Origin of the sequence: Brachybacterium phenoliresistens, from assembly GCF_000576425.1 — a bacterium.
GTDB lineage: Bacteria > Actinomycetota > Actinomycetes > Actinomycetales > Dermabacteraceae > Brachybacterium > Brachybacterium phenoliresistens.
The window spans coordinates 1-115,343 of the sequence record NZ_KK069996.1 but is presented as its reverse complement, the minus strand read 5'-3'; the positions used below and the strand labels follow the sequence as shown (position 1 = coordinate 115,343).

Here is a 115,343-nt window from a genome sequence, read left to right as displayed (position 1 = left end):
ACGGCACCAGCACGTCGCGGCCGGCGCTGACCCGCACCGCCTCCCCGGTGGGAGAGGTACGCAGGTCCAGGGCATCGGCCCCCACCGCCCGCAGCCGTCCGTGGCAGGTCCCGGCGTCGGTGCGCAGGCGCACCAGCGAGCGGTCCCGGGCGATGCCCCGCAGCTCGTGCCCGATGCCGTAGGGGCGCCGGCCCACGGTGTCCGAGACCGGCCTCGCCCGCTGCGGGAGCCCTTCGACCAGGGAGATCCTGGACATCGGCACCAGGGCGATGCCGCCCTCCCCGGAGGGGCGCAGACGCACCCACTCCTCCCCCGAATCCTCGATCGCCCCCTCGACCACGAGGTCCGCAGCGAGGTGGATCCGCACCACCCTCCCGGCCGCCCCACGGAAGCGATCGGCCAGGCTCACCTGCGCGCGCTCGGCCCGGGCGAGCTCGTCGGACATGGCGCGCATGTCGAGCGACTCGAGGTGCTCGAACCGACCCTCGAGATCGTCGAACATCCTCTCCATGCTCATGGGGGCCACTGTAGCGACCTCGCTCCGGCCGCCGTCCGCGACGCAGATCCCCCTCCCCGGAATCCGGGGGCTTGCCGGACTCCGCACATCGCCGTACTGTGCATCACATGACATCAAACTGCATCAAACGACAGCCTCCGCGTCCGACCGATGCCGAACGGCACGTTCCTGTTCCAGGACGGCTCGCATGACCTCGGCAGCACCGCCCCGCCGCGCGGCACGCCCCTCCTCGCCGGGGATCGGTCCGACAGGAGGGGCGTACGCCCTGCTCAGCGTGCTCGCCGCCGCGGCCGGCGCCGCTGCGCTGCTCTGCGCGCGTTCCTTCGGCCCTGCGGCGCTCGCGGGCGCCGGCACCCAGGCGATGACCGCCTCCCTGCTGGCCCTGGTGGGGCTGGCCGCCACCGCCTTCTGCGGGTACCTGACGCTGATCTGGGCTCTGGCGGCCCTCGCCCGCGGTCGCCACGGACGGCTGAGCGGCCGCGCCAGCCTGCAGGTCCTGCGCCTGCTGGCCCCGGCCCTGGCCCGCCGCGTCGCCCTGGGCGCCGCCACCGCGACCGCCGTCGGCTCCCTCGCCCTGGGCCCCGCGCTCGCCATGGATCCCTCGTCCTGGGAGGATCCGCCCAGCACCCCGAGCGCCCCGAGCGCGACGGCGCAGACCGTGGGCACCGCGGCCTCGGCGCCGGCGATGTCGGAGCCGCTCCTCGAGGCCGCGCATCCCTCGCACATGGTGCGGGCGGGTGCCGCCGCGGAGCTCGCTCCTGTTCCGGCCGACGGGGAGGCCGTCCCAGCCGACGGCGAGGCCGTGCCGGCCGATGGGGAATCCGTGCCGCGCGACCGCCGGGACGACGCCGCGTCCTCATCGTCAGAGGTCGCCGCCGACCCCGACGAGACGCCGCCCGGCCTCGGCTGGGTCGCACCGGCTCCCGAGCCCGCGTCCCCCGCCCCTCAGCAGCGCACCGTCACGGTGCACCCCGGGGACAGCCTGTGGTCCCTCACCGACGATCTGCTCGGCCCCGAGGACGAGCCCGCCGCGGAGATCGCCGCCGCCTGGCCCGAGCTCTACCGCGCCAACTCCGCGACCATCGGCTCGGATCCCGACCTCATCCACCCCGGGCAGGTGCTCGTCATCCCCGCCGGGATCGGCGAGGGTCCCGGCACCCCGGATCAGCCCGCCCCCTCCACGCAGGACACCCGAGATCAGGAGGTCTCATGACCGCCACCGACCAGCGCCTCCAGACGGCACCCGGACGCCCCGGGATCGCCCCCGAGGACCCGCGCAGCGTCGCGCCGATGGTCGAGGCCGTCGCGCGCAGCGCCGTCGAGATCGTCCGCGACGCCCGCCCGGTCACCGCTCTGTCCCGCGTCGTCACGCCGGAGATCTCGGCCATGCTGGCCCGGCGCGCCTCGCTGACCCGGCGTCTGAGAGGGACGTCGACGCCGCGCGACCCCTCGGCCCTGCGCATCGCCGTCACCGGGGTGCGGGTGTGCGTGGTCGACGAGCGCACCGTCGAGGCCAGCGCCGTGCTGCGCGAGGTGGGGCGCGCCCGCTTCCTCGCCATGCGCTGGGAGCTGCGGCACACCGGCTGGCGCGTCACGGTGCTGGAGATCGGATGACCCGGCGATCGGCGCGCGAAGGCCCGGCACCCCCAGGTGCCGGGCCTTCCCTCTGCCCGGGTCGCGCCCGCCGGGTCAGGTCCCCGCAGGTCTGCGTCCCGCCGCGGCGGCTCGCACCGCGTCAGCGTCCGCGCCGGGCGCTCCCCGATCCCTTCGTGCCGCGCTGCTCGGCGCTGCGGCTGCGACGCTCGGCCTTGGCCCGGCGGCGGCGCTCGGCACGCGAGAGGGAGCTCTCGTCCTGCGCGTCGGTGGCCTCGGCGGAGGAGTAGCGCAGCTGGCCTGCGCTCGGGCCGTCGTCCAGGCCCTTGGCCTCCAGCACGACCTCGGGCGCCCGGCGGTCCTCATCGGTCGCCGAGGGCTCCTCGCCGTCGGCCGCCGGCGTCTCGGCCTCCTCGGCCGCGGAGTCCGAGGCGGCGCCGTCCTCCTGCGCCGCCCGCGGGGCGGCCGCCGCATCGGCGGCGGCCTTCGCGGTCGCGCCGACGGAGGTGACGAGCTTGGAGACCGCATCGGGGACGACGGAGGTCTGCTGCTGCACCGTGACCTCGAGGTTGAAGAGGTAGCCGACGGCATCCTCCTTGATCCCCGCGATCATGTCGTTGAACATGAGGTGGCCCTCGCGCTCGTACTCGATGAGCGGATCCCGCTGGGCCATGGCGCGCAGGCCGATGCCCTCCTTGAGGTAGTCCATCTCGTAGAGGTGCTCCCGCCAGCGCCGGTCGATGACCGACAGCAGGACGCGGCGCTCGAGCTGACGCAGGGCGTCCTCGCCGAGCTCCTCCTCGCGCCGGTCATAGGCCAGTCGCGCGTCGGCGAGGATCTCCGAGCGCAGATGCGCGGCCGAGAGGTTCTCCTTGCCGTCGACGTCCTCGATGAGCTCATCGGCCGTGATGGAGACCGGGTAGATCGAGCGCAGCGCGCCCCACAGCTCCTCGAGGTCGAAGTCCTCGGGGTTGCGGCCCTTGGTCGCCGCGTCGACGGCGCCGCCGATCACCTCGTCGATGTAGCGGTCCACGTGCTCGGTGAGGTCCTCGCCGTCGAGGATGCGGCTGCGCTCCTCGTAGACCTTCTTGCGCTGCTTGGTCAGGACGTCGTCGTACTTGAGGACGTTCTTGCGGATCTCCGCGTTGCGCGACTCGATCGAGGTCTGCGCCCGCTGGATCGCCCCGGAGACGACGCGTCCGGTCAGCGGGATCGACTCGTCGACGCCGCCGCGGGAGAGCAGCGACTCGGCCATGCCCGCGTTGAACAGGCGCATGAGGTCGTCCTGGAGCGAGAGGTAGAACCGGGACTCGCCGGGGTCCCCCTGGCGCCCGGAGCGGCCGCGCAGCTGGTTGTCGATGCGTCGCGACTCGTGGCGCTCGGTGCCCAGCACGTACAGCCCGCCGAGCTCGACGACCTCGTCGTGCTGCTCCTTGACCTGCTCCTTGGCGTTCTCGATGGCCTCGTCCCAGGCCGCCTCGTAGGCCTCCGGATCGGCCTGGGCGTCCAGGCCGCGCTCCTCGAGGGCGGCGTGCGCCATGAACTCGACGTTCCCGCCGAGCATGATGTCGGTGCCGCGGCCGGCCATGTTGGTGGCCACGGTCACGGCGCCCTTCGCACCGGCCATGGCGACGATGGAGGCCTCGCGCGCATGGTTCTTGGCGTTGAGGACCTCGTGGGGGACGCCCTGGGCGGTGAGCAGCTTGGAGAGGTACTCCGACTTCTCCACGCTGGTCGTGCCCACCAGCACCGGCTGGCCGCGATCGTGCCGCGCGACGATGTCCTCGACGACCGCGTCGAACTTGGCCTTCTCCGTGCGGTAGACCTTGTCGGCCTGGTCGATGCGCTGCATCTCCTTGTGCGTCGGGATCGGCACGACGCCGAGCTCGTAGGTGTTCATGAACTCGGCGGCCTCCGTCTCGGCCGTGCCGGTCATGCCGGAGAGCTTCTCGTAGAGCTTGAAGTAGTTCTGGAGGGTGATCGTGGCCAGCGTCTGGTTCTCCGCCTTGATCGCCACACCCTCCTTGGCCTCGATGGCCTGGTGCATGCCCTCGTTGTAGCGGCGGCCGGCGAGGATGCGGCCGGTGTGCTCGTCGACGATGAGCACCTCGCCGTTGAGCAGCACGTAGTCCTTGTCGCGCTTGAAGAGCTCCTTCGCCTTGATGGCGTTGTTCAGGAAGCCGATCAGCGGCGTGTTCAGGGACTCGTAGAGGTTGTCGATGCCCAGGTGGTCCTCGACCGTGTCGATGCCGGACTCGAGGATGCCGACGGTGCGCTTCTTCTCGTCGACCTCGTAGTCCCGGTCGCGGCGCAGCAGCTTCACGACCTTCGCGAACTCGGCGTACCACTTGTTGGCGTCGGCGCCCGAGGGCCCGGAGATGATCAGCGGCGTGCGGGCCTCGTCGATGAGGATCGAGTCGACCTCGTCGACGATGGCGAAGAAGTGCCCGCGCTGGACGCGGTCCTTCGGCGACAGCGCCATGTTGTCGCGCAGGTAGTCGAAGCCGAACTCGTTGTTGGTGCCGTAGGTGATGTCGGCCGCGTACTGCCGGCGGCGCTGCTCGGGGGTCTGGCCGGAGGTGATCACCCCGGTGGTGAGGCCCAGGGCGCGGAAGACGCGCCCCATGATGTCGCTCTGGTAGGTGGCGAGGTAGTCGTTGACCGTGACGATGTGCACGCCCTTGCCGGCGAGCGCGTTGAGGTACGCGGGCAGGGTCGCCACCAGCGTCTTGCCCTCACCGGTCTTCATCTCCGCGATGCGCCCGCGGTGCAGGGCGGCGCCGCCCATCACCTGCACGTCGTAGGGACGCTGGCCGAGCGTGCGGCGGGCGGCCTCGCGCACGGCCGCGAACGCCTCGACCTGGATGTCGTCGAGGGTCTCGCCGTCCTCCAGGCGGGCCCTGAAGCGCGTGGTCTCCTCGCGCAGCTCCTCGTCGCTCAGCTCGGTGAAGACGTCCTCGGCCTCACCCACCCGCTGTGCGATGGACTCGAGCTTCCGTCGCTCTCGGCCCTCGCCCGCGCGCAGGATCTTGTCGAAGAGGTTGACCACAGGTACTCCCATTTCGTCTGGAAACGTCTCGCCGGACGGTTCATGCCTGTCACATCGTAGTCGTCACGAGCCTGGGCGTGAGCCCGGTCCGTCCCCCGTCAGGACGGGATGCCCGCCGCGGACGCCGCACGGACCTCCGCGTGCAGGGCCGCGGAGAGGTCCCCGGTGCCCGGGCCCGTGAGCACCTCGATCTCCTCCAGCCCCTGCCAGGTCGCGGCGCGGGACAGCTCGGCGGCGAGCGCCCCGGCGATGGTCCCCGCCCCCGGGCGTTCGCGGGCCCGGGTGCGCAGGGCGGGCTCGGCGTAGGTCCCGCGCACCTCCAGCACTCCGCGGGACCGGTCCGAGCGCAGGTCCACCCGAGCAGGGATGCGGTCGCCCAGCAGGAGGAGCAGGGAGTAGTAGCCGGTGGTCCGGCGCTGCGCCGGGGTGTAGATCCCGATGGTGTAGTCGACGTCGAACAGCTCCCGCAGGCGGGGCCGATGGAAGGCGATCGGGTCGAAGGGGCTCACCAGGGCGGCGCCGCGCAGGGCGGAGCCCTGGGGCGCGTCGCGGTGCAGCAGAAGGCGGCGGGGTCCCTCCGGCAGGCCGACCTCGACCTCGCGCAGCTCGCCGTCGGCCAGCAGGCGGGTGATCGCCGGGCGCACCTCCCCGACCCGCAGGCGGAAGTAGTCCGCGATCGCGCCGGCATCGGCGATGCCGAGCGCCCGGGCGGCGAGCGAGGTCAGCGAGAGCACCGCGGCGGGGTCCTCAGCCGCATCGGTGCCCGGGTCGACGGGGCCGTCCGGTGCCTCCGGGGCCGGGAGGTACAGCCGCTCGAAGCGCTCGTTGCGCCCGACGCAGTCCAGCGCCCCGGAGCGGAAGAGGTACTCGACCGCCCACTGGCTCTCCGTGCGCCGCCAGCCCCACCCCTCTCCGCGATCGTGGTCGCCGAGGTGGCGGGAGATCGCCGCCGCGCTGAGGGGGCCGTGCTCGGCGATGGTCCGGAGGATCCCCTCGAACAGGTGCGGGGACTGCTCGGCGGCGCGGCGGACCGCGCCCCAGTCGCGGTGCGCGGCCCGGGCGCGGCGGAAGGCCAGCAGGGCGTGGACCGCGGGCGTGGCATAGGCGGCCTCGTGCGCGAGGGCCTCGCGGACGCGCCGTCCGGGGCCGGGACGGGACGCCGTCTCGAGAACCGTGGTGTCCCAGCTGCCGGTGCGCGTGAACACGGGCATGTGGTGGGCCCGGGCGAAGACGTTGACGGAGTCGATCTGCAGCAGGTGGGTGCGTTCGAGGGTGCGGTCCAGGGCGCGCCGGCTGGCGGCGGGGCCGGGCACGACCGTCCGGCGGGCCGGGCCGATGCCCTGGGAGCGCAGCGCGATCCGGCGGGCCTGCGCCCAGGAGAGGGTCTCGGTCATGCGGGCGGGTCCTCCGGGGTCGCGGATGGTGGGCGCAGCGAGGGCGGGAGGCCGCGATGCGCGTGCCTCCCGCCCGGGCTCGTCAGGGGATCAGGCGTCCTCGAGCTGGCCGTCCAGCTCGATCACTCCGTAGCTCCAGCCCTTGCGGCGGTAGACCACCTTGGGGTTGCGGGACTCGGCGTCGATGAACAGGAAGAAGTCGTGCCCGACCAGCTCCATCCGGTACAGCGCGTCGTCGATGCTCATCGGCTCGGCGACGTGCTTCTTCTCGCGGATCACGACGGGGCTGAGGCCGGTGTCCGGGACGTCCTCGGCGGCAGGCTCCGGCTCCGGGGCTGCGGGCGCCGTGCTCGGGGTGCTCTCGGCGCCGGCGTCCTGGGCGAGGTCCGGATGCGTCGGCAGGGTGCGCAGCGAGGCGACGGACGTCTGGTGGGAGCGGTCCTTGCCGCGGTGACGGTCCTTGCGGCGGTCGCGGGCGCGCCGCAGCCGCTCCAGGAGCTTGCCGTAGGCCACGTCCAGCGCGGCATAGAGATCGTCGGCCCGGGCCTCGGACCGGATGATGGACCCGCTGTCGTGCACGGTGAGCTCTACGCGGTCGCTGAGCTCGCTCTGACGCGGGTTGTTCTCGTGCGACATCTCGACATCGACCCGGAGCGCAGCCGGGGCGAGCTGTGTGACCTTGTCGAGCTTCTCCTCCAGGTGGCGGCGGAAACGCTCGGGGACGTCCATATGGCGTCCGACGACATTGATCTCCATGAGGTCCTCCTCGGAATCTTCGGCGCGGCCGCTCTCCGCCCGGCCGCCATGGCGCTGAGTGGGGGACCACCTCCTCTTCTCGAGGGCACTCGTCGTATCGAGTCAGGCCAGCATGCCACGAACGGCTGGGCCTGTGCAGGAGATCACTCCCAGGTTCCGGGATCCGGTCTCTCACAGCCGCACCGGGGCCGGCCAGCGGGCGGAGGCGACGACCACCGCCGCCACCGCCGCGGCCCCGGCCGGCGATCCCTCGTGGAGGGCGCGCAGGGTCGAGCCCGTGGTGACCACGTCGTCCAGCAGGATCACCCGCGGGTGGTCCGGCGCCGGGCCGCGTGCGGGATCGCGCCCCCGATCGCGCGCCGCCGCGGCGCCGGCCGCGCGGAAGGTGCGCCGGCGACGCTGCCGCGCGCCCTTGCCCGCCTGGGACCCGCTCAGCGAGCCCCGCACCGTGAGGACCTCCACCCCGGTGCGCCGGGACAGGGCGCGGGCCAGCAGCGCCATGTGGTCCTCCCCGCGCCGGATCCGGCTCCCCGGGCGCGAGGGGACGGGCACGAGGCGGTACAGGGCGGGGTCCTCGCTCCCGACGATGTCGCGGACGACGGGGGCGAGGGCCTGCGCCAGAGCGCCGGTGTGCAGGAGGGCGCCGCCGTTCTTCCACTGGACCACCAGGCGCTGCAGCGCCCCGGCGTACTCCCCCAGGGCGAGCACCGGGAACGGGGAGCGGTAGTCGACGCCGACCGGCTCGGGCGGGGCTCCGGAGCGCTCCCGCACCCGCGCCGCGGCGACGATCTGCAGGGCGTCGCACACCGACTGCACCTCCTGCGCCCCGGCCTGGAGGAGCGTCCGGCAGGACGGGCACAGCAGCGTCCCCTCCTGGCCGCAGGGGCACTCCAGGGGGATCACCAGGGCGCACAGGTCCCGCAGCATCCTCGTGACGACCTCGCGCGCATCCATGGCTCCAGGGAACCGCGCCGGCGGCCCGCGCGCTCGCGCCTGGGGACGACGGGGCGCTGGGGAGGAGCAGCCCGGGGCGGCGCGGCCCGCCGTCGGCGGGCGGCGCCGCCTCGGCGGGGCGCGCCGCCGGCGCACGGTGCGCCGACGGTCAGCTCCGGGAGCTCGCCGCGATCAGCGGGCGGGAGCTCAGTAGGTCGGGCGGGAGCTCAGTAGGTGAGGACCCGGCGGCCGTCCACGCACCAGCCGCGGTCCCACATCCGGTTCATGAACGCCGTCGAGACCCGGGCGCAGCCGTGCGAGGCCGGGTACGGCGGGATCGAGTACGAGCCGTGGATGGCCCAGCCGCTGTAGAAGTAGATCGGCCGGTACAGGTCTCCCAGGGAGCCGCTCTGCCAGCCGGCGCTGTACCGGCGGAAGACGCGGTAGTCCCCCAGCGGCGTGTAGGCGGTCTTCCACCGGCCTCCGGAGTAGTAGCGCTCCCCGCTGCCGGTCGAGGTGTTCATGATGTACGACAGGCCGCCGTTCCAGGTGAAGATCATCAGGTCCCGGCCGACGTCGATCTCGATCCCGGTCCCCGAGGTGATCCTGCGGCTGGGGCGCACCCCCCGGTCCAGGGCGCTGCGCGTGTTCGGGCCGACGACCCCGTCCTGCGCGAGCCCGGCGGCCTTCTGCAGCGCCCAGACCGCCTGCTGCGTCAGGTGCCCGAAGGAGCCGTCGGCGGCGCCGCACCAGTACTTCAGCTCCCACAGGCGGCGCTGGATCGCCGCGACCTCGGTGCCCCTCCAGCCCCGGGACGGGTAGTGCGAGGCGTGCGCGGCGCCGGTGCCCAGCGCCAGCGACAGCCCGACGGTCCCCGCCCCCACGAGCACGCGCCTCCTGCCGGGCCGGGGCAGCCCCCGGTCCTCCCCACCCCTGTCGATCCGATGTGTCCTGGCGATGGTGCTCATCGCGTACCCCCTGATCCGTCCGGGCTCCTGCTCCCTCCAGGGGTGCGGTCGCCCCCATCGGCGGCCGACAGGGCCCGGACCCTCACCATAGCGCGTCAAGGGCAGGTAAAGGAAGGGTCAACTCGAGGGTGCAGGTCGCAGCAGGTCGGAGCGGTCGCAGGGCGGGATCAGTAGTACGAGGGATCCCGTGCCGGGAGATCGACGCTCGACCATCCGGTGCCGTTCGTGCGCAGCAGGGCGCCGCCCTCGGTGGTCGCCCAGATCACCTCGGACACGGCCGTGCCCGCCACGCGCAGGGTCCCCGGGCGCGGGGCCGGCATCATCTCCGAGCCCTCGAGGAGGTTCAGCACCAGGACCTGCTGCTCGCCGCTCTGCGCGGCGGTGCCCAGCACGAGCACCTCGATCTCGTCGTACCAGCTGACCTGGGTCACATCGCCCAGCTCCGTATGGAGGGTGATCGGGCTGGTCAGCTCGGTCGGCACCCCGGCGGCGTCCCGGATCACGGCGCACAGGTCGATCCGCGAGATGCTCTCGTCCGCCGAGAGCACGATCAGGCGCGTCGCATCCGCGGACAGGTCCAGGGCCCGCAGCTCCCGCCCGGCGAGCCAGGGCGCGTCCACCCGGGCATCGGCGGCGGATCCGGATCCCGACAGCGCCAGCAGCGCTCCGGCGCTGGTGACGGGCGAGGTCCACACGTAGCCGGCGTCGTCCACCCGCGGCGCCACCAGCGCTCCGCCCAGCGCCGCGTCCCGGCGCGGGATGGAGCCGTTGGTCGAGGCGAGCACGAGGGTGCCGCCATCGGCCGCGAGGGCCGCCGCGAGCGGGCCCGACTGCGCGATCGCCGGGGAGGAGACGACGTCGTCGGCGAGGGCGGGCACCAGCTGCGCGGCGCCTGCGCCGGCGGTGATGTCGGCCAGGGAGATAATCCCGGTGGTCCCCGCGCCGATCGGCCGATGCCCCGGCAGCGGCCGGCTGAGGTCCCCGGCGGAGAGGTCGACCACCACGCCGCCGATGCTCACGCGCACGCTGCTGAGCCCGCGCAGGGTGCGCAGCGAGGTCTGGATCTGGGCGAGGGCGCGATCCCGCTGCGACTGGGGCAGGTCGTCGATCGCGCGGGGCAGCTCGACCTGGGTGGTGTTGTCGTCCCCCGGGGCCAGGGTGACCTCGGCGAGCTCGGTCAACTGGGGGACGGCGCTGCGCACCGCCGGGGCGAGCACCTCGGAGGGCCCGGCCCCCAGCTGCACCAGCAGCTTCTGGGCGCTCTGCTGCACGGGGAACCACCGGTGGTCGGGCACCAGGTGCGCCGCCCGGGGGTCCAGGAAGTAGAGCCGCGCGGTGGTGAAGAGGTTCTCGAAGGCGGCCTGGGACAGGAAGATCCCGTCCGGCGGCGAGGAGATGCGCCACTGCCCGTCGACCTTCTCCAGGCGCATGTCGATCTCGCGCGAGGACGGCGCGCCGAGCACCGTGCGGATGCCGCGGGCATCGACCTGGGCGAGGGCCTGCACCGTCAGCCGCGCGGACACGTCCGAGGTGCGCACGACCTCCAGCTCCATCCCGGCGGGATAGATAGTCACGCCCGCGGTGGGGTCCCAGCTGCTGCGGGCGGACGGGGCGAGGTACTGGCGGGCGACCCCGTAGTCGTCCTCGGGCCCCACCCCGGCCTGCACGAACCCGAGCACGATCTCCTCGGGGGCGGCGCCCTGCACCGGAAGGCGCGGCTGCACGTAGGGCGCGTCCTGGACCACCCCGGAGCCGACCTGCTGCTGCTGGACGGGGGAGCTGGTGGGGATGCGCGCGCAGGCCGCGGCGAGCAGGCCGAGCCCGGTCACGGCCCCCGCGCGCAGCACGGAGCGCCGCGGGTGGCCGGGGCGGTCGGGGCGGTCGGGGCGGCGGATCGTCATCGGTCCTCCTCGGGATCGATCACCGGGAGATCGTCGGGCCGCACCGGGACCGGCTCCGACAGCGGGCAGGGCGCCGCGGCGCCCTCCCCGGAGGACGGCTCGACCAGGGTGAAGGGGCGCTCCAGCGGCACCGGGGAGCGCCGCAGCGGCGCCCCGGGGCGGCGCGGCACGGTCAGGCGGAACACGGCGCCCTCCCCCGGGCTGCCCCACGCCTGCAGCCAGCCGCCGTGGAGATGGGCGTCCTCGGCGGAGATCGCCAGGCCCAGCCCGGTGCCGCCCAGGGTGCGGGCGCGCGAGGGATCCGCGCGCCAGAACCGCTCGAACACCCGGCTGGCGTCCTGCGGGGAGATGCCGTGGCCGAAGTCCTGCACGACCACGGCCACCGCGTCGTGGTCCGCCCCGGTCTGCACGTGCACCGGGTGCCCTGCGCCGTGCTCGATCGCATTGGTCAGCAGGTTGCGCAGGATCCGGTCGATGCGGCGGCGGTCGACGACGGCATCGGCGTCGCCGGACTGGTCCAGCCGGATCACCACGCCCTGGCTCCCGGCGAGCGGGCGGATGTCGTCGATCGCGGAGCGGACCAGGGCGTCCATGTCCTCGCGCCGCGCCTCCAGCATGGCGGCGCCGGAGTCGAAGCGCGAGATCTCCAGCAGGTCCGCCAGGAGCGTGTCGAAGCGACGCACCTGGGCCGAGAGCAGCTCGGTGGTCCGGGCGATCTCGGGGGCGAAGTCCTCGCGGCGCGCCTCGAGCACGGAGGTCGCCATCCGGATCGTGGTCAGCGGGGTGCGCAGCTCGTGGGAGACGTCCGAGACGAAGCGCTGCTGGACGTGCGACAGCTCGGTGAGGTCCTGCACCTTCTGCTCGAGGCTCTGCGCCATGTCGTTGAAGGACTCCCCCACCCGTGCCAGCTCGTCCCCGCCCTGCACCTCGACACGGCTGGTCAGGTCGCCTTCGGCGAGACGCTCGGCGGCCGAGGCGGCCCTCTGCAGGGGCACGGTCACGAGCTTGGAGACGACGAAGGCGACCCCGACCATCAGCGCCAGCAGGACCGCGAAGCCGCCGATCATGACCCGCTGGACGAAGGCGAGGGTGCGCTGCTCCTCGCCGAGGGAGTAGACGAGGTAGAAGTCGTAGCTGCCGCTGCCGGGGACGGTGACGCGCGTGCCCACCAGGATCCCCGGCTCCTGCCGGCCGTCCTCGCCGTCGAGGGCGACGCTGCGGTAGGTCAGCGCGTCGGGCTCCTCGGTGATCGCGGCGGCGAAGTCGTCGCCGGCCTGCTCCTGCACCAGCCCCAGTACGTCGCGGTCCGTGGAGATCGGCACGATGCCGCCGGTGGAGTCCACGGGCACCAGCGCCGCCTGCCGGCCCGAGCCGTCGCTGTCCTGCCGCACCGTGGTGATGAACTCCGTCGCGGAGTCGCGCTGCTGCGTCGAGGTGGTGCCCACGGACTGCTGCAGGCGGCCGATGAGCCCGGAGCGCAGGGACGCGGACTCGTCCAGGACGCGCTCCTGGCGCTGCTCGAACAGTCCCTCGGCGATCACGGAGGAGAGATAGGCGCCCACCCCGAGGATGGAGACCATCGCCATCACGATGGTCACCGAGACCACCCGCGCGGCGAGCGACCAGCGCCGCGGGTCCAGCCTGCGATGCTCCGCATCGCCCTCGCCGGACGGGACCACCCTGGCTCAGCCCTCGGTGCCGGCGCGGTAGCCCACCCCGCGCACCGTCACCACGACGCGCGGGTTCTCGGGGTCGCGCTCGATCTTCGAGCGCAGCCGCTGGACGTGCACGTTGACCAGCCGGGTGTCCGCGGCGTGGCGATATCCCCACACGTCGCGCAGGAGCACCTCGCGGGTGAACACCTGCCAGGGCTTGCGGGCGAGCTGGGTGAGCAGGTCGAACTCCAGCGGGGTCAGGGGCACGACCTCCCCCGCCCGGCGCACCACATGGCCGTCGACGTCGATCACCACCTCGCCGATGGTGAGCGTCTCGGTGCTGGGGGTGTCCGAGCGGCGCACGCGCGCCTTGATCCGGGCGACCAGCTCGTCGGGCTCGAAGGGCTTGGTGAGGTAGTCGTCGGCCCCGGCCTCGAGACCCTCGACCACATCGGCGGTGTCCGACCGGGCCGTCAGCATGATCACGGGGACCCCGGAGTCGCGGCGCAGCCGCCGGCACACCTCGATCCCGTCCATGCCCGGGAGCATCAGGTCCAGCAGCACGAGGTCCGGCCTCACCTGCCCGAAGGCCTCGAGCGCGGAGGCCCCGTCGGGAGTGGTCACGACCTCGAAGCCCTTGCCGCGCAGGACGATCCCGACCATCTCGGCGATGGCCTGGTCGTCGTCCACCACGAGGATTCGAGAAGGCGTCGTCATGGCCTCATTGTGCCATCGGGCGAGGCCGAGCGGTCGCAGGCCCCCTCCCGGGCGCGGCAGGCGCCGACCGGCGGCGGGCGCGCTCTCGACCTTCGTCGGATCGAGGCACCGTCGGCGGCCTCGTACGGTGAACGGGTCAGGTTCGCCGACGCGCACCCGCGCATAGGAGGAGGAGCAGCGATGAGCACATCGTGGTCCGCCCCGGGTCAGCCCCCGCCCCCGGAGCCGGAGGCCCCGCCCTCGCCCTGGAGCGCCGGCGCCTCCGAGCAGGCATCGGGGGCCGCCGCATCGCCCCGCCGGTACGGCGGGGCCCCGCCCGGCGGCAGCCCCCTGCAGCGCGAGCTCGTGGCGCGCGTGCCGATGTTCCCGCTGCGGCCGATGGGCCTGGGCGAGGTGCTCGGCGCGGCGGTCCGGATCTACCGCGTGCGCCCCCGGCTGGTGCTGGGGCTGAGCGCCGTGGTCTTCGGGATCGCCTTCGTGCTGACCTCCCTGTTCCAGGGGGCGGGCATGATCCCGACCATGACGCAGCTGCAGGTCCTCTCCGATCCCGTCGCGGATCCGACCGCGTCCGGCGTCGAGTTCTCCCCCTCCGAGATGTACGCGATCATCCTCTCGAGCGTGGCCGCGGCGCTGGTGTCCCTGGTGGCCACGCAGCTCGTGACGCTGGTCCTGGCCCGCATCACGATCGACGAGGCCGTCGGCACCGCGGCGACCCAGGCCGGGATGCGGGCCCTCCTGCGCCGCCGCGGCGTGGCCGCCGTCCTCCTCGGGCTGCTCACCGCGATCGTCTCCGCGATCCCCATGGTCCTGCTGCCGATCCTGGCGGGCCTGCCGCTGCTGATCGTCCAGGAGGCGCACTGGTGGACCATCGCGCCGTTCGTGCTGGGCATCGTCCTGGGGCTGCTGGGCACGGTGTACGTCGCCTTCCGCCTGCTGCTGGCCGTCCCGGCGCTGGCCGTCGAGCCGGTGGGGCCGATCGGGGCGTTGCGCCGCTCCCTCGCCCTCACCCGCGGCCGGCGCTCCCTGCGCGTGCTGGGCATCGGGGCGCTCGTGTACATCCTCTACCTCGCGGCGCAGCAGGCGCTGTCCGGGGTGCTGGGCACCATCGCCGCGATCGTGTACATCGCGATCCTGCTGGCGACGAACTTCTCCGCGATGGTCCCCGCGATGATCCTCATGATGGTGATCTCGATGCTCGGCGCCTACCTCGCCATCATCCTCACCGCCCCGTTCCTCTCCGCGGGCATCACCACGCTGTACGCCGACACCCGGATGCGCCATGAGGCCTGGGACGTCGAGCTGAACGCCGTCGCGGCGGAGGCCTCGTGGGAGGGGTCCGCGGCGTGAGCCCCGTCGACCCGGACGAGGCCCGGCGGCGGATCCTCGAGGAGCTCTCCCGGGACGAGTACCGCACCGGCGACGGGTTCGTCGCCTGGCTGCTGCACCTGTTCGACAGCCTCGTCGCCCGCATCACCGCCGACCTGCCGGAGGCGACCCCCGTGCACTGGGCGCTGCTGGTCCTCGCCGCCGGGGTCCTCGCCCTGCTGGTCGCCCTGGTCGTGCGGCGCACCGGATGGCTGCGCCGGTCCGGGGCGCTGAGCGTCTCCGCCGCGCTGGACGCCGCGGAGACCGCCGATGCCGCCGAGCTGCGCGTGCGCGCCCGCACCGCGCTGGATGCCGGGCGCCATGACGACGCGGTGGTCCTCGCCCTGCGCTCCCTGGTGCGGGACCTCGACGAGCGCACCCTGATCGAGGTCAGCGCCGGCATGACCGCGCGGGAGGTCGCCGCCGGCGCCGCCCGCCCCTTCCCGGACCTGCACCGCCGCCTCGAGCACGCCGCGGCGGCCTTCGACACCGCCGCCTACTCGCGCCGGCCCGTCGGCGCGAAGCCGGCGCAGGACGCCGTCCGCCTGGTCGAGTACGTCGCCCAGACGCGGCCCGATCTCGCCGAGGTCGACGCATGAGCGCCGGCGGCCTCCTCGCCCCGGCCCCGACGAGCGGGCCCGCCGCCGGCGCCGCCGGATCCTCGCAGGGCGGCGCGGAGCAGCCCCCGCCCCGCAACGGACTGCTCGTCGCCGTCCTGGTCCTCGCCCTGCTGGCGACCGTGATGGTCTCCGTGCTGCGGGGCTCGTACCGGGACGGGCCGCTCGAGCCGGACGCCCCCAGCCCGCAGGGATCCCTGGCCGCCGTCCGCGTCCTGGAGGACCTCGGCACCGAGGTCACGCCGCAGCGGCGCACGGCCGATGCCGCCGAGACCCTCCGCGCCGGAGGCACGGTGCTGGTCACCGCCCCGAACCTCCTCGGCGCCGCCCAGGTCGACCTGCTGCGCACCGCCCGCGAGGAGGGCGGGGGCCGCCTGGTGCTGCTCCAGCCCGACTTCGTGACCGCCACGGCCTTCGCCCCCGGGGTGCGTCCCGCCGGGACCACCGACGAGCCGACCCTCCTGCGGGCCGGGGCGGGCTGCGGCCCCGCCGCCTTCGGCGCCCGCAGCCTGCAGCTGCGGCCCGTGGCCGAGGTCTCCGGCCACGACACCTACTACACCGTCCCCGACGGGGCCGCGGGCTGCTTCGACCACGGCGACGGCAGCGCCGTCGTGGTCGCGGACGGCGTCGTCGTGCTGGGCTCGGCGAGCCTGCTCACCAACGACCGGATCGGCACCCTCGACGCCCCCGCCCTGGCGCTGAACTCCCTGGCCGATCCGCAGGGGCTGGGCTGGTACATCCCCTCCGCCGGGGATCCGATGTCCTCGCTGGGCCCCACGCTGCTGGACCGCATCCCCGGCTGGGCCGCGCCGCTGGCCCTGTGGCTGCTGGTCGTGACCGCCCTCGTGCTGCTGGCCGTCTCCCGGCGCCACGGCCCCGTCGTGGTCGAGCCGCTGCCGGTGAGCGTGCGGGCCCACGAGCTGACCATCGGCCGCGGCCGGCTGATGCACCGTGCCCACGCCCGGGACAGCGCCGCCCGGGCACTGCGCTCGGCCGCCTCGACGCGGCTCGCGCACCGTCTGGGGATCCGCCGCGAGACCCGCCGCGACGCCCTGGTCGACGCCCTCGCGCCCCACACCGAGCTCGATGCGGCCCAGCTGCACCGGCTGCTCGGACCCACCCCCGTCGCCGACGACCGCGAGCTCGTCCGCCTGGCCCATGACCTGGACCGCCTCGAGAAGGAGATCTCCTGATGACCGACCAGCCCGCCCCCGGGACCGAGCAGCTCGCCGACCCCCGCCACCGCGAGCGCATGGCGGCGCTCAGCACCGAGATCCACAAGGCCGTCGTGGGCCAGGACGCCGCCGTGACCAGCCTCGTCGTCGCCCTGCTGTGCCGCGGCCACGTGCTGCTCGAAGGGGTTCCCGGCGTCGCCAAGACGCTGCTGGTCCGCTCCCTGGCGGCCTCGCTCGACGTCCAGATGCGCCGCGTCCAGTTCACCCCGGACATGATGCCGGGCGACGTCACCGGCTCCCTCATCTACGACAACGCCACCAGCGACCTCGTCTTCCGCGAGGGCCCCGTGTTCACCAACCTCCTGCTGGCGGACGAGATCAACCGCACCCCGCCGAAGACGCAGTCCGCGCTGCTGGAGGCCATGGAGGAGCGCCAGGTGACCGTCGACGGCGCCAGCCGGCCCCTGCCGGAGCCGTTCCTCGTGGTCGCCACCCAGAACCCGATCGAGTTCGACGGCACCTACGCGCTGCCCGAGGCCCAGCTGGACCGCTTCCTGCTCAAGGCCGTGCTGCCGCTGCCGGGCCGGGAGGACGAGCTGGACGTGCTGCGCCGCCACGCGGCGGGCTTCTCGACCTCGGACCTCGCCGGGGCGGGGCTGCGCGCGGTGGCCGATGCCGCCTCCCTGCACGCGGCCCAGGAGGACGTCGCGCGGGTCCGCGCCGAGGACGCCGTCCTGCAGTACATCGTCGAGGTGTGCCGGGCCACCCGCCGCTCCCCGAGCCTGCAGCTGGGCGTCTCGCCCCGCGGGGCCATCGCCCTGCTGCGCACCGCCCGGGCGTGGGCGTACCTGGGCGGCCGCGACTTCATCACCCCCGACGACGTGAAGACGATGGCCCCGGCCACCCTCTCCCACCGGGTGCGCCTGACCACCGAGGCCGAGCTCGAGGGCACGCAGGTCGCCGCGGTGCTCGCCGCCACCCTGGCCTCCGTGCCGGTCCCCCGCTGAGGCCGTCGTGCGCATCTCCCTGACGGTCCCCGGCGCGCTGACCGCCCTGGCGGCCGCGCCGTTCCTGCTGCTGTGGCCCAGCGCCTGGACGCTGCTGGCGTGCGCCCTGGCCTGGTGCGCGCTGATCGGCACGGACCTGCTGCGCACGGCCGATCCCCGCACCCTGCGGGTGCGGCGGGAGAACCCCGGCCAGGTGCGGCTGGGCAGCAGCGCCGACGGTCGCCTGCTGGTGACCAACCCCGGCACCCGCCGGGCGGTGCTCCACCTGCGCGACGCCTGGAACCCGACCGCGGGCCTGGCCGCGCAGCGCACCCGCCTCACCGTGCCCGGCGGCGAGCGCCGCGCCGTCGCCCAGACCTTCACGCCCACCCGCCGCGGCCCGCACTCCTCGCGCGCGGTCGTGGTGGACTCCCTGTCGCCCTGGGGGCTGGCCCGCCGCTCCGCCCGGCCCGAGGTGCCCGGGACGCTGCTGGCCCTGCACGCCTTCGCCTCGCGCAAGCACCTGCCCTCCCGGGTGCGGCGCCTGCGCGAGCTGGAGGGCCTGGCTGCGGTGCATCAGCGCGGGCAGGGCACCGAGTTCGACTCCCTGCGCGACTTCGTCGACGGCGACGACGTCCGTTCCATCGACTGGCGGGCCACCGCCCGGCGGCGCAGCGTCGTCGTGCGCACCTGGCGTCCCGAGCGGGATCGGCACGTGCTGGTGGTGGTGGACACCTCCCGCACCTCCGCCGCCCGCATCGGCGAGGAGCCGCGGCTGGACGCCGCCCTGGACGCCGCGCTCCTGCTGACGGCGCTCGCGACCGAGGCCGGGGACCGCGTGGACGTGCTGTGCATCGACCGGATCCCCCATGTCTCGGTGGCGGGCTCCAGCCCCCGCACCGTGCTGCACGACGTGGTCGCCGCGACCTCGCCCGTGCAGCCCGCCCTCGTGGAGACCGACTGGGAGCGGGTCGCCGCCGAGGTCGCAGCCCGCACCCGCCGCCATGCCCTGGTGGTGCTGCTGACTCCGGTGGAGCCCTCCCTCGTCGAGCAGGGGCTGCTGCCGGTGGCCTCCCGGCTGGCGGCCTCGCACCCGCTGGTGGTCGCCTCCGTCGCCGACCCCTCTCTGGAGGCGCTCGCCGCCGGTCGCGACGACGCCGAGGCCGTCTACCGGGCGGCGGCCGCCGCCCGCACCGGTCTGGAGCGGGACGGGGCGGCGCAGGCGCTCAGCCGATGCGGAGCCCATGTCGTCGACGCCGGCCCGGAGGCGCTGCCGCAGGCGCTGGCCGACGAGTACCTCCGGCTCAAGGCCGCGGGACGGCTCTGAGGCGACCACGGCTCCTCCCGGATCCACCGCGGGGTCGAGGGGGCCGCGGCGATGTCGCGGCCCGGGCGGCGACGTGCGGATCCCGGGAGTCCGACCGGCCCGCGTCGGTGCCGGGCCTGCTCGCCGCGGAGCCGAGAAAGGACGGGACCGATCAGCCCGTCGCGTTCCTGCACGCCGCGCACGAGCGCGGCGGTGAGGGCGTCGAATCTCTCGGGATGTGCCCTGGGAGGGTCCTCTCGTGCTGCGGCGACCACGCGCCGCGGGGGCGGCGTGGATGCGCGGCAGGTGCCGAGACAGAGCCCGTGAGTTGTACGTGTGAGGATACCGGGCGACGGCGAGCATCGCCCGGTCCGTGCCGAGGCCATCGACCAGCGGCAGCGGCAGGCGCACGGCCTCGGGGCGGGGGAAGGCGGCTCAGGCCGCGACCGCCACCCGGTCGCCGACGATGTCCTCGGACAGGTCCCCGCTCATCCCGTCACGGTGGACCTGCCGTCCCCGCACCAGCGCCACCGCGAGGAACCCGGCCCACAGCACGATGCCGATGCCCAGGCGCACCGGCGCCGGCAGGCTCGAGGGGGTCACGAAGGCCTCCACCAGCCCGGCGACCAGCAGCACCGGCACCAGGCCGATGGCGACCGTGACCAGGGCGCGCGCGGACCGAGCCAGGGCCCAGGAGCGCGGCAGGTCCCCGGGGCGCACCCAGGACCAGAACATCCGCAGCCCCGCTCCGGCGCCCACGCACACGCAGGTCATCTCGAGCAGGCCGTGCGGGAGGATGAACACGAAGAACGTGCCCAGGCTCCCGTGGGCGGCCATCACGCCGGCGGACAGGCCGATGTTCAGTCCGTTCTGCAGGAGCATGAGCACCGGCCAGAAGCCCGTGACGCCGAAGACCACGGCCTGCACGGTGATCCACGCGTTGTTGGTCCACACCTGGGCGGCGAAGCCGCTCGCATCGCCCTGGAAGTAGTAGGCCACGAAGTCGCGCTGGGCCAGCAGCCGCTGCTGGGAGGCCGGGACGACGGCCTCGCGGGCGTCCGCGTCCAGACCGAACCAGAGCCCGGACACCAGCGTCGACAGCAGCAGGAGGCCTGCGCACAGGGCCACGGCCCAGCGCGCGTCGTAGAGCGCGGCGGGCACGTCGTCCCAGAGGGTGCGTCGCAGGTGCGCCCACATCGGCACCCGGGCCCCGGTGATGCGCAGCCGGGCCCGGTTCAGGATCATCGACAGGCGCGCCGTGAGGGTCGGGTCCGGGTTGGTCGAGCGGACGGTCGACAGCTGGGTCGCCACCCGCTGGTACAGGGCGATCAGCTCGTCGATGCCGTCGGCGTCCAGATCCCGCCGGCGCGTCAGCGCATCCAGGCGGTCCCAGTCCTCGCGGTGCACGGCGATGAAGGCGTCGGTATCCACGCGCCCCAGCGTAGGCGGGTGACGCGGCGGGCACCTGCGACGAAAGTCGGCCGCCTCCCGCGCGAGACGAGACGGTCGTCGATGGAGGGCATCGGCGTCGGCTGGGACACTGGAGGGCATGGATGCTGCCCCCTCCCGGCGCCGGGACGCCCTCGTCACCGGCGAGGCCGTGCTGCTGGACCTGCTGCCGGCGTCCTTCGCGACGCGCATCGTCTCCGCCGCGATCGACGGCGCGATCCAGCTGCTCGTGTTCCTGGGGCTGACCGCCGCCACGGCGTTCCTCGGCTCGGCCACGGGGCTGGACGACGGGATCCTCACCGCCCTGGTGGTGCTGGTCGCCGTGAGCACCTGGATCGGGTACCCGGTGCTGTGCGAGCTGCTGCTGGACGGGCGCTCGATCGGCCGCCTCGTGATGGGCACCCGGGTGGTCCGCGAGGACGGCGGCCCGGTGCATGTGCGCCAGAGCCTGCTGCGGGCCGTGATGGCGATGCTCGAGATCTGGTCCACGTCCGGGGCGCTGGCGCTGACCGCTTCGGTGATCGATCGCCGCTCGCGGCGTCTGGGCGACATGATGGCCGGCACCCTGGTGATGCAGGAGCGGCTGCGCGCCCCGATCCCTCGCCGCGCGGAGGTCCCCGCCGAGCTCGCCGACTGGGTCCGGACGGCCGATGTCGGCCGCCTCCCCCTCGCCCTGGCGCAGGAGCTGCGCGGTTACCTGCCCCGGGCGCATCTGCTCGCGACGGAATCGCGCCGGGCCCGCTCCCGGGACCTGCTGCGCCGCGTGCTGCCCTCGGTCTCGCCCCCGCCGCCGCCGGGCACGGACCCGGAGGACTTCCTGCAGGCGGTGGTCGCGGAGCGCTCCCGCCGGGACGAGGCGCTGCTGCGGCGCGCCCGCGAGCGCCGCAGCGAGGACGCCGAGCAGGTGATGACGCTGCCGTTCAGCGCCTGAGCCGCCGGCATCGCCGGCGGACGCGCCGGGTCAATCGCCGGGGATCAGGACGGGGATCCCGCCCTCGACCGTGAACACCCGGCCGCAGGAGGCGCACACCAGCGTGCCGGGGCGATCCTCCAGCGCGCCATGGCAGTGCGGGCAGACGATCCGTGCGCGCACCCAGTCGGGGATGTCGGCGCCGCTGGCACCGGCCGTCGCACCGCTGCGGGCATCGTTCCCGGTCATGGCATCGGCCCCTTCCGGAGCGTCGGGGGTCGGCCGGTCGCCGGGACCCGCCGATGCGGCCGCGGCCTCGGGGGCCGCGCCGGCATCGTCCTGGTGCGCAGTCGCGGACCAGGCGTCGGTCTCGTCCGCCGCGGGGAAGGCGGGGTCGGGGGATCCGGCCGGGCCGGGCTCGCCGCGCACGACGGCCAGCACCTCGTCGCGGATGCGTTCCATGGTCTCGGGGACGGCGGCCTCCACGTTCAGCCGCAGCAGCGGCTCCGTGTTCGAGGAGCGCAGGCTCAGCCACCAGCGCCCGGCGGCCGGGCCCTCGTCGTCCCAGCAGGTGACGGTCATGCCGTCGACGTCGTCGATCTCGAGGTCGGCGCCCTCCGCGGCGGCGCGGGCGAGCAGATGGGCGCGCACGGCCTCGCGGGACGCCGCCGGGTCCGGTGCCCGCGTGTTGATCTCCCCGCTCGCGGCGTAGGGGTCGTGCCGGGCCACGAGGGCCGAGGCCGGCCCGTCGGACTCGCGCAGCGCGGCCAGGACGTGCAGGGCCGCGAGCATCCCGGAGTCGGCGAAGAAGAAGTCGCGGAAGTAGTAGTGCGCCGAGTGCTCTCCGCCGAAGACGGCGTTCTCCTGCGCCATCAGCGCCTTGATCAGAGAGTGGCCGACCTGGGAGCGGATGCGCCGCCCGCCGGCGGCGGCGATCGTCTCCTGCACATGGCGGGAGGAGACGAGGTTCGCGACGACGGCGGGGCTCTCCTCCCCGGCCGCGCGGGCCCGGGCGATCTCCCGCTCCGCGATGAGCGCGGTGATGGTGGAGGCCGGGACGGCGCGCCCCGTCTCGTCGACCACGAAGCACCGGTCGGCGTCGCCGTCGAAGGCGAGGCCCAGGTCCGCGCCCTCGGCGAGCACGGCCGCCTGCAGATCCCGCAGGTTCTCCGGGTCCAGCGGGTTGGCCTCGTGGTTCGGGAAGGTGCCGTCGAGGTCGAAGTACAGGCCGATCACCTCGACGCCCTCGAGGCGCTGCGCGAGCGGGGGCACGGTGAGGCCGGCCATCGCGTTGGCGGCGTCGACGACCACGCGCAGCGGGCGGCCCGGCGGGACCGGGGCCAGGCGCAGCACGGTGTCGATGTAGTCGCCGAGCGTGTCGATGTCCTCGCGGCGCCCCGCGCCCTGCTCGGGGATCTCCCCGCGGTCGAGGTACTCCTCGGCGCGGCGGCGGATGTCGGCGAGGCCGGTGTCGCGGCTGATGGGCCGGGCACCGGCGCGGCACAGCTTGATCCCGTTGTCCGGGGCCGGGTTGTGGGAGGCGGTGAACATCGCGCCGGCGGCCCGATGCAGGCCGCTCGCGCAGTACAGCTGGTCGGTCGAGCTGAGCCCGGTGAACGCGACGGTGGCGCCGCGGCGCACCGCGCCCTCGCTGAAGGCCTCGGCCAGCTCCGGGGAGGAGATGCGCATGTCGTGCCCGATCACCAGGGCGTCCTCGCCGAGGTGGTCGACGAAGGCGGCGCCGAGCGCGCGGGCCACCTCCGCGGTGAGGTCCTCCCCCGCCGTGCCGCGCACGTCGTAGGCCTTGACGATGCCGCTCAGGTCCGCGCGGCGGGCGGCGCCCTCACTCATGGCCGCTGCTCCGCACGACCTGGAGGTGGCGCTCGCCGGGCCGCGGGGCGGCGCCCGCCGGGGCGGGGGCCGGCTCCGGATCGGGCTGCTCGCCGCCGCGGACGGCATCGGCCAGGGCGACCAGGTCGTCGGAGGCGCCGGCGCCGCCGGGGACGTGGATCAGCCGCCAGCCGCGGGGCGCCGTGAGCCGCTGGCCGTGGTCGGCGCAGAGGTCGTAGGCGTGGGGCTCGCTGCTGCGGGACAGCGGTCCCAGCACGGCGGTCGAGTCTTCGTACACGTAGGTCAGCGTGCTCACCGCAGGTCGGGAGCACGCCGTCCGGGAGCATTCACGAGCGGGCACGCCCAGCAGTCTACGCAGGCCCGACCGGCCCTGCGGGACGGCGCGCCCAGGGCCGGGCGGGCGAGGGCGCTAGAGTGCGGCCATGGACTCTCCCGCCGCCTCGAACAACCGGTCGGGCGCCCTCGGTCCGGCCCGCCGGTCGCGCCGTGACCGGCACGGACGGGGGTTCCGGCATGATCTGATCCCCTCGCATCTTCCGGGATACATGTCACGCCGGCAGCAGTTCGACGAGACGGTGCTCGATGCGGTGCGCCCGCACCTGGACCGCTTCGGACGCAGGCTCGAGCACGTCCGCGTCACGGTCGAGGAGGTCCCCGCGAGCGACCCCGCCCCCTGGGAGGGCGAGCAGGTGCCGCTGGGGCGCTTCGTGCCCGCGGACCGCTTCCAGCCGCCGGCCATCGTCCTGTACCGCCGCCCGATCGAGACCCGCGCCTCGACGCCCGCGGAGGTCGAGCTCATGATCCGGCAGGTGCTCGCCGAGCAGATCGGCGCGATGCTCGCCATCGCGCCCGAGGACGTGGACCCCGACGCCTGGAGCGGCTGACCCGGGCTGCGGCGCCGGCGGGGCCGACGCGCGGCTCAGCGGACCTGGACGGCCAGGGCTCCGGTCTCGCGACGGGCGGGGGCGACGGTGCAGGTGGACAGCAGCGGACCCAGGGCCGGGTCGTGCTCGACCTGCACCCAGGCCGCGTGGAGGACCCGCGCCGCCCCGGCGGTGATGGCGAGGCCGGCCGGGGTGCCGGTGGTGCCCGTCAGCTCGGTCGCGGGGACGGTCACGATCCGCCCCGCGGGCACGTCGCGCTCGATGACGTCCCCGGCGCCCCCATCGGCGCCGACGGGGATCACGGTGGCGGAGGTGTCCTCGGTGGCCGCCAGGGCGAGCAGGCCGAAGGGCCCCAGCGCCGGCAGCGCGAGCACGGCGCCGCCGCCCAGGGCGGGGGCGGGGCCGGCGATCGCGAGGTCGGCCTGCACCCCGAGGGTCCCACCGGGGAGGCGGGCCCCCGGCGCGCGGGAGCGGACCACGGCGTCGATCGGCCGGTCGGCCTGCACCCGGACGACGTAGTCGCCCGGGGCGGTGACCGGCAGCGGGACGGCGAGCACCGTCCCGGCGGGCAGCTCGAGGCCGCCGAGCCCTGCCAGGGGCAGCGCACCGGCGGGGCCGAGCACGGTGACATCGGCCGCCGCCCCGGTGCCGCCGGGGTTCTGGAGCACCAGCAGCGGCGGCTCCTCGGCGGAGCTCACGTGCACGCCGGGGATCATCGGGGACGGCGCCGCCGGCGGCAGCGGCGAGAGGATCTGGGCGCCGCGGGGAGTGAGGCCGTCGCGCTCCGCAGTGCTCACGTGCATCAGCAGGGGCGCGCCCACGGTCACCACGCGCAGGCCCACGGCCTGCTGACCGGCGGCGACGGTGTCCAGCAGGAGCTGCTGCTCCGCCCCGGGGGCGACGACGATCTGGCTGCGGCCCTGCATCGCGGCGGGGCCGTCGGGGGTCCACACCTGGACCGCCGCGGTCGCGGGACGGGAGGAGACGTTGCGCAGCACCAGCACCGAGGTGGTCCCCGGCAGCGTCCCCATGCCGAGGAAGGACGCATCGACCACCGGGGACAGCATCCGCGTCAGCGAGAGCGAGCGGAAGTCGCCGGTGTCGGTGTGGGTGCTCTGGACGGCGTCGGCGACGGGGAGGCCGCCGTCGGCCGCGGCGAGCACGGCGACGGGGGCGCCGGCGAGCTCGGGGACCGCGAGGGCCAGGGCGCCCAGGCCCAGGGCGGTCGGCTCGGCGGCGGTCTCGGCGCCGTCCTCGTCGGTCACGGCGATGCTCGGGGCCAGCGGGTTGCCGTCCTGGTCCTGCAGCGTGGTGCTGGTGCTGACGCGGCCGAACAGGAGCGAGGAGTCCTCCTCCAGGGCCACCGCGCCGATGCCGATGTCGGGGCTGGGCGGCACCACGGCGAACTCCTCGTCGCCTCCGCCCGCCTCGAGGATCGCGGCCGGGACGGTGAGGGGCCCCTCGGCGTGGAGGGTGAGGGCGCCGGGGGCGGCCACGGACTGCGGCCGCACGATCTCGCCGAGACCGGGCGTGCCGCGGGAGGACAGGGCGACCGCCCCGGCCCCGACCAGGGGCAGCAGGCTGAGGGCCCCGAGCAGGGGCCGGCGCGCGATGCTCATGAGGGGACCTCCGTGCGGACGCCGCGGCGGCGCCAGGGCACCGCGGTCAGGGCGGTGAGGACGACCGTCGCGCCGAGCAGGATCTGTGCCGGGAGGCGGAAGGGCTGCTCCCGCTCGATGCGGACCTCTCCCCCGGTGCCGGCGGGCAGCACGAAGCCCTGGGCCCAGTCGTCCAGGCGGACGGCCTCCAGCTCGGTGCCGCCGACAGTCGCGGTCCACTCGGCGTCGAAGCGCTCGGACAGCACGAGGACCTGCTCCTCGTCCGCGGCGTCGACGGTGCCCTCGGCCGTGATGACCTGGCTGCCGATCGGGACGGTCTCGGAGGCTCCCGCCTGCTGCCCCGTCCGGCCCGCCCAGGCGCGCGGAGCGCTGTCCACGAGCCGCCAGAGGCCGCCGGTGGTCGTCTGGGTGACCTTCTCCAGCCGCGGCGAGCTGTCCAGCGCGCTCGCGAGGGCCTCCTGCTCCCCGAGGGAGCCGGGGACGACGATGTACTCGATGCCCAGCAGACGCATCGCGTCCACGGACGCGGCATCCGGCGGGGAGGAGCTGAGCAGCTGGGCGGCGGACTCGCGCAGGGCGGTGGTGCCGGGATCGGTGCCGACGGAGCCGTCCTCCGCGACGGCGTCGAGGATCCGCGCCTCGGCGAAGCCGGAGTGCTCGATCGCGGAGTCGCCGCCGCCGACCACGAGCTGGGCCCGGACCTGATCAGGGCCTGCGGCGCGCAGGACGAGCACGCGCTGGCGGTCCCCGGAGCGGCCGCTGTCGGCGGCCGCGGCCGGAACCTCGACGGTGGTGTCGCGATGCAGCCCCAGCACGGCGGGCAGCCCCACGGACCAGCCCACCACGAGCGCCGTGCACACCGCGGCCATCACCCATGCCGCGCCGAGGGACAGCACGCGACGGGGCCGGGAGATCGTGGGGCCGCGGCGGGCGAGGGCGTCGAAGGTGCACCCGGCGCCCAGCAGCACGGCGAGCAGGGCGATGCTCACCAGCCCGTGCTGGGAGGCGGACAGCAGCGCGCCGTCCTCCACGGCGATCGGCGTGCGCGCGGCGAGCACCGCGAGGGCCAGGGCCACCGCGGCCACCAGCAGGGCCAGGCGGCCCGCGCGGGCGGCATCGCCCTCGAGGAAGGGTGCGGCGCAGGCGGCGAGGACCACGGGCGCCAGCAGCAGCACCGGCAGCATGGCCGCGGTGGTGCCGCCGAGGACGGGCGCGAGCAGCTGCCACGCCGGGGTCACCACGGGCCACAGGGAGATCACGGTGATCCCGCTCTGCTGCCCGGCGGGGGTGCCCGGGATCCCGGCCAGGAGCGTCGCCGGGTGGTGGACGTACTGCGCGATGTACGGCAGGTGCAGCGCGATCGAGGGCACCAGGACCCAGATCAGGCGGCTGCGGCGGCCGGGCACGGAGGGCGCGAGCAGCGCCAGGGCCAGCGCCGTCACCAGCACCAGCACCGGCTGGGCGGCGCCGATGACCAGCAGCACGAGCCCGCCGGCGGCGGCCGCGGAGACGCTCGCCTGCGAGACGCGGTGCGGGAGGCCGATCGCCCGGCCGACGGCCAGGGCCAGCAGCGGCAGCAGCATGTGCACGAGCAGCGCCTGCCAGGCCCCGGAGGCGAGGGCGGACAGCACCGTGGGCGCGCTCGCCCACACCACCGCGATCGCCAGGCGGGCCCCGATGGCACGGGTCAGGGCCCCGGCGGCCCACCAGGCGGCGAGCGCGGAGACCGGAACGGCCGTGAAGACGATCGCCTCGACCAGGAGGCCTCCCGGCACCGGGACCGAGCCCAGCAGGCGGATCAGCGGATCCGCCGGCCCTCGCGCGCCGAGATCTCCGGGGATCCAGCTCGACCAGGCGGCCTGGGCGGTCTCGCGCCAGTCCTCGGGCAGCGGGAGGAACGACGGCCCGGCCAGGTCGCCGCGCCCGAACAGCGAGCGCAGGGCGATCAGGGAGATGCAGGTCGCGCCGAGCGCCAGCACCAGGGTCCAGACGCCGTGACGGCCGAAGTCGGCGTCGTCGGCGCCATGGGTCGTCCCGGAGATCCCCCAGGTGGTGCGGCGGATCCGACGGGTGCGGTCGTCATCGGCGAACAGCCGCGTCCACACCGTGTCGATCTGCTGGCGCAGGTCCTCGCCGCGTGGGAGGTACAGCGGCGCCAGGCGCCGGCGCGGCACGGGGGATCGCCGCGAGATCACCGCGGACTGCGCGAGCGCCCGCGGGGTGCCGCGCAGCATGGCGATCCATGCCATCACCTCGGCGCCGGCGAGCCGGGGGCGGTGCACGACGATCGCCCCGAGCATCCGGGCGAGCGTCATCAGCGGGGTGAGCAGCAGGAACAGGACCGCGTACGGCAGGGGGCGGTGCTTCAGCAGCGTCAGCAGCTGGCCGCGGCGGTGCTCGCGCAGTCTGGCGGCCTCGTCGCCCGGGGGCGCCGGGGAGACGGCGCGCGCCGCGGCGACGACCGCGACCCTCTCGCCGCCGCGCCAGACCCGGTGGCAGAGGTCGATCTCCGCCCAGGGGGCGGGCAGCGCCGCGTCGAAGCCGCCGACGTCCACGAGCGTGGACTCGCGCACGAGCATCCCCGGCAGCGCGACGGCGAGGACGTCCTCGCGCCAGTCGAGCTGGCCCTGGTCGATCTCGCCGGGCTCGACGCCCGTATGGATGCGGCCGCCGTGGGTGAGGGTGAGGCCGACGTCGACGAGCCCGTCGGCGTCATCGGCCGAGAGGAGGTGCTGGGACAGCGGCACCGCGTCGCGGTGGCGGACCCGCTTCGGCCCGGCCACGGCGGTCGACGGCGAGCGCCCGACGACCTCGAGCAGCTCCTCGAGGGCCCGGCGCCCGGGGGCGGAGTCCTCGGGGACGAACCAGAGCCAGGAGTCGCCGTCCAGGGCGCGGCGCCGGCCGGCGCCGCGGCGGCCCGGAGCCCCGGTGCGCTCGCGCAGCCGCACGGGCACCTGGGCGATCGTGTCGGCCTCCTTGAGCTCGCGGCGCACGGCCTCGTCCACGTCGATGTCCAGCGCGCGGCGGCCGCTGCCGGAGGTCGGGGCCTCCTGCTCGACGGGACGCCGGACGGGCGGCAGGCGGTCGGGGTCGGCGAGCAGGTCCAGCACGTGCCGCACGGCCCCGACATGGCCGACCGCCGCCGAGGTGCGCAGGAGCTCGTCGATGCCGCCGGCGTCGAACGCCTCGTCCACGACCGTCTCGGTGCCGTCGGGGAGGTCCGAGGGCGCGACGACGACGACCCGGTCCGGAGGTCGGGTCTGCGCCTGGAGCGCCGCGAAGGTCTCCCGATGATGCGTCGGCGTGTCCCGCGGGGAGAGCAGGACGACGGCGGTGACGATGCGGTGGGTCACGGCCAGCGCGGCGGCCGCGTCAGACGGCCCGGCGCTTGAGCTTGCGGCGCTCGCGCTCGGAGAGACCGCCCCAGATGCCGAAGCGCTCGTCGTTCTCCAGCGCGTACTCGAGGCACTCGGCGCGCACCTCGCACGAGACGCAGACCTTCTTGGCCTCTCGGGTCGAGCCGCCCTTCTCGGGGAAGAACGCCTCGGGATCGGTCTGGGCGCACAGGGCCCGCTCCTGCCATGACAGCTCTGCCTCGTCGCCCTCGACGTCGGCGAAGCTCAGGAGGTTCAGTTCGACGGGGGCGGTATCCTCCGGCTGATTGCTGTCCATCGGCACCTGTCCTTCCACCTGAGGTCTCCAGGATCCGGCGGCTGACGGACCTGGATGCGGATGCTGCGGAGCATGCACTCGCGTCGCCCTAAAATACACCGGTGTAGTTCCCGCCCGTCAAGCCCGCCGTCGCCGCGGCCTCGGCCGCCGTGCCCGGCATCACCGCACCTGCCGCCCACCTCCCGCCCTCCCGCCGCCCCCAGGAGCACCATGGAGACGCACCCCCGCACCGCACCGCTCCCGCCCGCCGCGCCCCGGCCGGGCCGGGTCGAGGTGCTCCCGCTGCACGGCGTGCCCGAGGTCGCCCCCGGCGACGACCTGGCCGCCCTGCTGCTGCGCGCCCTCGAGCTCCCGGACGGGCCGGGGCTGGCGGACGGGGACGTGCTGTGCGTGTCGACCAAGGTCGTCTCCAAGGCCCTGGGCCTGGTGATCGACCCCGCCGGCAAGCAGGAGGCCATCGCCGCGCAGACGGTCCGCCTGGTGGCGCGCCGCCGGCACGACCGGACGGTCACCTCGGTGGTCCAGACCCCGCACGGCGCGGTGATGGCCGCGGCGGGGATCGACGGGTCCAACGCCCCCGACGGCCTGCTGCTGCTGCCCGAGGACCCGGACGCCGAGGCCGGACGGCTGCGCGACCGCCTGCTGGAGCTGGCCTCCCGGACCGGGCCCGCCCCGCGGATCGGCGTGATCCTCACCGACACGTCCTCGCGGATCTGGCGCCGGGGCGTGGGCGACATCGCCCTGGGCTGCGCGGGCGTCGCCTCGCTCCAGGACCTGCGTGGGACCGCCGATGCAGGCGGCCGCACCCTCTCGCTGACCGTGCGCGACCTCGCCGACGAGCTCGCCGCCGCGGCGGACCTCGTCAAGGGCAAGGCCTCCGCCGTGCCCGCGGCCCTCGTGCGCGGGGTGCCGGGGGCCCTCTCCCCCGCCGTCCCGGCCGGCGATCTGAACCGCCTGCCCCCGGAGGACTGGTTCGCTCGCCCGTCCCTGGAGTCGGTGTGGCAGGCCCTCGGCCTGCCCCCGGAGTCCGAGCCCGTGGCGCGCATGGACCCCGAGGAGCCGGCGATCCGGATAGCCCGGGCGCTCGAGGTCGCCCTGGTGCCCCGCGGCGGGTCCTCCCCCGCGGCGGCCGGCGGGGGGACCGGGGCCCCGGCGGCCGCCTCCGCCGAGCTCGTCGGCCCGCAGCGGATCCGCATCCGCCCCGCCGGCGCCGCGCCGGCCGCGCTGCTGGCCGCGGGCGCGCTCGCGGAGCGGGTGCGCACCGCCCTCGCGGCCGAGCACGACTGGTCCCCGCTGCCGGCGGTCGCGGTGGAGATCGACCTGCCGGGCGAGGATGATGGGGGCGCGACCGACCGCTCCCCCGCGCACGACCACCAGGAGACGCCATGACCCCCGAGCTGCGAGGCCCCGGCCCCTCCCGGGAGACGGGCCCCGACCGTTCCGTCCCGGAGCGCGGCGCCCGCGTCGACCGTCCGGCCGCGCGGCTGCTGGGCGCTCTCGAGGCGCTCGGGCCGCGGCCCGCGCTCGCCTGGCACGGCGAGCCGGGACGGGTGGAGCTGTCCGGGCACGTGCTGGCCAACTGGATCGTCAAGAGCGTCAACCACCTCGATCAGGAGCTCCTCCTGAGCCCCGGGGACCTGGTGGTCATCGACCTCGCCCCGCACTGGAAGCGCCTGGTCCTGGCCGTGGCCGCCTGGTCCCTGGGCGCCCGGGTCGTGCCGGCCGATGCGCTCGGCCCCGGCGAGGCCGCACGGGTCGCGGTGACCGACCGCCCGGAGGCGGGCCCCGCCGCCGATGCCGAGGAGGTGCTCGCCGTGGACGCCGTCTCCCTCGCCATGCGGTTCTCCGGGACGCTGCCGCCGCTGGCCCACGACTGGGTGCAGGAGGTGCGCGCGCATGCGGACGTCCTGGTGGCGGTCCTGCCGGCGTGGAGCGGCCCGGAGATCCACGAGGATCTCGCCGGCGGCGCGGAGCCTGCCGGACAGCGGGAGCTGCCCCGGCCGCTGCTGCTGGAGCAGGACGGCTTCGACGAGCCGGCGGCGGCGGTGGCGGCGCTGATCTCCGGCCGCGGCGTCGCCGGTCCGGCCCCTGCCCTGGGCGGGCTCCCGGGCGCCGACGGGGTGCTGCCCGCGCGCCCCCATCGGGCCCGTACCTGAACGGCCCTGTCCCGGATCAGGACTCGCGCAGGGTGCGCACCGCCTGGACGGGGTCGCCGTCGAAGACGATGCGGCCGCCGCGCAGCACGACGATGCGGCTGCACAGCGACTCGAGCATGTCCAGCTCGTGCGAGACGACGACCATCGTCCGCCCGGCCTCCTGCAGCTCGCGGATCCGCTCCAGGCACTTGGCCTGGAAGGGCTCGTCGCCCACGGAGAGGATCTCGTCGACCAGGAAGATGTCCGGATCGGTGTGCACCGCCACCGAGAAGGCCAGCCGCAGGAACATGCCCGAGCTGTAGTACTTCACATCGGTGTCGATGAACTGCTCGATCTCGCTGAAGGCGAGGATGTCGTCGAACCGCTCGTCGATCTGCTGGCGGGACATGCCGAGGATCGCGCCGTTGAGGTAGACGTTCTCGCGGCCGGAGAGGTCGGGGTGGAATCCGGCGCCCACCTCGATGAGGCCCGCCACCCTGCCGCGCAGCATGACGCGCCCCTCGTCGGGGAAGAGCACGCCCGAGATGGTCTTCAGCAGGGTGGACTTGCCCGAGCCGTTGAAGCCGATCAGGCCGACCGTCTCCCCCGCCCGCACGGTGAGGTCGACGTCGTCCAGGGCCATGAAGGTGTCGGCCAGCTTCTTGCGCTGCAGCGCCGAGAAGACCAGCTGCTTGAGCGAGTGGTCGTGGCGCAGCGAGAAGCGCTTGGAGACATGCTGGACGCGCACCATCTCGCGGGCGGCGGCGGGCGTCACGGGGCCGGCGCCGCCGCCGGGGCCGGGGGCGTCCGGAGGAGGAAGGGTCATCACAGCTCCTGGGCGAAGCGGCGCTTGGACCGCTCGAAGACGACGGTGCCCACGACGAAGGTCGCCGCGGCGATCAGCAGTCCCGCCCACCACAGGCCGAAGGGCTCCCCGGGCTGGGTGAGGGTCGGGTCCGCCGGGACCTTCGCGACGACGTGGGGGCCGTAGCGCCAGAAGGCGACATGGAACAGCTCGACCACGATGGTCAGCGGGTTCAGCTGGTACAGCCACCACAGGACGGTCCCGCCGATGGCCTCCTGCACCATCGCGATGCGGTAGAGGACCGGGGAGAGCCAGGTGGCGACCATGACGATGAGGTCCACGAAGTTCTCCACGTCGCGGAAGGCGGCGTTCAGCGCCGCGCCCAGCAGCCCCAGGCCCATCGTGAACACCAGCAGGATCACCATGCCCAGGGCGAAGGCGGCCACGGACGTCGGCGAGGGCCGCCAGCCGTACAGCAGCGCGCCGACCACCAGCACCACCAGCTGCGGCAGGAAGTGCACCAGGGCCACGATCATGCTCGACCAGGGGAACAGCTGGCTGGGCAGGTAGATCTTCGAGACCAGGGGCGCGTTGCCGGTGATGGAGCGGGTGGCGTTGCCGAAGACCTCCCCGAACAGGTTCACCACCACGATGCCGCTGAACAGGTACACGGCGTAGGCCGGGGTGTCCTTGGACAGCTGCAGGAAGACGCCGAGGGCGATGTAGAAGACGACGAACTGGACGGCGGGCTTGACGTAGCTCCACACCATGCCCAGCACGCTGCCGCGGTAGCGGACCCGCAGCTCCTTCTTCACCAGCAGGCGCAGCAGGAAGCGCTCGGTCACCGGGTTCAGCCAGCCGGCGTCGGTCCCGGGCGCGCGCCAGCCCTCGGCGCGCTCGGCCCGGGACGGACCGCGCACCGCCGGCCTCGTCATGGCCTCGCTCACGCGGTCCTGCCCCCGGCGGCGCTGTCCTTCTCCCGCTGCGGGGCGGGGTTGGCGGCGAAGGTGCGCTCCCAGGCCGCGAAGGAGGTGATCTCCCCGGCGGCATCGCGGTACTGCTTCTGCAGCTCGTTCCAGCGCCGGTACAGCTCCACGTGGGCGCCGATGGCGGTGGTGAGCATGCTGCGCACCGTCTCCGGGCGGCGCTTGTACCAGGAGACCTGTGTGCCCTCGGCGTTGGAGACCAGGGCGCTGTCGTAGTGGGCCAGGCGCCACCAGCGGGCGTCCTGGTGCGGGATGGCGGCCTGCGGGTTCTCCGCGGCGCGCTCCTGCGTGGGGGCGACCAGCTGCTTGACCAGGGTCTTGGCCGTCCACAGCGGCAGCAGCGCGCGGTGCGGCTCGGTGAAGGGCCGTCCCTTGCGCGGCGGCTTGTCGACGTGGATCTCGGGGTACTGGTCGGCGTCCTTGCGGGCGACGGCGTCGTCGAAGTCCTTCGCCATGCCGCGGATCGCCGGGAGCTTGGTGCCGATCTCCTCGTGCAGGACGTGGGGCCCGCGCAGCACGTCGGACTGGGCCAGCAGGCGCCCCGCCTCCGTGAAGTACTGCATGGAGATCAGGTGCTTGACGTCCATGAACTGCGACTCCTTCACGACCCGGCCGCCGCGGGGGTACGGGGAGTGCAGCAGGGCGGTGATGATGCGGTTGCGCTCGTGGAAGTAGGCCTGCCAGCCGACCAGGTCGTCCTTGTCGATCCAGGACACGTGCCACACGCCCGCGCCCGGCAGGGACACCGTCGGGTACCCGGCCTTCTTGGCGCGCAGGCCGTACTCGGCGTCGTCCCACTTGATGAACACGGGCAGGGCCAGGCCGATGGCGCGGACGGTCTCGGTGGGGATCATGCACATCCACCAGCCGTTGTAGTCCACGTCCGCGCGGCGGTGCAGCCACGGCGTGGAGCGCAGCGGCTCGAGGGCGAAGTCGTGGCCCAGGGTGCCGTCGGCCGAGGGCAGCGCCGGCTGGATCCGCCAGGGGTCCACGATCTCGCCGAAGGTGTGCAGCACGGAGCGGTTGTTCAGGTCGAACATGTGCGCGCCGACGATGGTGGGCGTGCGGGCGAAGTCCGCGAAGGTCTTCAGGCGCAGCAGCGACTCCGGCTCGATGACGATGTCGTCGTCGCAGTTGACGACGTAGGTCGAGGAGTTGGCGGTGGCCGCCTCGTACATCCCGCGGGAGAAGCCGCCGGAGCCGCCGATGTTCCCCTGCTCGATGATCTGCAGCTGCGAGCCCATCGCCTCCTGCAGCGGGGCCAGCTCCGCGTGGTCGCGCAGCCGGTCCGAGCCCTGGTCCACGACGTACATGACGTCCAGCACCGCGCGCAGGTCCTCGTTGCTCGCGAGCGCCCGGATGTTGTCCAGGCAGTAGGACACCTTGTTCATCGTGGTCATGGCCATGGAGAAGGTGCCCTCGGTGCGGGCGAGGGAGGCGTCCGCGCTCCAGGCGGCGCCGGCGACGGTGATGTCCTCAGCCCCGGCGTACACGTCGAACCAATACCAGCCGCCGTCCCCGAAGGCCTCCAGCGGCAGAGTGAACACGCTCTCGCTGACGCCCTCGACGGGGCGGAAGTCCTGCCGCTGGATCGACCCGCGGGCGTTGGAGCGGTACACGACGATCTGACCGCGGCCCACCGTCGAGACGGTCAGGGTCACCTCGCGTACGCGGGACCAGCGCCGCCAGTAGCCGGCGGGGAAGGCGTTGAAGTAGGTGCCGAAGGAGCGCATCGCCCCGGCGGGGACCGGGGCGCTGTGCCGGGCGCTGAGATCGCCGACGTCCACCTGCGAGTGGCTCATCGACGTCCGCTGGCCGCCGGCGCCGTCCCCGCGGGGCGCGGCGGCTTCCGAGCCGAGGCCGAAGGACCCGGCGGAGGTGGAGTGCGCGGTGGTCTGCTCGATGTAGAGCGGGACGACGTCCGGCGTCGGCTCGAGCGGGAGGATCAGCCGCTGCAGCAGGCGGTGGCCGGCGGGCGTCGCGGTGGGGGTGGTGCTCACAGGGGTGCTCCTCAGGATCGCAGCAGGTCGGGCAGCTTGTTGTCGGCCATGGACAGGGCCGCGCCGATCGCCATGTGCATGTCCAGGTACTGGTAGGTGCCCAGGCGTCCGCCGAACAGGGTCCGCGGCTCGGCATCGGCCAGCTCGCGGTAGGCCAGCAGCGTCTCGCGGTCCGAGGCCGCGTTGATCGGGTAGTACGGCTCGTCCCCGGACTCCGCGAAGCGGGAGTACTCGCGCTGGATCACGGTGGCGTCGCGCGGGTAGTCGCGCTCGGGGTGGAAGTGGCGCGGCTCGATGATGCGGGTGTAGGGGACCTCGGCGTCGGCGTAGTTCATGACGGAGGTGCCCTGGAAGTCGCCGACCTCGAGATGCTCGGTCTCCAGGTCGATGGTGCGCCAGCCGAGCGTGCCCGCCGAGTAGTCGAAGTAGCGGTCGATGGGCCCGGTGTACACCACCGGGATCCGCCCGCGCACGGCGTCCTTGTTCCACGGCTGATCGGTGTCGAAGAAGTCCGTGGACAGCTGCACGTCGATGGAGGGGTTGTCGGCCATCCGCTCGAGCCAGGCGGTGTACCCCTGGGCGGGCAGGCCCTCGTAGGCGTCGTTGAAGTAGCGGTTGTCGTAGGTGTAGCGCACCGGCAGGCGCGAGATGATCGAGGCGGGCAGGTCCTTGGGGTCCGTCTGCCACTGCTTGCCGGTGTAGTTCTTGATGAACGCCTCGTACAGCGGGCGGCCGATCAGCGAGATGCCCTTCTCGTCGAGGTTCTCCGGATCGGTGCCGGCCAGCTCCCCGGCCTGCTCGGCGATGAGCTCGCGCGCCTGGTCGGGGGTGAGGGCGGCGCGGAAGAACTGGTTGATGGTGCCGAGGTTGATCGGCATCGGGTACACCACGCCCTGGTGGTTCGTGTACACCTTGTGCTGGTAGTTCGTGAACTCCGTGAACCGGCGCACGTAGTCCCACACCCGGGTGTTCGAGGTGTGGAAGAGGTGGGCGCCGTACTTGTGGATCTCGATGCCGGTGGCCTCGTCGCGCTCCGAGTAGGCGTTGCCGCCGAGGTGGTCGCGCCGGTCGATGATCGTCACCTTGGCGCCGTGCTGCTCCACCGCCCGCTCGGCGATGGTCAGTCCGAACAGTCCGGATCCGACGATGAGGAGGTCAGGAGTCGCCACGGGTGTGCCTTTCGGTTCTCGGGCTGCGAACAGGGCCACAGTAGCCCAGCGGGTCCGCGGCCCCGGGGGACCCGCGCCGGGAGGCCGGGCGGGAGGGAAGGAGGGTCACAGAACGCCCTCCACGACGGTGCGATAGCCCACGCGGCGCAGCCATCCCGGCGCGAAGCGGTAGGCGCCGCGGCGGCCGATGTTCGCCAGCATCTGCCCCGGCGTGGTGACCCGGTCCTGCCAGAGGATCCGCTGCAGGCGCAGGTCGCTGGCGAACATGCGCCAGCCGCCGCGACGGGCGAACAGCCGCGCATCCACGCGATAGTCCACGAGCACCTCGGGGAGGTTCGCGGTGCGGGCCCCGGCCAGGAGCATCCGCTCCCACAACCAGTAGTCCTCGAGGTGGTCCAGCACCCGGTAGCCGCCCGCCGCGAGGGCCACCTCCCGGCGCATCACCACCGTGGGGTGATGGAACGGGCTGTGGAAGGGGAGGTAGTCCCGGATCGCCTCGTGCGTGAGCGGGCGGCGGCGCAGCGGCCCCCGCCCCGGCGGGCGCTCGTCGGAGAACTCCTGCATGGCGCTGCCGAGCAGGTCCAGCTCGTCCATCAGCGGGATCTGGCGGGCGAAGCGCTCGGGCCGGCACAGGTCGTCGGCATCGGCGCGGGCCACCAGCTCGGTCCGGGCCATCGTGAGGCCCTCCTGCAGCACGGGGGCGAGGCCGCGGTGCTCGGGGCATCGCCGCACGCGCGCCGGCCCGTAGCGGCCCGCCTCGACGTCGACCAGGACCCGCTCGAGGTCCTCGGGCACGGGGCCGTCCACGACCACGAGCAGCTCGTCGGGCCGCAGGCTCTGGGAGGTCGTCGCCGAGGCGAGGGCGTCGGCGAAGCGGTCGGGGGCGTCCCCGCGCCACAGGGGCACCAGGACGGTGAACGGCGAGCTCATGTGCGTCCGGCCTCCCGCTCGATCCGGGCGATGCTCGCCGCGACCTCCGGGTCCGATCCCGCGAGCACGCTCGCGGAGGGGCGCGGCCCGCCGCGCAGCGCGTCGCGCAGCCCGCGCAGCGCCACGGGTCCCAGACGACGGGGGCGGGCGCGCAGCAGCCGCAGCCAGCCGCGGGCGGTGCTGCCGCCGTACAGGATGCGCTCGACCGGGGTGAACGATCGGGTGCGGGTCAGGGCCCAGAGGCGGTTGCGCACGTCGTAGTAGAAGCGGTCTCCCGGATCCGTCTGCGCGTCGCCGAAGGCCTTGGTGCGGTGCTCGACGACGGAGGCGGCCACGTGCACGCCGCGCCCCCGCCGCAGCAGGCGCCCGGTGTGCTCGAAGTCGTCGGACCAGATGAAGTAGTCGGCGTACGGCAGGCCCAGGCGACGCACGTCCTCGGCGCGCAGGAACGCCGAGACGTAGCTCGCCGTCCGGATCGGGCGGGCCCCGATGGCCGCGGCGTCGGCCCGCTCCCGGGCCGATGCCCGCCAGCGGGTGCGCGGCGTGTTCATCGGGTGGTCGCGGCCGTCGGTCCACACGGCGCGCGAGCTGAGCAGGCTCAGCCGCACGGGAGACGCGGCGGCGGCGTCCAGCAGGGCGGCCAGGGCCGTGGGCCGGGCGACGGTGTCGTCGTCCATGATCCAGATCCAGTCGGCCCGATGGACCTCGAGCGCCCGGGCGATCCCGGCCGCGAACCCGCCGGCCCCGCCCACGTTGCGGTGCAGATGCAGGACGTCCGCGGCCACCGGATGCTCATCGGCGATGCGGCCCGAGGAGTCCGTGGAGGCGTTGTCGACGACCACCACGGCGTCGGGGCGCCGGGTCTGCTGCGCGAGGGCGTCCAGGCACTGGCCCACCAGCTGCTCGCGGTTGTAGGCCACCACGACGGCCACCACCACCGGCTCGGCGGCCGGGGCCGGTCCGCGCTGCTCGATCACGGGGCCTCCTGGGCTGTCGGACCTGGTCTGTCGATCCCGGACCCCTGCGCGCGGGCGCGACGCAGGTGCCGGGCGCCGCCGGCGAGGAGCGGGCGGCGCCCCTGAAGTCTACGGAGGCTCGGGGGTCATCGGTCCCAGGCGGGGCCGAGCCCGCGCGAGGAAGCCGTGAAGGTTCCGTGGAGCGCATGCGGAGCACGTGCGACGGGCCCCGGGCGTGACCGGGGACGTGCCCCCGGGGCGCCCTCCCGCGGTGTGAAGGTTCCCCGGAGATCGCCGTCCCGTGCAGGACGCGGGAGGGCCCCGGCGCCCCCACGGGCTACCCTGGCCAGCGCGCGGCACGCCCCGGCACGCCGCCGCAGGACGCATCCGGACCCCAGCTGGAGGATCATCGTGGACGAACGCGACCGCCGAGACAGGCAGCGCCCCGGTGCGCCGCGACGCCCCTCCGCCAGCCGCGCCCGGGCCGGGGGCAGCGCACGGCCGGTGCCGTCGTCGGCCTCCGGCGACGCCGCCTCCCAGCAGCGGGCCTGGGCCTCCGCCGGGCGCGCGCCGCTCCCCCCGCGGGCCGCCGGGGCGGCCGGCGTCGAGGAGCCCACCCGCGTCGACCACCGAGCCCTGGACGGCGCCACACGGGACGAGGCCCTCCCCGGGCGACCGGGGCCGCCGCGCGAGCGGCACGGCGGCGGAGGCGGCCGCGCCGGACGGCGGGGCGGCGGACGCTCGGGGATCTCGCGCGTGCCGCGACCGATCCGCCTGGGGGCCACGCTGCTGGTGCTGCTGCTGATCATCACCGGCGGCTGGTTCGCCGGGCTCGCACTCTGGGCGGACTCCCGGATCGAGCACGTGGACGCGCTCAGCGACGCCGACGGGACCCCGGGGACGACCTGGCTCATCGCCGGCTCCGACCGCCGCGACGGGGAGGCCGTCTCCGACGACGGCACCACCGGACAGCGCGCCGACACGATGATGCTGCTGCACAAGGCCCGCAACGGGAACACGTACCTCGTCTCCCTCCCCCGGGACACGCTCGTGGACATCCCCGGCCACGGCGGCTACAAGCTCAACGCGGCCTATGCGATGGGCGGGCCCTCGCTGCTGGTGCAGACCGTCGAGCAGTTCACCGGCATGACCATCGACCATTACGTCGAGGTCGGCTTCGACGGCGTGACCGGCGTGGTCGACGCCGTCGGCACCGTCAACCTGTGCATCGACCAGGACGTGGACGACGAGAAGTCCGGTCTGAAGATGACCGAGGGCTGCCATGACGTCGGCGGGGAGCAGGCGCTGGCCTTCGTGCGCGCCCGCTACTTCGACCCCACCGCGGATCTCGGGCGCCAGCAGCGCCAGCAGCAGTTCGTCTCGGCGCTGATGGACCGGGTGACCAGTCCCTCGGTCGCGCTCAACCCCGTCACCCAGGTCCGCCTGGCCGGGGCCGGCTCCGCCTCGCTGCGCACCAGCGAGGGGACGGGCCTGGTCGACGTGGGCCGGATGGGGCTCTCGATGCGCGGCGCCATGAACGGCGGCACGGCCCTGACCATGCCGATCGAGGACCCCGCCTACCCGACCAAGCACTCCGGGGTGGCCATCCTCACCGACGAGAACGACATCTCCGCGTTCTTCGGCTCCATCCTGGACGGCACCGCCCAGCCCGCCCCGGCGAGCTGAGCGGCCGCTGGCCAGGTCGCGGCGAGCGCGCCGCGCCATCCCCTGATCCGAGCTCCGGCCCTGCGGCCGGCACGAGAGCTCCCCCGTACGAGACGAGGACGTCGATGACCGCCTGGACCCCGCCCCGCAGCGCCCTCCGGCTCGCCGCCGCGATGAGCCTCCTCGCCGTCGCGGCGACGGCCTGCAGCGCCCCGGATCCCGGACCGGCGGCGGAGACCACCCGTCCGGCCTCGCAGACCGACACCGCACCGGCCGACGGCGGCATCGGCGGACCCTCCGACGGGGGCGGCGCGTCGGACGGCGGTGCGTCGGACGGCGGCGGCGTCGCGGAGCCGGAGCTGCACCCGCGGGTGCTGCTGGCGACCGAGCCGGGCGGGCCGCGGCTCGAGGCCGACGCCCTCGCGGCCGTGCTCGAGGACCGCCTGGGCGCGCCGGCCGAGTGCGACGGCCCGCTCGACCTCGACGGCGGCGACCCGCAGACCTGCGGGGCGCCCCTCGGCGGGGAGAGCGAGGAGGACGCGGTCTGGGTCGGGCAGGGGGTGCAGGTTCCCGGTCCGGCCGGGGAGGGGCCGCGCAGGGCCGTGCTGTTCACCGTCGACGTGCGCCTGAGCGATGAGGCCTCGCTCGCGCTCGGCGAGGACCGGGTCCTGTCCGCGCTGCCGATGGGCAGCATGTACGGGGCCGCCCCCGTCCCGGCCGATCAGCTCGGCGAGGACGCCCTGCGCACCCTCACCTCGGGCAGCGCCCTGACCGCCCCCGTCACGACGTACACGGCGGTGCGCTGCACGCAGGCGCTGGACTTCTCGCAGCTGGAGCCCGTGGAATGCCTCGGGGTGCGCGCGGACGGCGCCGAGGAGCCGCTGTGGGTGCTGCCGGGCCCCTTCGCCGGCACCGACCAGGGGCTGATCGTCTCCTCCCCCGCCGCCTGAGCCCCGGGGCTCGCCGGGACCGCGGAGATCAGCGGAAGAGCATGTCGATGACGATGTTCACCGAGTTCAGCACGGACTGCCCCTTGGCGCGCGAGTAGTCGGTGTACAGGATGTGCACCGGGTGCTCGCGCACGGTCAGCTCGTGGCGGCCGATCTCCTCGACGATCTCGGAGGCGTGGGCCATGCGGTTCTGCTCGATGGTGATGCGCTCGCAGGCCGAGCGCCCCAGCACCCGCAGCCCGTTGTGCGCGTCGGTGAGGTGCACCCCGCTGGTGAGGTTCGAGTACCACACGGCGCCGCGCAGGACGATGCGCTTGATCAGCCCCGGCTTGGTGCGCCCGTCCAGGAAGCGCGATCCCAGCACCACGTCCACGCCCTCGCTCTCGCGCAGGGAGATCATGGCGGCGGCGTCGTCGACCTGATGCTGACCGTCCGCGTCGAAGGTGACCACCTGGGTCATCGCCGGGTCGCGCAGGGCGTAGTCGATGCCGGTCTTCAGCGCCGCGCCCTGCCCCATGTTGTACGGGTGGCGGACCACGGCCGCCCCGGCGGCCGCGGCGATCGCCGCGGAGCGGTCGCTGCTGCCGTCGTCCACGCACACCACCAGCGGATACCGCTCGCGCAGCTGGGCGACGACCTCGCCGATCACCGGGCCCTCGTTGAACAGAGGGATCACGAACCAGGTGCGGTCCGCACCGGGGGCGTCGCTCATGTGCGCTCCTCGCCTTGCTGCTGGGGTGGTCCTGCGGGTCCCGCCCATCGCAGGCCGGGTGCCACGCGGTGGGAACAGTCACGGGCCACGCGGCCCCGCCTGGGTGAACGACCCCGGCCAGGAGGATACCCTGTCAGACGCATCGGCCCGTGCAGGGCCCGCCTTCGCCGCGAGAGAGAGAAGCACCATCGTGAAGACTGCCGTCGTCGCCCTCGGGAAGATCGGCCTGCCGCTCGCCGTCCAGTTCGCAGATGCCGGCCACGAGGTGATCGGGGTCGACGTCAGCGAGCGCCAGGTCGAGCTGATCAACCGTGCCGAGGAGCCCTTCCCCGGCGAGGCGCACCTGGCCGAGAAGCTCGCCGAGCTGGTCCCCGCCGGTCGCCTCCGCGCGACCACCGACTACGCCGAGGCCATCCCCGGCGCGGACGCCGTCGTCATCGTCGTCCCGCTGTTCGTGGACGACGCCACCTGGGAGCCGGACTTCGCGTGGATGGACGGCGCCACCCGCTCCCTGGCCGAGCACCTCACCCCGGGCACCCTCGTCTCCTACGAGACGACCCTGCCGGTGGGCACGCTGCGCGGACGCTTCGTGCCGATGATCGAGGAGATCTCCGGGCTGAAGGAGTCCGAGGACTTCTTCGCCGTGTTCTCCCCCGAGCGCGTGCTGACCGGCCGCGTCTTCGAGGACCTGCGCAAGTACCCCAAGCTGATCGGCGCGATCAGCGAGGAGGGCACCCGCCGCGCCCGCGAGTTCTACGAGTCGGCGCTGACCTTCGACGAGCGGCCCGACCTGCCCCGCCCCAACGGCGTGTGGGACCTCGGCTCCCCGGAGGCCTCCGAGCTGGCCAAGCTCGCCGAGACCACCTACCGCGACGTGAACATCGGCCTGGCCAACGAGTTCGCGCTGTACGCGCAGGACAACGGGATCGACGTGTACAAGGTCATCGAGGCCTCGAACTCGCAGCCCTACAGCCACATCCACCAGCCCGGCATCGCCGTGGGCGGGCACTGCATCCCCGTCTACCCGCGCCTGTACCTCTCCACCGACCCGCAGGCCGAGACCGTGCGCACCGCGCGCGTGCTCAACGCCTCCGTCCCGGCGCGCCTGGTCGAGCGGGCCGCGGGCCTGCTGGGCGACCTCACCGGCCTGAAGGCCGTCGTGCTCGGTGCGGCGTACCGCGCCGGGGTGAAGGAGACCGCCTTCTCCGGCGTGTTCCCCACCGTCGAGGAGCTCACGAAGCGCGGCGCCGAGGTCACGGTGCACGACCCCTTCTACTCCGACGAGGAGCTGGCGGGCCTGGGATTCGCCGCCCACCACATCGGCGAGGGCGCGGACCTGGTGATCGTGCAGACGAACCACCCGGAGTACCGCGAGCTGTCCAGCGCGGACGTCCCCGGGGTGCGCCTGCTGATCGACGGCCGCAACATCACCACCGCCGAGAAGTGGGCAGGCACCCCCCGCCTCGTGCTCGGCGACGGCAGCGCCTCGACCCACCTCGCCGACCAGGACGCCTGACCCCGTGACCGGCGCCGACCTGATCCTCGCCCTGGGCCCGATCTCGGGAGGTCCGCGCAGCGCCCTGATCATCCAGGTGCTGCTGATCCTCGGGATCCTGGGCATCACGGCCTGGCTGTTCCGCACCCGCGGGGCGAAGCAGCTGGCCGTGCGCCGCCTGCTGATCATCGCCTTCGCCCTGTTCGCGGTGGTCGCCGTCGCCTTCCCCTCGATCACCACCCGGGTCGCCAACCTGGTGGGCGTGGGCCGCGGCAGCGACCTGCTGCTGTACGCGACGGTCGTCGTGCTGCTGGGCTTCCTCGCCCTGCAGGAGGCCCGCACGAAGAACACGGAGAAGCGCACCACCTACCTCGCGCGCCGGATCGCCCTGGACGAGGCCGAGCCCCCCGTCGACTACCGCGCCCGCTCCCTGGGCGGGACCCCGCGGGCCGAGGGGTCGTGAGCGGGGCGCGGGCATGACGACGCTGCTGCTCCTGCTGGGGTGCGCCGCACTGGTCCTGGTGGCCGTGTACGTCCCCGGGTATGCCGTCGCACGCCTCGCCGGCGCGCACCGGCTGCTCTCCCTCGCGATCGCCCCCGCGATCGCCTCGGCGATCGCGGGGACCACCGCGATCCTCGCCGGCGCCGCCGGGCTGAACTGGTCGCTGCTCCCGTACGCCCTGGGCTCCCTCGGGGCCGCGGGCGCGGCCTGGGGCCTGCGCCGGGCCGGGCTGGAGCTGCACGGCACCGCGCTGCAGGAGCGCGTCCCGCTGCTCTCCGTGATCCCCTTCGGCCGATGGTGGACGCTCGGCGCGGCGGCGATCGCCGTGGTGCCCGTGGCCGTCGCCGCCGGCAGCGCGGACCGCGTCCTGGAGCGCTGGGACGCGCTCTACCACCTCTCGGCCCTGCAGCGGATCCGCGAGACCGGGAACGCCTCCAGCCTGGTGATCGGATCGATCTCGAACTCGGCCGGCGTCCCCCGCACGTACCCCGGCGCGTTCCACGCCCTGGCCTCGCTGGTCCCCTCGGCGCCGGTTCCCGTCGTCCTCAACGGCGCCGTCCTCGCGCTCGCGATCGTCCCGTGGATCCTGGGCACCGCCGTGCTCGCCCGGGCCGTCTTCCCGCGGGTGCGCTGGGCGTCGGCCGCGGCCGCGATCATCGCGGCGCTGGCGCCGGCGAGCCCGATCGACCTGTGGGTGCACCTCTCGCCGACGCCGAACCTCGTCGGCTTCTCGATGATGCCGGGAGTCCTCGCCGCAGCGGTCGTGCTGTGGCGCGACGTGCTGCGCGTGGTGCGCATCCGCCTGCGCCGCCGGGACGCGCACCCGGAGCTGCCGGCTCCCGTGCCCGTGCGCCGACTCGCAGCGTCCCTGCTGATGCTCGCCGCGGGCGGTACGGGCCTGGCCCTCATGCATCCGAACGTCGCGGTGATGGCGCTGATCCTCCTCGCGGTGCTGACAGGGGTGACCGGGATGCCGCTGTGGCGGCGCCTCCCGGTCCTCGCCCTCGCCCCCGCGCTGGCCCTGGTCCCCATCGCCGTGCTCGCGTGGACGCCCCTGGCGTCGATGGTCACCGGGTACGGCGGCGGGCTCGTGGTGCCCTGGTGGTCCGCGTTCGGGGAGATCGCCCTGGGTCTGCTGACGGTGTGGCCCATGACGATCGGCGTGGTCATCGCGATCCTGTGGTGGCCGGGCCTGTTCCGCACGGCGGCATCGGGCCCTCGCTGGCTCGCAGCGGCCTGGCTCATCGTGGCGATCCTGTACTACGACGCGGCCGTCGATTCCTCCTGGAACCTCTCGGCCCTGTTCTATCGGGGGCAGGACCGCATCGCGCTGCCCCTGACCACGCTCACGACCCTCCTCGCCGTGCCGGGCCTCCAGGTGCTCCGGCACGTCGTGGCCCGCCCGGGGACCACGGTCCGCCGGCCGCTCGCAGCGGCCCTCGCAGCCCTTGCGATCGTCCTCGCCGGCACCTCCGTGCCGATCCGCTTCGCCGACGCGGCGAAGAACCTGTCCTGGGAGTACCCGGGCCGCGGCCGCTTCCTGCAGCACGACGAGGTGGAGGCGTTCACCGCGCATGCCGAGGAGATCCGCGGCAACGGGGCGATCCTCGCGAGCCCGTTCTCCGGCGCATCCCACATGTACGCCGTCCTCGGGCTGGACGTGTACTTCCCGGTGGCCGGCGTGTCCCTGACGACCGCCGACCGCACCGTGATGGAGGCGGCGGAGAACGCCGCCACGGATCCGGCGGCCTGCCGTCTCCTGGGCACCAAGGGGATCGGCTACATCTACCAGGACCGTCGGCTCTACGCCTTCTCCGAGGAGTTCTCCGCTCTGGACATGATCGGCCCGGAGATCGGCACGGTGGTCTTCGAGACCGACCACTCGCGGCTGATCGAGATCGACTGCGCCACGCAGTGAGGCAGGTCGGTCCGCGATCTCCCGGGCCTCACCGCGCTCCGGTCCGGTCCGGCTCCGATGCTCGCAGGTCCGGTCGGCCGAAGCGACGATCACCCCACCGGCGCAGGACGCGTTCCAGAGGGCGCTCCACCCCGTAGTGGAGGATGCAGGCGGCGCCGATGCTCGCCAGCAGGAGGATGAGGGCGAGCATCGGGCTGTCGTTGCGGCCTCCGACCTCGCGGAATGCGTAGAGCACCGTCGCGTGGACGAGATAGAAGGCGTACGAGATGTCCCCGCCGATGACCATGGGCCGCCACCGCATCGGGGAGGCGCGTCCCGCCAGGTCGATCGATGCGAACATCGCAATCATCAGCCCGTAGATGATCGGCAGCGCGAAACGGACCATGAACTGCACCGGCTGCGTGGCCGTTCCCGCCAGCGGCCCATGGATCAGGAACCAGAATCCGAGGATCACGACCGCGCCGATGGCGATCGGGACCGCCCACGGGACCGAGATGCGCAGCCCTCGGCGCATGACGAGGGCCACCAGCATCCCGATGAAGAACTGCCACAGGAAGACGAACGCTGCGGGCAGGGTGTTCCCCGGCCACGCGGAGAGCACGCCGAGGACCACCACGATCACCGCGACCACAGCGAGCGCCGGGCCGCGCATCGCCGAGAACGCCCGGTTCACGAAGGGATGCAGGAAGTAGAACAGCGCCTCGCAGGACAGCGTCCAGGCCGCCGGGTTCCCTCCCATGGAGATCGCGGTGTCGCGGAAGAACCCCTGCAGGAGCACCACCGACAGCACGATCGGAAGCCAGGTGAACTCCTTCTGCCAGGAGCCGGCGGACGGCCCCAGCACCGCGTAGAAGACGGGGATCGCCACGAGCAGCGCCACGAGATGGGCGGGCCAGATCCGAGCGACCCTGCGGCTCCAGAACTGCGGGATCGTCACGCCCGGCCGCGCGGACCAGGTGAGCACGAAGCCGGACAGCACGAAGAAGAACATCACGCCGGTGTAGCCGACCCCGGCGAGACCGAGCCCGGGGAAGTCGCCCACGTTCCGGTAGTGGTAGGCGAACACGCCGAACGCCGCCCACCAGCGCAGCCCGGTCAGCGAGTCCAGGCGGCGGGTGCCGGCGCCCGGGATGTCTGCCGCCGTGGTGGATGCACGACGGGCGCGGGACTGGTCGAGCGGGACGGCCGCGGCCGGGCTCGGGGGTTCCGCGGATCTCTGCACGGGGATCCTCCGATGGTCAGGTCTCCTCGAGCGCCCGCGCGCCGGGCGGTCCGGTCACCCGGTCCGGGTGCGGTCTCGAGAACGGGGACGGAGCGGACAGAGGCGATCTTTCCGCGGGCACGGTCGACGACCGCGCCCCGAGACTACGTGCTGAGCGATGCGGCGCGCGGTGACCCGCGCGACCCGGAGCGTGTCGGGTTCGGCACGTCCCGCCCGGCTCGGACGGGGCCGGGCGCCGCGGCGCCCGTGCCCCCGCGACCGATCAGCGGTCGATCGTCGCGAGCACCTCCGAGGCGGCCTTCGCCGCACAGCCGGCCAGCGAGGCGTTCTCCTCGGTCCAGGACCGCAGAGCCTCCGGTCCGGGGACGTCCTGGCCGGCGAGGGCGGCACGCATGGCCCCGGCGACCTGCTCCGCGTCGTAGTCGCAGGCCCAGCCCAGGGAGTTGTCGCGGATGCGGTCGTGCGCGGCGCCCTCCCCCGCATGGATGACCGGGGTGCCGCAGGCGGTGGCCGCATAGATCTTCGTGGGCAGCGCGAACTCGTAGCCCTGGCCGGGGGTGATGGAGGACAGTCCCGCCACGGCGCCGCGCAGGTGCGCCGCGACCATCGACGGCGGGATCTTGTCGCGGAACTCGACGCGGCCGATGCCGCGCTCGCGCACCGTCGCCTCGAGGGCGTCGCGCCCGCTGCCCTCGGAGAAGAACAGCAGCCGCGCCTCCGAGTGCTCGCGATGGACCTGCTCGAACGCGTCGAGGAACACCTCGGCGCCCTGCCATTCGGAGACGGTGCCGGCGTAGACGAAGTACGGGCCCTGCTCGGCGCTCGCCGGCCCGTCGGGCGTGAAGGTCTCCGTGTCGATGCCGTTGCCGATCATGCGGAAGCTGGTGCGGCGCCCGGCGAGCTCCTCGAGCCGGTGCTGCACGCCCGGGGAGATGGTCAGCACACGGGCGGCGCGCTTCCACACCGTCGTCTCCATCCAGCGGACCGCGGCGCGCACGGGTCCGGGGACGCCGTCGACGCTGTCGGTCGCATCGGACCAGACGTCCGCCGCGTAGAAGGTGTAGGGGACCCGGCGGATCGCCGAGGCCACCAGGGTGACCATGCCGGTGGTGGGCGGCGGCTCGGCGACGATCGCGTCCACGCGGCGGCGCAGGAGGAGCCGCAGCGCGAGGGGCACGTCGAAGCTCATGTAGGAGGCGTAGCCGCGCACCTGCCCCTGAGCGTCGCGCTTGACGGGGAAGCGGGAGACATGGCGTGCTCGCGAGACCTCGGGGCCCCGCTGGTGCGGGACAGTCGTGAGCACGGTCACCTCGGCTCCGGCCTTCTCGAGGGCGAGCACCAGCGCCTCCTGGCGGAAGGCCGCGGCCACCGGGTCGGGCGTGAAGACGCGGGTCGCCACGACGATGCGCGGACGTCCGTCCCCGTGCCGCCGAGCGGATCTGCTGCGGCCCCTGGGCATCAGGCGCGCTCCCGCAGGGCGTCCACGCTGCGCTCGGAGGCACGGCCGTCGCCGTAGTAGGGCGGGCGCTCCCCCGCCGGCCGCGGGCGGGAGACGGAGGCGGCGATGGTGGCCGGATCGGCGGCGAGCTCGTTCCAGCCGCCCTCGAGGGTCTCGACCCACTCGGTCTCGGTGCGCACGGTCGTGCAGGGCGCCCCCAGCAGGTAGGCCTCCTTCTGCAGGCCGCCGGAGTCGGTGACCACGGCGCGCGAGCGCTGCACGGCGTTGACCAGATCCGGGTAGGCCAGCGGCTCGCCCAGGTGGACGGCCCCGCCGGCCAGCGCGATGCCGGCGTCCTTCGCCTTGGCGACCAGGCGAGGGTGGGCGAACAGCGCCAGCGGCAGCTCGAGCTCCTGCAGCCCGCGCACGATCGCGGCCAGGCGCTCGGGGTCATCGGTGTTGTCGGCGCGGTGGATGGTCGCCACGGCGAAGTCGGATGCGGGATCGATGCCCTCGGGCAGGCGCAGCGGGGTCCCCTCCACGGAGGCGGCCACCCGCAGGCAGACGTCGGTCATGACGTCGCCGGTGACGAGGGTCCGCTCGGCCAGGCCCTCCGAGGCGAGGTGCCCGCGGGCGACCTCGGTCGGGGCCAGCAGCAGATCGGCGGCGTGGTCGGTCATCACGCGGTTGTGCTCCTCGGGCATGCGCCGGTTGAAGGAGCGCAGTCCGGCCTCGAGGTGGGCGACCTTGAGGTGCATCTTCACCGCGGAGAGCGTGCCGGCGAGCGTCGAGTTGGTGTCCCCGTACACGAGGGTCCAGTCCGGGCGGTGCTCCTCGAGGACCTCGTCCATCGCGGAGAGCATCGCGCCGGTCTGCCGCCCGTGCGTACCGGAGCCGACCGCGAGGTTGACGTCCGGGGCGGGGATCCGCAGGTCGGCGAAGAAGACGTCGCTCATGGCCGCGTCATAGTGCTGCCCGGTGTGGACGATCACGTGCTCGACGTCCTCGCGCCGCGAGGCCGCATCGGCGATGGCGGCGAGCTTGACGAACTGCGGGCGCGCGCCCACCACGGACAGGATCTTCATGGGGTCCACCTCGGGAGACGACGTCTGTGACACGCCTACTGTACGGAACGCGACCCGGGGAGTCCGGCGCCCCGCCGCACCGGCCTCGACCGGGCCTGCTCACACTCCGCCCCTATACTGGCCCGCGTGCCAGATGCCTCGCTCCTCGTCATCAGCCTGTCCCCGATCCACCGGGACTCGCGTGTCCTGAGACAGCTCTCGGTCGTGAAGGAGTTCGGCCGGGTCACCACCGTGGGATACGGCCCCGCGCCCGAAGGCTCCGACGAGCATCTGCAGGTCCCGGACCATCTCACGACGCTTCCGCAGACCGTTCCGGGCGTCGCGAAGCTCGCGCTGCGGCGTCTGCGGAGCGCAGAGCTCGCAGCACCGGCGATCGCCTGGACGCTCGAGGCGCTGCGGGGGCGACGCTTCGACGTCGTCGTCGCCAACGAGGCGCGCATCCTCGCCCTCGCCGAGGTCGTCGCGGACGGCGCACCGATCTGGGCCGACATGCACGAATGGGCTCCCGAGGAGCGCACGCACGTGCTGTCATGGAGGCTCCTGGTCGCGCCGCTGATGGATCACCTGTGCCGCGAGTACCTGCCCCGCATGGCGGCGGTGACGACGGTCGGGGACAAGATCGGCGACCTCTACCGCGAGCGCTACGGGGTCGAGGCCCTCACCATGCGCAACTCATCGCAGTGGCGCGATCTCGCCCCGTCCGAGACTCCGGAGGACCGGGTCCGCCTGGTGCATTCCGGCTCTGCCGTCCTCGGCCGGAACCTCGAGGCGATGATCGAGGTCGTCCACCGCCTCCCGGAGCGGTTCACCATGGATTTCTACCTCGTTCCCGCGAACGACGGAGGGAAGTACATGCGGGTCCTGAAGGAGAAGGCCGCCGGATCGGACCGCGTGCGCTTCCTCCCGCCCGTCGGGCCGATGGATCTTCCCGGCACGCTCAACCAGTACGACATGGGCGTCTACTGGCTCCCGCCGTTCACGACGAACGGTCGCCTCGCCCTGCCGAACAAGTTCTTCGACTTCGTGCAGGCGCGTCTCGCGATCGCCGTCGGCCCCAGCGAGGAGATGGCGCACCTGACCCGCGAGCATCAGCTCGGACCGGTCTCCCGCAGCTTCGAGATCGAGGACTGCGTCGAGTCGATCGCGTCGGTCACCCCGGAGCAGATCCAGGGGTGGAAGGCCCATGCCGACCGCGCGTCGCGGGAGCTCTCCTTCGATCACGATGCCGATGTCGCGCGCGGGATCCTCGGACGGCTGCTCGCCGCATCCTGACCTCGTGATCATGGTCGGCCCGGTGCTCGCCGGTCCCCCGCGCGGGATCAGCCCGCGTCAGGGGCCGTGGGCGCAGCAGGTGCCGGAGCGCGCGTCACCGGGAACTTCCGCCATTCACCGGTCCACCAGTCCTGGTCCGGGTCGTCCTCCGGTCCGCCGCAGGCATCGATGCGCCACAGCCGGGCATCGCCGGCGTCGGCGACGAGCGTGAATCCGGCGGAGGTGTCCACGTCGTAGAACCCGGGCATCACCTGGTCCCGGGAGACCCCCTGGTACTGCACGGGATCGTCCTGGTAGTAGTACTCGATGCCGTAGTGGCGGATGATGCGGCACACGGCCGGGTCCGCGCCGATCTCCCGGAAGTGCTGCGAGAGGTAGTTCCCGTCCGCATCGAGCGTGCGGCGGTTGAACTGGGTGAAGACGGAGTCGACGTCGCTCAGGGCCGGGGCGTACCCGATCCCCGTCAGAGGATCGCCGACGACGATCGCGCCGTCCCCGAGGGTCCCCTCGAGCCCCTCCAGCAGCGCGAGCTCCTCGGGGCTGCCGATGATCGCGCCCTGCGCGAAGCGCGGACTGCCCCGGTCGTAGACCGAGAGGTAGGAGACCGTCGCCCCGACGGCCAGCTGGAAGGCGACGAATCCGATCACCAGGACCACCACCGACCGGTCGACGCGATGGCGCACGGACGTGTCCCTCTCGACCCCGAGCTCGCTCAGCGCTCGCGTCCCGTCGGCCGCGGCGAAGGCGATCGCCGCGCCGACGGACGGCTCGAGCCTGCGGCGCGTCCGGGCCAGGACCCTGCTGGGGCTCCACCCGCTGTGCAGGAGCGCCGCCAGGCCCGTGCCGATCAGCGCCGCCTGGAAGATCACCTGGATCGCGAAGAGGCGATACACATCGGCGTACCACAGGCCCACGACCTGGGAGACGAAAGGGATCGGGATGTACGCGCCGAGCACCAGCAGCTCCTGCATGACCCAGGCGCCGATGAGCCACCGGGTGCGCACCGACCGGGACGCCGCGACGATCCCGAGCGCGAGTCCGAGCACGGAGACCAGCGACAGGCACAGCAGGACGAGAGGATTCTGCCCCACCGGCCAGAGGATCAGGGTGGCCGCGATGTGCGGGAACAGGTCCTCGAAGCTCCCCTGGACCGGCCGGCCGAGCGCCGCGCGGACCTGCGGGTGCGAGAGGACTCCGGCGAGGACCGTCCCCGCGACGATCGCCGTGGCGACGGCGACGGCGAGGAAGCGCCGGCGGGACCAGCGACGGCGCACCCGCGCGAAGAAACGGCCGATCAGCGCGAGCGCGGTCGGCGCTCCGACCCAGAGGATAGTGAACACCAGGGTGGGATGGGAGATGACCATGCCCGCCGTGCCGCCCGCGAGCACGAGCGCCGACACCAGGAAGTGCGCCGCGTGTCGCCGCAGAGCCCCGCGGCTCATGTCATCGATGATCGCGAGCGCGAGGGCCGAGACGCCGGGGAGCAGGGCGATCGCCAGGGCGTTGGGCCAGAACCCCTTGCCCACGAGGAGATACGCCGGGAACGCGACGAACGCCGCGGAGACCGTCACCGTCAGCAGGGCCGAGGACCGGTGGCGGGGCAGCAGCTCGCGCCCCAGGCTCACCATGCCGGTCGTGAACACCAGCGGGATCACGAAGTAGCTCATCACGTGCGCGGCGGGGAGGATCGTGGTCTGCGTGGACACGAGGCTGACGACGGCGTGCCACACGGACGGATAGGTCACCGGCAGCACACGCAGGCCGTAGTTCCAGTCGAGGGCGCCGAACATCGACGCATCCCCGGTGCTGAGCACGGCGTTGACGCCGTTGTAGTGGAACATGGGATCGCTCAGCTGGCTCGGGAACCGAGGGCCGAGCGTGGCCGCGACGGCGACCCACTGCACCAGCACGAGGCCCACGACGACGATCACGGTCGTACGGCCGATGACGCGGCCCAGCAGCGGATGCTCCGGCCCGCCGATCATGGACCCCTCCGGATCCCGTCGCGCGAGGAACCTGCCCAGCACGGATCCGGAGATGCACGAGAACGCGGAGACCGCGAGGAAGGAGGGCCATCCCCAGGGGATGCCGGCGAGAGCGAGGAGGATGGTCGAGACGCCCACCAGTCCGCAGGACCATGCGGGGGCGAATGCGACGGCCAGCGACCGCCGCACCCCGACCAGGAGCAGGGACACCAGACCGGGGAGGTACACGATCGCGATCAGCGCGGCGAGGGTCGGTGCCATCGCGATCCAGTCCGGCAGGTACGCCACGAAGTGCCTCCTCACGCTGGGGCTCGTGTCGCCGCCTAGGATGTGTTGCGTTGCCAGAGTCTAGTGGTCACCGGTCACAGGAGCGCCGGTGCGCCGCGCGGGGTCCGCCCTTCGTGACGGCACCGACATCTGAGCCGTTAGCTGCGTCACCGACGCGGCGCCACGCACGGAGGGGACGCATGACGGAGATCTCGAACTACTCGCGAATGCTCCATCTCGGAGATCCGGCCTCGACGGCGACGCTCCTGTCCCGTGCGGCGCAGCAGCGCGGCGCTCGGTGGGACGTGCTGCCCTTCGCCGCCGCGCCCGGCGGCGGAGCTGTGCCGGCCCTCCTGCGCAAAGCCGCCCGCGGTCTCCTCTGGGAGGGATCGCTGCTGCGACGGCGGGCCGCCGTCCCCCGCGTCCATGTGCACAATGCGCTGGCCCGGCGCCATGCCGGCTGGGCCTTCGGCCGGCGCTTCGCCCTGCACCTGCATGGGACCGATATCCGCACCCGGCAGTACGAGCCGGAGCACGGGGAGCTGATACGCAGAACGGTGCGGGACGCCCAGGTGGTGTTCTACTCCACTCCCGATCTGCGCCGGCATGTGCAGGACCTGCGCGAGGATGCGCGCCTGGTCCCGGTCCCCGTTCCTCTGCCCGGGCCGTCGACGGCCCCGCTCCCCCCGGCGCTGCGGGAGATCGGCGAGGGTCGCCCCTACGTGTTCTTCCCGTCGCGGTGGGAGGCGGCGAAGGGCGGCGAGCTGCAGATCGAGCTCGTCAGGTCCCTCCGCGAGGCGATCGCCCCCTCGGAGGCGGTGCTGGTGGGCCTGGACTGGGGCGGCCGTGCCGGGGACGCTTCCCGCGCCGGGGCCACGCTGATCCCGACCATGCCCCACGCCGCCTTCCGATCGGTCATCTCCGGCGCCTCGGCCTGCGTCGGCCAGCTCACCGGCGTCCTGGGCGCGTCGGAGCTCGACGTGCTCGCGGCCGATGTCCCCCTGATCATGCCGCTGCGCACCGACTGGTACGACGGCTCGCATCCCTCGCTCGACAGCCCGCCGGTGCTGGGCGGAACGGCTCTGGACCTCCCGGACGCCCCGGAGCCGATCGTCCGGTGCGTGCTGGGGGCCCTCTCGGGAGACACACGGAGCCCGACCCGGGACTGGGTCAGGAGCCACCATTCGCCGGACGCCGCGCTGGACGAGGTGCTGCGCGGCTACCGCGAGAGCGGCTGGTGATCGGCGAGCTTCTCGGTCAGCTCGGGCCGCAGCACCGAGATCGCCTCCTGGACCCGTGCCTGCCAGGTGTGGGCTGACCGGACCTCCTCGGCACGCCGTGCGAGGGCGGGCAGCCGCTGCGGATCCTCCTGCAGCTCGGACAGCGCGGCGGCGAACGCCTCCGCGGTGTAGGCGATGGGGATCCCGATGCCGAGCTCGGCGCCCATGTCGCCGGCCAGGGTCCCCTCGCTCAGCAGGATCGGCTTCCCGTACCCGAGGTACTCGAAGAACTTCACCGGGGCGGCGAAGCGCCGGTACGGGGTCGGCTCCACGAACAGCACGCACGCGGACGCCTGCGCGTAGTACGGCGCGAGCTCGCGGGACGTCGCATGGACGACCCGGATCCGGTCGCTGAGGTATCCCTGGTAGGCCGCGGCGTTCGCTGTCCAGTCCCTCTCGGGGACGCAGAGGGTCAGCGAGACGCCGGGCGTGGCGGACACGGCCTCGACGCAGGCATGGAGGCCGTAGTCCGCTCCCAGCCCGCCGACATAGAACAGATGCACTCCCGAGGGTGTCGGGGATTCCCGGACGTCCGTGCCCGGCGGCAGCGCCGAGAACCGATCCCGGGGATAGGGCAGCTCCGGCCCCATCGCCAGGGACGGGAGGAAGACGTGCGTCCCCGTGCGGCGGAGGACCTCGAGATCGAACCGATAGGCGAGCTGCATCAGCAGGCTCCGCGGGGTCCGGACCTCGGTGAGCTTCGTCGAGAAGCGCCAGTAGATGTCGCGGTAGAACTCCCCGGCAGGGATCCGCGACCTGTGCGCCCAGGCCAGGATCCGGGCGTCGAGGAGCGGCGCGACGCCGCGGCGGATGCTCGTGGCGAGGACGTTCGGCTGGGTCGAGTTCTCGGAGTAGAGCAGCTCGAACGTCCGCCCGGCCCGCTGGAGCCTCCGCGCGTCCCGGTATCCCGCGGCGCGGTCGCGCGGATCGCCGGTGACCTCGTGCACCCGCAGTCCCGCGGCCCGGAAGCTCTCGAGCATGCGCTTGGGCCGGAGCCTGCTCGCCGAGGTCGGGTTCGGGTCGATCGGGTACGGAGCGTGGAAGATCATCGCCGGTCGGTCCCCGTGCGCCACGGCGTCCTCATAGATCCGGCCCTGCCGGGCGACGAACGCCTCCTGGCTGTAGCGGGCGAGCGCGGCCCCGCGGATCCGCTCTCGGCTCGCCGGGGACACGGCCCAGCCCTCCTCCGCGGCTCTCGCGAGGGCGGATTCGAGCTGGGCCGGGTCGTCGACGTCCACGAGCGCCCCGGCGCTCTCGTCCACCCCGTGCAGCCCGCCCCAGGTCCTCGTCGCGATGACCGCCATCCCGGAGGCCTTCGCCTCGCTGATGACGGTCCCTCCCGCCTCGACGGCGCTCGCGAGCACCAGGCAGTTCGCCTCGGCCATCACCGCGGGCAGGTCCCGTCGGCTCACCGGCCCTCGCAGCTCCACGCGATCGGCGACGCCGGCCTCGCGCGCCACGGTGCGCAGGGCGGCGACCCGCTCGCCGTTCCCCCCGACGATCACCAGCCGGCCGTGCCGCGCCGCACCGCTGCGGGCGAAGGCGGCGATGGTCTCCGCCGCCCGCTTGTTCGGGTCGAGGTGGGACACGTGCAGGAAGGTGTACCCGTCATCGTCGCCGGCCGCCGGGAGGGTCGAGGTGAGGAAGTCCTGCGGGACGGGCAGGTCGACCACCTCGACGTCCTCGCGGCCGTAGTGCGCACCGATCTCCTGCGCGAACGGCCCGCTGACGGTCGCGACCTTCGCGGCCTGGGACACCGCGCGGGCGATCTCGCGTCGGCGGGCCGCCGTCCGCGGGCTCGTGAGCGAGGAGGGGCGATGCTCGGTGAGCACGAACGGGCGGTCCCATTCCAGGCCGAGCTCCTTCGCGACGACGATGCCCGGATGCACGGAGTGGGCATGGATGACGTCCGGGACCTCCGCTCCGAGCGCGCGGAAGGCGGCCAGCGCGCCGCGACGCAGCAGCTCCCGCTCGGCTCCCTGGAGCGCCTGGGGAAGCGCCGGCACGTCGAAGCGGACCGTCCTCACCGCACCGTCCTGCTCGACGACGGGTCGGGGGCCTCGCCACGCAGCGCCCCGCACCAGCCGCGGGCTGAGAACGCTGACGGTGCACCCCGACGCGGCCATCATCTGGGCCTGCTCGCGGAAGAACGAGCCGTTCATCGGCTGCTCATGGGTCGGGTACCAGGAGGGGACGACCAGGACTCTCATGGGGAGCGCTCCTCTCGGAAGCATCGAGGGATCAACCGGCATCCGGCACGGGGGCATCGGAACCGCCGAGCGTGCGGGATCTGCGATCGTACCGACGCGCCGCGAACAGCGACATGACCAGCATGAGCGCCAGCATCGCCGCCATCACCCCGCCGAGCCAGTAGACGGTGGTGAGCAGAGGCAGCGGGGAGAAGTAGAGCAGGGACAGGGGCACCGCGCAGAACACGATCGAGAAGATGAGCATCCAGTGCTGCGTCTCGGTGACCACGAACACGGTGGACACGGGAGAGGACGCGAGCTGGAACATCAACCAGGGCGTGAGCGCGCGGGCGAAGCCGCCCGCCTGGTCCCATTGCTCGCCGAAGACGAAGGTGAACATCCACGGCGCCAGCAGGTAGATGAGGCCGAACGGGACCACCGACAGCAGCAGGCCCCGGATGATCGTGATCCGCACGAGAGGGTACATCTCGCCGGGCTTCACCCGTGCCAGCTTCTGGAAGAACACCTGGGAGACCGCGCTGTTGATGAGGGACACGGGCACCTGGAGAATGCGCCAGGCCAGATTGAACTGGCCCACCGCGCCGAGTGCGACGCTGCCGATGAGAAGGGTGATGCCGTTGGTGCGCACGGAGTCCACGAGAGCCGTGGGCAGGTTCAGCAGGGGCATCCTGCGATATGTGCTGAGCAGCTCGGCTGCGCTCGGCGTCCCCTCGGGGATCGGCGCGAGGAGCTCCTTCGACTTCCGACGGAGGTTGAAGAAGGCGAAGGCCTGCCCGGCGAGCGTCCCGAAGATCAGGCCCGCGACGCTGCGCAGCCCCAGGGCACCGAGCGTCAGCTGCCCGCCCGCCGACCCGATCTGCTGCTGGAGCCTGTTCAGCGCGATGGTCGGATAGTCCGAGCGACGGTTGAACCAGTACTGGAGGACGGAGACCTGCGCCACGAGGAAGACGGTGACGCCGCCCATGGCCAGCCAGGAGGCGAGCTCCTCGTCCCCGTAGTACGCGGTGATGAACTCGTGCCCCACCACGGCGACCACGGAGAACAGGCCTCCGACCACGATGTTGCTGATCGTCGCGACCTTCGCGATGCGCCGCGCGGAGTCGTCGTCCTCCGGGAGCATGATCGTCATGTCCATGCGCAGCGATGCGACCGTGACGGCGATGGCGGTCAGCGACCCGTAGATCGCGAACTGGCCGAAGACCTCGGGGCTGAAGATGCGAGCGGTGAACACCGAGACCGCCATGACGACGGCCTGTGCGCCTGCCGCCCCGCTGAACAGGACGGTGATGTTGCGCAAGGTCGGGTACTTGGTCGTCAGCTTCTCGATCGCCGCACGCATTCGCGACACCATAGGGGCCTGACCTCTCCGACGACGTGACTAGGATGGGCAGCTGCGCCGTGAGCATCTGACGCGGCGGCGCTTCCACGAGGAGGACCCGTGCTGACCGTCGAGCGTCATCTTAGTCGACTGTGGGATCACCGCTCCGCAGACGTGCAGCTGCGCCGGGCTCGCGGCGCCTCGGCACCTGCCTCCTGCGACGTCGCCGAGCTCCGCGCCGCGGGAGGGCTTTTCGGCCTCGTGCGGCGCGATGGGCCCGTGCTGACGCTGGCCACCGACCACCTCCGGTCATGGCCGCTGTACTACCGCATCGGCCAGGATGCGATCCACGTCGCCGACAACGCCTTCGACATCGCCGATGCCGTCCCGGACACCCCGCTGGACGCCGCGTGCATGCAGGAGTTCCTCCATGCCGGATACGTGATCGGCTCCGACACGCTGTTCGCCGGCGTGCACCAGGTCCCCGCCGGCACGACGGTGACCATCGACCTGCGGGACGGCCGGGTCGCCTCACGCCTGGAACGGCCTCTCCGCCTCCAGCCGGTGCCTCCCCCGCTCGAGAGCCTCGACGTCTTCGCCGAACGTTTCTCCGAGGGCGTCGACGACGCGATGGCCCGCCTCATCGAGGCTGCGGACGGCAGGACGATCGCCCTGCCCCTCTCGGCGGGGCTGGACTCCCGTCTCCTGGCGACCCGCCTGGCGCGCAGCGGCTACCCGCACGTGCTGACCTACACCTACGGGCTGCCGGGGGCGGCGGAGGCCGAGGCGTCCCGTCGCATCGCCGCCGCCCTGGGGCTGCCCTGGCAGAAGGTCGAGCTGCATCCGGCCCGGATGCAGGAGGCGTGGCAGTCGCCGGAGACCGCGGACTTCCTCCGGGAGTCGTCCGGCGGAGCGGCACTCCCCCACATCCAGGACTGGTACGCCGTGCGCATGCTCACGCGGTCGGGCGCGCTCGCGCCCGCCAGCATCGTGATCCCTGGTCACACCGTCGTCAGCGCGGCACGCGACGCCGCGCTCCGGGACGTGCCGAACCCGACCGGGGAGCAGATCCTCGCCGCCGTGACCCCGTGGACGTTCGATCTGCGCTCTCGGCCCGAAGCGGTCAGCGGGAACCCGAAGGTGCGCGCAGCTCTCGCCGAGTTCCTCCGCGAGGCGGCCGTGGACGGCTCCCGCCGGAGCACGATGAGCGCCGTCCGCTGGTTCTTCCATCGGGAGCGCCAGGTGAAGTACATCCTGAACTCGGTCCGGGCCTATGAGCACTTCGGGCTCGACTGGGCCCTGCCGCTCCATGATCTGCAGCTCTGGGATCTCTACGAGCAGGCCCCCGACGCGGCGATCGAGTCACGTGATTGGTATCGGTCCCTCATCGAACGGGATCATGCCGAGCAGCTCGGCCTCCCCGCGCCGGCGACGGTCTCCGGGAGCGGGGCGGTCTCTGCTCCGCGAGCGATGCTCCGTCGCGCCATGCGCGTCACCGGGGCCGCCGCCCTGCATACCCGGCTGCGCCGGATCTCGGGGGTGGTCGACCACCCGCTCGGCTTCGATGCGCTGCTCACCGGCACGTCGCGCACCCGGTTGACAGCGGCGACGCTCCGCGGGCAGACCCCCATCGGCATGTACGCCGAGCAGTTCCTCCGGGACGAATGGTCGCGGGGCGCACGGCTCTTCACGACGCGTCCGATCCACCGCTGAGCGGGCGCGTCGACGACCGGCTGCCGTCGACGCGCCCGCAGCGTTCCGCCTTCGCGGAGGGTCAGCCGAGCTCCACCACGCGCCCCTCGCGCGCGGACTCCAGCACGCCCTCCACGGCGCGGACGGTCTGCAGCCCCTCGCGCATGGTGACGATGTTGGAGGCGTCGCCGAGGACGGCGTTGCGGAACGCCTCGTGCTCGGTGCGCAGCGGCTCCTGCTTGGTCAGCGCGTAGCGGATCACGTCGCCCTCGCTGACCCCGCGGAAGGAGGCCATGGACTCCCAGATGTTCGTGGGGTTCTCGCCGTTGGCGTGGAAGGTGAGGTCCGCGGAGACGGTGTCCGCGATCATCGCGCCGTTCTCGCCGGTGACGACCGTGACGCGCTCCTTGAAGGGGGTCAGCCAGTTCACCAGGTGGTTGGTGATGGTCCCGTCCTGCAGCCGGCCGGTGATGGAGACCATGTCCTCGTCGGTGCGCCCGCTGCGGGCCGTCGAGGTGGCGGCCACCTGGGCGAAGTCGCTCTGGGCGACCCAGGCGGTGAGGTCGAGGTCGTGGGTGGCGAGGTCCTTGACCACGCCGACGTCGGCGATGCGCGCGGGGAAGCCGCCCTGGCGGCGGGTGACGATCTGGTAGATCTCCCCCAGCTGGCCGTCGGCCAGGCGGTGGCGCAGCTCCTGCAGGGCGGGGTTGTAGCGCTCGATGTAGCCGACCGCGCCCACCAGGCCCTTCGCCTCGAAGGCGGCGGTGATCTCCTCCGCCTCGCCGATGTCGAAGGCCAGGGGCTTCTCGACCAGGCAGTGGACGCCCGCCTCGGCGAAGGTGAGGGCGACGTCCTTGTGGAACGCCGTCGGCACGGCGATGACGGCGTAGTCGATCCCCGCCTCGATGAGCGCCTCGGCGCTCGGGAGCACGTCGAGCCCCTGCGCGGCGCCGTGCGGGTCGCCGTAGGCGTCGGCGACGGCGACCAGCTCGACGCCGTCGAGGGCATGGAGGTTGCGGGCGTGATGGCGGCCCATCATGCCCAGGCCGATGAGTCCGGCGCGCAGATCAGCCATGCTCAGGCACCTGCCTTCGCCACGGTGTTCACGGCCTCGACGATGCGGTCGCGGTCCTCGTCGCTCACGCTGGGATGCACCGGGAGGGACAGCACCTCGCGGGCGAGCATCTCAGTGACCGGGAGGTCCAGCTCGAGCCCGTAGGAGGGGAGGCGGTGCACCGGGGTCGGGTAGTAGACCCCGCAGCCCACCTGGTGCTCCTCGCGCAACGCGGTCGCGAAGGCGTCGCGCTCGGCGGCGGAGGCCCCCTCGATCCGGATCGTGTACTGGTGGTAGACGTGCGTGGCCTGCTCGCGCACGACCGGGGTGGTCACGCCCTCCAGGTGGGCGTCGAAGTGGGCGGCGAGCTCCTGGCGGCGCGCCGTCCAGGCCGGGAGCTTCGTCAGCTGCACCCGGCCGATGGCGGCATGGATGTCGGTCATGCGGTTGTTGAAGCCGGCGATCTCGTTCGCGTACTGCTTCTCCATGCCCTGGTTGCGCAGCAGACGCATCTGCCGGGCGATCTCCGGGCCGTCGCAGGAGACCATGCCGCCCTCGCCGCTGGTCATGTTCTTGGTCGGGTAGAGCGAGAACATGCCGAAGGTCCCGAACGTCCCCACCTGCGCACCGTCCCAGGTGGCGCCGTGCGCCTGGGCGGCGTCCTCGGCCACCCACAGGCCGTGGCGCTGGGCGATATCGACGATCGCGTCCATCGGCGCCGGGTGGCCGTACAGGTGGACGGGCTGGATGCCGACGGTCCGCTCGGTGACCGCGGCCTCGATCGCGGCGGGGTCGATGCAGAAGGTGTCGGGGTCGACGTCGACGAAGACGGGCACGGCCCCGCACACCGCGACGGCGTTGGCGGTCGCGGCGAAGGTGAAGGAGGGGACGATGACCTCATCGCCGGGCTTCAGCCCCGCGGCCAGCAGGCCGAGGTGCTGCCCGGAGGTCCCGGAGTTCACGGCGACGCATTCGCGCCCGCCGGCGAGCTGGGCGGAGAACTCCTGCTCGAAGGCGGCGACCTCGGGGCCCTGGGCGACCATGCCGGAGGCGAGCACGCGGTCGACCGCGTCGCGCTCCTCCTGGCCGATGAGGGGGCGGGCTGCGGGGATCATGGCTCGGGTCATCGGGCGGCTTCCTCGGGATCGGGGGAATCGGGGCTGGTGGTGGTGGCGTCCTGGGCGAGGGCGAGCCCTCCGGTGGTCTCGTCCGGCACGTACCACTCGCCGGTGGTCGGGCAGACCCAGGAGTCGGTGCCGTCGGAGGCCGGCTCCAGGGGCTCGCCGGCCCGGCCCACCCAGGCGATGCGCCTGGCGGGGACGCCGGCGACCAGGGCGTGCGGGGGGACGTCCTTGGTGACGGTCGCCCCGGCGGCCACCAGCGACCAGGCGCCGATGCGCAGGGGCGCCACGCACACGGCGCGGGCGCCGATCGAGGCGCCCTGCTCGATGGTCACGCCCACGGGCTCCCAGTCGTGCACGGACTTCGGGCTGAGGTCCGGGTTCACCGCGCGCGGGAAATGGTCGTTGGTCAGCACCACGGCGGGGCCGATGAACACGCCCTCGGCCAGGGAGGCCGGCTCGTAGACCAGCGCATAGTTCTGCACCTTGCAGCCGGCGCCCAGACGCACGCCGGAGCCGATGTACGCCCCGCGGCCGATCACGCAGTCCTCGCCGATCCGGGCATCCTCACGGACCTGCGCCAGGTGCCAGATGCTCGAGCCGGCGCCGATGCTCGCGGATTCCGCGACATCCGCTCCGGCGGCCACGCGGTACGGAGGCTTCTCATTCATGGGGCCGACGATACCGCGCCGAGCGGGCCCATCCTGGCAGCGACGGACGCGCGGCGATGCCGCGCAGATCTCACCGCGGGGCTCGCCGCGTCGCTCACCGCGAGGCGCGCAGCGTCTCGCCCTTGCGCAGGGCGATCTGGCGCAGCTCCTCCTGGAAGGCGACCATCCGCGACCGCAGGGCCGCGGCCTGCTCATCGGCCCCGGCGGCGAGGATGCGGGCGGCGAGCAGGCCGGCGTTCCGGCCGCCGCCGATCGTCACGGTCGCCACTGGAATGCCCGGGGGCATCTGCACGATCGAGAGCAGGGAGTCCATCCCGTCGAGGTTCTTGAACGGTACAGGCACGCCGATCACCGGCAGCGGGGTGAGGGAGGCGAGCATGCCCGGCAGGTGGGCGGCCCCGCCGGCGCCGGCGATCACCGCGCGCAGCCCGCGGTCGGCGGCGCTGCGGCCCCAGGCGACCATGTCCTCGGGCATGCGATGCGCGGAGATCACCTCGACGGAGACGGGCACGTCGAACTCGGCGAGCGCCTCCTCCGCGGCCCGCATGACGGGGTAGTCGGAGTCCGAGCCCATCACGATGCCGACGAGCGGCGTCGCAGCGGCGAGGGCGGCCTCGTCGCGAGGGGTGTCCGGGGTGCTCATGCCTGCTCCTGGGGGGCCGGGCCCTGCGGGCCGCCGATGATGATGCGCTCGGCGCGGTGGGCGCGCTCGAGCAGCTCGGCGGCGTCGTCGCCGAGCAGGGTCACGTGGCCGACCTTCCGGCCCGGGCGCACGCCCTTGCCGTAGAGGTGGACCTTGATCTCGGGATCCTCGCCGAGGGCCTCGCGGGCGCCGGCGGCGAGGTCCTCGCGCGGGCCGCCGAGGAGGTTGACCATCACGGCGACCGGCGCGCGCGGGGCGGTCGCCCCCAGCGGGAGATCCGCGACGGCGCGCAGGTGCTGCTCGAACTGCCCGGTCACCGCGCCGTCCATCGACCAGTGGCCGGTGTTGTGGGGGCGCATGGCGAGCTCGTTGACGAGCACGGCGCCCTCGGCCGTCTCGAACAGCTCGACGGCGAGCATCCCCGTGACGTCGAGGTCCGCGGCGATGTCCAGGGCGAGCTGCTGGATGCGCTCCTGGGCGGCGTCGTCGAGATCGGGCGCCGGGGCCACGACCTCGTAGCAGACCCCGTCCTTCTGCACGGACTGGACGACGGGGTAGGCGACGGCCTCGCCCCCGGGGCGCCGGGCGACCTGGGCGGAGAGCTCGCGGCGGTAGGCGACGAGCTCCTCGACGAGCAGCTCGGGGAAGTCGGCGAACCAGTCCTGGACCTGCTGGGCGGAGCGGACGATCCGCACGCCGTGGCCGTCGTAGCCGCCGCGGGGGGTCTTCACCACGACCTGGCCCCCGGCCTCGTCGATCGCTGCGTCGAGGGCGGCGGCATCGGCCGCGCGCCACCAGCGCGGGCAGGGGTGGCCCCCGGCGGTGAGGCGCTCGCGCATGACCAGCTTGTCCTGGGCGTGGACGAGGGCGCCCGGGCCGGGGCGCACCGCGGCGAGAGCATCGGCCCCGATCCCGTCGAGGATCGCGGTGGGCACGTGCTCGTGGTCGAAGGTCACGACGTCGACCTCCGCGGCGAGGGCGCGCACGGCCTCCTCGTCGTCATGGCTGCCCTGGCGCACCGAGGCGCTGACCTGGGCGGCGCTCTCCTGGGCGGAGGTGGCCAGGACGCGCAGCGGCAGCCCCAGCTCGATCGCCGGGCCGATCATCATGCGGGCGAGCTGCCCGGCGCCGACCACGCCGATGCGCACGGGAGAGGGAGCGTCGCGGGAGGGGGATGCAGAAGTCACGCGCGCCATTCTAGGCGGGCCGGTCCGCGCTCTCCTCGCCGTCCGCGCCGCCGCGGGCGCGGGAGGCGCTGCCGGCCCGATCGGCCGGGCGGCGATCCCCCAGACGGCTGGCCCCGTGGGGACGGCGCCGGCCGCGGCGGGAGACGACCCCGCCCTGCGGCAGGGTGCCGAGGTCGTCGCTGTCGCTCTGGCCGCCGATCTCGGGACCGCTCTCCTCGCCCGGGGCGGAGATGAGGAACACCCCGAAGGTGGCGGGGCGCTCGGAGAGCAGCTCGAGGCGGCCGCCGTCGTCCTCGACGAGTGTGCGGGCCAGGGCGAGGCCGACGCCCGTCCCGCGCGAGCTGCGCCCGGAGACGGAGCGCTCGAACACGCGCTTGCCCAGGGCCGGGTCGATGCCCTCCCCCTCGTCGGAGACCTCGACCACCGTGGAGTGGTCGTTGCGGCGCACCTTGACCAGGGTCCGGCCGCCGCCGTGGGCGAGGGAGTTCTCCACGAGCGTGGCCACCACCTGGGTGAGCGGTCCCGAGGAGCCCCAGACGGCCGCGGAGCGCGGCACCTGGATGCGCAGCTCGCGCCCGGCGGCGCGGAAGGCCGGGGACCACTCCTCGCTCTGCTGGGTGAGCAGCGTCCGCAGCTCGACGACGCCGGGGCTGCGCCGCTGGGAGGAGCGGGGGGCGTTGATGAGGTCGTGGACGACCTCGGTGAGGCGGTCGATCTGCTCGAGGGAGATCCGCGCCTCCTCGCGCACCCACTCCTCCGAGCTGGTCGCGAGGATCTCGTCCAGGCGCATCGACAGCGCGGTCAGCGGCGTGCGCAGCTGGTGGGAGGCGTCCGAGGCGAGGCGGCTCTCGGCCTCGAGCCGTTCGGTGAGCTGGGCGCCGGAGTGGGCGAGCTCCTCCGCCACGGTGTCGATCTCGGCGATGCCGCTGGGCTCCCAGCTGCCGCGGGCGCGGCCGCTGCCGAGCTCCTCGGCGCGGCGGGTGAGCCGCGCCAGCGGGGCGCTGAGGCGCTGGGCCTGCCACAGCGCCACGGAGATGCCGATGGAGACCGTGGACAGGCCGGCGACGATGATCATCACCCAGGCGCCGGCGGTCTCCGCGCGGACATCCGACTTCGGGATCGAGACGGAGATCGACTGGCCCTGGGTGCCGAGCGTGGAGACGGTCAGGCTGTCGTCCCCGGGATCCTGGCCGGCGGTGACCGTGTTGTTGTCCAGGGTGACCACGATGTAGAGCGAGTACCGCGGCTCGGCGTCCACGAACTCCTGCAGGAGCGCCTCATCGATCGGCTCGTCCTTGGCGAGGCTGGTCTCGGTCGCGGTGGCGACCTTGCCCACGATGGACGAGACGTCGCTCGCCACCCGCAGCTCCGTGGAGTTCAGCCAGGAGCCCGCCAGCGGGATGCCGAGCATCGTCACCGCCAGGAGGACAGTGATGATGGTCGCCTGGAGGACGCGCTGGCGCACGCCTCAGCTCCCGGCGCCGGTCTCGAACCGGAACCCGACCCCTCGCACGGTGGTGATCCGCAGCGGGTTGGTGGCGTCGTCGCCCAGCTTGCGGCGCAGCCACGAGATGTGCATGTCCAGCGTCTTGGTCGAGCCCCACCACTCGGCGCCCCAGACCTCGCGCATGAGGTCGTCGCGGGTCACCACGCTGCCGGCCTCCCGCACGAGCACGGTGAGCAGGTCGTACTCCTTGGCGGAGAGGCTGAGCTCCTCGCCGTCGGCGTAGGCCCGGCGCGCGGAGACGTCCAGGGACACCCCGTTGACGTCGAAGCTGTCGCTGGACTCCTCGACGCTCTGGGTGCGCCGCAGCAGCGCGCGGATGCGGGCCTGCAGCTCCCCCAGCCGGAACGGCTTGGTGACGTAGTCGTCCGCCCCGGCGTCCAGACCGACGACGGCGTCGACCTCGTCGGCGCGGGCGGTGAGGATGAGGATCGGCGACTCGAGGCCTCCCTTGCGCAGGCGCCGGGCGACCTCGAGACCGTCGAGGTCCGGCAGCCCGAGGTCCAGGATGACCACGTCGATCCCGTCCCCCGCGGCGGCGATCGCCAGGGCGTCCACCCCGCGCGAGGCACGTGTGACGGTGTATCCCTCACGGTCGAGCGCCCGCGAGAGCGGTTCTGCGATTGCCGAGTCGTCCTCGACCAGTAGAAGTCGTGTCACGCCGTCCATCCTAGTTCCTGCTCTCCGCGCGGGCCCTGGGCCACGTGCCGTGCTCGGTGCCGTTCAGCATCGCATGCCGCGGCTCAGAACCCCATGTTCAGGGGCGGCGAGGAGCCGCGACGCAGCTCCACGGTGCGCACGGGCCCGATCCCGTGCAGGTCGATCTCGTCGCGCTCGGTCGCCTCGAAGCCGCCGGGCAGGGCCTCCGCGACCGCCTGCGCGGTGTCGTGGTCCACCAGCACCCGTCCCGGCGCGGCGACGGACTCCAGCCGGGCGGCGAGGTTCACCGTCGGCCCGAAGACGTCCCCGTAGCGCGAGAACATCGACCCCCAGGCGAAGCCGACGCGGGCCGGGGGCAGCACCTCGTCGTCGCCGATCGCCTCGGCGAGGCTCACCGCGATCTGGGCGCCGTCCTCGGGCGTGTCGGCGATGAACATGATCTCGTCGCCGACGGTCTTGACCACGCGCCCGCCGCCGACGGAGATGATGTCGCGGCAGGTGATCTCGAAGCGGCTGACCACGTCGGCCAGCTCGTCCCCCGCGAGCTTGCGCGAGAGCTTGGTGAACTGCACCAGGTCGGCGAAGCCGACGGCCCGGTGCAGCGGGAACAGCTCGTCGGTGCCGCCCATGCCGGAGGTCTGCAGGATCTCGGAGCCGGCGCGCGCCGCATAGGCGGCCAGCTGGCGCCGGAAGGTGTACATCACCTGCGCCTCGAGGGTCTCCAGCAGCTGCGGGAGCCGGTCCAGCATGGCCTGGCGGGCGTGCGCGTCGTCCAGGCCCTCCTCGATCTTCCCCTCCTCCACCAGGGCCTCGGTGATCCACATGGCCAGGCGACCCATGTGGAATCCCAGCCCCCGCGAGATGTTCGTGAAGGCCCGCTCCGAGATCTCCCCGCCCTCCACCATCGCGGCCAGATCGCCGATGGCCTGGGCGTCCTCCTCGGTGAAGACGGCGGTGTCGTCGTCCACCGAGGAGAAGCCCAGCGAGCGCCAGTACACCGAGGTCAGGCGCGGGTCCACCCCCTGCTCGAGGGCGAGGTCGCGGCGGCTGTGGGTGCGCGATCCCTGCAGCAGGGCGCGCTCGATCGCGCCGACGCTGCGACGCACGGCCGCGTAGCGCCGGTTCAGCGCGATGGCATCGGCCTGGTCGGGGCCGCCCTCGGAGGCCGACGCGGCCTCTGCGGGGTCGGGGCCGAGCCGATGGAGGCCCGGGTCGGGGTCGGTGGTCACGAATGCGCTCCTGCGGTGCTCTCCGGGGTCCGTGGGGGCGGACCCGTCCGTTCTCCGTGCTGCTCTGCTGCTCTGGTCCTGGGGTCCGAGGGGTCACCCGGTCCGGTCGGCGAGGCCTGCGTGCAGGACATCGCCGACGTCGACCGGCGTGCGCACGCCGGTCGGGTCCTGGACGACCAGCCGGCCCGACGGGTCGATCTCGACGGCGCGGCCTGTCAGCTCCTGCGCGTGCGGGGCGCCGGGCCCGCGCGCACCGAGGGGCTGGATCCGCACCTCTCGCCCCAGTGTGACACAGCTCATACCGTAGGAGGCGCGGAGCCCTGCGGCCTCGGCATCCCCGGCGGCCTCCTCCAGCTGGGCGGTGCGCCGCACGAGGGCCTCGGCGAGGGCCTCGGCCAGCGTCCGGGCGAGAGCATCGGCCGAGGTCGGGGCGGGGATGCCGGACCGGGCGAGCAGTCCGTCCGCCCCCAGCAGCCAGGCCGCCTCCAGCGGCTCGCCCTGCGCGTCCCGCACCGGGCCCCGCAGATTCGTGCCGATGCCGATCAGCACCGTATCCCTCTCCCGCGCCTCCACGAGGATGCCGCTCAGCTTCCGGTCGCCCGCGGCGAGCACGTCATTGGGCCACTTGAGGCCGAGGCCCGCCGCCGCCCGCAGGCCGGGGGCCGCCTCCTCGAGCGCGTCGAGCGCCGCCAGCCCGGCGGCCAGCGGGATCCAGCTGCGCGCCGGGGCCGGCAGCGTCGTGCGCAGGGCGAGGGTGAGGGCGAGGCCGCCGCCGGGCGGCGCGATCCAGGCGCGGCCCAGGCGGCCGCGTCCCCCGTGCTGGTCCGTCGTGGCGACGGCGAGCGGCAGATCCGCGCCCGCCGCGGCCCGGCGCGCCGCCTCGTCCTGGGTCGAGGCGACCCGGTCCCTCCACAGCAGCGCGGGGCGTGGTCGCGGATCGGTCATGGGCCAGCTCATCTCCTCGGCAGCGTCTGCCTTCTCACGGCAGGCGCGCCCCGCCGTCGGATCGGCAGGGCGCGCGGACATCGGTAACGTAGTATCCCCTCCGAACTCTCAGCCACCCGGGCAACCGGTCCAAGGAGGCCACGTGACCGACACGCCGACGCCGCTCACCACCGCGCAGCGCCTGCAGGACCTGCGCGATCGCGAGCAGCGAGCCGTGACGACCGCCGGCGAGGTGGCCGTTCGCAAGCAGCACGACCGCGGCAAGAAGACCGCCCGCGAACGCATCGCCGACCTGCTGGACGACGGCTCCTTCGTCGAGACGGATCGGTTCGTCCGCCATCAGTCGCACTCCTTCGGCATCGACGCCAAGCGCCCCGAGGGCGATGGCATCGTCACCGGCTACGGGACCATCGACGGCCGCCAGGTCTGCGTGTACTCGCAGGACTTCACGGTCTTCGGCGGCTCGCTGGGCGAGGCCCACGGCCGCAAGATCCAGAAGATCCAGGATCTCGCCCTGTCCACGGGCGTGCCGATCATCGGCATCCTCGACGGCGGCGGCGCCCGCATCCAGGAGGGCGTGGCCTCCCTGGCCATGTTCGCCGGGATCATGCGCCGCAACACCCGCGCCTCCGGCGTGATCCCGCAGATCTCGCTGGTGATGGGCCCGGCCGCGGGCGGCGCCGTCTACTCCCCCGCCCTGACCGACGTGATCGTCATGGTGGAGAAGACCTCCCACATGTTCATCACGGGGCCCGACGTGATCCGCACCGTGACCGGGGAGGACGTCGGCTTCGAGGAGCTGGGCGGCGCGCACACGCACTCCACCCGCTCCGGCGTGGCGCACTACATGGCCCCGGACGAGTCCGAGGCGATCGAGTACGTCAAGGACCTGCTGTCCTACCTGCCGGCCAACACCCTCTCGAACGCGCCGGCCTACCCCATCGCCTACGACGAGGCCCCGGGCCCCGAGGACCGCGCGCTGGACACGCTGATCCCCGACTCCCCCAACCAGCCCTACGACATGCTCACCGCGATCCGCGCCGTGCTGGACGACGGCGAGTTCCTCGAGGTGCAGCCGCTGTTCGCGCAGAACGTGATCGTCGGCTTCGGCCGGGTCGAGGGGCGCAGCGTCGGCATCATCGCCAACCAGCCCAGCCACTTCGCCGGCACGCTGGACATCGACGCCTCCGAGAAGGCGGCCCGCTTCGTGCGGATGTGCGACTCCTTCAACGTGCCGGTGGTCACCTTCGTGGACACCCCGGGCTTCCTCCCGGGCACCGGGCAGGAGTACGACGGCATCATCCGCCGCGGCGCCAAGCTGCTGTACGCGTACTCCGAGGCCACGGTCCCGCTGGTGACCGTCATCACCCGCAAGGCCTACGGCGGCGCGTACATCGTGATGGGCTCCAAGGACCTCGGGGCCGATGTCAACCTCGCCTGGCCCACCGCGCAGATCGCCGTGATGGGCGCCCAGGGCGCGGTGAACATCCTGCACCGGCAGGACCTGCGCACCGTGCAGGCCGAGGGCGGCGACGTCGAGGCCGAGCGCGCACGTCTGCAGGGCGAGTACGAAGAGCAGTTCGCCACCCCGTACCTCGCCGCGGAGCGCGGCTGGATCGACGACGTCATCGAGCCCTCCCAGACCCGCCTGAAGATCGCCCAGGCGCTGCGGGCCCTGCGCACCAAGCGCGAGACCCTGCCGACCAAGAAGCACGGGAACATCCCGCTGTGAGCGCGGCATCGCAGGACGCCGCCCCCGCCCCGCAGGGCGGGCCCGCCGGGGACGGCGCGACCCCGAGCCCGGCGGACGTCCGCCTGATCAAGGGGCACCTGAGCGACAGCGAGCTCGCCGCGGTGGCCGTGGTCGTCTCGGCCATGAGCGTGACCAGCCGCGTCGAGGCGCACGAGCGCCAGCTCGCCCAGCGCTACGCCGGCACCGGCGACGGCTGGACGGACCCCGTCCACCGCATCGCGGGCGCCCATCGGCTGCGGCGGCTGCCCTCCGAGAGCGCCTGGCAGTTCGCGGACCGCTGACCGCCCCGCCACCTGCACCCGGGCCGCCCCGTCCCACTAGAGTGGCCCCCATGGCCGACACCTCCCCCCGCAGCTCCAGCCCGCTCGACGCCCTCGCCGACGCCTACGTCGAGGAGGTCGCCCGGCGCGATCCCTTCGCCGCCACCACGCTGGGGATCAGCGGGCACGACGCGGAGGTCACCGACTTCTCCCCCGCGGCCTTCGCCGAGCGCACCGACGCGGCCCGGGAGCTGCTGGCCCGCATCGCCGAGGTGCCCGACGCCGACGCCACCGATGCGGTCACCCGCGCGGCCCTGCAGGAGCGCCTGGGCCTGGAGATCGAGCTCGCCGAGCGCCGCCTGGACGCCTCGGCCGTGAACAACCTCGCCTCGACCCTGCAGCTGCGCGACGTCTTCGACCTCATGCCGACCGACACCGCCGAGGACTGGGAGGTCATCTCCGAGCGGCTCGCCGGCGTGCCGCGGTCCTTGGCCGGCTGGGCCGAGTCCCTGCGGGAGGCCGCCGAGCACGGGGCCTGCTCGGCCCGCCGGCAGCTGCGCCTCGGCGCCGAGCAGGCCCGCGGGTACGCCGCCGAGGACGGATTCTTCGCGACCTTCGCCGCCTCCGCCGTCGGCGACGACGCCCAGCGCGCCCGGGCCGCCGAGGCCGCCCGCTCCGCCGCGCAGGGATACCGCGACATCGCCGACGTGCTCGAGTCGCTGGTCGATCGGGCGCCCGAGGCCGACGCCGTGGGCCGGGAGACCTACGCCCTGTGCTCGCGCGTGTTCCTCGGCACCGAGGTCGACCTCGAGGAGACCTATGCCTGGGGCATCGAGGAGCTGGGCCGCATCGTCGCCGAGCAGGAGGAGGTCGCCGCGCGCATCAATGCGCGCGGCGGCAACGACGGCGGCCGCTCCGTGCAGGCCGCCCGCGCCGCCCTGGACGCCGACCCGGCCCGGATCCTGCACGGCACCGAGGCCCTGCGCGCCTGGATGCAGGAGCTGTCCGACACGGCCCTGACCGAGCTCGCCGGCACGCATTTCGACATCCCGGAGCCGCTGCGGCGCCTCGAGTGCCGGATCGCCGCCACGGGATCCGGCGGCATCTACTACACCGGCCCCAGCGAGGACCTCACCCGCGCCGGCCGCATGTGGTGGGACGTGCCCGCCGGCACCACCGAGTTCCGCACCTGGTCCGAGACCACGACCGTCTACCACGAGGGCGTCCCCGGCCACCATCTGCAGGTGGGCACGCAGACGATGCAGGCATCGGCCCTGAACCGCTGGCGGGCCCTGCTGTGCTGGGTCTCCGGGCACGGCGAGGGCTGGGCGCTGTACGCCGAGCGGCTGATGGCGCAGCTGGGCTATCTCGACGACGACGGCGACCGGATGGGCATGCTCGACGCCCAGCGCATGCGCGCCGGCCGCGTCGTGCTGGACATCGGCTTCCACCTGGGGCTGCCGATGCCCACGGGCCTCGAGGCGGCCGACGGGGGCGCCTGGACCTACGAGTCCGCCTGGGACTTCATGAGCGCCCACTGGGGTATCGACGAGGCCCAGCAGCGTTTCGAGCTGCACCGCTACCTGGGCTGGCCGGGGCAGGCGCCCTCGTACAAGATCGGCCAGCGCGAGTGGGAGACGCTGCGCGAGGACATCGTCGGCGACGGCGACCCCCGCGACTTCCACCGCCGCGCCCTCGAGCTGGGCAGCCTGCCGCTGTCGGTGCTGCGCACCGCCCTGACCTGAGCCTCCCCACCCGATCCGAGCCGACCGGCGCCGGCTCCGACCGGTGCCGGTCCGCCCCGCCCTCCCGCACCCCTCACCCGATCCGGATGGAGACCATGGACGACGCCCTGACCCCCGAGACCGATTCCCTCCCCCTGCTGCTGCTCGGCTCGGCCTCCCCCGGCCGCCGCGACACCCTCGAGCGGGCGGGCCTCGAGTTCGACGTGCTGCCCGCGGACCTGGACGAGGAGGCGATCCTCGCGCGCGCCGGCGACCTCGAGCCGGTCGAGCAGGTGCTCCTGCTGGCCCGGGAGAAGGCGAGCGCCGTCACCGCCGCGAGCGAGGGCGGGTACGTGGTCCTGGGCTGCGACTCCATGCTGGAGATCGACGGAGAGGTGGTCGGCAAGCCCCACACCGCCGAGGCCGCCATCGAGCGCTGGCGCTCCCTGCGCGGCCGCACCGGCGTGCTGCACTCCGGCCACTGGATCGTGGACGACCGCGACGCGGAGGACGAGGGCACCGGGGCGACGTTCGGCGCGACCGCGAGCTGCGAGATCACCTTCGCGCAGCTGTCCGACGAGGAGATCGAGGCCTACGTCGCCACCGGCGAGCCGCTCGAGGTGGCCGGCGGCTTCACCATCGACGGGCGCGGCGGGCCGTTCGTCGAGTCCGTCACCGGCGACCCGCACGCCGTGGTCGGCCTGTCCCTCCCCCTGCTGCGCCGTCTGCTCGCGGAGATCGGGATCGGCGTCCACGAGCTGTGGCGGGAGGACTGACCCCCGGCGCCGCGCCCCGGCGCGCGTGATCCTCGCCGCGTGCCGCGACGGGCGCGGGCGCGCCCGGCACGGCACGCTCGGGCCCCGTATTAGACTCGGGGTTCTGTCGACATCCGGAAGGACCGCTTGATGGCCGCTCGTCCCACTCCGCACCGCCCGTTCCGCTCGGTGCTCATCGCCAACCGCGGGGAGATCGCGGTGCGCATCGCTCGAGCATGCAAGGACGCAGGGCTGCGGTCCATCGCGGTCTACGCCGATCCCGATCGCAGCGCCCTGCACACCACCATCGCGGACGAGGCCTGGGCGCTCGGCGGTACCACCGCCGCGAACTCGTACCTCGTCGTCGACAAGCTGCTGGACATCGCCCAGCGCTCCGGCGCCGAGGCGATCCATCCCGGCTACGGGTTCCTCTCCGAGCGCGCCGACTTCGCGCAGGCCGTCATCGACGCCGGCCTGGTGTGGATCGGCCCGCCGCCGGAGGCGATCGAGAAGCTGGGCGACAAGGTCTCCGCCCGCCACATCGCGCAGAAGGCCGGCGCCCCGCTGGTCGCCGGCACCAAGGACCCGGTCGCCGGCAGCGACGAGGTCGTCGAGTTCGCCCGCGAGCACGGCCTGCCCATCGCGATCAAGGCGGCCTTCGGCGGCGGCGGCCGCGGCCTCAAGGTCGCCCGCGCCGAGTCCGAGGTGCGCGAGCTGTTCGACTCCGCGGTGCGCGAGGCGACGGCCGCCTTCGGCCGCGGCGAGTGCTTCGTCGAGCGCTACCTGGACTCCCCGCGGCACGTGGAGACCCAGTGCCTGGCCGACTCCCACGGCAACGTCCAGGTCGTCTCCACCCGCGACTGCTCCCTGCAGCGTCGCCATCAGAAGCTCGTCGAGGAGGCGCCCGCGCCCTTCCTCACCGACCAGCAGAACGCGCAGCTGGTCTCCTCGTCCAAGGCGATCCTCAAGGAGGCCGGGTACATCGGCGCCGGCACCTGCGAGTTCCTCGTCGGCGCCGACGGCACCATCTCCTTCCTCGAGGTGAACACGCGCCTGCAGGTCGAGCACCCCGTGACCGAGGAGGTCGCGGGCGTGGACCTGGTGCGCGAGCAGTTCCGCATCGCCGCCGGCGAGGAGATCTCCCCGGTGGATCCGATCGCCCGCGGGCACTCCTTCGAGTTCCGCATCAACGGCGAGGACGCCGGCCGCGGCTTCCTCCCCTCCCCCGGTCCGGTGCAGCGCTTCGAGGCGCCCTTCGGCCCCGGTGTGCGCGTGGACTCCGGCGTCCGCTCCGGCGACGAGGTCTCCGGCGCGTTCGACTCCATGCTCGCCAAGCTCATCGTCACCGGCGCCACCCGCCAGGAGGCGCTCGAGCGCTCGCGGCGGGCGCTGGCGGAGTTCACCGTCGAGGGCCTGCCCACGGTGCTGCCCTTCCACCGTCTCGTGGTCGAGGACCCGGCCTTCGCGCCGGAGGATCCGGCCGCGCCCTTCGCGGTCCATACCCGCTGGATCGAGACCGAGTTCGACGGCGAGATCCCGACCGGCCCGCTCCCCGCCCCGGGGGAGGACCCGGAGGGCCGCGAGGCCGTGGTGGTCGAGGTCGACGGCCGCCGCGTCGAGGTCAGCCTGCCGGCCTCGCTGCGCGCCCCCGCCGCCCCGGTCGCCCAGCGCCGCAAGCGCGCCCACCGCGAAGCCACGGCCAGCGCGAGCGGCAACTCCGTGAGCGCGCCGATGCAGGGCACGATCGTCAAGGTGATGGTCGAGGACGGCCAGCACGTGGCCGACGGCGACCTGCTGCTCGTGCTCGAGGCGATGAAGATGGAGCAGCCCATCACCGCGCACCGCTCGGGCGTGGTCACGAACCTCGACGCCGAGGTCGGCGCGACCGTCTCGGCCGGCGCCGCGCTCTGCGCGATCGAGGACTGACCTCCGCTCCGCCCACCTGCTCGAGCTCCCCCGGGGGCGCGGGGCCGTCGCGACGGCCCTGCGCCCCCTGCGTCGGTCCCGGTCGCCCTGCGCCGGACAGGGTCATGCGACCTCAGTCGAACAGGGACATGGCGACCTGGCGGGAGGCCTCGGCCAGCGAACCGCTGAGCGAGGGGTACACCGTCGAGGAGCTCGCGAGCTGGTCGGCCGTGAGCCGGTGGGTGACGGCCACGGTGATGGGGTGGATGAGCTCGCTCGCCCGCGGCGCCACGACGACCCCGCCGAGGACCGTGAGCGACCCGGGGCGGACGATCAGCTTCACGAAGCCCTCGCGGATCCCCTGCATCTTCGCGCGCGGGTTCGTGCTCAGCGGGTAGGTGCGCACCTCCCCCGCCACGCGCCCCTCGGCGACGTCCTGCTCGCTCACGCCGATCACCGCGATCTCGGGGCTGGTGAACACGGCCGATGCCACCTGCGCGCTGATCAGCGGGTGCACCGCCTCGCCGAGGGCGTGGTGCATGGCGGTGCGTCCCTGGATCGCGGCGACCGAGGCCAGCGGGTACACGCCCGTGCAGTCCCCGGCCGCGTACACCCCGCGCACCGAGGTGCGCGAGACGCGGTCCGTCTCGATGTGGCCGCCGGGGCGCAGGCGCACCCCGCACTCCTCGAGGCCCAGCCCCGCGGTCGAGGGGATCGCGCCGAGGGCCATCAGCACGTGGCTGCCGCGGATCTCCTCGCCGCCCTCGAGGGTGACGACCACCCCGTCGCCCTCGCACCGGGCCCCGGCGGCCCGCGAGCGGGAGCGCACCGTGACCCCGCGACGGCGGAAGGCGTCCTCGAGGACGCCGGCGGCGTCCCGGTCGGTGCCGGGCAGCACCTGGTCGCGGGAGGAGACGAGGGTGACCTCGCTGCCGAGGGCCCGGTAGGCGCTGGCGAACTCCGCCCCGGTCACGCCCGATCCGACGACGATCAGGTGGGAGGGAAGCTCCTCCAGCTCGTACAGCTGCGTCCAGGTGAGGATCCGCTCGCCGTCCGGCGGGGCGGATTCGAGGATGCGGGGCCGGGCGCCGACGGCGAGCAGCACGGCATCGGCCTCGAGACGCTCCTGCTGCCCCTGCGCATCGGTGACCTCCACCTGTCCCGGGGCGGCGAGGCGGCCGGTCCCGGCGAGGATCCGCACCCCGGCCTCCTCGAGGGCGGCGCGGATGTCCAGGGACTGCGCCCGGGCCAGGCGGCGCACCCGCGCGTTGACCGCGCCCAGGTCGACGGTCAGGGCCCCGGTCGCGGGGCTCCCGGCGGTGTCGGCGTCGCGGATCCCCAGCGCCCCGGAGCCGGCGACGAGGTCCAGCACATCGGCCGTGGCGATGAGGGTCTTGGAGGGCACCACGTCGGTGAGGACGGCCGCGCCGCCCAGGCCCGCATCGGCCACCACGCTCACCTGCGCGCCCAGCCGTGCCGCCGTCAGCGCGGCCTCGTAGCCGCCGGGCCCGCCGCCGATGACGACGACCCGGGGACGCTCCGCGGAGGCCGTGATCCGGTCGGGGGACGGGGGGATGGCGGTGCTGGAGTCGCTCACTCCCCCATTGTGTCGCAGCGTGTCCTGACCTGCGCTAGGTTCGGGGCATGAACTCCCCTGACGTCGATCCCCATCAGCTCTCCCGCGACGCGGCGGCCGCCATCGCCGAGGCCAGCGGAGCCGCCTCCCACGACCTCGCCCTCGTGCTCGGCTCCGGCTGGGGCGGGGCGGCGGACCTCCTCGGCGAGACGGTCTGGACCGCGGACGCCACCTCGATCCCCGGCTTCCATCCCCCGGCGGTGCCCGGGCACGTCGGCACGCTGCGGTCGGTCCGCATCGAGGGCACCGGGGCGCGCGCCCTCGTCCTCGGCGCCCGCACCCACTACTACGAGGGCCGCGGCGTGAGCAGCGTCGTCCACGGCGTGCGCACGGCCGCCGCCGCGGGCTGCCGCACCATCGTCCTGACCAACGGCTGCGGCGGGCTGGATGCGTCCTGGAGCCCCGGCCAGCCCGTGCTGATCGGCGACCAGATCAACTTCACCGGCGACACCCCGCTGGTCGGCGCGAACTTCGTGGATCTCACCGATGTGTACACGCCGCGGCTGCGCGAGATCGCCCGCGAGGTCGACCCCTCCCTCCCCGAGGGCGTGTACATGCAGTTCCGCGGCCCGAGCTACGAGACCCCGGCCGAGGTCCGCATGGCCGGGGCGATGGGGGCGAGCCTGGTGGGCATGTCCACGGCGCTCGAGGCGATCGCCGCCCGCGAGGCGGGCATGGACGTGCTGGGCATCTCCCTGGTGACCAACCTCGCCGCGGGCATCAGCCCCGAGCCGCTCTCCCACGAGGAGGTGCTGGAGGCGGGGCGCGCCGCCGCCCCGCGGATCTCCGCGCTGCTGGCCGAGGTCGTGCGCCGCATCGGGGCCGAGAGCCCCGGCGGCGACGCCGGGGCCGCCGGGGCCGGGGACGCGGGCCGATGAGCCCGGCCCTGGACGCCGCCCTGCGGGACCGGGCCCTGGCCTGGCAGGCCGACGACCCCGATCCCGCCACGCGGGAGGCGCTGGTCGCGCTGCTCGAGCGTGCGGAGCGCGGCGAGGAGTCCGCGGTCGCCGAGCTGGCCGATGCCTTCGCCGGCCCGCTCGCGTTCGGCACCGCCGGGCTGCGCGGCGCCATGGGGCCCGGGGAGAACCGCATGAACCTCGCGGTGGTCTCGCGCGCCGCCCGAGGGCTGGCCGACCACCTGCTGGCCTCCCTGCCGCAGGCGCGCGGCGAGCAGGCCCCGCTGGTGATGATCGGCTACGACGCCCGGTACAACTCGCGGGCCTTCGCCGAGCGCTCCGCCGCGATCCTCGTCGCCGCGGGCTGCCGGGTGCGTCTGCTGGACCGCTTCGGCCCCACCCCGCTGATCGCCTTCGCCGTGCGACGCCACGGCGCCGATGCCGGGATCGTCGTGACGGCCTCCCACAACCCGCCGGCCGACAACGGCTACAAGGTGTACCTCGGCGGCCGCCTCGCGGAGGACTCCGGCCGCGGCGTGCAGATCGTGCCGCCCGCGGACGCGCAGATCGCCGCGCGCATCGCCGCCACCGGCCCCGTCCGGGACATCCCCGTCGCCGACGGCGGCTGGGAGGAGCTCGGCGACGCGCTGCGCGAGGACTACCTCGCCGCGATCACCGCGCTGCCGCGCGAGGACTCCCCGCGCCACGTCCGGATCGTGCACACCGCCCTGCACGGGGTAGGCACCGAGCTCGCCGTCGCGGCGCTGCACCGGGTCGGCTTCACGGACGTGCACCCGGTGGCCAAGCAGGCCGACCCCGATCCGGACTTCCCCACCGTCGCCTTCCCCAACCCCGAGGAGAAGGGCGCGATCGATCTCGCGCTCGAGCAGGCGCGCGTGGTCGAGGCCGATGTCGTCATCGCGAACGACCCGGACGCGGACCGCTGCGCGGTCGCCGTCCCGGATCCGCACCGGGACGCCTGGCGCATGCTCACCGGCGACGAGCTGGGCGTCCTGCTGGGCGACCACCTCGCCCGCCACCACGGGTACCGCGGGGTCTTCGCCAGCTCCGTGGTCTCCAGCCGCTGGCTGGGCGAGGTCGTCACGGCCCTCGGCCAGGAACGGGCGACCACGCTGACGGGCTTCAAGTGGATCTCCCGGGCGCCGGGGATCGTCTTCGGCTACGAGGAGGCCATCGGCTACTGCGTGCTGCCGGACGTGGTGCGGGACAAGGACGGGCTGTCCACCGCGCTCGTCGTCGCGGAGATGGCGGCGATGGCGAAGGCCGCCGACACCTCCCTGGTGGAGCGCCTGGACGACCTCGCCCGTGAGCACGGCCTGTACGCGACCGGGCAGCTGTCGATCCGCGTCGAGGACCTCTCGCGCATCGGCGCCATGATGCAGCAGCTGCGGGACCGCCCGCCGCGCGAGCTCGCGGGCTCCTCCGTCACCGCCATGCAGGACCTCGCCCACGGGTCCGCGGAGACCACGGGGCTCCCGCCCACGGAGGGCGTGCTCCTGGCCACCCGGGACGACGGCCGCGTGATCGTGCGCCCCTCCGGCACCGAGCCGAAGCTCAAGTGCTACCTCGAGGTGATCGAGCGGATCGCGGCCGATGCCAGCTCGGCGGACCTCGGCGCCCATCGCGAGCGCGCGGCCGAGCATCTGGAGCGGCTGCGCGCCGACATGGAGGCCGCCCTCGAGCTTCCCGAGTAGTCCGGGGTCCCTGCGGGGCGGAGGCGGACCGCGCGGCGGGTCTCAGCGGCGCCGGCGCCTCACGGCGAGCGCGGTCATCCCCGCCCCGTACAGGACGAGCACGCCGATGGTCCCGGCCGCGGCCACCAGCACCCAGCCCGCCGGGATCCCGGCGATGCGGACCGTCGTGGTCTCGGTGCGGGTGGGCACGATCCACGGATCGGCCGGATCGGCCGCGAAGGTCATGTCGGTGGTGAAGGAGGCGGGCTCCCCGCGGATGGTGAACTCGGTGACCATCGCGCGGCCCGGCCGGCCCTCGCCGTCCTGGCTGAGCTCGCGCAGCGTGCCGTCGGACCAGGTCCAGCCCACGTGGGTCGGGTCGGCGATCCAGGGCCGCTGGACGCTCTGCTGCGCGGCGGAGGCGTCGGTGCGCCGGACCGGCTCCGGGTCGAGCACGAACAGGTGCACCTCCTGCGTGCTCTGCGCCGCCTGCGACAGCCGCATCGGGTAGACCAGCTCGTCGCTGGCGAAGTCGAAGCGCAGCGGCGAGACGTCCCGGGACATGTCGACGTCCTGCGCGTAGCGCACCGCGGTGAAGGTCCATCCGTCCTCGACGTAGACCGGAAGCAGGTCCAGGACCTCCTGCGGCAGCACGTAGCCGCTGCTGCTCAGCCAGGTGCTCACGCCCTCGGCGGAGCCGTCCAGCACGGCGACCTCGAAGTCCCCGACACGCTCCCGGCTGTGGACGGTCACCGGCGCCTCGGGGGCGCCGCCGGCTCCGGCGCCCGGGGCGCCGTCCCCGCCGCCGCGTCCCTCGCCCCACCAGTCCAGCTCGTGCTCGACCCGCGGGAGGGTCGCGACGGCCACCTCGCGCAGCGTGGAGGCGTCCCCCTCGGTGACGGTCGGGACCGCCGGGGTGGGCATGAGCAGGGTCGCGCCGGGCGCCTCCGCATCGAGCTCGAGGCTGAGGATGATCGTCTCGGTGCCCTCGCGCAGGGAGAGGACCGCGGTCTCCCGGGTGACCGCGGCGTCGCTGCGGGAGTCCTCCGGATCGGCCATGGCGCCGCAGGCGCAGGCGCCCGCCGGGGCGACCGCCCCGGCCAGGACCCCCGCCGCCAGCACGAGGAGCGCGAGCCCCAGGTGACGCACGGCGGCGCCGAGGCCGCCGGCGCCGCCCTGCGGCCCGGCCGCCGCCCCGCCGCCGCCGATCATGGGTCAGTACCCGCTCGCCCCGGGGGCGGCCCCGTCGGCGTCCTTGAGGATCGCCCGGGAGCTGGACAGGCCCAGCCGCGAGGCGCCGGCCGCGACCATCGCCTCGGCCGCCTCCCGGGTGCGGATCCCGCCGGAGGCCTTCACGCCCAGCCGGTCGCCGACCGTGGCGCGCATCAGGGCGACGGCGTGCTCGCTGGCGCCGCCCGCGGGATGGAACCCGGTCGAGGTCTTCACGAAATCGGCGCCGGCGCGCTCGGCGCCCTCGCAGACGGCGACGATCTGCTCGTCGCTCAGCGCCGCCGACTCGATGATGACCTTCAGCACGATCGGGGCGGGCGCCGCCGCGCGCACCGCGCGGATCTCCTCCTCGACGGCGTCGAACTCCCCGGACCGGGCGAGGCCGACGTTGATGACCATGTCGATCTCATCGGCCCCCTGAGAGGCGCTGCGGGCGGCCTCCGCGGCCTTGATCTCCGCGGCGTGCTGGCCGGAGGGGAAGCCGCACACCGTGGCGACCTTGACGGAGGTCTCCACCGGGAGCATCGAGGGGGACACGCACACCGAGTACGTGCCCAGCTCCTCGGCCTCGCGGGCCAGGGCGTCGACGTCGGCGCGGGTCGCCTCGGGCTTGAGCAGGGTGTGGTCGATGAGGGCGGCGAGCTCGCCGCGGGAAGCAGTCGTCATGCCCCGATCCTCGCACGGCCCGCCGCCCCCGGGGAGGCATCCGCGGGCCGTGCGCGAGAGGTGATCGAGCTGTGATCCGCGGCCCGGCCCCCGGGCCGCGGCGAACCACGCTCGGCCCTCGGCGCGGTCCCCTAGACTCGATCTCCGTGACCACCTCCGCCGCCCCCTCCCCCGCCCCGCGCCGCATCGTGCTGATCGCCGGCCCCTCGGGAAGCGGCAAAGGGGTGATGACGCGGCGCAGCGGGCTGCCCCTGGTGCCGCTGGACGAGTTCTACCGCGACGAGGACGATCCGTCCCTGCCCCGTCGGTTCGGGATCGTGGACTGGGACGACGTCTCCTCGTGGAACGTCGGTGCGGCGCTCGAGGCCCTGACGGCCCTCGCCCACGACGGCGCGGCCGACATCCCCGACTACTCCATCTCGGCCTCGCGCCGCGTCGGCACCCGCCGCCTGGAGGTCGGCGCCGAGCCGCTCATCGTCGCCGAGGGGATCTTCGCGGCCGAGCTCATCGCGCCGCTGGCCGCGGCCGGCCTGCTGGTCGATGCGCTCGTGCTGGACCGTCCCGCCCCGCTGGTCTTCGGCACCCGGTTGACCCGTGACCTGCTCGAGGCGCGCAAGGGAGCGCTCACCCTGGTGCGCCGCGGCTGGGCCCTCGCCGGGGAGCAGCCCGCCGACGTCGAGCGGTGGAAGCGCGCCGGCATGCGGCCCGTCGGCCTGCGCGAGGGCGTGCGCACGCTGCACGCGCTGCGCGACCTCGCCCTGGCCGAACGGCACCACCGGGGCACCGCCTCGGCCCCGCAGGTGCTGAGGATCGCCGCGGTCTGCTTCCTGCGCGAAGGGCCGACGGGCATCGAGCTGCTCGCGGTGCGCAAGCGCGGCACGGGCTCCTACATGCAGGTCGGCGGGAAGCTCGAACCCGGAGAGCGGGCCGTCGACGCCGCGGTGCGCGAGGTGATCGAGGAGCTCGACGTCGTCCTCGAGCCCGAGGACCTCGAGCTGCTGGGCCTGTTCGAGGAGGAGGCCGCCAACGAGCCGGGCACCCTGGTCGAGGCGAGCGTGTTCCTCGCCCCGCTGGACTCCCTGCCGCGAGACGTCACCGTCCAGGCCGAGCTCGAGGACGTCCTGTGGTGCCCGCTCGGCCAGGCCCCTCCGGGCCGCCGCCTCGCCCCGCTGATGACCCGGCGCATCGTCCCCCGCCTCCAGGAGCTCCTGGGCTGAGCCCGGAGGCCGTGGGGGGTCGGGAGAGGTCGCGCGGGGTCGCGGGACGCCGCCCGGGCTCGCGCGGGCACGAGCGGGGTCGGGCGGATCAGACGATGCGGTCCAGGACGATGCGCCGCGCGGGCACCGCGGTGCCCGGCGCCGCGAGGTCCCAGGCGCCGTCGATGGCCTCCCGGGCGCGCCCGAACCGCTCGGGGGTGTCGGTGTGCAGGACCGCCAGGAGATCCCCGGCACGCACCTCCTCGCCGATGTGGCGGTGGATCTCGACCCCGGCGCCGGCCTGGACGGCCTCGCCCGGGCGGGAGCGGCCCGCGCCGAGGCGCCAGCCGGCCACGCCCACCTTCATGGCGTCCAGTCCGGCGACCACGCCGTCGGCCTCGGCCCGCAGCTCCTCGGTGTGGGCGGCCACCGGCAGCGCGGCGTCGGGATCCCCGCCCTGGGCGGCGATCATCGCCTTCCAGGTGTCCATGGCGCGGCCGTCGGCGAGGGCCGCCTCGACGTCGACGTCGGTCCGCCCGGCGCTCGCGAGCATCTCCCGGGCCAGGGCGACGGTCAGCTCTACCACGTCGGCGGGACCGCCGCCGGCGAGCACCTCGACGCTCTCGCGGACCTCGAGGGCGTTCCCGACGGTCCGGCCCAGCGGTGCGGACATGTCCGTGAGCAGCGCGACGGTCGCGACGCCCGCATCGGTGCCGAGGTCGACCATGGTGCGGGCCAGCTCGCGGGAATCGGCCTCCTCGGTCATGAAGGCCCCGGCGCCGGTCTTCACGTCCAGCACGAGCGCGGCGGTGCCCTCGGCGATCTTCTTGCTCATGATGGAGCTGGCGATCAGCGGGATCGCCTCGACGGTGCCGGTGACGTCCCGCAGCGCGTAGAGCTTCTTGTCCGCGGGGGCCAGGCCCGAGCCGGCGGCGCAGATGACGGCGCCGACCTCCTCGAGCTGCGCCATCATCTCCTCGTTGCTCAGCGCCGCGCGCCAGCCGGGGATCGCCTCGAGCTTGTCGAGGGTGCCGCCGGTGTGTCCGAGGCCGCGGCCCGACAGCTGCGGGACGGCGACGCCGAAGGTCGCCACCAGCGGGGCCAGCGGCAGGGTGATCTTGTCGCCCACGCCGCCGGTGGAGTGCTTGTCGGCGGTGGGGCGGCTGAGCGCGTCGAAGCTCATCCGCTCGCCCGAGGCGATCATCGCCGCGGTCCAGCGGGAGATCTCCTCGCGCTCCATGCCGTTCAGGAAGATCGCCATGGCCAGGGCGGACATCTGCTCCTCGGCGACCACGCCGCGGGTGTAGGCGTCCACGACCCAGTCGATCTGGGCGGGCTCGAGCACCCCGCCGTCGCGCTTGGCGCGGATCACGTCGATGGCGTCGAAGGGCTCGACGGCGCCGGCGCCCGGGGTGGAGGTGGAGGTGGTGGTGCTCATCGGTCCCGTCCTGCATCGATGTCGGCGGCGGCGAAGGACTGCGGCAGCAGCCCCTCGAGGTCCCGCGTCCCCGCGGGGGTGAGGATGGTGAAGCCGGCGGCGGCATGCTCGGCCAGCAGCTGGCGGCATCGGCCGCAGGGCATGATGACCTCGCCGGGGCCGTTGACGCACACGAAGTGGGTGATCCTCCCGCCGCCGCCGGCGACGAGGTCGCTGATCAGCCCGCATTCGGCGCACAGCGTCACGCCGTAGCCGGCGTTCTCGACGTTGCAGCCGGCCACGGTGCGGCCGTCGTCGGCGAGCGCGGCCGCCCCCACCCGGTATCCGGAGTACGGGGCGTAGGCGCGCTCGGCCACGGCGCGCGCGGCGGCGAGCAGGGAGGGGAAGGGCTCGGGGGCGGCCGGTGCCGGGCCGCCCGCCACCGGGCCGGAGAGGGCGTCGTCGGAGGTCACAGGGTCCTCACTGCTTCACGTAGGGGATGCCGTCGGCGGCCGGGACGCGCACGCGGCCCACGACGCCGGCGACCGCGAACAACGTCACGATATACGGCAGCATCAGCAGGAACTGGCTGGGGATCCCGGCGCCGGCGCCCGCGGGCACGGTGCCCAGGCGCAGCTGGAGCGCATCGGCGAAGGCGAACAGCAGCGCTGCGGCGAGCGCGCCGACGGGGTGGTACCGGCCCAGGATCATGGCGGCCAGGGCGATGTAGCCCTTGCCGGCGCTCATCTCCTCGCCGAAGGCGACACCGGTGCCGATGGTGAGGGTCGCCCCGCCCAGGCCCGCGACGGCCGAGCCCAGCAGGACGTTGGACCAGCGGGTGCGGTTGACGTCGATGCCGACGGTGTCCGCGGCGCGGGGGTGCTCGCCGACGGCGCGCACCCGCAGCCCCCAGCGCGTGCGGAACAGGGCGATGGTCAGCACGATCACGATGATCCACATGAGGTAGACCAGCACGGTCTGCTCGAACAGGACCCGGCCGATGAGGGGGAGGTCCGCCAGGACGGGGATGCGCAGGGTGGGCAGGCGCAGCGGGGCGTTGAAGGTCTGGGGGTTCTGCTCCATGACGGTGCCGAAGAAGAAGCTCGTCAGGCCGATCGCGAAGACGTTCAGCACCACGCCGACGATGATCTGCTGGACCTGGTAGCCGATCGCGAAGGTGGCCAGCAGGGCGCCGATGATCATCGCCATGATCGGCGCGGCGAGCAGGCCGATCCAGGCGCTGCCGGCCACCGAGCCGATGAGCACCGCTCCGAAGGCGCCGAAGATCAGCTGGCCCTCGATGGCGATGTTGATGACGCCCGCACGCTCGGACAGCACCCCGGACAGGGCGCCGAAGGCCAGCGGCACGGCGAGCACCATCATGGTCTGCAGCATGGCGCCGAGCGCGACCGTGGAGCCATGGAAGGCCCACGTGAGGAAGGAGAGCACCCACAGCGCTCCGAAGGCGATCAGCAGCGGGGTGCGCAGCCGGGCCAGGGACGCGCGGGCGGCGGCGCCGAGGTACCAGAACGCGGCCGCCACGGCCAGCGCGAGCGCCGCCAGCGTGATCGCGACCGGGGCGGTGGGCACGGCGATGTCCTCGGGGATCAGCCCGCCGGGGTTGAGGTCGTCGGCATCGGCCAGGTGGTAGGCCGTGCTCGTCCCGCCCGGCGAGCCGAGCCCGAACACGATCAGGGCCAGCAGGCCGAGGGCGGTGAGGGCCGCCGGGAGGTGCCACCAGCCGCGGGGCCGCTCCGTCGCGCGGGATCGGGACTGCTGAGGCGCCGGGGCGGCGTCACGGTTCAGGGCCGCGGTGCTCATGCGGTCCCTCCCTTCGAGGTGTCGTCCGGGCTGTCGGCCGGAGGGGGCCCGCTCGCGGGGTCCTCCTCCGAGGAGGGAGGCGCCGCCGTGCCCTCGGGCGTCGGGGCGGTGCCCCCGTCCGCGGCGTCGGCGCCGGCGCCGGCGGAGGCGGAGGCGGCCGGCGCCGCCGCCCGGCGGCGCGGGCGGGGGTCGCGGGGCCGGTCCACGGATCGCAGGCCGATGAGCGCGCGCACCATCGGCGGAGCCGCGATGAACAGCACCACGAGCGCCTGGATCACCTGCACCAGGTCGATGGGGGTGCCCTGGCTGGTCTCCATGAAGCGGCCGCCGGTGGACAGGGCCGCGAACAGCAGGCCCGCCAGCAGGATCCCGACCGGGCCGGAGCGGCCCAGCAGGGCGACGGTGATCGCGTCGAACCCGATGGACCCGGCGATGCTGCCGGTCAGACGCTGCTCGGTGCCGAGCACGTGGACGCCGCCGGCGAGGCCCACCAGGGCGCCGGCCACGAACATCACGCCGATGGCGCTGCGTCCCACGTCGATGCCGGCGACCTCGGCCGCGCGGGGGTTGGAGCCGACGGCGCGGAAGCGGAAGCCGAGGGTGGAGCGGTTCATCAGCCACCACAGGAACACCACGGCGAGCACAGCGAGCAGCAGCCCGGCGTGCAGGCGGTGGTCCTCCCCCGCCAGCAGCGGCAGGCGGGCGTCCGCGGAGATCGACGGGGAGGTCGGCTGGGCCCGGTTGGCGCCGGTGAACGCGGCCGTGGTCAGCGCGTAGGCCAGGGCGTAGGTCGCGATCCAGTTCAGCATGATGGTGGAGATGACCTCGCTGGCGCCGAAGCGGGCCTTGAGGAAGCCGGCGATCGCGCCGTAGAGGCCGCCGCACACGATCGCCGCGATCACGCAGGCGAGCAGGTGGATCACCGGCGGGAGGTCGACGGCGAAGCCGACGTACCCGGCGGCGGTCGCGCCGGCGATCAGCTGGCCGGTGCCGCCGATGTTGAACAGGCCGGAGCGGAAGGACACGGCCATGCCGACCGAGGCGATGATCAGCGGGGTCGCGACGGTGAGGGTCTCCAGCAGGGGCGTGAGGCCCGCGGCCAGGGCGGGCAGCAGGACGTAGAGGCCGGAGCCGCCGCGCTCGCGCACGTCCTCGGCGGTGCGGGAGAAGCCGTTGGGGTCGAAGATCGACCCGCGGAACATGTCCGTGTAGGCGGCGGAGATCTCCCGCCAGCAGGCCACGAAGGTGTCGGAGGGGCGGGCGAAGAAGTAGCCGAGCGCGGCGCGCACCTCGGTGCTGGCCACGAGGATCAGCAGCGAGCCGATCAGGAAGGCGAACACGAAGGCCATCACCACGACCAGCAGGTTGCTGCGGGCGATGCGCCGGGCGAGATCGGCGGAGGACGCGGAGCCCTCCGGGGCGCCGGGCGTGCCCGGGTCCCCGGGCTGCGCGGCGGTGCCGGGGGCGACGGGCCGCGCCTCCCCTGCGGACGTCTCGCTCATGCGATCTCTCCTTCGTCGACGAGCTGGGTGTCGGTGGTGCGCGCACCGGCGGCGACGGCCTCGCGGGCCGCCTCGACCGTGTATCCGGCCATCATCAGGCCCAGCACGTCGCGGTCCTCGTCGGCCGGGACGATGCCGAGGATCGCGCCGCGGTACATCACCGCGATGCGGTCGGAGAGCTGGATGACCTCGTCGAGCTCGGTCGAGACGATGATGACGGGGGTGCCGCGGTCGCGCTCAGCGATCAGCCGGCGGTGCAGGAACTCGATCGAGCCGACGTCGACCCCTCGGGTGGGCTGGGAGGCGATCAGCAGCGACAGCTCGCGGCCCAGGGCGCGGGCCATCACGACCTTCTGCTGGTTGCCGCCGGACAGGGTGGAGACGTGGTCGTCGATCGAGCCGGTGCGCACGTCGTACTCGGCGACGTCGGCGGTGGCGCGGGCCCGGATCGCCGCGGGGTGCAGGGCGAGCCCGGTGCCGAAGGGGGCGCGGCGGTGCTGGTCCAGGATGAGGTTCTCGGCGACCGTGAAGTCGGGGACCAGCGCGTCATGGGTGCGGTCCTCGGGGACGAAGCCGACGCCCTCGTCGAGGATCTGACGGGTGGTGCGGCCCACCAGCTCGGTCCCGTGCAGGCGCACGGAGCCGTGGGCGTTCTTCTGCAGGCCCAGCAGCGCCTCGGTGAGCTCGGTCTGCCCGTTGCCCTGGACCCCGGCGATGCCGAGGATCTCCCCCTCGCGGACCTCGAGGTCGATGCCGTCCAGCGGGGCGGAGCCGTCCTCGTCGGTGACGCCGAGCCCCCGGACCTCGAGGGCGACGTCCCCGGTCCGGGCGGGCTCCTTGACCAGGCTGAGCTCGACGGCCCGCCCCACCATCAGGGACGCGAGCTCGGTCTGGTCCGCCGTGGGCTCGGCGGTGCCGACGACCTTCCCGCGGCGGATCACGGTGATGCGATCGGCGACGGCCTTGACCTCGCGCAGCTTGTGGGTGATGAAGACGATGGAGGTGCCCTCGTCGCGCAGCTGGCGCATGATGCCCATCAGCTCGTCCGTCTCCTGCGGGGTGAGCACGGCGGTGGGCTCGTCCAGGACGAGCACCTCGGCGCGCCGGGAGAGGGCCTTGATGATCTCGACGCGCTGCTGGGCGCCGACGGGCAGGTCCTCGACGACGGCGTCCGGGTCCAGGTCGAAGCCGAAGCGCTCGGAGATCTCCCGCACCGCCCGGCGGGCGGCGCCCAGGTCCAGCAGCCCGCCCGAGGTCGGCTCGTGGCCCAGCACCACGTTCTCGGCCACGGTGAACGGCGGGACCAGCATGAAGTGCTGGTGGACCATGCCGATCCCGGCACGCATGGCGTCGCCCGGGCCGGAGAAGCGCACGGGGCGGTCGTCCAGCAGGATCTGCCCGCCGTCGGGGCGGTACAGCCCATACAGGACGTTCATCAGCGTGGACTTGCCGGCGCCGTTCTCCCCCAGCAGGCTGTGGATCTCTCCGGGGCTGACCACCAGGTCGATCGAATCGTTGGCCACGAAGGTGCCGAAGACCTTGGTGATCCCTTGGAGCTCGAGCTTCACGCCTGCTCACTTCCTCGCGAGACGAGTCGGGGTGGCGGGGCGATCGTCTCGCCGTCCGTCACCGGGGATGCGGTCCCCCGCACCGGCCGGCGGGCGCCCGGCGGGCGCCCGGCGCGAGGCATCGGGGAGGAGGACCGGGGCGGCCCCCGGACGCGAGCGCGCCGGGGGCCGTCCCTGCGGGGCAGGGCCCGGGATCAGAGGTTCTGCGGGGACGCCGGGGACTCCACGACGATCGTCCCGTCGATGATGTCCTGGCGCAGCTGGTCGACCTCGCCCTGGAGCTCGTCGCTGACCATCGACTCGAGCTCGTGGTACGGCGCGATGTCCACGCCGCCGTTCTCGAGGGTGCCGATGTACGGCTCGTTGTCGAACTCGCCGGAATGGGCGGCGACCGTCACGTCGTGCACCGAGGTGGTGATGCCCTTCTGGACGGAGGTGAGGATCAGCGGCTTGGCCTCGGCGTCGTCCAGGGACTCGTAGCCGTCGGTGTCGACCCAGATCACGTAGCGGCCCTCGCCCTCCTTGGCGGAGGCCAGGGTGCCCGAGCCGACCGGGCCCGCGACCGGCATGACGATGTCCGCGCCCTGGGAGTAGAACGTGTCCGAGAGCGCCTTGCCCTTGGCCTGGTCGGAGAAGTCGCCGGTGAAGGACCCCTTCTGCCCGGCCTTGTCCCAGCCGAGGAGCTCGACGTCCGTGCCGTGGACCTCGTTGTACTTGGCCACGCCGTCGGCGAAGCCGTCCATGAAGATGGTGACCGTGGGGATCTGCACGCCGCCGTAGGTGGCGACCTTGCCGGTCTTGCTCGAGCCCGCGGCGACGTAGCCGGCGAGGTAGGCGGCCTGGGCGGTGTCGAACGACAGCGGCTTGACGTTGTCCAGCTCGATCGGGCTGCCGTCGGCGTCCTGCGCGGTGGAGTCGATGATCGCGAACTCGACGTCCTCGTGCTTCTGCGCCTGCGAGCCGGTGGCCGGGGCCAGCATGAACCCGACGGTGAAGATGAGGTTGCAGTCCTGGGCGACGAGGTTGTCGATGTTGGTCGTGAACTGCGAGGGGTCGGTGGACTGCGCGGTGGCGGTGGTGATGCCGAGCTCGTCCTTCGCCGACTGCAGCCCGGTGTAGCCGGACTCGTTGAACGACTTGTCGTCGAAGCCGCCCTCGTCGGAGACCATGCAGGCCTTGAAGTCGGAGACGGCTGCGCCGCCGCCGTCGCTGCCCTCGCCCGCCGGTTCGGGGGCGGAGCCGCAGGACGAGAGGGCGAGGACGCCGGCCCCGGCGAGGGCGGCGACACGGGCGATGTTCTTCACGGAACCTCCAAGGAGCGGGACGACGGCCGATGCCCACCGGCTCCGGGGAGCTCGGCCTGTCGCAGGGATGCATCCGTGACTGTAGTCCGCCCCCTTAGCACAGGAGGCCGCTTCGCGGCGCGGCGGTCCGAACGTTATGAAATCGACGCTCAGGTGACCTGGCGGTAACGGCCCGGGGCCGCGCCGGATCGGGGCTCAGACCAGGGGCAGGTCGCGCTGGATGCAGGTCGCCGCGAGCACGGAGGCGCCGATCCCGATCGCCCGCTCGTCGATCACGAGGTCGCCCATGTGCAGGTCGTAGGTGCGCCCGCCGGGGGTGCGGGTGCCCAGCCGGGCCAGCGCCCCGGGGACCTTCTCGAGGTACCAGGCGAAGTCCTCGCCGCCCAGGGACTGCGCGGTGGGGTCGACGTTCTCCGGCCCGATCACGCTCCCGGTCGCGGCCTTGAGGACCTGCACGCTGAAGCGGTCGTTCTCCACCGGCGGGACGCCGCGGTCGTGGTCCACGTGCGCCTCGACCTCGTAGGGCCGCACCAGGTCCGACAGGAGCGTCTCGAGCAGCTCCTCCGCCCGGTCCCAGGCCTCGTGGTCCAGGCAGCGCAGCGTGCCCTCGAGGGTGCCCGAGGACGGGATGGCGTTGAAGGCGCTGCCGGCGTGCACCGAGCCCCAGGTGAGGTTGACGCCGCTGCGCGGGTCCATGCGCCGCGTCAGCGCGGCCGGCAGCTGGGTGATCACGGCGCCGAGGGCGTAGACGAGGTCCTGGGTCAGGTGGGGGCGGGAGGTGTGGCCGCCCGCGCCGCGCAGCTGCACCCGCACGGGGTCGGTCGCCGAGGTGATCGGCCCGGCCTTCAGGCCCACGTGCCCCACGTCCACCCCGGGATCGCAGTGCAGGGCGAAGATCGACTCGACGCCTTCGAGCACGCCCTCCCCCAGCAGCTCGAGGGCGCCGCACGGGTGCTTCTCCTCCGAGGGCTGGAAGATCAGGCGCACGGTGCGGCGCAGCAGCCCGGCCTCGGCGACCTGCACCAGCGCCATCGCGGCGCCGAGCACCGAGCTCATGTGCACGTCGTGGCCGCATGCGTGGGAGACGCCCTCCACCTGGGAGCGGAAGGACATGGTGCCGAGCTCGGGGATGCCCAGGGCGTCCATGTCCGCGCGCAGGGCGATCGCGGGCAGGCTCGCGTCGCTGCCGGGGATGTCGCTGATCGCGCCGGTGCGCGGCATGCGCACCGGCCTCAGGCCCAGGGACTGGAGCAGCGAGACGACGTAGTCCGTGGTCTCGAACTCCTCGTGGCTGAGCTCGGGGTGGCGGTGCAGGTGGCGCCGGATCGCCCGCAGCTCGTCGCGCCGCGACCCGATCGTGCGCGCGATGATCCCGTCCGCGCCGAGGGCCGCCCTCGACTCCTGCTCCACCTGGGTCACGTGGTCCCGCCTCCTGCGCCGTCCGTCCGCTCCAGCTCCGGAAGACTAGCCCAGGTCCCCCAGGCCCGCCTCGTCCAGTCCGCGCACGAGGGCGCCGAGGTCCTGGGCGCGCTCGTCGGCGATCACCAGCAGCACGTCCTCGGTCTCGACCACGCTGATCCCCTGCACCCCGACCAGGGCGATCAACCGGTCCGATGCGCCGTGGACGGTGGCATGCGATCCGGCGGCCAGCACCCGGGCACCGCCGAGAGCGACCACGTCGTCCTCCGCCTGCGCGGCGGCCGGCCCGTCGGCCCGGGCGGCGCGCAGCTGCCGGGCCAGCGCCGCGAAGTCGCCCACGTCGTCCCAGGCGAAGTCCGCGGGGACCACGGCGACCCGCCCCTGGGCGGCGAGCGGCTCGGCGAGGGCATGGTCGATGGCGATCGCGGTCAGGGAGGGCCAGATCCGCGCGAGCGCATCGGCCGATGCCCCCTGGGCCGCGATCTCCCGCGCCCCGGCCGCCAGCGCCGGGATCTGCACGGCGAGGGCGTCCAGGAGCACGGCCGCCTTCACCACGAACATCCCGGCGTTCCAGAAGAACCGTCCGGTCGCCAGGAACGCCTCCGCGCGCTCCCGGTCGGGCTTCTCGACGAACTGGGCGACCGGCCGGGCGCCGGTCCCCGCGAGATCCGCCGGAGCGCGCTCGCCCCCGTGCTCGCCGGCCCCGCCGGGGGGACCTCCGGCCGCGGACTGCTCGATGTAGCCGAATCCCGTCGCCGGGGAGGTCGGCGTGATCCCGAGGGTGACCAGGTATCCCTTCTCCGCCGCCGCGCGGGCGCGGTCGACCGCGGCGGCGAAGGCCTCGTCGTCGCCCACCAGATGGTCGGCGGCGAAGGAGCCGATGACGGCGCCCGGGTCCTCGCGCTCGGCGACGGCGGCGGCCAGGGCGATGGCCGGCATGGAGTTGCGGGGGCTGGGCTCGGCCAGGACCCGGGCGCGCCCTGCGGCCTGCTCGGCGACCTCCGCCGCGTGGGCCGTCCCGGTGACGATCAGCGGGGGACGGTCCGCCAGCGGCAGCACGCGGTCCAGGGTCTGCTGCAGGAGGCTGCGGCCGCTCCCGGTGAGGTCCAGCAGGAACTTGGGGCGCGACCGGCGCGACAGCGGCCACAGCCGCGTCCCGGCTCCCCCGGCGGGGATCACGGGGACGAAGGGACTTTTTCTGACACCGGCGGCGTCCGCCGCGGCATCGAATGTCTGCCCGGACACATCCGGGGTGGCGGGGCTCGGCTGGGACCGTGGCATGACCGAAGCCTACTGGGCCCTCGGGGCCGATGACGCGCCTGCTCAGGGCGCCCGAGGATGCTGACACGGTGTTAGGCTGAAGCAGCCCCAGCCGAAGGCGATGACGACGTCGCCGCGACACTGCTCGCATCGATGTCCCCGTCGCGCCCCTTCGGCACCGACTGTCGTAACTGGAGGACTCCGTGGCTTCTGCCCAGTCCGGGACGCTCTATCGCGGACGCGAGGGAATGTGGTCCTGGGTCGCCCACCGCATCTCAGGAATGCTCATCTTCCTGTTCCTCCTCGTGCACGTGCTCGACACCGCCCTCGTGCGCGTGTCCCCGGAGGCGTACAACGAGGTCATCGGCCACTACAAGCTGGTCGTGTTCGGACTCGGGGAGATCGGCCTGGTCGGCGCGATCCTCTTCCACGCCCTGAACGGCCTGCGCATCATCCTGGTGGACTTCTGGTCCCAGGGCACGAAGCGCCAGCGCCTCCTGTTCTGGGTCGTCGTCGCGCTGTGGGTCGTCCTCATGGCCGGCTTCGTCCCCCGCCAGCTGATGCACATGTTCGGAGCGTGAGATGACCACCAGCACCATCCCTGACCCGAGCACCCGCTATCGCCGCACCGGCATGCGCGGCATGAACACCGAGATGCTCTCCTGGCTGTTCATGCGCGCCTCCGGCGTGCTGCTCGTGTTCCTCGTGTTCGGGCACCTCTTCGTGAACCTGTGGCTGGGCGAGGGCGTCCAGCGCATCGACTTCGCCTTCGTCGCCGGCAAGTGGACCTCGCCGTTCTGGCAGACCTGGGACCTGCTCATGCTGTGGCTGGGCCTGATCCACGGCGGCAACGGCGTGCGCACCATCATCAACGACTACGCGCACCGCTCGACGCCGCGCCTCGTGCTCAAGGCGCTGCTGTACGCCGCCGTGCTGATCACGATCGTGCTGGGCACCCTGGTGATCTTCACCTTCGATCCCTGCCCCGTCGGGGCGGACCCGGACCTCCTTCCCTCCATCTGCCAGTCCTGAAGCGGAGCCCTCATCCATGCAGACCCATACCTATGACGTGGTGATCGTCGGTGCCGGCGGCGCGGGGATGCGCGCAGCGCTCGAGTCCTCGAAGCGCGCCCGCACCGCGGTCCTCACCAAGCTCTACCCGACGCGCTCCCACACCGGCGCGGCGCAGGGCGGCATGTGCGCCGCCCTCGCCAACGTCGAGGAGGACAACTGGGAGTGGCACACCTACGACACGGTCAAGGGCGGCGACTATCTCGTCGACCAGGACGCCGCGGAGGTCATGGCCAAGGAGGCCATCGACGCGGTGCTCGACCTGGAGAAGATGGGCCTGCCCTTCAACCGCACCCCCGAGGGCAAGATCGACCAGCGCCGCTTCGGCGGCCACACCCGCGAGCACGGCGAGGCGCCCGTGCGCCGCTCCTGCTACGCGGCCGATCGCACCGGCCACATGATCCTGCAGACGCTCTACCAGAACTGCGTGAAGCAGAACGTGGAGTTCTTCAACGAGTTCTACGTGCTGGACGTCCTCATGACCGGCGATCCCCGCGACGAGGCCGAGGTGCGGGCCTCCGGCGTGGTCGCCTACGAGCTCGCCACCGGCGAGGTGCACATCTTCCGCGCCAAGTCCGTGGTCTTCGCCTCCGGCGGCTTCGGCAAGATGTTCAAGACCACCTCCAACGCGCACACCCTCACCGGCGACGGCCCGGCGATGGCGCTGCGCCGCGGCATCCCGCTGGAGGACATGGAGTTCTTCCAGTTCCATCCGACGGGCCTGGCGGGCCTGGGCATCCTGCTGTCCGAGGCGGCCCGCGGCGAGGGCGGCATCCTGCGCAACGCGCAGATGGAGCGCTTCATGGAGCGCTACGCCCCCACCCTGAAGGATCTCGCCCCCCGCGACGTGGTCGCCCGCGCGATGGCGAACGAGGTGCGCGAGGGGCGCGGCTGCGGCCCCAACAAGGACTACGTCCTGCTGGATCTGACGCACCTCGAGCCCGCGCACATCGACGCGAAGCTCCCCGACATCACCGAGTTCGCCCGCACCTACCTGGGCGTGGAGCCGTACACGGAGCCGGTCCCGGTGTTCCCGACGGCCCACTACGGCATGGGCGGCATGCCCACCAACATCAAGGGCGAGGTGCTGCGCAACGAGACCGACGTCGTCCCGGGCCTGTACGCCGCCGGGGAGGTCGCCTGCGTCTCCGTGCACGGCGGCAACCGTCTGGGCACCAACTCCCTGCTGGACATCAACGTCTTCGGCCGGCGCGCCGGGATCTACGCGGCCGAGCATGCGGCGGGCGTGGAGCTGGCCGAGATCGAGCCGGGCCTGGAGGCTCCCACCGTGGAGCTGCTGGAGCGCCTGCGCGACCGCCCGGCGACCACCGATCGCATCGCCGACATCCGCCGCGACCTCCAGGAGACCATGGACGCCAACGTCCAGGTGTTCCGCACAGAGGAGACCTGCCGCACCGCCCTGGCGGACATCCATCAGCTCAAGAAGCGCTACGAGACCGTCGCGGTGCAGGACAAGGGCCGCCGCTACAACCTCGACCTGCTCGAGGCGGTCGAGCTCGGCTTCCTGCTGGACCTCGCCGAGGTCGTCACCGTCGGCGCGCTGAACCGCAAGGAGTCCCGCGGCGGCCACTTCCGCGAGGACTTCGAGAAGCGCGACGATGTGAACTACCTGTGGCACACGATGGCCTACCGCACGCGGGAGGGCGAGGAGGGCTTCGAGGGCACGGACATCCGTCTGGGCACCAAGCCGGTCGTCATCACCCGCTACGAGCCGAAGGAGCGTACGTTCTGATGACCGCCGTCGCCGAGAAGCCCGAGACCCAGGGCGCCGCGGAGATCCCGTCCTTCGAGGTCACCCTGCGCATCGCCCGTTTCGACCCCGAGTCCGGAGCAGGCGCCGCCTGGCAGGACTTCACCCTCACCATGCACGGCACCGACCGCGTGCTGGACGCCCTGCACGAGATCAAGTGGCACCACGACGGGTCCCTGACCTTCCGCCGCTCGTGCGCGCACGGCGTGTGCGGCTCCGATGCCATGCGCATCAACGGCCGCAACCGTCTGGCCTGCAAGACGCTGCTGAAGGACCTGGACATCTCCAAGCCGATCACCGTCGAGCCCATCAAGGGCCTGCCGGTCGAGAAGGACCTCATCGTGGACATGGAGCCGTTCTTCGACTCCTACAAGGAGGTCATGCCGTTCCTGGTCGCCCGCGGCCAGGAGCCCAGCCGCGAGCGCCTGCAGTCCGCCGAGCAGCGCGAGGTCTTCGACGACACCACCAAGTGCATCCTGTGCGCGGCGTGCACGTCCTCGTGCCCCGTCTTCTGGACCGACGGGCAGTACTTCGGCCCCGCCGCGATCGTCAACGCGCACCGCTTCATCTTCGACTCGCGCGATGACGCCGGCGAGCAGCGTCTGGAGATCCTCAACTCGAAGCAGGGCGTGTGGCGCTGCCGCACCACCTTCAACTGCTCCGAGGCGTGCCCCCGCGGCATCCAGGTCACCAAGGCCATCGCCGAGGTCAAGCAGGCCGTGATCCGCGGCCGCGTCTGACCTGGGCCGCCGGCCCGCCCGACAGATCGACCGGAGCGTCCCTGGCAGGGATGCTCCGGTCGATCTGCGTCTCGGGCGGGGGCAGCGCCGGTCGACCGCGTGCCGGCGCCGCACCGACGCCGCCCGCGGCCGGGCGGACCGCGCCGCGGCGGCCCCGGAGCCCTGGGCCCGGGGAGCGCCGCGGCGCGGGACGGTCAGGAGTAGCTGATCACCAGCGGGGCGTGGTCGGACCAGCGGGTGTCGTAGCTCGGGGCGCGGTCGACCTGCGCCGAGGTGGCGCGGGCGGCGAGCTCCGGGGTGGCGATCTCGTAGTCGATCCGCCAGCCGGAGTCGTTGTCGTAGGCCTTCCCGCGCTGGGACCACCAGGTGTAGGGGCCGGGGCCGTCGCCGTGCAGGGTGCGGTGCACGTCCACCCAGCCCAGCTCGCCCATGAGGCGATCGAAGTAGGCCCGCTCCTCGGGGAGGAACCCGGCGGACTTCAGGTTGCCCTTCCAGTTCTTGATGTCCCACTCGCCGTGGGCGATGTTCAGGTCGCCGGTGAGGACCACGTGGCGGCCGTCGGCCCGCAGATCCTCCAGCCGCTCCATCATCACGTCGAGGAAGGCGTACTTGTCGGTCATCGTCTGCGGCTTCTCGACGTTGCCGGAGTGCATGTAGCAGGAGATCACCGTGAGCTCCTTCCCGTCGCCGAAGGGGTCGGCGAGGTCCGCCTCGAGCCAGCGGCCGGTGTGGGCGTCCTCCTCGAGGCCGGGCAGGCCGCGACGGACGGCGTCGAGGTCCACGTCCTCGCGCTCGGTGCGCACCGCGATCGCGACCCCGGCGCGGCCCTTGAGCTGCGAGGCCTCCGCCGCGACGGACCACCCCTCCCCCACCAGGTCGGAGACCAGCTCGTCGGGAGCCCTCACCTCCTGCAGGGTGATGACGTCCGCGGTGGTCGCGGCGATCCACTCGGGCATGCCCTTGCGGGCGGCGGCGCGCAGGCCGTTGACGTTGACTGTGGCGATCGTGAGGCTCATGCGCCCCAGTATTCCAGGGGGCGGGGACACCGCGCGGCCGCGCGCCGGTCCTGCGTCAGAGGATCGCGTCGCGGGGATCCCAGTTCTCCTCGAACCATTCGGCGAGCGCCCCGGTGTCCAGGTAGGTGCCCTCGGCCCGGCTCACGGAGATGTCGGCCGTGTCCACGAGGGCGGCCCCGGGCCCCAGGATGTTCTGCATCGAGGCGCTGTCCTGGAAGGAGGCGGCCACGCCGTCGGGGTCGTGCTCCAGCCGGTGCTCGACGCTCTCCTGGTAGCGCGGGATCGAGTGGTTGTCGCCGAGGTCGTAGGAGATCGTGGGCAGGTCGACCTCGTGACGGTGGGACGGGGTGCCCCACAGGTCGTGCGGGTTGCCGTCCAGGCCGGGCACCACGTCGGGCAGCCCGATCGCCGTCGAGGTGGAGGGGCCCAGGGGCGAGGAGCCCGGCAGCGGGATCGCCACCGGCTCGTGGGCGAAGTTCAGGGTGTTCGTCGTCGGCGGGACGGGGGCCAGCTCGACCGGGCTGCCGACGGTGACCACGTCGGTGATGCGCCATCCCTGCGGTCCTCCGTTGACGCTCGGATCCGCCGCGAGGTTGGAGGCGACGATGCCGCCCTGGGAGTGCCCGGCGAAGACGACCTCGGCGCCGTAGGGGATCCCCGCGGCCTCCATCGCGGCGTGCACCGCCTGCGAGGAGTCGGTCTCGTGCCCCAGCAGCGCGCCCGGGTTCTGGTTCCAGTCCATCGGGTTGCCGTCGAGGTCGATCGGCCCGAGGGTGTTGCTCATCCGACCGTGGGACCCGGGGACGTACACGATGTAGCGCGACTCGCCGTCGGCGCCGAGGATCTCCTGCACCCGGATCGCTGTGGCCTGGTCCGTCTGCGCCCGCGCCACGGTGTCGAGGTTGGCCAGCAGGTCCACGAGGTCGCGGGGCGCGGTGAGGTCCTCCGCATCGGGCCGGGTGATGTGCTCCGGGCCCAGCGGGGCGATGTCGTCGTGCGGGTCGTCGTAGGGTCCCGTCGCCAGCCCCCGGTGGAAGGCGTCGGGGACGCTCCCGCCGCCGATCCGGAGCGCCGCGGACCCGTCGCCCGCCGAGGTCGTCTCCTGCTGCGCGGCCTCGGCGAGCAGCGTGCTGCGCCGGGCACGGCAGAGCCCCGCCGCCGCGGTGACCTGGACCAGGTCGATCAGGGCCTGGTGACGGAAGGCGTCCGCGTCGGGGCCGGTCCAGGCGACCTCCCGCACCGTCGCGCCGAGGCGCTCCCCGAGCGCCTCGAGGCGCTCGGCACCGACGGCGAGGCGCTCGGCGTGCTCGCGCACCTGCTCGACGTCCATCCCCAGGAACGTGCTCATCGGGCCTCCCCTGCTCGCGGCGCACGTGGGATCCCTCCACGTCCGAGAGCCACGATAGGTGCCCGGTGCCGCCGGGACCATGGGCAGAAGTCCCCATCGGCCGGCCGGCCCCGCCCCGGCGGGAGCAGCGCCCGGGGCCGGGAGCAGCGCCCGGGCCAGGGGCAGCGCCCGGGCCGGCGTCACCGCCCGGGGCGGGGCCCCGTGCGGGGATCAGGCGGTGCGGTCGATCCCGGCGGCGCGCTCGGCCGCCTCGACGACGTTGGTCATCAGCAGCGCGACGGTCATGGGGCCGACGCCGCCCGGGTTCGGGGACAGCCACCCAGCGACCTCGGCGACGGCCGGGTCGACGTCGCCGTGCACGGCGTACTTCCCGGTCTCGGGGTTCTTCTCCCCGCGGGTGACGCCGACGTCGAGGACGGCGGCGCCGGGCTTCACGTCATCGGGCGTGACGAGGTGCTTCACCCCTGCGGCGGCGATGATCACATCGGCGCGGCGCAGGTGCTCGGACAGGTCGACGGTGCCGGTGTGGGTGAGGGTGACCGTCGCGTTGATCGCGCGCCGGGTCAGCAGCAGCCCGACGGAGCGGCCGATGGTCACGCCGCGACCGACCACGACGACGTGCTTGCCCTTCAGGTCGAGGTCGTGGCGCAGCAGCAGCTCGATCGCGGCGCGCGGCGTGCACGGCAGCGGCGAGGTGATGGGGGCGTTCACGTTCAGCACCAGGCGGCCCAGGTTGGTGGGGTGGAGGCCGTCGGCGTCCTTGTCCGGGTCGATCCGCTCCAGGATCGCGTCGGTGTCCAGGTGCTTCGGCAGCGGCAGCTGGACGATGTAGCCGTGGCAGCTGTCATCGGCGTTGAGACGGTCGATGACCTCCTCGACGTCCGCCTGGGTGGCGTCCCCCGGCAGCTCGATCTGGATGGAGTTCATGCCGATGGACTCCGAGCGGCGGTGCTTCATGCCCACGTACAGCTTCGAGCCGGGATCCTCGCCCACCAGCACGGTGGCGATGCCGGGGGTGATGCCGCGCTCGCGCAGCGCGGCGACGCGCTCGGCGAGCTCCTGGGTGATGGCCTTCGCGGTGGCCTTGCCGTCGAGGATGGAGGCGGTCATGGCAGTCCTTTCCGGGGTGCCCCGTGCCGTGCGGCGACGCCCGGGGCCTGTCGACGAGATGGCCGATGCGGCCGAGGGGGCGGGACGCGCGCGGGCCCGGCGGAGGGCCGGGCNNNCCCGGCGGAGGGCCGGGCCCGCGCGCGGCGAGCCGGGTGGGGCGGGAGGGCCCCGGTCGGCTCAGTACTGCTGCTCAGTCGTGTTGCTCAGTACTGCTGCAGATCGGCGTACAGCGGCTTCGCGTCGGCGAGGGCGGCGGTGCGCTTGCGCAGGGACTCGAGGTCCGCGCCGCCGGTCAGCGCCAGGGCGATCACGTCGGCGATCTCGGTGAACTCCTCGTCGCCGAAGCCGCGGGTCGCCAGCGCCGGGGTGCCGATGCGCAGGCCGGAGGTCACGCGCGGCGGGCGCGGGTCGTTGGGGACCGCGTTGCGGTTCACGGTGATGCCGACCTCGTGGAGGATGTCCTCGGCCTGCTGGCCGTCGAGCTTCGACTCGACCAGGTCCACGAGCACCAGGTGGACGTCGGTGCCGCCGGAGGCGACCTTGACGCCGGACTCGCGGGCGTCGGCAGCCTGCAGGCGCTCGGCGAGGATGCGGGCGCCGTCCAGGGTGCGCTGCTGGCGGGCCTTGAAGTCCTCGGTGCCGGCGACCTTGAGGGCCACGGCCTTGGCGGCGATCACGTGCATGAGCGGGCCGCCCTGCTGGCCCGGGAACACGGCCGAGTCGATCTTCTTGGCCCACTCCTCCTTCGCCAGGATCAGGCCCGAGCGGGGACCGGCGAGGGTCTTGTGCACCGTGGTGGAGACGACGTCCGCGTGGGGGACGGGGCTGGGGTGCAGGCCCGCCGCGACGAGGCCCGCGAAGTGCGCCATGTCGACCCACAGCAGCGCGCCGACCTCGTCGGCGATGCTGCGGAACGCCGCGAAGTCCAGGTGACGGGGGTAGGCGGACCAGCCGGCGACGATCACCTTCGGCTTGGCCTCGAGGGCGAGGGCGCGCACCGCGTCCATGTCGACGCGACCCGTGGCCGGGTCCACCTCGTAGGCGGCGATGTCGTACAGGCGGCCGGAGAAGTTGATCTTCATGCCGTGCGTGAGGTGGCCGCCGTGGGCGAGGGACAGGCCCATGAGGGTGTCGCCCGGGCGGGCCAGGGCGTGCATCACCGCGGCGTTCGCGGTGGCGCCCGAGTGCGGCTGGACGTTGGCGTGCTCGGCGCCGAACAGCTCCTTGGCGCGGTCGATCGCGATCTGCTCGGCGACGTCGACCTCCTCGCAGCCGCCGTAGTAGCGCTTGCCGGGGTATCCCTCGGCGTACTTGTTCGTGAGCACCGAGCCCTGCGCCTGCAGGACGGCCCGCGGCACGAAGTTCTCCGAGGCGATCATCTCCAGCGTGCGCTGCTGGCGGGCGAGCTCCGCGTCCAGGACGCGGGCGATGTCCGGATCGAGATCGGCGATGGACTGGTCGGTGACGTTCACGGGGCCTCCTGTGAGGGGACGATGCAGCGGGCCGGAGGACGGCCGGACCCATCCTAGGTCGGGGGGTCGGGCGTCGAGGTCGGTGGTCAGATGTCGATCCCGAGCCGGACGGGCTCCGGCTCGAGGCGGATGCCGAAGGCGGACTGCACGCCGTCGCGGACGGTCCGAGCCAGCTCGGCCAGGTCCTCGCTGGTGGCTCCGCCGCGGTTGGTCAGGGCCAGCGAATGCTTGGTCGACAGCGAGGCCCGCGGGCCCACGGCGAAGCCGCGGTCGAAGCCGGCGTGGCTGATCAGCCACGCGGCGCTGGTCTTGACCCGCCCCTGGCCTGCGGCGTAGCGCGGCGCGTCCGCCGGGAGCGCCGCCGCCTGCTCGGCGCCGAGGATCGGGTTGGTGAAGAAGCTGCCGGCGCTCCAGGTGTCGTGGTCCTCGGCGTCCAGGACCATGCCCTTGCCGCCGCGGATGGCGAGGACCTGCTCGCGCACCTGCTGCATCGGCGCGCGCTCCCCCGCGGCGACCCCGAGGCGCTGCGCGAGCTCCCCGTAGCGGATGGGGGCCGAGAGGCTGCCCAGGCGGTGCTGGAAGGTGACCGAGAGCACCACGTAGCGCCCCGTCGCCGAGGGCACGGGCCCCTCGTAAGGGGTGCGCTTGAACAGCGAGTCGCGGTAGGCGAAGCCGCAGTCCGCGGCGTAGAACGTGCGCACGGCGCGATCGTGGCGGTCCCAGGTGCGCACCCGGGTGATGGTCTGGGAGACCTCCTGCCCGTAGGCGCCGACGTTCTGGATGGGCGTGGCGCCGACCGTCCCCGGGATGCCGGAGAGGGCCTCGATGCCGATCATGCCGCGGGCGACGGCGTAGGCGACCGCGTCGTCCCAGCTCGTCCCGGCGAAATGCTCGATGGTGGCCCCGCCGCAGGTCGCCTCCAGCGGGGTGATCTCGGCCGGGTCGGCGGGGATGCCGTCGGGCTCCCCCGCCGCGGGGATCTCGCAGCTCGCATCGAGCAGCGGCGGGCTCCCCGGGTCGCGGACCAGCACGACCGCCCCCTCGAACGGGGCGTCCGAGGCCACGAGGTTGGAGCCGCCGCCGAGGACGAGCAGGCTCTCGCCGCGCTCGTCGGCGCCCGCGACCGCGGCGATCAGCTCGTCCTGCGTGCGCGCCTCGATCAGGGTGCGGATACTGCCGCCGATGCGCAGCGTGGTGAGATCGGCCAGGCGCGCGGTGCTCACGCGGATCGCTCGTCGATCTGCACGCTCACCCGGGCGCGCCCCAGCACGGCGGTGCCGTCGACGCTCGCCTCGAGGCTGAGCTGGACGGTTCCCGCCTCCGTATCGATCTTCCCGACCACGGCGCGCACCGCGAGGGTGACGGATCCGGTCGCGGGCACCTCGAGGGGGGCGGAGAAGCGGGTCGAGCAGGCGGTGATCCGTGCCCCCTCGCCCAGCGCGTCCGCGACGACGTTCACGGCGGTGCCCATGGTGAGCATGCCGTGCGCGATGACACCGGGCAGGCCCGCCTCGCGGGCGGCGGTGTCGTTGTAGTGGATGGGGTTGAAGTCGCCCGAGGCGCCGGCGTAGCGCACGAGGCTGTCCCGGCTGATCTCGCAGGCGCCGGCCGCGAGCTCCTGGCCGGTCTCGAGCTGGTCGAGGGTGAGGGGGGTGGTCGTCGTCATGGCTGCGGTGCGATCCTCTCGCGGGGTCGGCCGAGGGGCCGAGGGGCTCTGCGGGCTGGGGACGGGTGCGCTCACTCGCCGCGCACGACGAGCATGCTGCGCACGACGGCGACGGGGTCCCCGGCCTCGTCCGCCACGTCCACGCGGGTGGTGACCATGGTGTGGCCGCCGGCGGAGCGGACGCGCTCGACGGTGAGCGTGGGCACCAGGCGGTCCCCTGCCACGACGGGGCGGGCCAGCTCGAAGGACTCCTCGCCGTGGACGACGCGGGTGAAGTCGATCCCGGCGGCCGGGTCCTCGATGTACTGGGCTTCGGTGGCCTGGGCGAGGGAGACGAGGAAGGTCGGCGTGGCCACGACGCCCCGATGGCCGGCTGCGGCGGCGGCCTCGGGATCCGTGTGGATCGCGCTGGCGGCGCCGGTCGCGCGGGCGAACTCGGCGATCTTCGCGCCCGAGACGACGTGGACGGGGCCGGCCGGGTACGTGCGGCCGGCGAAGGAGGGATCCGGTGCGGATGCCATGGCAGTCTCCTCGGAGCGGACGCCCCCGCGTGCACGGGTCGCGTCAGAGAACGGGGTTCACAGGGTCAGGAATGCGAGAAGGCCACACGGGAACCTGTCCCGGGTGGCCTTCACAATGCGATACCGCGTTCTCAGCGGGTCTCGCGATGCGCCGTCTGCTTGCCGCAGGTCGGGCAGAACTTGGACAGCTCCAGCCGATCAGGGGTGTTGCGACGGTTCTTCTTGGTGATGTAGTTGCGCGCCTTGCAATCAACACACGCCATGGTGATCTTGGGACGCACGTCAGAGCTCTTGCTCGCCACGGCTGGCCTCTTTCCTCTGGGGCGCGCCTGCCGGCGTGCCTCGTGGGTCCCCATGCTGGGGGGTGTGAACATGCACTCCGGCCGGAACCGGTGTGGTACCGAGGGCGGGGATCGAACCCGCGACCTCACGATTATGAGTCGTGCGCTCTAACCGTCTGAGCTACCCCGGCCTGACGGATCGAGCGGCCCGGTCTCGGAATGAGACCGGGCCGCCGCATCCATCAGAGCCCTGAAAGGGAATCGAACCCTTGACCTTCTCCTTACCATGGAGATGCTCTGCCGACTGAGCTATCAGGGCAAGCCCCGAGAACTTTACCTTCGTCCTGCCTCTCGTGCAAAACTCGGATCCGTTCCGGTGCCTGGGATCACATCTCTGCAATCCTCGGCGTGGCAGGTGAGGGATTCGAACCCCCGTAGGCATAGCCAGCTGATTTACAGTCAGCCCCCTTTGGCCACTCGGGTAACCTGCCAGGTCTGGACCGCCCGTGGCTTCCGTTGTCTCTCGGAGCCCCTCATGCGGACCTCAGCAAGCATACGGGTGATCGGTCCCGAGCGCGAACCGGAAGGGCCTCATCGGCCCATGAGGCTGATCACAGGCCCCCGAGGTGCGCCGGGAGCCTCCCGACTGCTAGGGCGGATCGGGCGCGGATGCCCCCGGCCACGGGGCCCGCTCTCCGAGCCCCGGGCCCCCTCCCGATACCCTGGGGGCGTCGCGCGGGCGCCCGCGCGACGTCCGGATGCGGCGCCGCCGGCGCCCAGCAGCGAAAGGTGAGGTGGACATGGCCGACTCCTCGTTCGACATCGTCAGCAAGCTCGACCGCCAGGAGGTCGACAACGCCGTGAACCAGGCGGTCAAGGAGGTCGGGCAGCGCTACGACTTCCGCGGCACGGATGCGTCCCTCAAGCTCTCCGGCGACGAGATCGTCATGAGCGCGAATGCGGAGGAGCGGGTGATGGCGGTCCTGGACGTGCTCCAGACCAAGCTCCTGCGTCGCGGGATCTCCCTCAAGGCGATCGAGGTCGGCGAGCCGAAGCAGTCCGGCAAGGAGGTCCGCCTGGTGGCGACCCTCAAGGAGGGGATCGCCACCGACGAGGCCAAGAAGATCTCCAAGCTCATCCGCGACGAGGGGCCCACGGGCGTCAAGGCCCAGATCCAGGGCGACGAGCTGCGCGTGAGCTCCAAGAGCCGCGACGACCTCCAGGCCGTGATCGCCCTGCTCAAGGGCAAGGACCTCGACGTCGCGCTGCAGTTCATCAACTACCGCTGACGTCTCCCGACGTCCGCCGACGGTCCCCGGCCGCCGCGGGAGCCGGACGCCGGGGCGCCCGGGACGCCCCGAGGCCCGGGGCGCGCCGGGCAGGGATCCGGCGGGCCCCCTCCCGTCCCGGGCGGCGGACCTGCCGCGACGACGACGAGCCCCACGCCGCAGATGCGGCGTGGGGCTCGTGCGCGAGAGCGGGCCTCGCGGCCCGGCGCTCACTGGCCGTTGGAGGCGGTGTCCTGCTCCTCGGCGTCGACGCGCAGCTCCTCGGCCTTGGCCGAGATGGCCTCGACGAGGCCCGCCACGGGACCGGAGACGAAGGAGTTCCAGTCCGAGGTGTACTGGTCGTAGTCGGGGCCGATCCACTCGACCGAGGTCACCACGGAGGTGACCGAGTCGATGATGTCGAGGATCTCGCTGCCGGTGGTGTCGATGAAGGTCGCGACCTCGAGGCCGGCCTCGGTGTCCATTCCCTTGAAAGCCATGGTGTTCTCCTGGAGTCAGATCTGTGCGAAGAGGTGGGGAGCCCGGACGGGCCTCACTGGGAGGAGGTGTCGGTCTGCTGCTGGGCGTTCTGGATGGCGCGGTCGGAGAAGTCCTGGGCGCCCTGCACGACCTGCTGCACGAGCTGGCCGATCTGATCGGCGAACTCGCCGCGGTAGCGGTCGGCGTCCTCGCCGGTCCAGTCGAGCTCCTGGATGCGCGCGTTGGCCCCGTCGAACTTGCCGCGCACGTCCTCGCCGGCGGTGCTGATCTGCGTGGCCATCTGCTGGACGGCCGCCGGGTTCATACCCTTCTTCATGATTTCCCCTTCGTGGTGATGTCACTTCGGTCCACCTGGTGCGTGGCCCGCCGCGGACCTTCCCGCGCCCCTCGGAACCTTGCCCCCGAGGTGATGCCTCAACACTAGGACGCCGCTCCACGCCGCACCATGGGGAGAAGTCCCCATCACTCCTCCCCACACAGAAGTGCAGGTCAGCGCGCATTTCGGGGGGATCGGCCATCCACAGGGCCGTCTGCGGGCCCAGGATGCGGAACGGCCGCGCCCCCAGGGGGCACGGCCGTCGGCACGCGGAGATGCGCGGGTCAGTCGATCTCGATCGCCACGGAGTCCTGGATCGCGCGCAGCTGCTCGATCTCGGCGTCGGCGGAATCCGCCCCGCAGCTGCCCACCAGCTCGATGACGTCCACGGCGCTCTCCCCGCGCGGGATCACCGCATAGCGCGCGGCCTGGACCACGGTGGGCCGGCCCGGCTGCGTGTAGCCGTACTCGCTGGCCACCCAGGTGCGCCCGCCGACCTCGATCTGCCCGGTGCCGAGCTCCTCGAGCTCGGGCAGCTCCGCCTTGCGCTGGGCGAGCCCCGCCTCGGCCTGCGCGATCCCGAACCCGGGCGCGAAGCGCTGCACGGTGACGACCACGTTGGCGCGGAAGCGGCCCTCCACGCGCGGCTGCGCGACGGCGATCTGGACCCCGGGCACGATCAGCGGCTCCCAGTCGTCCGGGACGTCCAGGCGGATGCGAGGATTCCCCGGGAACGCCGCACTGGGGTACGTGTACTGCTGGGGCATGGAGAATCTCCGTTCGTCCTCGCTGGCGCTGACAATCTACCAGGGCCGACGCAGCCCGCAGCGGGATGTCCCTGCTGCGGGCTGCGTCGGCCCTGACCGGCGGAGCCGGGTGGTGATCAGTTCGCGGAGGTGTCCGACTGCTCGTCGGCGTTGCGGTCCGCGGTGTCGCCGAGCTCGGAGACGGACTGCATGATCTGCTGGAGGGCCGGGACCATCTCCCCGGACCACTGGCCGCGGAACTGATCCGCATCGGGGCCGGTCCAGTCCACGGCCTCCAGCCCGCTGGTGAGCTCGCGCTCGATGGTGCCGATCTCCTCCGCGGCCTCGCGCAGCTGCGAGGCCATCTGGCGGACCTCCTCGACGATCATGCCCTTGTTCGTGTTCATTCCCAGACCCCTTCTGCGTCCGACGGATCGCGGTGCGCCGGGCCGCGCCCCGTCACGGGGCGCCGCTCCTGCTCGACAGTGCCACTGTAGGCAGGAGCGGGGGCGGGGACCATGGGGAGGAGTACCCATGTGGACAACCCCGGCCCCCGGCGGGCGGGCTACTCGGTCTTCTGGGCCACCTGCAGCTTGACCGCGCGGCCGCCGTGCACGAGGAATCCGCGGCCGGGCGGGAAGTCCGCACGGCGGATCCGCCCCAGGGGCGTGCCCAGCAGCATGTCTCCGTCGGTCTCCCCCGGCTGCAGCAGCAGTCCGCGCCGCCCGGCCTTGAAGGGCTGGGCGAGCACGTACGCCTGGGACCAGGAGGCCGATTCGTTCTCGCCCACCACGAACTGGCCCTCGCGGGTGCAGGCGCGGATCAGCTTGTCCAGGTCCGCCTCGACGCCGCTGCCGGTGAAGTCGGCGACCCCGTCGATGAACAGGGCCAGCCGGCCCTCGCCGACCGCCCCGGACTCGACCGTCCCGCGCAGCTGGGCGGCGAGATCCTTGACGGTCTCCGGGTCGGAGGCCTCCACGTCCCAGATCGGCAGGCCGGTCAGGGGGGTGCGCCGGGCCGAGAAGCGGACCCGCCGCATCGGCGAGTCCATCGCCGAGAGCGAGGTGGCGATGGTGAGCATGGCGGTGGTGCGCCCCGAGGACATCGGGCCCGTGACCATGAACGCCCCGCGCGGCTCGAAGGTGACCTCCGCGAGGGTCTCGTCGCCCACGCCGAGGGCGGGACGGCCGCCGACGACCGGTCGCAGCCGCGAGAGCTCGACCCGCTCGGGAAGACGCTCGATGGCCGGCGCCTCCGGCACCCCGGCCCGGCGCATCGCCTTGGCCAGCTCGGCCACCTCCCGGGACTGGATCGCCACGTTGGAGTCCCCGCCGTGCACGGCGATCTGGACCTCGTGCCCGTCGAGGATCGCTCGCCCGGGCGGCGAGGCGGCGTCGAGGATGTCCTTGTCCACGCCGAAGGCGCCGTAGTCGTCGGCCGAGGCCATCCGGTGGATCAGCCGGCGCTGGATGGAGGATCCCAGCGAGGTGGGGATGGCGTTGGGGCGGTCGCCGGTGACGATCACGTGCACGCCGACCTGGCGGCCGTCGGTCGCGATCTGCACGAAGGTCGTGAACCACTTCGAGAGGTTGGAGAAGTCGTAGGCCTCGCGGAAGGAGGCCATGCCGTCCACGAGCAGCAGGATGCGCGGGGTCTCGGGCCTGCCCGCGAGCTCCCGGTACTCGGCGACGCTGCCGGCCCGGACCTCCGAGAAGCTGCGCGAGCGCTCGTCGACGATGCCGCGCACGGTCCGCAGCAGGCGGATCACGCGCTCCTCGTCGTCCCCGGAGATGATCGAGCCCACGTGCGGGAGCTCCTCGAGCATCGACAGGCCGGAGGCCCCGAAGTCCAGGCCGTACACCTGGACGGGCCCGCCGCGCACGGTCGATGCCGCCGAGATCGCGATGGTGCGCAGGGTCGTCGACTTGCCGGAGCCGCCGGTGCCGTAGATCGCCATGTTCCCGTCGCGGTCGGGCAGGTAGGAGACGGTCGGCTGGGCCTGGTCCTCGGGCACGTCCATGACCCCGATGAGGAGGTCCTCGTCGGTGCGGCGCGAGGGCAGGCGCGAGAGGTCGTAGGCCTGCGCCAGCTCGGACAGCCAGGGCTTGCGCGGCGCGGGGATCCCGGCCTCCTGGGCGGCGGCCCGGATGGTGCGGACCATCCGGGAGATGTCGTTGGGGCCGGGGTCGGTGACCGCGGCCGTCGGCGGCGCGGGGATGTCCCACTGCTCGCCGGTGCCGAAGTCCTTCTCGACGATGTCGATGCGGGCGCGCTCGGGCTCGTGCGTGGTCCAGCCTCCGGCGTACCCGGTCTGGAAGGTGGCGATGCGCCCCGGCCCGGTCTTCGCGGCGGCGCGCCCGGGGATGCCGGGGTCGAAGTGGGCGGCCATCACGTCGCCCAGGATGTCCTTGGAGTCGGCCTCGTCGGCCATGCGCAGCGCGATGCGCAGGTTGGTGTTGGCGCGCAGGTTGTCCTTGATGACGCCGGCGGGACGCTGCGTGGCCAGGATCAGGTGCAGGCCCAGCGAGCGGCCGCGGGCGGCGACGTCCACGACGCCGTCGACGAACTCGGGGATCTCCTTGGCCAGGGCCGCGAACTCGTCGACGATGATGATCAGGCTCGGCGGGGCCTCCGGGTCGCCGGTGCGCTCGAGGGAGACGAGGTCCTTGGCCTTCTTCCGGTTCAGCAGGTGCTCGCGGTAGTGCAGCTCGGCCCGCAGCGAGGTGAGCGCGCGGCGCACCAGATGCGGGGACAGGTCGGTGACCAGGCCCACCGCGTGCGGGAGGGTGACCGCGTCGGCGAAGGCGGCGCCGCCCTTGTAGTCCACGAACAGGAAGGTCACCCGGTCGGGGCTGTGCGCGGTGGCCATGCCCATCACCCAGGCCTGCAGGAACTCGGACTTGCCGGCGCCGGTGGTGCCGCCGACCAGAGCGTGGGGGCCCTGGGTGCGCAGGTCCAGGTGGAAGGTGTCCTGCCCGTTGTGGCCGATGAGCCCGCGCAGGTCCGCATCGTGCTTGCGCCGCACCGGCTCGGAGCCGTCGCGCGGGGTCAGGGAGCTGTTCTCCTTCCAGCGCTCGATCACCGCACCGGGCTGCTCGGCCATGGCCATGCCCGAGAGCTTGAGGTACGAGATCGCGCGCGGGAGGTCGGAGTCGTCGTCCACGGGCACGCCCGCGTCGATCACCGGCGACAGGTGCCGGGCGACCCCGGCGGCGACCTCGACCGAGACGGTCTCCACCGACACCGGGTAGAACTGCTCGCCCAGGCGCACGTGGCCGGCGCCGGCGCCCTCGACGGCCTCCTCCACGGCGATGTAGGTGCGGCAGGCGGCCGGCAGGGCCAGGACGTTGGCCGCGCACCAGATGACGTGCACGCCCACGTCGGGCCCCCGCTCGGCCACGCGCACCAGGCGGGCCCGGTCCACCGGGGCGTCGTCCTCGATGATCACCACCAGGGAGGGGGTCTGCGGCTCCGGCGGGACCGGCGGCTCCTGGGTGACGTCCGGGCTCATCGGGGTGCGCAGGGAGGCGGGCGCGCCGCCGCCGCGCTGCTCGATGAGCTCCTCGATCCGCGAGAGCAGCGAGGAGCCGCGGCCGGGGGTGTCGGCCAGATGGTCGCCGGGCAGCGGGGAGTGCGGGCTGGAGGTGTGCGGCAGCCACTTCAGCCAGTGCCATGACTCCCGCGAGGAGCGGGAGGTGATCGCCGCGATCGCGACATCGGCCGGCGAGTGCAGGCCGAACAGCTGGGTGACGATGCCGCGGGCGACGCCGTCGGCCTCCTCGCCGCTGCCGGCCACGCCGATGTTCCCGGCGTAGCGCAGCTCGGCGACGATCGGCACGCCGGCGAGGGTGCGGTACTCCTCGTGGAGATCCTCGAGCTGGTCCCAGTACTTCGGGATGGCGTCGTTCTCCCCCGGCATGTCGATGCCGACCCTGGACTCCGCGATCCCGATGCCCAGGCGCACCGAGGCGAACTGGTGGTGCTCGGGGCGGTGCGTCCACAGCAGCCGGCCCAGCCGGAAGGCCGCGTCGACGGTCGCGGCCGCCGCAGGGTTCTCCGCCAGGCGCACGGACCTCTCCACGTCCTGCGCCTCGGTGATGCGGCGGCGCAGCGAGGCCAGGCCCTCCTCGAAGTTCTTGATCTGCCGCTCGAGCTGGCGCTTGTTCTGCAGGCGCCGGTTGAGATACGCGGCGGTCGCCATCATCGGCATCATGAAGACGAACATCAGCGAGAACGGGCTGCCGGTCATCGCGAACATGAAGCCGCCCATGATCAGCGGCGCGAACATCAGGAAGACCGGGAACGCCTGGGGCTGGGGCTCCTTGGGCGGGGTGGGCGCCTTGAGCGGCCGATAGGGGAAGCGGGGCACCACGCGGGGCGCCCGGTTGAACTCGACCACCGGCGAGCTGGGGGCGGTGCCGCCCATCCGCTGCAGGGACACGATCGCGAAGGTCGTCCCGCCGATCAGCACCGTGTCGGCCGGGCCGATGGCCGCGCGCTGGACCCGCTCCCCGCCGATGACCACGCCGTTGGAGGACTGCAGGTCCACGATCTCGACGGTCTCGGCGACGTTGATGCGGGCATGGCGCTTGGAAAGCATCGGGTCGGCGATCCGGATGTCCACATCGCCCTCGCGGCCCACCACGCTGGAGCCGCTGGGCAGCGGGAACTCGCGACCGGTCTCGGGCCCGGACAGGACGCGCAGCAGCGCCACCGCCGCGCCGCGGGACTCGGCCCGGGTCTCGTACTCGGAGCTGGAGCGGGCGATGGAGACGACGCTGCCGGAGCGCAGCCCCGCCTGGATCAGGTCGACGGTGCGGTCCAGGGACCGCACCCCGCCGGCTCCGGGCCCCGCGCCGGGGTCCTGGACCTGCAGGGTCAGCCCCTCGGGGAACTCGGCGCCCGCCCGGAGGGGGTCCGCGCGGTAGAGCGCCTCGGCGACGTCGGCCACCGTCGCGGTGGCATCGGCCGTGACCTCGAGGTCGGTGAGGCGGTCCTCGGGGCGGCGCAGGGTGAGCTTGATGCGCATGGGGGCAGGTCAGTCCTCGTCCGTGGGGTGGGTCGCGGCGTGCGCGGCGGCCGGCGGTCAGTCCTCGTCGACGTCGGCCGGGGCCCGGTCCAGCAGGGGCAGGTCCTCCGCCGTGACCAGGCGGGAGAAGACGGCGTGCTCGACCAGGCGGGCGCGCCGGTTGCTGGCGAGCTTGCCGGGCCCGCCGCGCAGGCCCCGCACCCCGAGCCGGTCGAGCTTGTCGCAGACGTTGTCGAGCTTGCGGTTGAACTTGGTGCGCTGCCAGCCGAGGCGGTCCGCGGCCTGCGCGGACGTCGGCACGGCGCTCATGCCGGTCCCGTCGCGCGTGAGCATCGGCTCGGCCAGCGCCAGGATCAGCAGCTTCTGGCTCTCGGTGAGGGCGACCGATCCGACGGTCGTCTCCCCCACCGGATCGTTCGCGCTGAGGGTCCGCTCGAACTCGGGCGACTCCGCGTGCACGGACAGCTCGTAGGTGGTGGGGCCGGCGGTGAAGACGACCTTCGTCTCGTCGAAGACGAGCGGGAGGCGGGCTCCGGGCGCGAGCCATGCCTGCATCGACCCGGTGCCGTCGGTGACGGTCGCCGACAGCCGCGAGCCGATGTTCACCAGCCACCACAGCGCGTCGACCTGCACGATCGAGAGGAACTTCCGGTGCAGGAAGGGGTTGTCCTCGTCGACGCTCAGATCGGCCTCGCGGCCGATGGTCAGCTCGTCGCCCTCCCCGACCCGGAACCATTCACCGCAGTACTCGACGGAGATCGTCGATGCCATGCTCCTCGCCTCCTTCTGCGCGCCCCGTGGGCACTCTCGATCCGATGATGTGTGCGGGGTGCGCCGCCCGGCGCCCTCGCCGGGCCCGTCCCGCCCGCCCCGTGCCCCCGGTCATGTCTCCCCGGACAGGCAGACGGTCTCCGGGGCGCTCGCCCCGCCGGAGTCGTTGATGGTCCGCACCGCGAGGCAGGCGCCGGGCTGGTTGGGCGGCAGGGCGATCACCCGGGACTGATGGACCCGCTCGTAGACCGGCGCCGAGTACCGCCCGTACCCGTCGGGGAGCTCCACCCAGGTCAGCTGGATGTAGTCGTCCTCGGTCATGTCCGCGGGCATCGTCCAGGAGACCTTGACCTTGCCCGGCTCGGGGCCCTGGCCCTCCGCGATGATCTGCAGCGTGACCCCGGTCGGCGGGGAGAGCCGCGAGGCGCCGCCGGCGGGGTCCTGGATCTCCGCGGTCGGCGGGGCCTCCTCCGCGCTCGGGAACGCCGTGCGCACCGCGATGGTCGCTCCGATGCCCAGCACCAGCACCAGCACGCCGGCGAGCGCGACGAACGGCCAGGCGGGGACGCGACGGGCGCTGCCGGACCCCTCCGCCGCGCTCCCGGAGGGCGAGGCGGGGCCCGCGTCCGGGGACGGCGGCGGGGCGACGGGACGCAGCATCGTGGCGTCCCCCTCCCCGCCGGTCCCGGCGGCCGGGGCGGAGGAGGCGGAGGCGCCGCCGGCGAGCGGCGGGGCGATCGCGGCGTAGCGGTCCGATCCCGCCGGGGCCATGGCCCCGGCCGCCGGGCCCGAGGGCGGGGAGGTCATCGCTCCGGCGGATCCGGGACCTGCGGACTGCGCCGGGGGGCCCGTCACCGCCGCCTCCGGGTCCACCGTCGCGACCTTGCGGATCCGGGTGTGCGCATCCAGCTCGTCGTCCTCGCCGCCGGGCCCGGCGGCCGGGGCCGGTGCCCCGCGGTCGTCCAGCACGTCCATCTGGGTGATGGGCAGGGACAGCTGCATCTCCACCTGCTGCAGGGCGCGGCCGAAGGCCAGGGCGGAGTCGTAGCGGCCCGCCGGGTCCTTGGCCATGGCGATCGACAGCACGCGGTCCAGCGCCTCGGGGACGTCGGGCCGCAGCAGCGGGGCGAGCGGCTCGGAGGAGATGCGGTGGATGAGATCGGAGGCGGTGTTGCGGCGTCCCGGCAGCTCGAACGGGGTGCGCCCGGCCAGGAGCGAGTACACGGTCGCCGAGAGGGAGAAGACGTCCGAGCGCTGGTCGGCCCGCGGCGGGTCCGCGAAGAACTCCGGCGGCGACCAGGGGATCGACATGCCCTGGCTGTCCTCGAGGTCCTCACCGCTGTCGGCGACGATCGAGATGCCGAAGTCCGTCAGCGCGGGCCGGTTGTACTCGGTCACCAGGATGTTCGCGGGCTTGATGTCGCGGTGCAGGATCCCGGCGCGGTGCGCGGTCTCGACGGCCCCGGCGATCTGCACGCCCACCCGCAGCGCCTCCGCCACGGTGATCCGCTCCTTGCGGAAGCGCACCCCGTAGTTGGGGCGCGGGCAGTACTCCATGACCAGGTAGGGCCGATGGTCGGCGGAGACGTCGGCGGTGTGGATGGTGACGATCGAGGGATGCGTCGACATGGTCGCCATGACGTTCGCCTCGCCGTCGAACTGGCGGCGCACGGAGTCGTCCAGGACGTTCGCCAGCAGCACCTTGATCGCCACCCGGCGCTGGGGGCGGAACTGGCGGTACAGGAACACGTCGGCGAAGCCGCCGGAGCCCAGCAGCTTCTCGTACTGGTACCCGGGAAGCTCGGGATGCGGGGAGGGCGGGCGGGTGCTCATCCGGCCTCCCGCATGCGCAGGCGGACGCCGTCGCCCAGGTCCAGGATGTCCAGGTCCTGGAGCATGACGGCGTGGTGGGGCGAGAGCCGCCGCGGGACCGTGCCCTCGCGCAGGAGGGTGGTGCCGTTGGTGGTGCCGAGATCCAGGGCGACCACGTGCCAGCCCTCCAGGCGCAGCTCGAGATGCGACCGGGAGATGTCCTGCTGCGGGCTCGGCACGGTGATCAGCTGCGGCACCTCGCGCCCGCTGACGCGGGAGGCGCGCGGTTTGCGGCCGATGATCGCGGAGCGGTCCAGCCGGAAGCTCTCCCCCGTGCTCAGCTCGATGCGGCCCAGGGCGGGGCGCGGCACGGAGCGCACCGGGCCGGCCAGCGGTCGCCCGCAGGCGCGGCAGGTCGACAGCTCCGGCGGGTTGGCGTGCCCGGCGTCGCAGAGCAGCCCGGACAGCAGCACGGGCGCCGACGAGGCGGTCGCCCTCTGCCCGCGGGGAGCCTGGCGCGGCGATGCCGGGTGCGCCGGGGCTCCGGGCGCCGGTTGCTGCGGTCGCGGCGGGGGCGCCGGCTCCCCGCGGCGAGGCATCGCGGGCGGGGGCGCAGACGCAGGGGCGGGTGCTGCCGCGGGCGCGGGCGTGGATGCTGCCGCTGCCATGGGCGCTGCCGCAGGCGCTGGCGCGGGTGCTGCCGCTGCCGCGGGCGCTGCCGCAGGCCCGGGAGCGGGAGCGGGATCCTGCGCGATCGGGGCCGGCGCGGGCCGCGGCGGCTGCGGGCGCTCGGCGACGCGGACCTGCGGGGAGGCGGGCTGGCCCTGCGGAGCCGCCGCGGCAGGTCCTGCGGCGCGTCGGGCGGCCGTGCGTGCGATCTCGGGCGCCTCGCGGCCCACTCCGGGCACCCAGTCGATGAAGTCGCCGATCGCCGCCGAGGCGGGGCCCGCGGCGGAGGGCGCCGAGGCGGCGGGCTCCTCCTCCGGCTCGGGCGCCGGGGAGCCCTCCCCCAGCTCCTGGGATGCCGTCGCCCCGGCGGCGGAGGTCGCCTCGTGCGGCTCCTCCGCGCTCTCGTCGCCGATGCGGATCGCGGCGTCCTCGATCCGGCGGTGCACCGTCGGGCCGAACAGCACGTCGTAGGTGCCGGTGGCCTCCAGATCCGGGGAGGCTTGCGCCGGGTGCCCGGCGGCCTCCTGCGCCGGCTCTGCGGCAGGGGCCGGGGGCGGCGTCGCGGCCGGGGCGGGGGCGGGTGCGGGAGTCCGGGCGGGGGGCGTGAGGGGTCCCGCGGGGGCGGGGCGGCGCGGCCTCGGCGTCGGAGCCGGCGCATCGTCGCCCTCCTCGATCGGGGCGACCAGCGTGATGGCTCCGGGCTCCTCGTCCTCGGGCTCCGGAGGCGTCTCCGGGCCGTGCGGGGGCGCGGGCTCCGGCGCGGGATCCGCCGCGTCCGCGGCGCGCTGCGGCTCCGAGGGGGCGCTCGCCGCGGTGCGTCCCCGGTCGAACAGGGAGGTGCTCACCAGGCGCCGTCGGGCGCCGGGTCGGGGCCCGCCGGCCGATGCGGCGGACGGCTCCCCCGCC

General features: G+C 73.6%; 96 protein-coding genes and 3 tRNA genes (1 of these 99 running past the window's edge). 32 read left to right on the top strand and 67 right to left on the bottom strand.

Annotated features, from left to right (window positions below; translation table 11 throughout):
* Positions 1-517 carry the 5' portion of a hypothetical protein gene (locus BF93_RS11900; protein WP_038372888.1) on the bottom strand. Its footprint begins 32 nt before the window's first position, so the window shows 517 of its 549 coding nt (coding positions 1-517); the start codon lies at positions 515-517; its stop codon lies off the left edge, out of view.
* Between the two features lie 187 nt (positions 518-704).
* Between BF93_RS11900 and BF93_RS20090 the strand changes: the two genes are divergently transcribed.
* Together BF93_RS20090 and BF93_RS11890 are read left to right on the top strand one after the other, a co-directional pair.
* On the top strand, positions 705-1,730 hold the full coding sequence (locus tag BF93_RS20090; RefSeq protein ID WP_232226361.1) for a LysM peptidoglycan-binding domain-containing protein: 1,026 nt from the start codon (positions 705-707) through the stop codon (positions 1,728-1,730).
* Positions 1,727-2,131 (top strand): Rv3235 family protein, encoded by a 405-nt coding sequence (locus BF93_RS11890; protein ID WP_038372885.1) that lies wholly within the window; start codon positions 1,727-1,729, stop codon positions 2,129-2,131. Before BF93_RS20090 ends, BF93_RS11890 begins: the two co-directional genes overlap by 4 nt.
* Before the next feature lie 121 nt (positions 2,132-2,252).
* Here the strand turns inward: BF93_RS11890 and secA are convergent, their stop codons facing one another.
* From secA to mtrA, 8 genes are all read right to left on the bottom strand, one after another.
* Complete coding sequence (secA, locus tag BF93_RS11885) at positions 2,253-5,159, bottom strand: preprotein translocase subunit SecA (protein WP_038372883.1); 2,907 nt, start codon at positions 5,157-5,159, stop codon at positions 2,253-2,255.
* 98 nt (positions 5,160-5,257) lie between these two features.
* On the bottom strand, positions 5,258-6,553 hold the full coding sequence (locus tag BF93_RS11880; RefSeq protein ID WP_038372882.1) for a winged helix-turn-helix domain-containing protein: 1,296 nt from the start codon (positions 6,551-6,553) through the stop codon (positions 5,258-5,260).
* 90 nt (positions 6,554-6,643) lie between these two features.
* Positions 6,644-7,309 (bottom strand): ribosome hibernation-promoting factor, HPF/YfiA family, encoded by a 666-nt coding sequence (gene hpf / locus BF93_RS11875; RefSeq protein ID WP_038372881.1) that lies wholly within the window; start codon positions 7,307-7,309, stop codon positions 6,644-6,646.
* A gap of 171 nt (positions 7,310-7,480) precedes the next feature.
* Positions 7,481-8,263, bottom strand: coding sequence for a ComF family protein (locus BF93_RS11870; RefSeq protein WP_232226357.1), 783 nt, complete (start codon positions 8,261-8,263; stop codon positions 7,481-7,483).
* A 206-nt stretch (positions 8,264-8,469) separates the two neighbouring features.
* Positions 8,470-9,210 carry a L,D-transpeptidase family protein gene (locus BF93_RS11865; protein ID WP_084148508.1) on the bottom strand — a complete coding sequence of 247 codons (741 nt, stop codon included), beginning with the start codon at positions 9,208-9,210 and terminating at the stop codon, positions 8,470-8,472.
* 167 nt (positions 9,211-9,377) lie between these two features.
* A complete protein-coding gene (locus BF93_RS11860; RefSeq protein WP_038372880.1) occupies positions 9,378-11,111 on the bottom strand; it encodes an LpqB family beta-propeller domain-containing protein in 1,734 nt (577 codons plus the stop codon).
* Entirely contained in the window at positions 11,108-12,790 is a 1,683-nt protein-coding gene (gene mtrB, locus BF93_RS11855; protein ID WP_038372878.1) for an MtrAB system histidine kinase MtrB, read from the bottom strand. Before mtrB ends, BF93_RS11860 begins: the two co-directional genes overlap by 4 nt.
* A 6-nt stretch (positions 12,791-12,796) precedes the next feature.
* Positions 12,797-13,483, bottom strand: a complete 687-nt coding sequence (mtrA, locus tag BF93_RS11850) for an MtrAB system response regulator MtrA (RefSeq protein ID WP_038372877.1) — start codon at positions 13,481-13,483, stop codon at positions 12,797-12,799.
* A gap of 180 nt (positions 13,484-13,663) precedes the next feature.
* On the opposite strand from mtrA, the gene BF93_RS11845 reads away from it, so the two are divergent.
* The 5 genes from BF93_RS11845 to BF93_RS11825 are packed head-to-tail and all read left to right on the top strand — an operon-like array spanning position 13,664 to position 18,953.
* The gene (locus tag BF93_RS11845; RefSeq protein WP_038372876.1) at positions 13,664-14,830 is read left to right on the top strand and encodes a hypothetical protein; all 1,167 of its coding nucleotides are present in this window, start codon (positions 13,664-13,666) and stop codon (positions 14,828-14,830) included.
* The gene (locus BF93_RS11840; RefSeq protein WP_038372982.1) at positions 14,827-15,447 is read left to right on the top strand and encodes a DUF4129 domain-containing protein; all 621 of its coding nucleotides are present in this window, start codon (positions 14,827-14,829) and stop codon (positions 15,445-15,447) included. Before BF93_RS11845 ends, BF93_RS11840 begins: the two co-directional genes overlap by 4 nt.
* A complete protein-coding gene (locus BF93_RS20235) occupies positions 15,444-16,658 on the top strand; it encodes a DUF4350 domain-containing protein (RefSeq protein ID WP_038372874.1) in 1,215 nt (404 codons plus the stop codon). Before BF93_RS11840 ends, BF93_RS20235 begins: the two co-directional genes overlap by 4 nt.
* Positions 16,658-17,647, top strand: a complete 990-nt coding sequence (locus BF93_RS11830) for an AAA family ATPase (RefSeq protein ID WP_038372873.1) — start codon at positions 16,658-16,660, stop codon at positions 17,645-17,647. Before BF93_RS20235 ends, BF93_RS11830 begins: the two co-directional genes overlap by 1 nt.
* Before the next feature lie 7 nt (positions 17,648-17,654).
* On the top strand, positions 17,655-18,953 hold the full coding sequence (locus BF93_RS11825) for a DUF58 domain-containing protein (RefSeq protein WP_038372871.1): 1,299 nt from the start codon (positions 17,655-17,657) through the stop codon (positions 18,951-18,953).
* Between the two features lie 414 nt (positions 18,954-19,367).
* Here the strand turns inward: BF93_RS11825 and BF93_RS11820 are convergent, their stop codons facing one another.
* Positions 19,368-20,363 (bottom strand): stage II sporulation protein M, encoded by a 996-nt coding sequence (locus tag BF93_RS11820; protein WP_038372870.1) that lies wholly within the window; start codon positions 20,361-20,363, stop codon positions 19,368-19,370.
* A gap of 118 nt (positions 20,364-20,481) precedes the next feature.
* Between BF93_RS11820 and BF93_RS11815 the strand changes: the two genes are divergently transcribed.
* Positions 20,482-21,312, top strand: a complete 831-nt coding sequence (locus BF93_RS11815) for an RDD family protein (protein WP_038372869.1) — start codon at positions 20,482-20,484, stop codon at positions 21,310-21,312.
* A gap of 30 nt (positions 21,313-21,342) precedes the next feature.
* Here BF93_RS11815 and BF93_RS11810 read toward each other — a convergent pair whose 3' ends face one another.
* Both BF93_RS11810 and BF93_RS11805 read right to left on the bottom strand, forming a co-directional pair.
* Positions 21,343-23,142: a Trm112 family protein gene (locus BF93_RS11810; protein ID WP_038372868.1), complete on the bottom strand. Its 1,800-nt coding sequence runs from the start codon at positions 23,140-23,142 to the stop codon at positions 21,343-21,345.
* A complete protein-coding gene (locus BF93_RS11805) occupies positions 23,135-23,437 on the bottom strand; it encodes a DUF3499 family protein (RefSeq protein WP_425546773.1) in 303 nt (100 codons plus the stop codon). Before BF93_RS11805 ends, BF93_RS11810 begins: the two co-directional genes overlap by 8 nt.
* A 250-nt stretch (positions 23,438-23,687) precedes the next feature.
* On the opposite strand from BF93_RS11805, the gene BF93_RS11800 reads away from it, so the two are divergent.
* Positions 23,688-24,026, top strand: a complete 339-nt coding sequence (locus tag BF93_RS11800; RefSeq protein ID WP_232226354.1) for a metallopeptidase family protein — start codon at positions 23,688-23,690, stop codon at positions 24,024-24,026.
* Between the two features lie 35 nt (positions 24,027-24,061).
* Here BF93_RS11800 and BF93_RS11795 read toward each other — a convergent pair whose 3' ends face one another.
* From BF93_RS11795 to BF93_RS11785, 3 genes are read right to left on the bottom strand one after another with little or no spacing between them, the layout of a single operon-like run.
* On the bottom strand, positions 24,062-25,645 hold the full coding sequence (locus BF93_RS11795) for a DUF5719 family protein (RefSeq protein ID WP_038372864.1): 1,584 nt from the start codon (positions 25,643-25,645) through the stop codon (positions 24,062-24,064).
* Positions 25,642-28,998 (bottom strand): glycosyltransferase family 2 protein, encoded by a 3,357-nt coding sequence (locus BF93_RS11790; protein WP_038372862.1) that lies wholly within the window; start codon positions 28,996-28,998, stop codon positions 25,642-25,644. The genes BF93_RS11795 and BF93_RS11790 overlap by 4 nt, the downstream gene beginning before the upstream one ends.
* 19 nt (positions 28,999-29,017) lie before the next feature.
* On the bottom strand, positions 29,018-29,317 hold the full coding sequence (locus BF93_RS11785; RefSeq protein ID WP_038372861.1) for a WhiB family transcriptional regulator: 300 nt from the start codon (positions 29,315-29,317) through the stop codon (positions 29,018-29,020).
* A gap of 210 nt (positions 29,318-29,527) precedes the next feature.
* On the opposite strand from BF93_RS11785, the gene BF93_RS20230 reads away from it, so the two are divergent.
* Together BF93_RS20230 and BF93_RS11775 are read left to right on the top strand one after the other, a co-directional pair.
* A complete protein-coding gene (locus BF93_RS20230; RefSeq protein WP_051486887.1) occupies positions 29,528-30,706 on the top strand; it encodes a coenzyme F420-0:L-glutamate ligase in 1,179 nt (392 codons plus the stop codon).
* Entirely contained in the window at positions 30,703-31,473 is a 771-nt protein-coding gene (locus tag BF93_RS11775; RefSeq protein ID WP_232226352.1) for a TIGR03089 family protein, read from the top strand. The genes BF93_RS20230 and BF93_RS11775 overlap by 4 nt, the downstream gene beginning before the upstream one ends.
* Before the next feature lie 16 nt (positions 31,474-31,489).
* Here BF93_RS11775 and BF93_RS11770 read toward each other — a convergent pair whose 3' ends face one another.
* The 6 genes from BF93_RS11770 to BF93_RS11745 all read right to left on the bottom strand — a co-directional run bounded on the left by BF93_RS11770 (position 31,490) and on the right by BF93_RS11745 (position 38,319).
* Positions 31,490-32,203 carry an ABC transporter ATP-binding protein gene (locus tag BF93_RS11770; protein WP_038372976.1) on the bottom strand — a complete coding sequence of 238 codons (714 nt, stop codon included), beginning with the start codon at positions 32,201-32,203 and terminating at the stop codon, positions 31,490-31,492.
* A gap of 74 nt (positions 32,204-32,277) precedes the next feature.
* Positions 32,278-33,192 (bottom strand): ABC transporter permease, encoded by a 915-nt coding sequence (locus tag BF93_RS11765; RefSeq protein ID WP_038372975.1) that lies wholly within the window; start codon positions 33,190-33,192, stop codon positions 32,278-32,280.
* An 8-nt stretch (positions 33,193-33,200) separates the two neighbouring features.
* Entirely contained in the window at positions 33,201-35,243 is a 2,043-nt protein-coding gene (locus BF93_RS11760) for a glycosyltransferase (RefSeq protein WP_051486886.1), read from the bottom strand.
* A gap of 11 nt (positions 35,244-35,254) precedes the next feature.
* Positions 35,255-36,412, bottom strand: a complete 1,158-nt coding sequence (gene glf, locus BF93_RS11755) for a UDP-galactopyranose mutase (RefSeq protein WP_038372859.1) — start codon at positions 36,410-36,412, stop codon at positions 35,255-35,257.
* A gap of 105 nt (positions 36,413-36,517) precedes the next feature.
* Positions 36,518-37,342 (bottom strand): glycosyltransferase, encoded by an 825-nt coding sequence (locus BF93_RS11750; RefSeq protein ID WP_038372858.1) that lies wholly within the window; start codon positions 37,340-37,342, stop codon positions 36,518-36,520.
* Positions 37,339-38,319 carry a glycosyltransferase gene (locus BF93_RS11745; RefSeq protein WP_232226350.1) on the bottom strand — a complete coding sequence of 327 codons (981 nt, stop codon included), beginning with the start codon at positions 38,317-38,319 and terminating at the stop codon, positions 37,339-37,341. The genes BF93_RS11750 and BF93_RS11745 overlap by 4 nt, the downstream gene beginning before the upstream one ends.
* Positions 38,320-39,054: 735 nt before the next feature.
* On the opposite strand from BF93_RS11745, the gene BF93_RS11740 reads away from it, so the two are divergent.
* Both BF93_RS11740 and BF93_RS11735 read left to right on the top strand, forming a co-directional pair.
* A complete protein-coding gene (locus tag BF93_RS11740; protein WP_232226349.1) occupies positions 39,055-39,984 on the top strand; it encodes an LCP family protein in 930 nt (309 codons plus the stop codon).
* A 104-nt stretch (positions 39,985-40,088) separates the two neighbouring features.
* Positions 40,089-40,913, top strand: a complete 825-nt coding sequence (locus BF93_RS11735; protein ID WP_038372857.1) for a hypothetical protein — start codon at positions 40,089-40,091, stop codon at positions 40,911-40,913.
* A 28-nt stretch (positions 40,914-40,941) separates the two neighbouring features.
* On the opposite strand, the gene BF93_RS11730 is transcribed toward BF93_RS11735, so the two are convergent.
* On the bottom strand, positions 40,942-41,625 hold the full coding sequence (locus tag BF93_RS11730; protein WP_038372856.1) for a glycosyltransferase family 2 protein: 684 nt from the start codon (positions 41,623-41,625) through the stop codon (positions 40,942-40,944).
* 190 nt (positions 41,626-41,815) lie between these two features.
* Between BF93_RS11730 and BF93_RS11725 the strand changes: the two genes are divergently transcribed.
* From BF93_RS11725 to BF93_RS11715, 3 genes are read left to right on the top strand one after another with little or no spacing between them, the layout of a single operon-like run.
* On the top strand, positions 41,816-43,141 hold the full coding sequence (locus BF93_RS11725) for a nucleotide sugar dehydrogenase (protein WP_038372854.1): 1,326 nt from the start codon (positions 41,816-41,818) through the stop codon (positions 43,139-43,141).
* Between the two features lie 4 nt (positions 43,142-43,145).
* On the top strand, positions 43,146-43,583 hold the full coding sequence (locus tag BF93_RS11720) for a DUF2304 domain-containing protein (protein WP_084148506.1): 438 nt from the start codon (positions 43,146-43,148) through the stop codon (positions 43,581-43,583).
* A 13-nt stretch (positions 43,584-43,596) separates the two neighbouring features.
* Entirely contained in the window at positions 43,597-45,540 is a 1,944-nt protein-coding gene (locus BF93_RS11715) for a DUF6541 family protein (protein WP_038372852.1), read from the top strand.
* A gap of 28 nt (positions 45,541-45,568) precedes the next feature.
* On the opposite strand, the gene BF93_RS11710 is transcribed toward BF93_RS11715, so the two are convergent.
* The 3 genes from BF93_RS11710 to wecB all read right to left on the bottom strand — a co-directional run bounded on the left by BF93_RS11710 (position 45,569) and on the right by wecB (position 49,285).
* A complete protein-coding gene (locus BF93_RS11710) occupies positions 45,569-46,762 on the bottom strand; it encodes an acyltransferase family protein (protein WP_051486885.1) in 1,194 nt (397 codons plus the stop codon).
* A 262-nt stretch (positions 46,763-47,024) separates the two neighbouring features.
* Entirely contained in the window at positions 47,025-48,161 is a 1,137-nt protein-coding gene (locus tag BF93_RS11705; protein ID WP_232226346.1) for a glycosyltransferase, read from the bottom strand.
* Positions 48,162-48,220: 59 nt separating this feature from the next.
* Complete coding sequence (wecB, locus tag BF93_RS11700; RefSeq protein ID WP_038372849.1) at positions 48,221-49,285, bottom strand: non-hydrolyzing UDP-N-acetylglucosamine 2-epimerase; 1,065 nt, start codon at positions 49,283-49,285, stop codon at positions 48,221-48,223.
* Between the two features lie 126 nt (positions 49,286-49,411).
* Between wecB and BF93_RS11695 the strand changes: the two genes are divergently transcribed.
* The gene (locus tag BF93_RS11695; RefSeq protein ID WP_198025422.1) at positions 49,412-50,557 is read left to right on the top strand and encodes a glycosyltransferase family protein; all 1,146 of its coding nucleotides are present in this window, start codon (positions 49,412-49,414) and stop codon (positions 50,555-50,557) included.
* Positions 50,558-50,604: 47 nt separating this feature from the next.
* Here BF93_RS11695 and BF93_RS11690 read toward each other — a convergent pair whose 3' ends face one another.
* Positions 50,605-52,830, bottom strand: coding sequence for a DUF6541 family protein (locus BF93_RS11690; RefSeq protein WP_038372845.1), 2,226 nt, complete (start codon positions 52,828-52,830; stop codon positions 50,605-50,607).
* 179 nt (positions 52,831-53,009) lie between these two features.
* Here BF93_RS11690 and BF93_RS11685 point away from each other — a divergent pair, with 179 nt between their 5' ends.
* On the top strand, positions 53,010-54,050 hold the full coding sequence (locus BF93_RS11685; protein ID WP_038372844.1) for a glycosyltransferase family protein: 1,041 nt from the start codon (positions 53,010-53,012) through the stop codon (positions 54,048-54,050).
* On the opposite strand, the gene BF93_RS19050 is transcribed toward BF93_RS11685, so the two are convergent.
* Both BF93_RS19050 and BF93_RS11675 read right to left on the bottom strand, forming a co-directional pair.
* Positions 54,029-56,299, bottom strand: coding sequence for a glycosyltransferase (locus tag BF93_RS19050; protein ID WP_051486884.1), 2,271 nt, complete (start codon positions 56,297-56,299; stop codon positions 54,029-54,031). The two genes, BF93_RS11685 and BF93_RS19050, sit on opposite strands and share 22 nt — an antisense overlap.
* Positions 56,300-56,330: 31 nt before the next feature.
* Positions 56,331-57,638, bottom strand: a complete 1,308-nt coding sequence (locus BF93_RS11675) for a lipopolysaccharide biosynthesis protein (RefSeq protein WP_051486883.1) — start codon at positions 57,636-57,638, stop codon at positions 56,331-56,333.
* Positions 57,639-57,737: 99 nt separating this feature from the next.
* Between BF93_RS11675 and BF93_RS11670 the strand changes: the two genes are divergently transcribed.
* The gene (locus BF93_RS11670) at positions 57,738-59,330 is read left to right on the top strand and encodes an asparagine synthase-related protein (RefSeq protein WP_156954135.1); all 1,593 of its coding nucleotides are present in this window, start codon (positions 57,738-57,740) and stop codon (positions 59,328-59,330) included.
* A 61-nt stretch (positions 59,331-59,391) separates the two neighbouring features.
* Here the strand turns inward: BF93_RS11670 and BF93_RS11665 are convergent, their stop codons facing one another.
* The 9 genes from BF93_RS11665 to BF93_RS11625 all read right to left on the bottom strand — a co-directional run bounded on the left by BF93_RS11665 (position 59,392) and on the right by BF93_RS11625 (position 68,323).
* Complete coding sequence (locus BF93_RS11665; RefSeq protein ID WP_038372841.1) at positions 59,392-60,384, bottom strand: Gfo/Idh/MocA family protein; 993 nt, start codon at positions 60,382-60,384, stop codon at positions 59,392-59,394.
* 2 nt (positions 60,385-60,386) lie between these two features.
* Positions 60,387-61,490, bottom strand: coding sequence for a DegT/DnrJ/EryC1/StrS family aminotransferase (locus BF93_RS11660; protein WP_038372840.1), 1,104 nt, complete (start codon positions 61,488-61,490; stop codon positions 60,387-60,389).
* Positions 61,487-62,155 (bottom strand): acyltransferase, encoded by a 669-nt coding sequence (locus BF93_RS11655; RefSeq protein ID WP_038372839.1) that lies wholly within the window; start codon positions 62,153-62,155, stop codon positions 61,487-61,489. Before BF93_RS11655 ends, BF93_RS11660 begins: the two co-directional genes overlap by 4 nt.
* Positions 62,156-62,249: 94 nt before the next feature.
* Positions 62,250-62,798 (bottom strand): 5-(carboxyamino)imidazole ribonucleotide mutase, encoded by a 549-nt coding sequence (gene purE / locus BF93_RS11650; RefSeq protein ID WP_038372838.1) that lies wholly within the window; start codon positions 62,796-62,798, stop codon positions 62,250-62,252.
* Positions 62,795-63,994 carry a 5-(carboxyamino)imidazole ribonucleotide synthase gene (locus BF93_RS11645; RefSeq protein ID WP_051486882.1) on the bottom strand — a complete coding sequence of 400 codons (1,200 nt, stop codon included), beginning with the start codon at positions 63,992-63,994 and terminating at the stop codon, positions 62,795-62,797. Before BF93_RS11645 ends, purE begins: the two co-directional genes overlap by 4 nt.
* Position 63,995: 1 nt before the next feature.
* The gene (locus tag BF93_RS11640) at positions 63,996-65,450 is read right to left on the bottom strand and encodes an ATP-binding protein (RefSeq protein ID WP_084148502.1); all 1,455 of its coding nucleotides are present in this window, start codon (positions 65,448-65,450) and stop codon (positions 63,996-63,998) included.
* A gap of 3 nt (positions 65,451-65,453) precedes the next feature.
* Positions 65,454-66,149, bottom strand: coding sequence for a response regulator transcription factor (locus BF93_RS11635; RefSeq protein WP_038372958.1), 696 nt, complete (start codon positions 66,147-66,149; stop codon positions 65,454-65,456).
* Between the two features lie 83 nt (positions 66,150-66,232).
* Positions 66,233-67,378: an adenylate/guanylate cyclase domain-containing protein gene (locus BF93_RS11630; protein WP_084148501.1), complete on the bottom strand. Its 1,146-nt coding sequence runs from the start codon at positions 67,376-67,378 to the stop codon at positions 66,233-66,235.
* Between the two features lie 93 nt (positions 67,379-67,471).
* Entirely contained in the window at positions 67,472-68,323 is an 852-nt protein-coding gene (locus tag BF93_RS11625) for a biotin--[acetyl-CoA-carboxylase] ligase (protein WP_051486881.1), read from the bottom strand.
* Between the two features lie 142 nt (positions 68,324-68,465).
* Here BF93_RS11625 and BF93_RS11620 point away from each other — a divergent pair, with 142 nt between their 5' ends.
* From BF93_RS11620 to BF93_RS11600, 5 genes are all read left to right on the top strand, one after another.
* Positions 68,466-70,055: an acyl-CoA carboxylase subunit beta gene (locus BF93_RS11620; RefSeq protein ID WP_038372836.1), complete on the top strand. Its 1,590-nt coding sequence runs from the start codon at positions 68,466-68,468 to the stop codon at positions 70,053-70,055.
* Positions 70,052-70,357 carry an acyl-CoA carboxylase epsilon subunit gene (locus BF93_RS11615; protein ID WP_038372835.1) on the top strand — a complete coding sequence of 102 codons (306 nt, stop codon included), beginning with the start codon at positions 70,052-70,054 and terminating at the stop codon, positions 70,355-70,357. The genes BF93_RS11620 and BF93_RS11615 overlap by 4 nt, the downstream gene beginning before the upstream one ends.
* A gap of 50 nt (positions 70,358-70,407) precedes the next feature.
* Positions 70,408-72,081: a DUF885 domain-containing protein gene (locus BF93_RS11610; protein WP_038372834.1), complete on the top strand. Its 1,674-nt coding sequence runs from the start codon at positions 70,408-70,410 to the stop codon at positions 72,079-72,081.
* Positions 72,082-72,176: 95 nt separating this feature from the next.
* Positions 72,177-72,836 (top strand): Maf family protein, encoded by a 660-nt coding sequence (locus BF93_RS11605; protein ID WP_084148499.1) that lies wholly within the window; start codon positions 72,177-72,179, stop codon positions 72,834-72,836.
* Positions 72,837-72,965: 129 nt separating this feature from the next.
* Positions 72,966-74,741, top strand: coding sequence for an acetyl/propionyl/methylcrotonyl-CoA carboxylase subunit alpha (locus tag BF93_RS11600; RefSeq protein ID WP_038372832.1), 1,776 nt, complete (start codon positions 72,966-72,968; stop codon positions 74,739-74,741).
* 112 nt (positions 74,742-74,853) lie between these two features.
* On the opposite strand, the gene BF93_RS11595 is transcribed toward BF93_RS11600, so the two are convergent.
* Positions 74,854-76,317 (bottom strand): NAD(P)H-quinone dehydrogenase, encoded by a 1,464-nt coding sequence (locus BF93_RS11595; protein ID WP_084148498.1) that lies wholly within the window; start codon positions 76,315-76,317, stop codon positions 74,854-74,856.
* Positions 76,318-76,364: 47 nt separating this feature from the next.
* Between BF93_RS11595 and BF93_RS11590 the strand changes: the two genes are divergently transcribed.
* Together BF93_RS11590 and BF93_RS11585 are read left to right on the top strand one after the other, a co-directional pair.
* Positions 76,365-77,234, top strand: coding sequence for a purine-nucleoside phosphorylase (locus BF93_RS11590; RefSeq protein ID WP_038372831.1), 870 nt, complete (start codon positions 76,365-76,367; stop codon positions 77,232-77,234).
* Positions 77,231-78,967: a phospho-sugar mutase gene (locus BF93_RS11585; RefSeq protein ID WP_038372830.1), complete on the top strand. Its 1,737-nt coding sequence runs from the start codon at positions 77,231-77,233 to the stop codon at positions 78,965-78,967. The genes BF93_RS11590 and BF93_RS11585 overlap by 4 nt, the downstream gene beginning before the upstream one ends.
* Positions 78,968-79,009: 42 nt before the next feature.
* Here BF93_RS11585 and BF93_RS11580 read toward each other — a convergent pair whose 3' ends face one another.
* Both BF93_RS11580 and deoC read right to left on the bottom strand, forming a co-directional pair.
* Positions 79,010-80,158: a DUF2330 domain-containing protein gene (locus BF93_RS11580; protein ID WP_051486879.1), complete on the bottom strand. Its 1,149-nt coding sequence runs from the start codon at positions 80,156-80,158 to the stop codon at positions 79,010-79,012.
* Between the two features lie 3 nt (positions 80,159-80,161).
* On the bottom strand, positions 80,162-80,842 hold the full coding sequence (gene deoC / locus BF93_RS11575; protein WP_038372828.1) for a deoxyribose-phosphate aldolase: 681 nt from the start codon (positions 80,840-80,842) through the stop codon (positions 80,162-80,164).
* Positions 80,843-80,988: 146 nt separating this feature from the next.
* Here deoC and BF93_RS11570 point away from each other — a divergent pair, with 146 nt between their 5' ends.
* Entirely contained in the window at positions 80,989-82,059 is a 1,071-nt protein-coding gene (locus BF93_RS11570; protein WP_038372827.1) for an NUDIX domain-containing protein, read from the top strand.
* Positions 82,060-82,147: 88 nt separating this feature from the next.
* On the opposite strand, the gene BF93_RS11565 is transcribed toward BF93_RS11570, so the two are convergent.
* The 8 genes from BF93_RS11565 to BF93_RS11530 all read right to left on the bottom strand — a co-directional run bounded on the left by BF93_RS11565 (position 82,148) and on the right by BF93_RS11530 (position 92,350).
* The gene (locus BF93_RS11565; protein ID WP_051486878.1) at positions 82,148-83,476 is read right to left on the bottom strand and encodes a thymidine phosphorylase; all 1,329 of its coding nucleotides are present in this window, start codon (positions 83,474-83,476) and stop codon (positions 82,148-82,150) included.
* On the bottom strand, positions 83,473-83,853 hold the full coding sequence (locus BF93_RS11560) for a cytidine deaminase (RefSeq protein WP_415749463.1): 381 nt from the start codon (positions 83,851-83,853) through the stop codon (positions 83,473-83,475). The genes BF93_RS11565 and BF93_RS11560 overlap by 4 nt, the downstream gene beginning before the upstream one ends.
* Positions 83,854-83,935: 82 nt before the next feature.
* The gene (locus BF93_RS11555; RefSeq protein ID WP_038372825.1) at positions 83,936-85,276 is read right to left on the bottom strand and encodes an ABC transporter permease; all 1,341 of its coding nucleotides are present in this window, start codon (positions 85,274-85,276) and stop codon (positions 83,936-83,938) included.
* A complete protein-coding gene (locus BF93_RS11550; RefSeq protein ID WP_084148497.1) occupies positions 85,273-86,778 on the bottom strand; it encodes an ABC transporter permease in 1,506 nt (501 codons plus the stop codon). Before BF93_RS11550 ends, BF93_RS11555 begins: the two co-directional genes overlap by 4 nt.
* Positions 86,775-88,346, bottom strand: a complete 1,572-nt coding sequence (locus BF93_RS11545) for an ABC transporter ATP-binding protein (protein ID WP_038372823.1) — start codon at positions 88,344-88,346, stop codon at positions 86,775-86,777. The genes BF93_RS11550 and BF93_RS11545 overlap by 4 nt, the downstream gene beginning before the upstream one ends.
* Before the next feature lie 194 nt (positions 88,347-88,540).
* Positions 88,541-89,650: a BMP family lipoprotein gene (locus BF93_RS11540; RefSeq protein WP_038372822.1), complete on the bottom strand. Its 1,110-nt coding sequence runs from the start codon at positions 89,648-89,650 to the stop codon at positions 88,541-88,543.
* A 195-nt stretch (positions 89,651-89,845) separates the two neighbouring features.
* Positions 89,846-91,069, bottom strand: a complete 1,224-nt coding sequence (locus BF93_RS11535; protein ID WP_038372821.1) for an amidohydrolase — start codon at positions 91,067-91,069, stop codon at positions 89,846-89,848.
* Between the two features lie 45 nt (positions 91,070-91,114).
* Positions 91,115-92,350, bottom strand: a complete 1,236-nt coding sequence (locus tag BF93_RS11530; protein ID WP_084148496.1) for a mannose-1-phosphate guanylyltransferase — start codon at positions 92,348-92,350, stop codon at positions 91,115-91,117.
* A gap of 182 nt (positions 92,351-92,532) precedes the next feature.
* Here BF93_RS11530 and sdhC point away from each other — a divergent pair, with 182 nt between their 5' ends.
* Genes sdhC through BF93_RS11510 form a run of 4 tightly spaced genes read left to right on the top strand, consistent with a single transcriptional unit; the run spans position 92,533 to position 95,911 of the window.
* A complete protein-coding gene (gene sdhC / locus BF93_RS11525; protein ID WP_084148495.1) occupies positions 92,533-92,910 on the top strand; it encodes a succinate dehydrogenase, cytochrome b556 subunit in 378 nt (125 codons plus the stop codon).
* A 1-nt stretch (position 92,911) separates the two neighbouring features.
* On the top strand, positions 92,912-93,361 hold the full coding sequence (locus BF93_RS11520; protein ID WP_038372817.1) for a succinate dehydrogenase hydrophobic membrane anchor subunit: 450 nt from the start codon (positions 92,912-92,914) through the stop codon (positions 93,359-93,361).
* Between the two features lie 16 nt (positions 93,362-93,377).
* Positions 93,378-95,153: a succinate dehydrogenase flavoprotein subunit gene (gene sdhA / locus BF93_RS11515; RefSeq protein ID WP_038372816.1), complete on the top strand. Its 1,776-nt coding sequence runs from the start codon at positions 93,378-93,380 to the stop codon at positions 95,151-95,153.
* Positions 95,153-95,911 (top strand): succinate dehydrogenase iron-sulfur subunit, encoded by a 759-nt coding sequence (locus tag BF93_RS11510; protein ID WP_038372815.1) that lies wholly within the window; start codon positions 95,153-95,155, stop codon positions 95,909-95,911. The genes sdhA and BF93_RS11510 overlap by 1 nt, the downstream gene beginning before the upstream one ends.
* Before the next feature lie 194 nt (positions 95,912-96,105).
* On the opposite strand, the gene BF93_RS11505 is transcribed toward BF93_RS11510, so the two are convergent.
* The 11 genes from BF93_RS11505 to BF93_RS11460 form a co-directional block, all read right to left on the bottom strand.
* Complete coding sequence (locus BF93_RS11505; RefSeq protein WP_084148494.1) at positions 96,106-96,927, bottom strand: exodeoxyribonuclease III; 822 nt, start codon at positions 96,925-96,927, stop codon at positions 96,106-96,108.
* Between the two features lie 55 nt (positions 96,928-96,982).
* Positions 96,983-98,275 carry an alpha/beta hydrolase family protein gene (locus BF93_RS11500; protein WP_038372814.1) on the bottom strand — a complete coding sequence of 431 codons (1,293 nt, stop codon included), beginning with the start codon at positions 98,273-98,275 and terminating at the stop codon, positions 96,983-96,985.
* Positions 98,276-98,485: 210 nt separating this feature from the next.
* Positions 98,486-99,385: a bifunctional methylenetetrahydrofolate dehydrogenase/methenyltetrahydrofolate cyclohydrolase gene (locus BF93_RS11495; RefSeq protein WP_038372813.1), complete on the bottom strand. Its 900-nt coding sequence runs from the start codon at positions 99,383-99,385 to the stop codon at positions 98,486-98,488.
* Positions 99,386-99,588: 203 nt separating this feature from the next.
* Positions 99,589-100,857, bottom strand: coding sequence for a serine hydroxymethyltransferase (gene glyA / locus BF93_RS11490; protein WP_038372812.1), 1,269 nt, complete (start codon positions 100,855-100,857; stop codon positions 99,589-99,591).
* Positions 100,858-100,943: 86 nt separating this feature from the next.
* Positions 100,944-102,080, bottom strand: a complete 1,137-nt coding sequence (locus BF93_RS11485) for a UDP-N-acetylmuramate dehydrogenase (protein WP_038372811.1) — start codon at positions 102,078-102,080, stop codon at positions 100,944-100,946.
* On the bottom strand, positions 102,077-102,523 hold the full coding sequence (locus tag BF93_RS11480; protein ID WP_038372809.1) for a MaoC/PaaZ C-terminal domain-containing protein: 447 nt from the start codon (positions 102,521-102,523) through the stop codon (positions 102,077-102,079). The genes BF93_RS11485 and BF93_RS11480 overlap by 4 nt, the downstream gene beginning before the upstream one ends.
* 71 nt (positions 102,524-102,594) lie before the next feature.
* Positions 102,595-103,044, bottom strand: coding sequence for a MaoC family dehydratase (locus BF93_RS11475; RefSeq protein WP_038372807.1), 450 nt, complete (start codon positions 103,042-103,044; stop codon positions 102,595-102,597).
* Between the two features lie 131 nt (positions 103,045-103,175).
* Entirely contained in the window at positions 103,176-103,346 is a 171-nt protein-coding gene (gene rpmG, locus BF93_RS20070) for a 50S ribosomal protein L33 (RefSeq protein ID WP_029360274.1), read from the bottom strand.
* A gap of 93 nt (positions 103,347-103,439) precedes the next feature.
* Positions 103,440-103,516 (bottom strand) — tRNA-Met (locus BF93_RS11470).
* 55 nt (positions 103,517-103,571) lie between these two features.
* Positions 103,572-103,644: transfer RNA gene (locus BF93_RS11465), tRNA-Thr, on the bottom strand.
* Between the two features lie 90 nt (positions 103,645-103,734).
* Positions 103,735-103,816 (bottom strand) — tRNA-Tyr (locus BF93_RS11460).
* A gap of 309 nt (positions 103,817-104,125) precedes the next feature.
* Between BF93_RS11460 and BF93_RS11455 the strand changes: the two genes are divergently transcribed.
* On the top strand, positions 104,126-104,614 hold the full coding sequence (locus tag BF93_RS11455; RefSeq protein WP_038372806.1) for a YajQ family cyclic di-GMP-binding protein: 489 nt from the start codon (positions 104,126-104,128) through the stop codon (positions 104,612-104,614).
* A gap of 209 nt (positions 104,615-104,823) precedes the next feature.
* On the opposite strand, the gene BF93_RS11450 is transcribed toward BF93_RS11455, so the two are convergent.
* The 8 genes from BF93_RS11450 to BF93_RS19045 all read right to left on the bottom strand — a co-directional run.
* On the bottom strand, positions 104,824-105,093 hold the full coding sequence (locus BF93_RS11450) for a hypothetical protein (RefSeq protein ID WP_232226345.1): 270 nt from the start codon (positions 105,091-105,093) through the stop codon (positions 104,824-104,826).
* 53 nt (positions 105,094-105,146) lie between these two features.
* Positions 105,147-105,410: a WXG100 family type VII secretion target gene (locus BF93_RS11445; protein ID WP_051486877.1), complete on the bottom strand. Its 264-nt coding sequence runs from the start codon at positions 105,408-105,410 to the stop codon at positions 105,147-105,149.
* Between the two features lie 284 nt (positions 105,411-105,694).
* Entirely contained in the window at positions 105,695-106,177 is a 483-nt protein-coding gene (locus BF93_RS11440; protein WP_038372804.1) for a DcrB/PsbP domain-containing protein, read from the bottom strand.
* Between the two features lie 116 nt (positions 106,178-106,293).
* Entirely contained in the window at positions 106,294-106,563 is a 270-nt protein-coding gene (locus tag BF93_RS11435) for a WXG100 family type VII secretion target (RefSeq protein ID WP_051486876.1), read from the bottom strand.
* Positions 106,564-106,721: 158 nt separating this feature from the next.
* Complete coding sequence (locus tag BF93_RS11430; RefSeq protein WP_038372803.1) at positions 106,722-111,185, bottom strand: FtsK/SpoIIIE domain-containing protein; 4,464 nt, start codon at positions 111,183-111,185, stop codon at positions 106,722-106,724.
* A gap of 57 nt (positions 111,186-111,242) precedes the next feature.
* The gene (locus BF93_RS11425; protein WP_038372802.1) at positions 111,243-111,956 is read right to left on the bottom strand and encodes an FHA domain-containing protein; all 714 of its coding nucleotides are present in this window, start codon (positions 111,954-111,956) and stop codon (positions 111,243-111,245) included.
* A gap of 111 nt (positions 111,957-112,067) precedes the next feature.
* A complete protein-coding gene (locus BF93_RS11420) occupies positions 112,068-113,789 on the bottom strand; it encodes a serine/threonine-protein kinase (protein ID WP_038372800.1) in 1,722 nt (573 codons plus the stop codon).
* Positions 113,786-115,343: FHA domain-containing protein (locus BF93_RS19045; RefSeq protein WP_232226344.1), on the bottom strand; the 1,558-nt coding region annotated here is incomplete at its 5' end. The genes BF93_RS11420 and BF93_RS19045, both read right to left, overlap by 4 nt.

Excerpts from the sequence above, each read along its gene's own strand:
- BF93_RS11730 (WP_038372856.1), bottom strand. The coding sequence starts at position 41,625 with ATGAGCGACGCCCCCGGTGCGGACCGCACCTGGTTCGTGATCCCTCTG.
- sdhA (WP_038372816.1), top strand. The coding sequence starts at position 93,378 with ATGCAGACCCATACCTATGACGTGGTGATCGTCGGTGCCGGCGGCGCG.
- BF93_RS19050 (WP_051486884.1), bottom strand. The coding sequence starts at position 56,299 with ATGAGAGTCCTGGTCGTCCCCTCCTGGTACCCGACCCATGAGCAGCCG.
- BF93_RS11480 (WP_038372809.1), bottom strand. The coding sequence starts at position 102,523 with ATGACGACGACCACCCCCCTCACCCTCGACCAGCTCGAGACCGGCCAG.
- BF93_RS11550 (WP_084148497.1), bottom strand. The coding sequence starts at position 86,778 with ATGAGCGAGACGTCCGCAGGGGAGGCGCGGCCCGTCGCCCCCGGCACC.
- BF93_RS11795 (WP_038372864.1), bottom strand. The coding sequence starts at position 25,645 with ATGAGCATCGCGCGCCGGCCCCTGCTCGGGGCCCTCAGCCTGCTGCCC.
- BF93_RS11770 (WP_038372976.1), bottom strand. The coding sequence starts at position 32,203 with ATGGTGCGCGTCCAGCATGTCTCCAAGCGCTTCTCGCTGCGCCACGAC.
- BF93_RS11435 (WP_051486876.1), bottom strand. The coding sequence starts at position 106,563 with ATGAACACGAACAAGGGCATGATCGTCGAGGAGGTCCGCCAGATGGCC.
- BF93_RS11455 (WP_038372806.1), top strand. The coding sequence starts at position 104,126 with ATGGCCGACTCCTCGTTCGACATCGTCAGCAAGCTCGACCGCCAGGAG.
- BF93_RS11425 (WP_038372802.1), bottom strand. The coding sequence starts at position 111,956 with ATGGCATCGACGATCTCCGTCGAGTACTGCGGTGAATGGTTCCGGGTC.
- BF93_RS20230 (WP_051486887.1), top strand. The coding sequence starts at position 29,528 with ATGGAGACGCACCCCCGCACCGCACCGCTCCCGCCCGCCGCGCCCCGG.
- BF93_RS11890 (WP_038372885.1), top strand. The coding sequence starts at position 1,727 with ATGACCGCCACCGACCAGCGCCTCCAGACGGCACCCGGACGCCCCGGG.
- BF93_RS11610 (WP_038372834.1), top strand. The coding sequence starts at position 70,408 with ATGGCCGACACCTCCCCCCGCAGCTCCAGCCCGCTCGACGCCCTCGCC.
- BF93_RS11810 (WP_038372868.1), bottom strand. The coding sequence starts at position 23,142 with ATGAGTGAGGGCGCCGCCCGCCGCGCGGACCTGAGCGGCATCGTCAAG.
- BF93_RS11645 (WP_051486882.1), bottom strand. The coding sequence starts at position 63,994 with ATGGCGCGCGTGACTTCTGCATCCCCCTCCCGCGACGCTCCCTCTCCC.
- BF93_RS11510 (WP_038372815.1), top strand. The coding sequence starts at position 95,153 with ATGACCGCCGTCGCCGAGAAGCCCGAGACCCAGGGCGCCGCGGAGATC.
- BF93_RS11735 (WP_038372857.1), top strand. The coding sequence starts at position 40,089 with ATGACCGCCTGGACCCCGCCCCGCAGCGCCCTCCGGCTCGCCGCCGCG.
- BF93_RS11655 (WP_038372839.1), bottom strand. The coding sequence starts at position 62,155 with ATGAATGAGAAGCCTCCGTACCGCGTGGCCGCCGGAGCGGATGTCGCG.
- hpf (WP_038372881.1), bottom strand. The coding sequence starts at position 7,309 with ATGGAGATCAATGTCGTCGGACGCCATATGGACGTCCCCGAGCGTTTC.
- deoC (WP_038372828.1), bottom strand. The coding sequence starts at position 80,842 with ATGACGACTGCTTCCCGCGGCGAGCTCGCCGCCCTCATCGACCACACC.
- BF93_RS11440 (WP_038372804.1), bottom strand. The coding sequence starts at position 106,177 with ATGCCCCAGCAGTACACGTACCCCAGTGCGGCGTTCCCGGGGAATCCT.
- wecB (WP_038372849.1), bottom strand. The coding sequence starts at position 49,285 with ATGAAGATCCTGTCCGTGGTGGGCGCGCGCCCGCAGTTCGTCAAGCTC.
- BF93_RS11660 (WP_038372840.1), bottom strand. The coding sequence starts at position 61,490 with ATGACCCGAGCCATGATCCCCGCAGCCCGCCCCCTCATCGGCCAGGAG.
- BF93_RS11420 (WP_038372800.1), bottom strand. The coding sequence starts at position 113,789 with ATGAGCACCCGCCCGCCCTCCCCGCATCCCGAGCTTCCCGGGTACCAG.
- BF93_RS11565 (WP_051486878.1), bottom strand. The coding sequence starts at position 83,476 with ATGAGCACCACCACCTCCACCTCCACCCCGGGCGCCGGCGCCGTCGAG.
- BF93_RS11450 (WP_232226345.1), bottom strand. The coding sequence starts at position 105,093 with ATGGCTTTCAAGGGAATGGACACCGAGGCCGGCCTCGAGGTCGCGACC.
- BF93_RS11785 (WP_038372861.1), bottom strand. The coding sequence starts at position 29,317 with ATGGACAGCAATCAGCCGGAGGATACCGCCCCCGTCGAACTGAACCTC.
- BF93_RS11860 (WP_038372880.1), bottom strand. The coding sequence starts at position 11,111 with ATGACGATCCGCCGCCCCGACCGCCCCGACCGCCCCGGCCACCCGCGG.
- BF93_RS11625 (WP_051486881.1), bottom strand. The coding sequence starts at position 68,323 with ATGACCGATCCGCGACCACGCCCCGCGCTGCTGTGGAGGGACCGGGTC.
- BF93_RS11750 (WP_038372858.1), bottom strand. The coding sequence starts at position 37,342 with ATGAGCTCGCCGTTCACCGTCCTGGTGCCCCTGTGGCGCGGGGACGCC.
- BF93_RS11865 (WP_084148508.1), bottom strand. The coding sequence starts at position 9,210 with ATGAGCACCATCGCCAGGACACATCGGATCGACAGGGGTGGGGAGGAC.
- BF93_RS11585 (WP_038372830.1), top strand. The coding sequence starts at position 77,231 with ATGAGCCCGGCCCTGGACGCCGCCCTGCGGGACCGGGCCCTGGCCTGG.
- BF93_RS11715 (WP_038372852.1), top strand. The coding sequence starts at position 43,597 with ATGACGACGCTGCTGCTCCTGCTGGGGTGCGCCGCACTGGTCCTGGTG.
- BF93_RS11815 (WP_038372869.1), top strand. The coding sequence starts at position 20,482 with ATGGATGCTGCCCCCTCCCGGCGCCGGGACGCCCTCGTCACCGGCGAG.
- BF93_RS11520 (WP_038372817.1), top strand. The coding sequence starts at position 92,912 with ATGACCACCAGCACCATCCCTGACCCGAGCACCCGCTATCGCCGCACC.
- BF93_RS11830 (WP_038372873.1), top strand. The coding sequence starts at position 16,658 with ATGACCGACCAGCCCGCCCCCGGGACCGAGCAGCTCGCCGACCCCCGC.
- BF93_RS20090 (WP_232226361.1), top strand. The coding sequence starts at position 705 with ATGACCTCGGCAGCACCGCCCCGCCGCGCGGCACGCCCCTCCTCGCCG.
- BF93_RS11505 (WP_084148494.1), bottom strand. The coding sequence starts at position 96,927 with ATGAGCCTCACGATCGCCACAGTCAACGTCAACGGCCTGCGCGCCGCC.
- BF93_RS11590 (WP_038372831.1), top strand. The coding sequence starts at position 76,365 with ATGAACTCCCCTGACGTCGATCCCCATCAGCTCTCCCGCGACGCGGCG.
- purE (WP_038372838.1), bottom strand. The coding sequence starts at position 62,798 with ATGAGCACCCCGGACACCCCTCGCGACGAGGCCGCCCTCGCCGCTGCG.
- mtrA (WP_038372877.1), bottom strand. The coding sequence starts at position 13,483 with ATGACGACGCCTTCTCGAATCCTCGTGGTGGACGACGACCAGGCCATC.
- BF93_RS11665 (WP_038372841.1), bottom strand. The coding sequence starts at position 60,384 with ATGGCTGATCTGCGCGCCGGACTCATCGGCCTGGGCATGATGGGCCGC.
- BF93_RS11605 (WP_084148499.1), top strand. The coding sequence starts at position 72,177 with ATGGACGACGCCCTGACCCCCGAGACCGATTCCCTCCCCCTGCTGCTG.
- BF93_RS11675 (WP_051486883.1), bottom strand. The coding sequence starts at position 57,638 with ATGCGTGCGGCGATCGAGAAGCTGACGACCAAGTACCCGACCTTGCGC.
- BF93_RS11495 (WP_038372813.1), bottom strand. The coding sequence starts at position 99,385 with ATGACCGCCTCCATCCTCGACGGCAAGGCCACCGCGAAGGCCATCACC.
- BF93_RS11765 (WP_038372975.1), bottom strand. The coding sequence starts at position 33,192 with ATGACGAGGCCGGCGGTGCGCGGTCCGTCCCGGGCCGAGCGCGCCGAG.
- BF93_RS11600 (WP_038372832.1), top strand. The coding sequence starts at position 72,966 with ATGGCCGCTCGTCCCACTCCGCACCGCCCGTTCCGCTCGGTGCTCATC.
- BF93_RS11580 (WP_051486879.1), bottom strand. The coding sequence starts at position 80,158 with ATGATCGGCGGCGGCGGGGCGGCGGCCGGGCCGCAGGGCGGCGCCGGC.
- BF93_RS11870 (WP_232226357.1), bottom strand. The coding sequence starts at position 8,263 with ATGGATGCGCGCGAGGTCGTCACGAGGATGCTGCGGGACCTGTGCGCC.
- BF93_RS11845 (WP_038372876.1), top strand. The coding sequence starts at position 13,664 with ATGAGCACATCGTGGTCCGCCCCGGGTCAGCCCCCGCCCCCGGAGCCG.
- BF93_RS11685 (WP_038372844.1), top strand. The coding sequence starts at position 53,010 with ATGACGGAGATCTCGAACTACTCGCGAATGCTCCATCTCGGAGATCCG.
- BF93_RS11880 (WP_038372882.1), bottom strand. The coding sequence starts at position 6,553 with ATGACCGAGACCCTCTCCTGGGCGCAGGCCCGCCGGATCGCGCTGCGC.
- BF93_RS11475 (WP_038372807.1), bottom strand. The coding sequence starts at position 103,044 with ATGGCATCCGCACCGGATCCCTCCTTCGCCGGCCGCACGTACCCGGCC.
- BF93_RS11555 (WP_038372825.1), bottom strand. The coding sequence starts at position 85,276 with ATGAGCACCGCGGCCCTGAACCGTGACGCCGCCCCGGCGCCTCAGCAG.
- BF93_RS11530 (WP_084148496.1), bottom strand. The coding sequence starts at position 92,350 with ATGCCACGGTCCCAGCCGAGCCCCGCCACCCCGGATGTGTCCGGGCAG.
- BF93_RS11500 (WP_038372814.1), bottom strand. The coding sequence starts at position 98,275 with ATGAGCACGTTCCTGGGGATGGACGTCGAGCAGGTGCGCGAGCACGCC.
- BF93_RS11445 (WP_051486877.1), bottom strand. The coding sequence starts at position 105,410 with ATGAAGAAGGGTATGAACCCGGCGGCCGTCCAGCAGATGGCCACGCAG.
- BF93_RS11430 (WP_038372803.1), bottom strand. The coding sequence starts at position 111,185 with ATGCGCATCAAGCTCACCCTGCGCCGCCCCGAGGACCGCCTCACCGAC.
- BF93_RS11775 (WP_232226352.1), top strand. The coding sequence starts at position 30,703 with ATGACCCCCGAGCTGCGAGGCCCCGGCCCCTCCCGGGAGACGGGCCCC.
- BF93_RS20235 (WP_038372874.1), top strand. The coding sequence starts at position 15,444 with ATGAGCGCCGGCGGCCTCCTCGCCCCGGCCCCGACGAGCGGGCCCGCC.
- BF93_RS11800 (WP_232226354.1), top strand. The coding sequence starts at position 23,688 with ATGTCACGCCGGCAGCAGTTCGACGAGACGGTGCTCGATGCGGTGCGC.